Consider the following 109,740-nt stretch of genomic DNA (forward strand, 5'->3'; position numbering starts at 1 on the left):
GGTCGAGTCGGATGGGAACGACTTTGGGAAGGTTGGTTTCGGCTGCAAACCCTGATAGACGGCTATTTGCTGGCTAAATCAGTTGATTTGGAGATCTGATCAAGAGACAGCTCTAAAACAGAGTGGTGGTTAATTCTGAAAATGACTAAATAAGGAATGTGATCATGAACAACAGCATCTATTTGGATATCAAAGATGTCTCCGGTGAATGTAAAGATAGCAATCATCCTAACGGTATTGATGTGCATACCTTTGAATGGAAACTATCACAACCAGTAGAAACCGGTAGTGGCGGTGGTGGTGGCAGCGGACGCGCCAAAGTACACTCTCTGGTGGTCTATGCCCGGATGGATAAGGCAATGCCAACGTTAATGCAGAAATTAGCACAAGGCGTTCATCTGCCGGAAGTAAAGCTAACCATGCGTAAAGCAGGAGGCGAACAACAAGAGTTCACCACGATTACGCTTGGTAGTGCATTGCTTGACAGCATTGAACTGGTTGACTTTAACCGCGATATTCCACACTTAACAGAAGGTTCAACAGCCATTATACCCGGCACTATTGGCGTGAAATACAGCTTTTCACCAAATATCGCCAAAGTGGTTTATAAAGAACAAGATAACCAAGGAAAAAGTGGTGCCGATGTAGAATTTAATTGGGATACCCAAAAGAACACCAGTAAATAAGAAAACACGCACTGATAACTAAATCAGTAAAAAATAACCTTCCGCCCGGAATACGCTATGTTCGTATCCTTTAGGATGCTGCATCCCTTTTTCGTGGCGGAAGGGTAAATTATTACTCAATATAATAAGCAACGTTGTTATGAAAATAACCCTTATCAATCCTCCATCAGGCAATATGGCAGCCAATAGCAGTCATATTTTTTATCCTCCCGGAGGAACTATCGGCACCAGCGAAAATAATCATTTTGTGTTGCCAGATCTAAATAGTTGTATTTCGGCATTACAAGCCAGTATAAATATTTCTGCCCAAGGTGTCTGCACTATTACTAATATTGGAAAGGCCTTCATGATGATTAACAATATTCCATTAGCGCGTGGAGAAACCGCATCTCTGCAAGAAAATAATAAGCTAAAAATTGGTGATTATTATCTAACTGTGAACGAAATAGAAATGGAAAAATATCATTCCGTCAAACAGGAAATAACAAAAGCCGATCTTTCTGAGGCGGTATGGGATGAATTAAATACAACATTACCCGCCAAAGAAAACCAAAAAGCGAGTGATCAACTCTCTGCGGCCAATTTTTCGTCACCAGAAACAGAGATCCTGCAAACTCTTGATCAACTCGCTACCCGCCCTATTGATCCAATAGAACTCTTTACCACTCAATGCCAACGCACCAACAGTCATGCCCTGTTTCAGCCAAATACCTACCGCTCTACCACACCGCTACAGCTATGGGAAGAGCAGATAAAACAACTCGATCCATTATGCCTATTCAAAACAGAACCCTCCGCATCTACAACCAACGACATGACCACACCACAAACATACCCCATGTTAGGCGGACATGAACAGGCAATGAAAGAAGCACTTTTCTATTGTCTTAACACCATAATAAATCGCTTTGATCCGTCCTACGACGAAAACAGTGTCCCGGCAGCCCACTTCTGGCCCCTGAATAACACACAACACCGTAAAGCAAGGTTATGGGATAACTTTACTGACCGTTATCAACAAACCACCGAAGAGATACGCCAACAATCGTCAACGTTATTCAACGCTTTTTTCCTTAGCGTTTACCAACAAAAATTAAATGCTGTTTTCGACAGCAGTGATGATTAATAACAAAACCAAAGAACTTTTGGAGAAAGATAACGGGTATAAACCAGTTAATAACAAAGTGCCGACTTCTGGGTTAGCACTTTGCGTAATAATGGATTATATAACAGACAGGTTGATCTCAATATTCACTACCCAAAAATTCTATCAGCTCAATATACACAGTTTTCCTACTCATTATTTTAGCCCGCCAAACCAATATCACTATTAACTTCAAATTTGCTCGTGATGCAATTGCTCACCATAGCTCACAACTATTTTTCTCAACAGATCATTTTCTATGAAAATTAATCATCTCACTTATATATAATAAATTATTAAAGTAATAAATGAAAAATACAACTAAAAAACAATAAAAAGTACGCTCAACGCTTTGAGGCTTATGTAGCTCCATGGTTTACAATCAACAACCCCACGACTTTAAAACCTGTTTTGCAACCTTTGAAAAGATCTCAGCCGATATATTGGTTCAGGTAAGTTTCTCATCAGTTTTCTAACTGTATTATACCCTATGGATTTCAAGATGCATCGCGATAGCAAGGGAGCAAATCCCCGGGAGCATAGCGAACGATGTGACCGGGGTGAACGAGTGCAGCCAACAAAGAGGCAATTTGAAAGATAACGGATATATAGGCTTAAGTTTTTATGCACATATGGCAATCTCAACAAAAATAACACTGAAATGCCGCATTCTCCCAAGCGACTTTCAATTGCGAATAACGTTGATTCTCCATCGTTGCCGTCAGCAATTTACGACTCATCTGCGGCAATAAAATATTAGTAATAATGGAATCAATCCTGCGAGCACCAGATTCCTGTTCCATACAACAAGCCATAATCTGTTGTGTCACTCGGCGATCAAATTGCGCTTCAATACCATAATTTTCCCACAGGCGTTGGGCTACCCTCGTCAATTGCAATTGTACAATCTTTTCCAGCATTTCATCACTCAATGACAAGAAAGGAATGACCGTCAGACGGCCAAGTAGAGCGGCAGGAAATATCCGTAGCAGCGGTTGACGTAACTGCTGCGTCAACATTTCCACATCCAGCAAACCATCCTGCCGGGTACAGGCACTGATAACCTCCTGACTACCCACATTCGAGGTCAGTATGATTAACGTATTGCGGAAATCAATGCGACAACCTTCTCCATCTTCCATCCAGCCTTTATCGAACACCTGAAAAAACAGCTCATGTACATCAGGATGTGCTTTTTCCACCTCATCCAGTAACACCAAACTGTATGGATGCCGTCGAACAGCCTCCGTCAGCACGCCACCTTCACCATAACCAACATATCCCGGCGGCGCCCCTTTCAACGTTGATACACTGTGTGACTCCTGAAACTCACTCATGTTGATAGTGATCAGATTCTGCTCACCACCATACAGATTTTCAGCCAATGCCAACGCTGTTTCGGTTTTCCCTACCCCAGAAGGGCCACATAACAGAAATACCCCCACCGGCTTATTGGGATCACCCAAGTGTGCACGCGCCGTACGTACCCGTTCACTGATGATACTTAACGCATGTTGCTGACCAATAACCCGTTGCTCCAAGCTATGTTCCAAATTCTGGACAATGCTGATTTCATTTTTCACCATCAGGCCAAGAGGAATTCCAGTCCAATCCGCAACCACGGCTGCAACACTGTGGGCATCCACTGCGACCGTAATTAATGGCTGTTCCCCCTGCAATAAACTCAATTGTTGTCGGCAATTCTGTAATTGTGTCTGCCAAGACAAACGCGGCGCATCATCTGCCGACATTTCATCATCAGCAATGAGTTGCTGGCATAAGCTGATAATCTGCTGAGCCAACCGCATTTCATCCTGCCAACGCTGTGCAACCTGCTGCTCTGCCTGCAATTCATGACGTTGATCATCAAGCTGTGCTAAACGTGCACTATGATCGCCATCGCCACCCAGTTGCTGTTCACGGCAAACAATCTCATATTCAATCTGAAGTGCATCAAGCTGACGGCGGTAATCTTCCAATACCGCCGGCTGGCTGTGCTGACTGACCGCTACCCGCGCGCAAGTGGTATCAAGCAGCGCTATTGCTTTATCGGGCAACTGGCGGGCCGGAATATAACGATGAGAGAGCGATACCGCAGCTTCTAACGCTTCATCCAGCAATAACACGCCATGATGTCGCTCCAGTTGTCTGGACAGGCTACGTACCATCTGTAAAGCTAATGCTTCGTCCGGCTGTGCAACCTGCAACACCTGAAAACGTCGCGTCAACGCCGGATCTTTTTCAATGTGCTTTTTGTATTCTGCCCAAGTGGTCGCCCCAATAGTACGCAACTGTCCACGCGCCAGAGCCGGCTTCAACAGGTTCGCCGCGTCACCTATTCCTTGTGCGCCACCGGCGCCAATTAGCATGTGAATCTCGTCAATAAATAGAATAATGGGAACTGGGCTTTGTTGAACCTCGTTAATCACCGCCTGCAAACGTGCTTCAAATTCTCCCTTCATGCCGGCCCCTGCCTCTAAACGGCCAATATCCAACGACCAGAGCTGAACATGGCACAATGACGGTGGTAAATCACCCGATGCAATCCGTAGCGCCAACCCTTCTACCAGCGCCGTTTTACCCACTCCCGCCTCACCAGTAATCAACGGATTGTTTTGCCGACGACGTAACAAAATATCAATCAGTTGGCGGATCTCTTTATCCCGTCCGACGACCGGATCAATTTGTCCAGCTCGCGCCAGTGCGGTCATATCCTGTGCATAACATTGCAGCGCACTGTCGGACGCAAACTGCTTCTCCCCACTCTCTGCCGCTGCGGTTTTCATTAGGCTGTTTTCCGTACTGTCGCACAGGATATGGGTAAAATCCTGTGCCAGACTCTCCGCATTAATCTGAGCAAACTGAGCAGAAATCGCCAATAGATGTTGGCGTAGATTAAAGGTGGTTAACAGTGCCAGCAATAGATGCGCCCCTCGGATCTCACTTGCCGCAAAGGTCACAGAACTACATACCCAAGCCCGTTCCACGGCTTCATCAATATGGGTAGAGAGATCGGAAATCGCGCTGGCTCCACGCGGTAATGTATCCAGCGCTTGTACAATATCCAGCGCCATTTGCTGTTCATCCAGCGCAAAATAGCCCATGATCTGTTGCAGATCACCCGCTGCCTGCTGCATCAGTTGATGCAACCAGTGCGCCAGTTCCACATAAGGATTGCCCCGCAATTTACAAAACGTGCTGGCTCTGTCCAAAGCTCGAAATAACGGCGCATTCAGTTTATTAAACAGTGACTGGCGATTGATATCCAACATAACATCCTCGTCCATATTGGTAGATAAAGAAAACAAGTACAGTCTGCTATGACTGCGCAGGGTTATCTGGGCTAAAACAGAAATCACTGCGATCGTGATGGTGGATATTCAGCCCTAGCCAGCAGCTCTGCCCTAGAGACTGAGCGCTTCCTAGCGAACATCCTTGATAATGTTGATAATCCAGCGTAACTCTGAGCTTCCAGGCATATTCAAGGCCGACATAACACCGAACCCAGTCACACAATTGCCGCAGCTCATCACAACAGGATGTTGCAAACCGTGAAGCCGGTAAGAAACGCTGATATACCAGCCAAGAGAGCGGCCCAAGTTCCAGACAAAATGCATATTGCACATCAGCCACCGCAATACCGAGACGAGTAGTACTGCCTAACCGAGCACCAGCATGACCATTGTGCAACCGCAACTGATCATCACGCTTTATCGTCAACCAATGAAACTGGTTTTCATGCAATGTCACCGGCAAGCCAAAGTGGTAACGTAGCAGACACAACAGGCCATCTTTGTTACGCGACTGGCGGGTCAGATGCCCCACCATATAGTGGTGTGTCCGCTGGTGCCGGAGGCAATGGCCCCTGCCGATCAGGCTGGCAAAAAAATAATCGAAGCGGCGGTTATCACTGCGATCAAAAGAGAGGCAAGGTTGAGCATCCGCCCATGCACGCCAAAACAGAGTGATTAGACGGTGCTGAAACAGATTGAAAAAGGCACTCAACGCATGATCTTTATGTTGCTTCTGACGTTGCCAGGCAAACTCGGTGACATGTAAAGGCAGAGGCCCATTCGGGCCAAACAGGCCAAATTTATTGATATTAATCTGATAACAAGTGCCATCTGGATAAGGGACGATGGCCGCAATTTCTGCTGGCGCAAAGCATAATGCTGGCTGTTGCCCCAAACGTAAGGGTTCATAATGCAGTAAAGGTGAACGCCCCAGTGGATAAGGTGAACCTGACTGGCATGAAAACGTAATAACCGCCGTAATTCCGCTTCACCTTGTTCAGTGGCGCAATTCTGCAAGCTGAAATAATTGAACTGTAATTGATTGATCAACTGCCAGCAGGCACTACTCTCTGCCAATGCCGGACGAGGTTCAGTAGGGCCTTTACGCAACCGCACAGCAGCAACGGGAACTGAATCCTGCATCACCAGCCCCTCTTGCGCCTGTCGTTGCAGTAATAAAGGTAGATCACGGTTGGTACACAGAACTTCCGCACTGAGATATTTCAAATCGCTGCGCCAAGGCGGATGATGCTCATCAGCCAAAGAGAGATAGACCTCACTGCCAAGATAATCAGAACGCATGCCATAACGGTTCACATGTTGTGGCAACAGACGCGATTCACGGCGGATAGAAAAATACCCCGCATTAACTAACGCATCACTACATTGGGTGCGATAAAGAGGATGGAAAATATAGTCGTCGCTGTCATGCTGAGTACCAATACCACGTAATGCTGTGACAGAAAAAACCTCATAATCAAGCGGACGCATATTATCGACCACAACATGGTATTCATGTTGCTGTTCATTGAGCGTCATCGGTTCAGCGGTACGGGGAAAAAGATTGATAGCAGGGGTACAATGTAGAGCCAAGTGGCTAACATCCACCACCTTTTCCAACTGTGGCGAACGTACATCCAGCAGGATCTGAATTTCCAATCGCTGTTGTTTACCGGCCTGCGCCAGCAACGGCTGCAAGCCACTGATGCTGAAAAACTGGAAACGGGCCGGAAAGGCAAAATATTCCTGCAACAGGCGATACGCTTCGACATTACGCAAATCAACGGGCAACAACGCCTGCTCGGCAGTAACCCCCTCATGACGCAGCGACTGAGGAGGCAACAATAACCGTTGTACAGTACTGCCGGGGATTTGGCACAATACCCCCTGACAATGCACCATCAGTAACTCTAATAGTTGTAAAGCGGGAATATCACCGCCACTGAGGTAGAACATCAACGCATCACATTGCAATTCACCCAATGACACATTGTCAAAGCACGATAACTGAATACGCAAAGTGCCCTGCGCCTCAGCACCGCCATGGGCAGAAAAAGGAATATCCGCGGATACGCCCCCCAATTCCACCTGTAATAAACGCAACGGCTGCAAAGTCACATCCTGCGCGGTACGATAGCGGCAACTGATCCCTTTCTTTTTCAGTGCCTGACTTTCCATCAATGAACTACGCGGCACAAGAAAACCTTTACTCAAATCCCCCTTAGTGGGATCTGGTTGTAATTCAACAATTGCCATTGAAGGCAAGCCAGCAAGATAGTTAGGATAAAGCGCTTCTAGCAACTGGGCAGAGAAACGAGGAAATTCAGCATCCATCTTGAGTTGAATACGCGAAGTCAAAAAAGCAACGCCCTCCAGCAAACGCTCAACGTAAGGATCGGTAATGTCATTGCCCTGCATCCCTAACCGCCCGGCAATGCCAGGATAATAACGGGCAAATTCATCTCCCATTTCACGCAGCCATGCCAACTCGCGATTGTAATACTCCAGTAATTTTTCATTCATGATTTACCCTCCATCCACCAGCTCAAAATGCCCGTTTTCCAGATCAACATGGCTACTGAAAGTGAAGGCTAATGGGCGAGAAAAACCCAACAGATGTCCTCGGATTTCAAAACAGAGAATATTGTGAGCATTCAGTTGCTGATCACCCCGCATTCCCGTGATGATTAATTCCTGCGGAATAATGCGCGGTTCAAAATGGATAATGGCTTCACGTATCGCGTACTCAATACTTTCCCAGTTCACCTGAGAAATAAACTTTCCGGCCAGCGCCCGGATGCCAAAATTTAACGTACTGGTACTAACATGCGGCCAGGATGAAAGATCGACTCCAGAGGAGTAATGATCGCAGTTAAGCAGAGCCTGCAAATTATGCAGTACCGAAAGACGAAGCTGTTGAGCGCTATTACCAAATGATACCTGTTCCCCATCATTGCTATTCTCAGTCAGACGCTCAAGCAACATAGGACAAGTCTGATAACCGCCATAGATTGCAGGAGAACGGCATACCTCGGCGTTTTTCTCTGGTATTTTGCTCATTATTTAACCCATATGAATCTGTTCAGAATCCACTTTTGTCACTGCCTGCGACGTAATGATGGTATTACGTGCATGTAAGCGTACATAATCGCGGGCCTGACAATCCAGTTGCCCAACACGTACATGCTCTGCCTGTTCGACCTTACGCAATACGCGCTGGCTGATTTGAACCACGGTTTTCCACAATGCTTCCACACGCCGGCCAAGCAGACAGGCCACATTGACCCAAGCCGTCAATTCATCACCGCTGTAACGCATATGGGTGATATGGCAATCACTCTGTTGCGCACTAATCTGCACAGATTGACTATCAATAGTGATCTGTTCAGCACTGTGGAGCATCAATTCTCCTTGCGGAGCAATATGCAAATCTCCCGGAACAGTGAGCGTCACCGGTTGCTGTTCATCTGCCCGACTTAACACCGCCAGCACCCATAGCCGATGGTTATCATCACCATGAATCAGCACCTCATCACCGATTTGCGGTATTAACAAACAACTGATGGCGACACCACATTGCCAGCCACGCTGCTGATACTCCACGACCACTTCCCCTGTTGACAAAGTATTAACAACTTGCCCGACAGCCTGTTGAGGAAGATTAACCTCCAATAGAAATGATTTTTGCGTTGCGTTCATAAATAAAAATCCCGATATCCCGTTAAGCGCTAACCACGCGCATTCCATGTTTCTGCCGCAAACAGTGCCTCATCTCGCGCCAGAATCCCCCGACGATCAGAAAAGCGACTGCCCTGCTGACAGGCCCGATGCATCAATGTGCGTTTAAAACGCGCCTGGCGCAGATCCGCATGACTGATATCCGCCCAACTGAAATCGGCATAACTCAAATCGCAGGCGACAAAAGAGCAGCTATTCGCTTGCGCATAGCGCCATTGACTCTGGACTAACATGCTGTGGGAGAAATCTGCTTGATGTAGACAGGCCGCAATAAACTGGCCATGATTGATTTTTGCCTGCCAGCACTGCGCTTCACGTAAATCACTTTCAATAAATAGCGCCCCTTCGGCCTCTATCTCATCTAAACAGGCGCCACGCAGTGATGCGCCTTTAAAGCAGCTTTGCGTCAGTATCGCCTGCCGAAAATCGGCACGATCCAACGGATTATCAGTAAATTGGCAAGCCAAAAAGGTGAGCCCTTGAAACTTCCCTTCGCGCAGATCACAATGGGCAAACACCCCTCGTTCAAACCGGCTGCCTGTAAAGGTCACGTTGCGTAGATCCATACCGAACAAAGTCAAACTCTGACAATGGCAATTATGTACAGTACCGTTATGAATATCACTATCGTACAAAGTGACTTTATCAAGTGTGCTGTTGACAAAACGTGCACGATTAAGCTGGCAAGAGATGAAATAGGTAGAATTTAGTGCAGCATCTTGCAAAGAGAACTGTTCCAGTTGGCAATCGTGAAATATACAGTTATCCAGATGAGTGCGATCAAAGCAGGCTTGCGACAAATTACATTGCTGAAATGAACACCCTTTCAGCGTCATCCCCTGAAAAGAGGTATATGATAACTGACACTGCTGAAAAACGGTCTCATCAAGTCTGCAACAACGGAACTCAACGCCTTCAAAGGTAACATTAACAAACACCATACCAGCCAGATCCCTCTCTGCCAGCAACTCACTCGTCAGAGATACATCCTGAATGATTTCCCCTTGGGAAATCAGCGCGCTCAATTGTTCCGGCGTTAAGGTTTTCATATCAATTTGCCTCCGGCACATGGCAGGGTTTTGCACTGATCAAGCAAAGCCCCCTGCAATTGCGTATTCACATCAACACTGGATTGAGAAATATCGGCACGAAACAGATTGGCACGACGCAAATCCGCGCCCGCTAAATGGGATTTTTGCAGTAACGCGCCCATCAGATTAGCGTCCTGCAAATGACTATTGGTCAATAAGGTGCGAATAAACAGTGAATGACGGCCATTGACGGCGCTCATTTGCGCAAAACTGAGATCCGCTTCGCTGAAATCACAGTTTTGTAGTACCGCCTCTGAAAAGTCAGCCGCTTCAAGCAGAATGAGACGAAAATTACAACTGGTCAGCCGCGCATGCTGAAACAGACCAGCACGAATATGCGTTGTACCGGTAAACACGCAACTGTCTAAATGGGCATGCTGGTACTGAGCATGATCTAACGCGCTGTTTAGAAAAGTACAACTTTCCATCACCGCATGGTTGAAACGAACTGCGGTAAAGCCACCATTGATGACCGTCACACGCGTTAAATAGGCATGGCTAAAATCCAGCGCTTCCGGTATGAGATCCATAAACAGGCAGTTTTCCAACCGCGCCTGAGGGAAACGACAATGATGCAACGTACACTGACGTAACGTAATATCACTTAGAGCAGCTTGGGAAAAATCACACATGACCAGTTCTGCCTGTTCCAACAACACACCGCCAAGACGTGCCCCGATAAAATAACCGTTGTGGCACTTCGCTCCGGTCAGGGAAGCATTATTCAGACAAGCCGCATTTAGCGAAGTGTTATTCAATGAGGCATAAGCCAGCATGGCTTCACTGAGATCAGCTTCATCTAAACAGCAGTTATCCAGATTGGCATTTTCCAACAGAGTATGCTGTAGATTAGCTCGCCGCAGATCCAAACCAGAAAGATCAGCACCCGTTAGATCCATCCCACTGAGATCGCGTTTTGTTGCCATGCAAGCCATCACATGACGACGTAACACCTCAGCCTGTTCACCCTGTAATCTGCCTGCCGGCGGACGTGTATCCGCAGATAGCAAATACATCTGATGTAAACTACGCTGCGTACGTTTCAACACCTCTGGTGTTTGGCCTTCCGGTGTTTTCTGTGACTGTTTATGCAACAAGTCCAGCATACGGTAGTAACTCGCCGGGCCAGTCGGGGAAGCACTGGCACGTTCAGCCGCTGCATATGCAGCACTTTTCTTCTGAACCCGCTGTTGTATCCGTTCTGCCTGTCGTTCCAAGCTGGCAACCAGCTCCGGTAACTTATCGGCAGTGAGCGCTTTTCCCTCTTTCTGAGGCAATTCTGCAAGCAGTTGATTAATATCCTGCTCTTGCTTCTCACTTCTCGTCTGATGCCGCCGACGCAAATAAGTTTCACGCCTTGTCATCGTCTCTGCCAGCGCACTGGGGGTAACCTGTACGTCATTATCTATCCAAGGCGCAATCAGGCTTTCATCCATCAAATCCTGTTCTCGCAGGGTAAAAAGCGCCCCCTTCTCTTTCTCTGCCCGTTGCGCCATCACCTGTTGGTAATGAGCAACCGGCCGCTCAGCCTGTGCCAACTCCATCGCCACCAGCATTTGATGCACATCCACTGCATCATCTTCATTAATTGGACAAGCACCGTGCCAAATGAGTGCCATACGTTCCCGATGAGGAATAAACCATACCGTGGTAGCACGTAAATGAAGCTCCTGAAAGCGCATTTCTCCACCACGCTGACGCGTGATAAAACAGCGTGCTTGCCAGCAAGGTAACGTTCCCTGTTGTACGGCTTGAGTGGGATGCATATTCCAGATACACCAAGTGGCGCCCGACGGCAGACAGGGTTGTCCGCTCAGCCATTGATCCGATCCGGCCATATTGAACAGGTGCCAATCTGTATCGCGGGCAAAACCGGGGAATTCATGCGCCAGCCACTGCTTATCGTATTTTTTTCCCATCATGCGACTACGTTGCGGCCAGCTAAAATCAAGGGGGGAGAAACTAGCTGGCTGCACACGCTGATGCAGTGAATGTAGCAGTTGATCCGGATGTTCAACATTAGGTAATGGGTGCCACAATACCCCCTCACGAGTAACAGGTTCATCTCCCTTACCCAACGGGTTTTCTGCGGTACAGTGACCGCCAAAGGCATTTTGCCAATCGAGGTGCATCTTCTCGAACGACTGTGGCGATGAAGGATGCCCGTTCCGCTATTTCTTCAGGGGTTAATGTCTGCAATGTCATCAGCTTCTGCTGTGCCTGATTATTGGGATCGTTGCTTTCTCGATTGAGATATAGGCTGTCGCCATAGATGATCTGCTTGCCGGCATCGAACAGAATATTACCCAAGGCATGATGGCTGATATCTTCTCCCGCGTGCTGGTTAATACTCTGGCTGACCTGCGTTTCTGATTTACCTTGAATACGTTCATACCTGCCACCCGCAATAAAATCTGCGCGTCCACCGGCGCCGATAATCGCAGTCTTCCCCAATTGGAAAGTTTGTATATCCGGCATCATTTTCAGGGTATGACACACACCATGATGCTTGAGATGAGTTTCGCCTTTTATCTCCTGAGCTAAGACACCATCAACGGTGATATTTTTATCGTGCTCAACGGAGATATTCATGTCGCGTTCGGCGTGCATGGTGAATGATTCACGTCCCGGCGCATCTTCGAGGAACAGAAAACTGGCATTTTCTACTCCGCCTTTCTTACTGCGGCTCATAAACCCCATTCGGGTTGCATCATTGGGTAACTGCCAGGGTGGCATGCACTCCTCATTGTAAACTCGCCCAGTCACCAACGGGCGATCCGGATCGCCGTTGATAAAATCAACCACTACCTCTTCACCAATACGTGGAATTTGTAAGCTGCCATATTTCCAACCAGCCCAACTGCTAGAAACCCGCACCCAACAAGAACTTCTATCATCCGGCTGGCTATATCTGTCCCAACGGAATTTCAATTTGACGCGACCATATTTGTCGGTCCAGATACTTTCCCCCGCCGGACCAGCGACTTCCGCCGTTTGTGGACCATAGGTTTTCGGCCAAAGCGTTGTCCGTTGCGGACGCCAAATAACATTAGCGGGTATTGCGTGAAATGCGGCTCGGAACGGTCCTTGGTCCCAACAACTCCCATCCAATTCGTCATACAACGTACAGTCATATAATTCATATTCCGCATGCGTCACCAGAAAGGGCTGTGTATCCGGTGGACAAGGGCTGTTTTGTAAAGTAAAAGTACATCCCGGCGCTAATCCGCATGCTGTTGCCTTGCCGTACATCTGTTGTTGCCGCGCTTCAAATCCCTGTTGGCGAACTTGCGCATAAAACTGACCATGCTGATTGTCGATATAGCGTCCCGGCCATTCAAAAACATCAGCCTTATTAACCGCACATGATGCTGGATTACTGCATATTTCCAATAAATGCGCCCGAGGTTTACGGAAATCATAATCATCCAGCGTATAAACTCGTGGCGTAATTTCCTGTGCTGTGCGCCAGCACATAATACCTTCCTGGTGATCAACCACACCGGGTCGTGTTGCTAAATAGGGGATTTGGACATAATCATCATTAAATGGCTGATGGGCATTTGGCGAGTCAGCTAGAATTAAAGTATGTCCCTTTTCATGATGCCTGAAATAATAGTAGATGCCTTCGTGTTCCATTAATCGACTGATAAAGTCAAAAGTACTTTCCTGATATTGGACACAATATTCCCATTGACGATAATGGCTACTAAGACGATTCTCTATATTAACATGATATTCTGCCAACAGACCGGCAATAATATCCGGCACACTCTGCCCCTGCCAAATACGGCAGTCACGGTTTTGTGTCAAATACCAGAGCGAAGGATGCAGCGTGAAAATATATAACTTATCATTTTCTTCCTGTAAATGATGTCCGACATATTCAATACGGGTAATATCACCATGTAGGAAACGGGAACCACCCTGTATTAGAGGGATCTCCAAAGCCATACTTTTACCCAACAATGACTTCATATCGAGATCATGACATGGACAAAGAAACTCTACTTTAAACTGATACAGTTGCGACAAGGATTCACTGCCAGTTAATTTTCTGAAATGCAATTTATTGCTATCAGACCTATTAAGCGGTATATGCGCCACAATGCGGACATCTGTACGATAATCGGATGTATGACTCACCATAATCTTCTCCAATAAAACAGACTTGTCTCACTGTCAGGGAGCAATACTCACGCTGACCTTCTCAGGCGATAATAAACCTTAAAGATCTGAGCAGAACATCAGGTGATAACATGAAATTGATGATGATTAAGTAAAATGGAGCAACAGATGATACGAAATTCAAAAAACGAGTGCAGACAACAAAGAGGCAACTTGAAAGATAACGGGTATAGATTATATTGAAGGTGATTATTCAATATAACAGGGTTGGAATCATGAAAAATTTATTTGTTATTATGTTACTTCTCTCCGTAATAACCGGGTGCTCCGGTAAACATAACTCAAACAGACAAACACAAGCAGAAGAGGGATTGAAATTTGCCTTTTCATCCGGTGGCAATTTTATCTTAACTCACGATTGTACCGATAAAATCGATTATTTAGGGCCAGATGAAGGGGGGAATGACCAGATAGAGATAACGATAAAAAACGATAAACAATGTTTTGCTCACTTTGATGCTTTAATCAATAAAAACATCGGCACCCAAATGACAATATCATTTAAAGGTACTCATCTTGTCACGGCAACTATTCAAACTTCTTTAAGTCCTTCATTCAGAATGGGGGTAGAAGATAAAGAACAAGCTACGAGCATTATAAACGCATTAAAAAATTAAATTGTTTTTGATATTAAAGTAACCGCATCCTAACTCGAAATCTCCGCCCAATATTGGACGGAGATTTCTGGCAATGTTTACTACAATATATTGACTACAAAGAAATAACCCGTCGTGCAGCTCCTATCGCACTGGTTCCATAGTCTATCGCATTGGCGATCCCTGTGGTGGTCAGGACCCTGCCTCTAATCTGATTACCAATCATGCCAGCAATATTATCTATACCACTGCCGATAGCACCTAGCCCTCTGGAAATCCAACTGTCTCTTCCCATCACTCTGTGCAGACCAGTTCCAATGCCACCGGCAAGCCCGCCGAGAACACTAAATATAGGCTCAAAGACAGGTCTGGCTACACTGAAATGTACTAATTGTCTGGCTAAACCGGCGGCATATGGGCTGACAGCCCGGCCTAAGAGCCTACCCAAAAATCCGCCACCTATTACTCTGTTGATCGCCATTTCCGCCCCCAAACCCGCGGCATAACCCACCGCGTAATTCGCTAAATGTCCGGCGGGGTTACTGGCGACATCTAAACCAAAACCAATCCAAGAGCCATAATAGGTGCCAATACCGGCATGAATCCCGGCTCTGGTACTCCCTTGCGTACCAGTGATCATCCCACCAGCAGCCCCACCCGCCGCTGCCCCGATTTCATGTGTAAGGGTAGAGGAAGTCCCCAGCATGGTATCAATGGTGCCTACCGCACTCCCGGCCCCAATAGCGCCACCTATCCCACGGTCAGCATTATTTATCCATGATCCCACAGCCCCTGTTACCGCCCCGGCGGCTGATGCAACACCAACACCTTGTGCCCGCGCACCATAAGCCGCGGCTGAACTCGCCCCGGCAGCCGCGCCCGCCGCTGACTGTACTAACGTCGATTTTCCCTGTACGAGTCGAGCAAGTAATGCTCCACCCTTTTCCAGAAGGCTACCTACGTTATATCCCATCAATGCGCCAATCCCTGCGCCTACGGCCGCAACCCCCAGAATGACGGGAATAGCCGCACCAGCCGTACTGGCAATGGCAGCCGCAAGCCCCCCAATCGCAATCCCGCCGGCAATGGCTCTGCCAATTTTTTGTCCCCGTCTCATTGACGCAGACATTCCCTCATCAGGTTTACGAAACAGAAATGAAGCAAACCAAAATGTATTCCGATTTCGGTTCGGAGACGGTGCTAATCCGTCATGGTCAGTCAATGTGATGGGGTTATTCCTCACCATCCGGTACAAATTCAGCCCATCCACGGTTCCCGCCGGATCAACACTCAACCATCGGCCCACCCAAGGCTGATAATAGCGGTAGCCGTAATAATATAATCCGGTGGCATCCCGCTCTTTACCGGAGTAACGAACAAATTTGTAGCTGGCTTCTGTCTGATTTTTCGCTGCCCATAGCGCGGTGCCGCCATACGGATAATACTCTTCCTGACTGAGAATCTGCCCTTCGCTATCCAGTTCAAGCTGGCTGGAGCCGAGCAGATTATCGTAACTGTAGCGCACCTGATTGTTATCGATATCTGCCGGTTTACCGCTTTCCCAGTGTAATACCCTTACCTGTGCGCGACCCGCTTCACCGACTGTAATCACCTGCAAATTTTGAGTTGTTTTATCTACAACTCCAGTTATGCGCAGCTCTAATCCCGGAAGATAAGTCACCCGTTGTACTTGAGTGCTGTTACCCGTCTGCTGTTCACTCACTTTTAGCAGCCGCACGCCATCACTGCTATAACGATACCATTCACTATCACTGCTATTTTCGCGGCTCACCGGGGTTACTCGTTGCAATTCACCACGGAGATTCCAATCCAGATTTTGTCCTGGTATTAACGTTTTCTGATGACCGCCGGAATCAAATAGCGCATCCACTCGGGTTGGATCTGTCGTTAATGTACTCAATACCGTCCGGTTACTGCGGCTTGAAACGGTCATCTCTGTGGTGTAACTATTTTGAGTCGCGGGTGAACTGTGTCGGATCTGAACCAAATTACCGCCACGGTCATAAATATAGGTACGAAGGTAATTGGTATAAGTGTTGTTGTCTGTAGGCACAGGCATGGCGGGTGAGGGAAGTTGGTTGCTTTGCTGGCCGATATTGGCCATTTCGCGCCCTGTCGCACTCATAAGCTGATACAGAGAATCATAAACATAACGGTTCTCAGGCTCCACTTTTTGATTGCGCCAAAAGCGGGTGGCTTCGGCATCATTATGGATACTGACGACATTCCCCACCGGATCATACTCATAGCGTAGATCCTGCAATACTCTGGCTCCTGATTGACTCTCTTCGGCACGGAAGGTGGTAATACCAATCAAACGTTGAGTTTCCGGTTCATAACTGTACTCGGTAATCACGCCGTTACCATGCTCTTCACGCAATTTATGACCTGCGGCTGACCAGCTCAGAGACTTAACAATCACCTGTTCATTCTGGCCTTTCACGGTCAACCAACTCCCTTTTAACTGACCGGCAATGTCATAAGCCAGACGCTGAATATTGCCTTTCGCATCGGTTTGGGTCAGTAAAGCCCCTATGGCATTGGTTGTACTTTGTGTCGTATAAACCTCACTTGCCAGCATCCCCTGCCAAACAGTTTCATCGTCACCGCTCCAGTTCACCTCCTGCCCTTCAACCAGCAACTGGTGAGATTGGGATAAAATAGTCCCAGCCAGTGACTGACTTATCAACCTAGTAACGCCCGCTGTGTCATAGTGGCGTATACACAAGCCAGAGAGGTTATACTCTTTCTCCTCTGTAGTATTCTCAGCCCAGATAAAGCGCTCTGTTACTTGAGAAGTTTCCTGATCAAAAACTTGTTCGCTCACAGATAACAAGCGACCGGGCAACGTGTTGCCTTCATAGCGACGAGTCTGACGAACACCCGCCGCATTCATCGTCATTACCGGACGACCTTCAATATCATTTAATGCAACAGTACGGCCAGCATCGATACTCTCTATCCGCAAAGCATTACCAACCAAATCATGCTGCCAGACAAAATTAGGCTTCACCGAGTTATCAGCCTGTTTTGCATCATACAAGCGTGGGTCAATGCTGTGATTCAGGTGTCCACGGACATCATACTGGTAACGGGTGACGCGGGTATCAGTATCCCCGCCGATTACAATACGGTGAAAACCGATATCACGAATGGACAGACCGCGATTATCTAACACGCTGACCGCTGGGGTTTGAGTATAAAGAGTGGTATCAGACGTACTCATATCATATTCCTTCTATTTTGTTTTACAGCTTCCCTTCCAATGAAATGGAGAAAGATCGCAAGATTGATTTTAGGTATGACAGATCCTCTCCCACTCTGGCTACCAGAGTGGGAAGTCTTAGTTAAAAGTTAATTTAAAAGAGTGTTTTCTTGACTTGGCTCGCGAAGCTGGCACCGCCATCGCAAGCGGTATAATGTACCTGCACCAGTACATCATCCATATTCGCCAACAGTGACGCCTGCATCTCATCCGCCTTCAATGTGTTGCCATCAATATGTTCATCCACTGAACGTGGAAAGGTAAGCGTCCATTTGGAGACTGCACCCGTGCCCTCAAACGATAGATAGCGCTCATCTTCCAGACGCAGCTCAAAGTTACCGGCATCATTAATGCCAGAAGAGAGCGCCACTTGCTGGCTGGCACGCAGGTTAGTGACAATATGCGTCGCATCACCCTCTTTACCTGTCGGATCATTGAGACGTTTAACACCATTGATATCTGCTGCTAACAATGTACTACTGCTGGTCTGGGTAAGTGTTGCCTTCACATTTTGATACGGTCCGATCAACGTCGGCAGTGTTACTGACACAGTTTTAATCTGGCGCAAATAGTGCCCCGGATAGTCGTTGTCAAACAGCTTTTCGCTTAATGGAAAGTCGATTTTGCCTTCGGTTTTTAACTTATTGAAACCACCATCGCCCAATAAGTTTTTGAGCGACACAGTACGGATCACATTAAGACGGCGTTCATGACGAGCCAAATAGGCCGCTTCCATCTGATGCAAGTTAAGTTGCAGTGTCTCCCCCACTTGCAGACCACGATAATGGTCATTCCAGGTACCGGTCTGGATAAAAGTGGCGACGTAATCACCCAATTCATACTGCCAACAAGCCTGGGCGGACAAACACAGAGAAACCACAGCGTCGTACGCTTGATAGTACAACGCGGCTAATTGACCGCTCAGCCACTGGTACAGAGTCGCCTGGGTGAAACGAGTGGTCAGGTAAGTCAGCATGGTTCGAATTTGTACCTGCTGTGCCTTCGCCTGTTGCAGGGAAGTTTGAGCCGCTTTTTCGCGCACTGCCAACGCATCCAACTGTTTCTGTAATGCGTCGACCTCAGACTGTGCCTGTTGGTATTGAATTTGCCACTCTTCACGGCGGCGACGGTAGTTCTCCGTGGTTGCCAGACGCTCGGCCACCACGCTGGTAGCTTGACCGGCAGCCATCAATCCGATGGCAATCGCTTCCGTTACCCCTTCATAGCGCGAGCCACCATCAGCCAAACCAAAGATATTCGGGATCACTTTCAACGCGCCACTGGCAGTTTGTACGCCGGTGGAAGAAGAAATCAGGGATTGTGCTGACGTTTGGGTATCCATCACCAGTTGTTCCGCGCTGGAGATGTTGTTCTGATACAAGGTGTAATAATGGTCATGACGCTGTTGCGCCGTCGCCTGACTGGCTTGCAGCGCCAGACGATCCGCCGCCAATCCATCCAACGCCTGTTGTTGTAACGTGATGGCATAGCTGGACATATCCAACAGTTGCTGTTGCGCCAACTCTTCTTGACCGGCCCGTTCGCTACGTTCCAACAAGCTAAGCAGGTTCTGACCAAAACCGGTCAGCGTCCCCACGGCGCTGTAAGCTCGCGGCAACATAGCGCTGAAACGGTATGGTGGTACCGTCAACATGGCACCACTGACGCCATTCGTTAAGGTGCCGGATTGAGCACGCTGAGCCAACAGCGCTACCGGATCAGCAGGCACAGCATACAGCGGCAGAGAAAGCGGCTTGCCATCAACGGTCAGGTTATGACGCAGATTGTATAACCGTGCATCCAACGTATCCCAATGGGACAACATCAGAACATTGAGCGGTTCATTAAAATAGCCATTATCTGCCAGTTTCAAGTGGCTAATGTTATTGCCCGGTAATGCGGGTAAAACGGTATTACTGTTAGCCAACTGGTGCTCAAAATCACGTAAAACCGTTTTTTGCCCGGCAGCCAAAGTATCGAGGGTTTGCGGCGTCCAAGTGCTACTCAGCGATACATCCGGCCGAGGCCCTAGCAATTCAGCGGCCAGATTGTAATAGACACGAGCCTGAGTCAAACCATCACGAGTCAACTGGCGATACCACATATCTCCCTGAGCAATCAGGTTGCTGACATAGGCGATAAACACTGCTTTCTGGTATATCACCGGATGGGCATAAGCCTGAGTATCCGGATCGATAGGATCGCCTAAATGACGTGATAGATCGCTGTGTCCTTCAACTAACGGACGTACATTCCAGTAAGCCGGCGCATTATGTGGCTTGTTTTTCATCGCTGGATCAAAGATGTAATGCAAACTCTTTTGTGCTGGCGAAAATTGCTGTTCGTTGGCAAAGCGTGTAGCAACCAGAAACGGCAAGTGAAAGAACAATTCCCAGAAATAGAGACCGTTTGAACCGTTAAAGTCCATTGGTTCACTCTTGCCATCAGTAACCAGATCGGCCTCCAGCGAAGGATCCGCCTGCAAGGTGTAATCCAGCAAACTATCCAACCCCAAATTGGCTTTCTCAATCAAGGTACGTACAAAGGTAGTGTTAAGACGGGTTTTCGCGGGTAATGATGAGGTCCAGAAGTCTAAATATTGCACCAAACCACGCTTGCTATCGTAACGGGAAATCAATCGCGGAATGGCATCCGGAGCTTTACTGTCTTGCAACGCAACATACACATTAAACCACTTACTAACCCAGGAATAGGCCCCTTTTCTCCCTGATGGGCGGTCATAATGATCCCACACGACATTCAAACAAACCTGTAGGTAGTTTTTATCCGGATCAGTGGAGAAATCCGCTTCGGACAAAGTATAAGTTGTAGAATAGGCTGCACCGCTGGCAAGTTGGAAATTTTGGCTACCATAATGTCTGAACAGGTTGCGGTTATCCGCAGTGTCAACATTGATTTCTTGATAGAATTTTCGGTTATCGGCGATTTTCTTGAAGTTTTTGATATAAGTGAGATGACCAGCGCCTGCAAAAAAGGCAATCAAGGTATCAATGCTAATAGCGTAATTTATTGCACCGGCCCAATCCCCCAAACGTGTACCATCCGGAATATACAGGTTATAACTGCTAGGATCATCCCCTACCCAAGCGATACCGCCATTTTTCACAGTAACGGAATGGTGTCCATAAAGCAGGAATATGGAATTCCATGCATCATTAACGGGCTGGTTTATATCCCATGTTCCATTAGGAGTAGACCCTCCACCATAACCCTGGGGATAATAGGTAATTACTGCATTATGGAAGCTGTAATAGTCTTCATCATCGTAATCCAGGTAAAAACCCTCGTTTCCTGTCCATGAAAAGCCATAACCAGACGTAGAATTGCTTTCTCTGTCATCATAACCAAACGTATGACGGTTAATAAAATCCCCATTAGTCGTGGTTTGGATATGGAGTGTCAGACCATCTTGATCGATATACACATAGGCACCGGCGGTACCCGGTTTCAGATCATCAATTTTACTTACCCAACCCGTATTTTCAGGATCTTCTGTTGGCTTGCCCGGAACAACCTTAGTGATCACATACTTTTTATCGTATACCGCGAATTGCAAGCAGTTTTGATCATTTGTTTCATCACGATAGGTACTAAACAAAAAATCCTTACTCAATGGCCTGAGAATATGGCGATTAAAGGCTGAATCACAATACAAGTAGCCATACACAGTAGGGCGATTCTGAGATGGGCTTCCCGTAAAATTGCGCACAAACACCCCCAACATCAGACGGCCATACGGGTTACTGTCAGTTTCCTCCGTCGGATCAATACTAAAGTCGGTGGTAGCCAACAAATTCACATCTCGTAGCACAATGTCATTTTCATCAATCGACAAACTAGTGCGTGATATATCCTGATCACCATCTCCATTTTGTCGCGTCATCAACGTGGTAGTATTCGGCGCCGTCCAAGTATCATCATAGCGTTTATAACCAAACTTTATGCTATAGGCATGGGTCTTACCGATATCTTTGCCGTCGTCTCCCTTTTGCACTGCCGGGTCACGCTCAACCCAAGCCACATACAGCCGGTCGTTATAAAATACCGGGCGAACTGTATGCTCCAGCACCGTATCACCAGACAACGGCAAGGTAATTTCCTGCCAATCATTCCAACAATTCGGTGTTACCGGATTTCCCGCCGGGTCCTGACGGTTTTTACTCAAATCCATCTGACGCCAGTAGTAGCGATACGGTTTAGTGGTAGTGCGACCAATAAAGTAATAGATGGCTTGGTCAAATTTATCCTGATTAATATAACCACTGAGCACATACAGATTACTCACTGCCTCAAACTCATTGAGGTACGCCAAAACAGCATCCTGCACCCGGTCCGGATCGAGTCGGTTCTGGTTTAACGTGGTCTCCAGCTCCGAGAAATAATGGCTTTTTTCCTGCCGGGTGATGGGGGAAATGTAGTTCTCAGCGTAATTTCGAACCTCAGCCCCCGCAGCCCAAATAGCATATTGGTTATCATTATCACGCCATTCGTTAGCGGTAGAGGGTTCCATTGCTTGGCGCCCCGGTTCAGAGCCGTTGACCAAACGAGTCATATATTGCTGTATGCTGGCAATCGCTTGAGCAACTCGGCTGGTCTCAACCTCATCAGCCACTTCCGGGTCAATCAGCAAATATTCGTACAAGTCTTCCACCGTCACCGGCTGACCACTGACGCCTTTCAGCGTCGGTGCCACAAAATTCATATAGCCAGTCACCAACGCATCACGCTGGGATTCATTCAGTTGTTTTTCCATTGTCGATAACATAATTATCTGCCTTACTTAAATGGCGGTTTAGAAACAGCCTCATTGGGCCGTACGGAAAAATCAAATCCACTCAGATAGTGAACGCACTCAGTTACTACCCTTGACATGGGATACGCCAGCCACCAGCGCCTGACCGGTGCTTTGCCAAAGGGTATAATCACTATCACGGCTCAGGACATAACCTTGCTGTTGCTGTGTAACGCCAAGACCCGTCTGGTTCTGTGCCTGTTGCAGATGCAGAAGCGTATCCAGTTGCGGAGTGGTTTTGGCAATCCCACCTAATACCGCCCAAGCGGCTTGCAGTTCGTTAGCCTCCCAACCCAACAGAGTTGCCAACGTCTGCGCAGCATCCGCCTGACTCAACGACGTAGCAGCATTAGCCGCGCACAGGTAGGCCAGTACATCATCTTCCGACCCGCCACCGGCTTTACCCACCTGGAGCAACAGATCACTGTAACGGCTTAAGGTATAGAGCATCCACAAATTGATATCGGTCACTGTTTCTACGGAAGCGCCAAAATAGACTGGATAGTCCAGCAAGGTTTGCACCATTGCAGGACTCAACGTGAATTGTTGGGTTAACAAGGAACGGCGTACCACTTCACGTAATTGACGCAAATAGTCAGCGGGAATATCAGCCGCAGTTTTAACGGTTTTCTTCAATGCCCAAGTCGCACTCAGCCACTGATAGGTTGTTTGCCCACTCCAACGCAACAACAACGCAGGCAGTGACTGACTCACATTCAGAATTTGCGCCAACAGACTGACAGCGACACCTTGCTGAGTTTGCTGCGCTTGATTCAGCGTATTCGTCAGAGTAGTCATTGCCAGCTTCTTATCTGCATCAGACAGACTTTGTGTATTAACCACCGTGGCTATAACACTTTCTATGCCAGCATCAGTCACCAGACCAACCTTATCGATAAGCGGGCTATTACCTGCCGAGAGCAGAGCAAACCAGTCAATAACGTGGCCGCTGGTATCAACTAATGGCGCACCACTACGGGATAACAATGTTGCATCCACCAATGTACTGCCCAAGTTCTGCCACACTTGACGGATAAAGTTCAATTGATCGTCAGTGCCCTGCCCGGTAAAGGTAGAACCGCTACTCAACAGTAAAAGTAAGGTTTCAACGGGTAAATCGTGCTGTTGTTGCCATTGAGCGATCGCACTTAGCGCTTGCAGCAAACTCAGGATATCCACCACCAGCGGGGAATCTTTTTGCGGTACCGTGATTGTCGGTTTTCCTGCCAGTTGCTGCCAGACGATGCCTGTACCTGCATCTAATTGATCCGCCAAGGCACAAAAAGCCTCAGGATCTATCCCCAATGTACGCGCCAGATTAGCCAGACGGTAGAAAGCTGACACCACAAACAGATTACAGTTGAGTGTACTTTGCGTGATATTCCCCTGTTGACGGGCAATATTATCCGCCAATAACAGGAACTGACGATGATTGAGGCCCAGTGCAGTGCTGATATGCTTAACACGCGCCCCATCTCCCCCGGTGGTCAATGTATAGACAAAATCCTGATTATCTATCACAAAAGGTGTATCAAAGGTGCCAGCGGAGTTAAACACCTGATCTAAGAACGGTATTGCTGGTGTAATGGCAAACGGGGTCACCACGCGCAGCCAGCCAGTAAATTGTTTGGCGGTCACACCGTACTTCGCCTGATAATGTTTGAACACCCCCAACATACGCAGCGTATTGTTACTCATCAACAGCGCAGTATTTCCTGCTTCCGCATCCATAGCAGAAGTCACCAACAGGTCAATATCCTCATAGGACAGATTCAGCCATTTTTGCAGGCGCACGATGCGGTTAATACGGTCCAATTTGTCATCTGTCAGATTGTTAACCGTCAGAGCAAAATGAGCCTCCGCACCACTGCGGCTCAAGGTAATCGCCTCCGGCTTACCGGCATGAATAAAGCGGGCACCGTAAGCAAATGGCGTCGCTGTCGTGTCACTAGAACTCACATTATCAGACTTAACCACCGTAGAACCCCCGACAGTTGAACACAACATCAGTTCTACCTGGGGTACAGTCAAACTTGTTCGGCCGGTCAGTATAGTCATATCGCTGAAACTGTTCGCCGTAAGCGAACTATCACCATAATTTAGCTGATAGAAATCCTGACCGACGGTTTCCACCATGATTTTCTGCTGCTCTGGCGAAAGCTGACTCGCCATAATTTGTAGTCGAGTTAAAGCACCGGCAGTCGCATCGCTGAGCTTTCCTTTTGCTGTTGCCCAGAAGTTTTGCGGCAGATCCAGCGTCTGTGGCAGAGTGATATCTTGCAACGTAGTACCCAATACCGACTGAGCTGTCTGAATCTGCTGGTGACCATAATGATATGGCAAATTATTCGGGTAACGGGTGGTGGAGAGTTTGGCGTTTACCGCTTCCAGATCAGCCAAGCTCAGTTTCTTCTGAATGGCTTTGGACAGAATTTCATTAACCAATTGTAATTGCGGTACAACCTCATTGATCGCTTTATCATTAATTAACAAAGCCCCGATATCGGGTCGGCGCTCCACCAGCGTATTCATAATGGCACTAGCACCACTCTTTTCCTGTTCAAGGGCCAATTGATAAATATGAGTCAGATAAGCTACCGGGGCATCATTCGCTTCTGGTGACCCACTCGGAGCTTTATCTTTCCAACCCGTGTTTGCATCAAGGAACTGATTAGCGTAATCCGGACCTGATACGGAGAACGGACTTCTCAGGCTAAACTGAACCGCTTCACTAAGAGAATTACGGCGAAAATGGTGTAACACCTGATGAGCATAGCCCACTGCCAGGTCATACATTTTTTCAGCACTGCGCCCGAGATCAGCACGATGCTCACGAATAAAACGCTCACGCGGCATACGTACCACATCAAACACTGAGGTATAACCAAGATTGGTCAATTTACCGGGCAGGTTGTAGATCTCTTCGGTACGGGAAATCAGGGGACTGGCGAGTTGATTCATACGGACTCCTGAATTGAGGTTTATCATGAGGAACAGGTTTTTCGCGCAAAAAACAATCATCATCTTATGTGTTAAGAAAATCAGGTCGCCCTGCCTTCTAAAGACGCCATACACGATGATGATGTGTGAGGAAAAATATAATAAATCACAAAACTTGCTTACATTAAAAAACAAAATACAGACAATAAAATAACTTTACCTTTATATAATTATTTAGAATAAACATTTACGTATATTTATAATTAATTTACAAAAAAATTAATATAATTAATATTCTTGGTGTATTTTCATTATTTTTTAAACAATATATACCCTATGGATTTCAAGATGCATCGCGACGGCAAGGGAGTGAATCCCCGGGAGCATATTCCGATAATCATCCCCCTTTTCCCAGGGCTTAAATCCTGCCACATTAACCGTTTTATCCTTTTTTTATTGGGTTATTTTTATCGTTTTCTTCATAAAATAACCGGCGAGAAAGCGATTTAATACCTATCTGCTCGGATAGTATTATTTTACGCGCGGATTTCTTTTCAATTCGCTATTAATGGTTAATGATTTTCGATTAAATGCAATTAATTCTTCCATTTGAAAAGTTGCATTTATTGAGTTAAATCCATCCTTGATATAAAAGCTTTAATAGGGTTAATGTAATTTATTTTAAATTCATCCCCTCACGATAAAACGCCAGCCCCCCTCTTTTACCATTTCCAAGAAAATAACCTCATCACCCGAAAAACCACTTGGTTTAATTTTATAATGGTTCAACCCTTTATTAAAAATTTCCTGATAGGTTTTCCCTAAGCTATTAATTAACGCTTCAACGTTAATAGTCATTATTTATATCACCTCCGCTCTTGATTTAGCCAATTCACCTACGACTCTATTTTTCAAACTACCCGCAAATGAATTGGCTTTTAAAAATAACCTCCCATCTACATATTGATTACCAACGCACCTCTGACGTAGGCAAAAAAGTCACCAATCTGACTTGCTCCAGCAGATCGTAATCAACCTGCATACTAGTTGGAATACGAAAATCCAATAAGGTATATAACTCAGTCCAGCCAATTTCTTTAGTTAACCTTTTCCTTGGTGGAAGTGATTTTTCAGGTTCACCAAAATGTTCATGAATCCATTGCCGAAACATTATAGGAATTAATGGTGATGGTAGTTCATTTGGAAACTGGTATGAATCTTTTTTCTCATCAATCAAGATGAGTCCTATCGCAAATAAGACCTTGTTATCCCTCCTAAAAGCAAGATGTACACCTTCTTTAATCATATGCAGGGATATATTAGGATCTCCAGGATATCCTGTTGGTTTAGTTTTATAAGGAATTAGCCCTTCATCAAAAATTTCCTGATAGGTTTTCCCCAAGCTATTAATTAACGCTTCAATGTTGGTCGCCATTATTTATATAATTCCTGTTTCCGATTAATTTTATGCATCTTCGATCTAGCTTCTTCAAGTTGGTCTTCTGTTGCACCATACTGCTTCAACGCTGGTTTTATAGCATCAAAATCCCGGTCAACCGCAGAGCGTAAATCCTTTGAATCCTGTTCTATCCGAGATGAAGTATTTCGTCCACCATAAGTCATACTGAATTTTCGATGTACTTCGGCAGGAATAATGATGGCGGCAACATCTTTAGCCATAGCATCAATTTCAAAAGGTTGAGCATCTGGGTACATCTTCTGCAATCTCGCTCGAATAGCCGCTGCCGAAGGCATATGATCCGCATGTGTTCCATTCCTTAGCCGCCCGGCAAAATTTCTATATAAATCCACTTCAAACAATTTCACCGGCGGTTTACTCAGATACACATACACCGGCGGCATATTCGGAATGGGGAATACCAGAATATAATCGCGGAAATCCTTCTCTTCCGGCATTGGCAACGATTCAATATCGCTGCCCACTTTATCCGGGATCGGCAACACGGTTATTTGCGACGGAATAAACGGCTGTTCTTCATTCCCGGTATGGGCTGGAGCCTTGAATTCCTGTTCATTCGGCGTCCATAAAATTGTCGGCCGGGTTTCTCCCGGTTCCCAGAACTCGTAATTACCGGTAGTCCGATTCAGCGTCATCATGCGAACCGGCACTTTATCCAAGCCGCCTTCCGGGCTGACGTGATATCCCTGAACCGTCATCCTGCCGCTTTTTTCATCTCTGATCCAGCGAAAACGTACACGAGTTGGTGCTTTTCCATACTGTTCCGCTATCTGTCTCAGGCGATACGGATCTAAGTAATCCTCTTCCCCCTGATTCAACGACGGTGAATAAAACAGCCCCATTAACCCAACCGTTACCGGATTCGGTGCCGCCAGCCAACGTCCAGCACTGATAGCGCCGCCACCAATGTAACGCATCACCAGCGTTTCCCCTTCCGCTACCGCGCTGCGGGTAGTGGCGGCCACAGCGGTAGCCGCCGCTTCGGCATTATCTTTTCCACTACGAAACCACCGCTTATACCACGGTAATTTTTTATCCCGCGGCTTATCCGGTTCCGGCGGGTGTTTCTTGTCCTGCGGAGGTGGTTCAGGCTTTTGCGCCGTGACCGGAGCAGGAGATGACGGCACCTGATATACCGCCATTCTGCCAAAGTTATTTGCCGATTCAGGCTCAGTTCCAGCATCAGTACACCCTTTACCCCGCTGGCAGGACTTCGTAAACACCGGTATCGGCGGCGGAGGCGCCTGTGTTGCAGGCGGGCTTCCCACATCCTTTACCGGAGAAGAGAAATGCTGTTGCGCCATATTCGTGGGAGCGACAACCCGGTCAGCAGCCTTATTCTGCTTCTCATAGCTGTCCATCTCCGAATTGATAAACCGAGCGCGACAGGGGCAAGTACTGACACTATCCAGCGTGCCAGCCAGCTTGCGCCCCATGTCAAAAACATCGGATACACCACCAACAATCACGTAAGTACCGGGATGTTTGCCACAGGTAACCTTATCCCCTTCACGAGCGGTTGCTCGCCCATTAAATGTCATGGTGTGGTCACCGGTAATAATCTGACCGCCACAGGTTGTTTTATCACCAACGAGCAGGAAATACCCTATTGCCATTTATTCACTTCTCCAATGATTTACAACATGAAGAGTGAATCTAACTGAAATCATCATCATGCTTTTGCCACTTATGGATTAATAAATAATCAATAGTGCAATGAATTTCACTTAAAAACATATAGGAATATTCTGAAATTTAGAGAAATAATGTCGATTGATACTTGTAATTCATCATATTTTGCAACATTTTTGGTACAATTAATTATCAAAAGTGAGAATTTAAGCAGCAGTGACGAATTGGCAGAAGTACACCGCAGATTTTTTCAAATTATGGTCAGACTGTTAACCACTATCCGTTCAAAGTGCTGACCAAAAGACCAACACTTTGTCAATCATCTGCAAAACTATTCAAGCTTTGATGGGCTTTACCAGATTACCTCTGATAATCACAGAAAGGCTATGCAGTTGCACAAGCAAACATGCTTTGTTGATGCAAACTGCGAGCAAACTGACAATTTAAGGCTAACTCTTTCCTACTATGCCCCCGAACCAGTAAAGCTTCCCAATGGGGATGATAACCGGGCACAAACCCTGTACAGGCAAATCCTGCCTGCTGCAAAATTTCTATTGCCTGAAGAGTCCCTTCCCCTACCGGCAATTTCACATATATCAGTTTATGTGCCGGTAACTCTGCCACCTCTTTTACCCGCTCGGTTGTCTGCTTTTCTATCCACACTTCCAACCGACGTCCATGATTGGTTATACGGAAATCTGCATCAGCCAACGCCTCCGGTTGCAGAGGCTCTTGACCAAAGACTTGAGTCACCGATGTCAACCACCTTTGCCAACCGGAAGGCCAATGTAACTCTGGAAATGGCCAGCTTTGTAAAGGTAAACAACCCAGTACTATGCTTTCCGGTCGCGCCTGATCAAATGGTGATGTTACATAGTCCGGCAACAATCCCGTGGTGTGAAACCCCAGATTTTGGGCCAGACGCTGACTGTAGTTATGTGACGACACTTGCTTAATCGTGAGTATGCTTAACCCTATTTCTTTGGCCTGATCACACAAATATCGCCCAAGAGCGGTAGCAATACCCTGCCCACGTGTCTGTGGATGTACTGCGATCAACGCCAGTTCAGCGCTTAATGAGCAGCGTTCATCCCGCCACAGTGCCGCATGTCCCAGCACGTGTCCATCCTGTACCGCAACAGCGGAATACCACTGTTTTGCCGCGTTATAACGGCCAAGCATGGTAGGTAAATAGACTTCCGGGTAGACATAATCTTCGCCGTAAACAACCCGAAATAACGCACTAACACCGGTAGAATCCTCTTCCCGGAATAATCGAATTAATGGCATTTCTGGATTCATGCTCACGCTGCCTTCTCTTCAGCACCATAACCACGATGATCAACTACCCGCATCAATTTACCGGAGCGTGGATGAGTGACCATATTTTCCAAAACGCAGTAAGTGACCTCCATATGCAGTAATCCCTGATCACATAACTCTGCTATAGCGGGTTGTGCCACCAGCAACGCCTGATGCACTGATGTTGTCGATGGTGCCAGTGATGAATCGCCGGCTAACAATAGTTCTATCTTATCTATGCCACCCTGACGGCTCAGCAATAACTGCCAAGCCAGTATGCCCTCTTGCTGTTGCAGTAAACGCGCAATATGGTCAGGAAAAATGGACAGTGAGCAAACTCGCACTCGGTGAGCGCTGCCCGCTCGCCCCTGCAAAGCGAATTTGCGGCGCGGCAGTCCTGACTCTTCACACCAACAGGCCATGTCACCCGTCGGGTAGCGGATAACCGGCATCAAGCGTCGTTGCAGGTTGGTCACAACCAATAGGCCATTTTGGCCGGGCGCCGTAATCGGCTGACCATTAACTTCGTCAATAATTTCAACAATAGTTTCCGTATCAAAAACCCGATGTTCGCCGTAATAGCAATCGGGAGACGCCGCCCCAATGAGACCCGCATCAACGCTGGCACAACCAACTGAACCAATACGCGCATTCGGAAATACGTGACTCAATAGTGTCAGTTGCTCTGGAAACAAACTTTCACCGCCATACAACAGGCGATCAATGCCGGGCATAGACTGACCGCACTGCTGCAAGGTACTGGCAAAACGTAATAGTTGCACCGTCACCCCAGCCAAAACATTAATCCCCAAGCTGACAATCGCATCGGCCAGTGCTCGATCATCAACTGACCAGGTAAACGGATACTCCACCACCGGCACCGGTGAATAGGACAAGGCACCGTGAATAAACAATAAACTGGTATACAAATCACCAGCCACAAACAGATTAGCAACGCGGTCACCTGGCTGTAATTGCTGTGCAAGCCCTTGACCAAATGCGCACACAAAAGCACGCCATTCGCTATGACTGAACACCGACAATCGACCATCACTGGTAGAGCCACCGGTTTTAAAAACATGACCACCGTTAACAGGGCCAGTTAATACCGACCAGTTTTCCAGCGATTGTGATTGCTGCCAATAGTCAGCAGGATTGATCAATGGCAGATCAGTTAGCGCCCAACCAGATCGCGGCAGATCACGATAAAGATCTTTAAAAAAAGGCGCATGATTGCGGGCGTATTCAACCAGATCGTGTAATGATAGTGTCATGATTTACCCAAAAAGTAGTATTATTGGTCTCAGAATCGGCTATCTAGCACCAGCGGCGTTTTGCCACTTTGCGGGTGACGATGGAACTGTCCAGCCGGTGTAGGGATAACGTCCAATTGAAGCAATCCACCACTGACGACCTGATTCAGCATCCCATGTTGCAACAGATGCATACGTACCTGCTTAGCATCCCCGTCGGCTAATATATAGATATAATCACAACCACTGGAATTTTTCCCTACCAGCCACTGCACCGGAAATGGTAGCCCAGCGGATAATTCTGTTGGGTTCAAAAAAATAGAACCTACCCGTAATAACGCACCATGACGGCCTTCCAGTTTAAACCGCGGCGTTGGTAATCCGCAGGCGCAGAGGCCAGGGAGCCAATAACCTAAGTCACCTATATCATAACGCTGGACCACCTGCCCTTCCCGTGCCAGAGGGGTAAACACCAGTCGACCGCTTTCCCCTGTCGGAACAGGCTGATCACTATCAAGAGCCAAGATTTCCAGCCATTGAATATCAGATAACAGATGGAACTCCCCTTCTTGGCAACAAGCACAAGCATGGCCTAACGGACCGGCATCCACGGAACCGTAAATCGCCGATTGAATTATCTGTACACCAAAACTGGACAGAAACCGACGTCGCTCTTCACCAATATGCTCACCACCGGTAAAAATTTTGCGTATCCCACCATAGGCGCGTAACGCAGCCTCTTCACATTCAAACAATCGGTGTATAGTGCTTGACATTCCCGCCAGCGTATTGATTCCCTGAGTGACAATAAAGTGCCTGATTTGGCTAAAATCATCGTCTATTGGCCCCCCCATCGGGTAATGCGGCACGGATAATTTATCCAGCACAGTGAAGAAACTCATCAGACCGCCATACAAGTTACTGCCATAAAACAAATTCATTACCCGATCTTGGGATGGCTCCAGGCCAGCAGCAAATAAGCCATCTGCCGCAGCCTGCATTTGACTGTGATAATCTCGATGGCTGAAACCCGCCAACTTTGGCTCACCACTACTGCCACCGCTACGGAAAAACACCTGTGCTTTTGCCGTCATACCGCCGCTCTGAAACTTTGCTTTATCCATCACTGGAATCCCTGCCAGTTCCGGCGGATTGGCCGACCATTTATCCAACGTGACATGGCCTGGCAGTTGTTCAGCTTTCAAACTGACGGAGACACGTCGCGCCAGCCGAGTCAATGCATAAACACCATCATGTGGCTCACCCTCGTAGCCATCATGCATAGCTCCAGCCTGACATATCCGGCTAACACCAGCGGCCAACAACTGACGACTCAACATCGGCAGCGCTTTTTCTTTCGCTATCAGAGCACAACTTTGCAAATAGGGGCGCCACGGCAACAAAATCTCAACCAATTGTGCACGTGGTGCCGGACGGACTTGCAAAGTACGGTACAGAGGCGATGGAGCAAGCTCTTGACGCTGTATCCAGGCTACTCGCCAGCCATTGCCCTCTTCTACCGAACCGCGGAATTCAGCAAAAGTGTGATCCAACTTCAAAAATGCCATCTGACTGCTGATTTCCGCCGCTTCCTGTATGTCTGTCTGTAAAGCTGGCCATATTGACGCGCGTCGTGCCAGTGCGGCAGCCACAGCACCAACAACTTCCCGTAAAACGTTCTCGTCAGCGCTATCTACCAACAAACACTGTGGACTGGAACACGCTTGTTGGTCAAAACGGCAAACATCATCAGCCAATGCATCGTAATCAGCATCACTGGCAGCCATCGGCTCCAAATAAGCAAAACTGATACGATGTCCCCAATCTATCCAACGGCAACCGGGTCGTAGTTGGCTACGAATAGCGGTCAGGGCGCTATGACTGCCCCAGGCAGATACTGCATCAGCACACGCCAGTAATTCTGATAATTGATCAGATGGCAAAGGCAACACGGATATATAAGGTGCCAACGTGCCGCTCAGGTCATGACGTAGGAATTCAGCCAGTATCTGCGCATTAAGGCCGTGGTCACTGCTACTAGGACGTAACCAGTTGACATTACCCACTAGCAAGCTCTCTAACACGGCCATAAATGGCAGCAAAGGCGCATTGGCCGGCGTAATATGCACCACCAATCCCAACGGTTGCCAAGTTTCAAAACGGGGTTGTGTATAGTCAAAGCGACGCAGAGAAAAGGGCTGTTCTCCCAGTTCGTGCCGCAACTTTGCCTCTAAAGCATCGCGATGACAGAAGTGACGTAACGCGGTGATGGTGGCTCTATCCAGCGCAAGCTTAACAGCAACAGTATCGAGATCATCAACGAAGCGCTCAGCACACGCCAATACCTGTTGTACACTTGGGGGACAAGCCAGCGTCTCAGCCAAATTACCTTTAAGTTCCGCCAATACGCTAGCGGGCTCCAAGTCAGAGATAACCTTACCATTCACTAAATACATTTCAGGACTCCTTTATCAACTCAGAAGCGGTAATCGCACAACTGCGGCTTTTACTGGTACCGGCACGACCTAGTAACTCAAACCAATCGGTAGCTAACTCACAACCACATTCAGCGGCCGGATGCAGCACCGCCAAATCGCTCACCACAATACTGTGTGCCGGGCTGGAAGTGATATAAGGTGATACCAAATGCAGAAAACCTGGCTTACCATAGGGTTGAACCGCCATGTTAGTTGTATCGCGGATACAGGTTCGGGCATAGACCGGCACATGAAAATGGTGATTTCGGCACTCAACATAAGGCACTGGATGCTCCACCGAACCGTAACCATCCCGGCACCGCTCGTCAGGAATACCCAGTTGTTCCCCCAAACGCTGATACAGTAAGGATTTTGGAATAGCTTTATCAGCGTGCGTTTTCCAACCTCCACCTAAAAAGACCAGTGACTCAGGATGCAGCTGCACCGACGGCAACCCCATTTCCTGCATCCGCTCCAGTGTGAACCACAAGAATGCCGGAAAGCCCAAGATACGCACCGGCAGCCCTTGTGCCGCAAATTCTTGTAAGGATCGGATAACGCCAAAAGGATCAAACTCATTGCTTTTTCCGTTGTGGCGCAGTGCATAACAGGCTTGGTTTACCGGTGCATACTTGCACAGATACTGATCGGTATACGCGGTTCCCAACGTAACCGTACCGGCAGGCTCATAACTTAGCAGCAAGTAATTGCAGGGCTGCTGCGGCGTATTCCAACCGTAATACTCGAAAATCCGTTCAACCATATTTTGAGCTGCACGCATACTACGTGCATCGTAACGCATACGGCTCTTTTGGCCGGTTGTCCCGGAAGAAGTCAACTCCAATGCATTCCTACCAGCGGTACTGAGCAACAATTGGCGTTTGAAATAATTAGCGAAAATAGGCGGCAAACGCGACCAATCGTCCAGTTTCTCCAATCTTTCCACTTCCAGATCGTTAGCCTTCAACCACTGAGAATAACCGGGAGTATTTTCACAGTGGTACAGAGTCAATTCACGCATGGCAGCATCAAATAATTGGTCGCAAACGCTATCGACCCGATAAGGATGATCAAGCGCACAAAGGGCATCAACATAAGCAAGAGAGGTCAAAAGTCGTCTCCAGAAATTAAAGAAAAAAGGGTATTTACTGCCCCTAAAATAATAGGTACGTTGTTTCAACCTCCGGCAAATAAATTCCGCCGAAGAAAAAATAATGACATGTTGAATACAACTCCTTAACCAAATAAAAACAGGTCACCGTTCTGATAAAACTAACATTTAATTTTGTTAATTCCTTGTAAGAAAAATAATAAAAACATAACAACTATGATTTAATAAACACTAATGTAATAACAAATTTATATTTAATAACCTTATCGACGAATTTAGACATCATTATTTATACCCGTCATCTTTCAAGTTGCCTCTTTGTTGGCTGCACTCGCTCACCCCGGTCACATCGTTATCTATGCTCCCGAGGATTCTCTCCCTTGCCGTCGCGATGCATCTTGAAATCCATAGGGTATATACCCGTTATCTTTCAAGTTGCCTCTTTGTTGGCTGCACTCACTCACCCCGGTCACATCGTTATCTATGCTCCCGGGGATTCGCTCCCTTGCCGTCGCGATGCATCTTGAAATCCATTGGGTATAGCATGATAATCAACAACGTTACTTCTTTATTCTCGTCAATTTTTCCAACAGGTAAAGTCTCTAAACCTGAAATAAAACCATCAAATTCAAAGTAGTCATCTTATTATTTTCAACGAGAAAGCTATTTCGGGTAAAACATTATATGGTCTATTTCCATTCAATGATGAGCAATTTTCAGAATTATTCACAACAAAATAAGAAAAACAGATTAATGATCTACATTTATATTATCAATATTTATACCCGTCATCTTTCAAGTTGCCTCTTTGTTGGCGGCACTCGCTCACCCCGGTCACATAGTTACCTATGCTCCCGGGGATTCACTCCCTTGCCGTCGCGATGCATCTTGAAATCCATAGGGTATACAATACCTAAAAGTAAGCAATTTATGATATTTCCAATACCAATCAAATTTTTTATCAAAATAAAAACCACCAAAAAGTTAAAAATAAAAAACATATTTCTATACACATGATAGAAATTTGCTTTTATATAATTAATTTACCTACTTTATTAATCATTCATGTTAATATTCCTTTATCAACTATACCCGTCATCTTTCAAGTTGCCTCTTTGTTGGCTGCACTCACTCACCCCGGTCACATCGTTATCTATGCTCCCGGGGACTCGCTCCCTTGCCGTCGCGATGCATCTTGAAATCCATAGGGTATATTATAACTCTTGTGAAGAATAAAATATTTCAATAACAATAAAAATAAGAATTGCCAATAAGCAATATTATATATAATGATATTTCAATAAAAAACAAAAAGTTTTTATTTTGTAAATATCTAAAATATACAAAATATAACACTTAATTTTACCTTAAATTTCCATTTATAATACTAAAAATATAATATTTGTATTTATAATTCACAAAGCCAATATTTCATTTAACAATTTAACCAAGAATCACAATATAATATTATTTATTTTGTTAAAATAACAATAGCAAATTAACTAATATCTAACTCATAATGTATTTAAATATTAACCCATGTAATAATTACATTATTTTCCAAATTTATTGTTTTATCTCATATATAAATTAAATACAAATGAAATATAAATGCAATATAAACCTCATACAAATTGAAATCTGGCTTCTTAATTTTAATTAATTTTTTATTTAAGAAATTCAACAAACAGCCAGATAATAATCACTGAAAGTGTCTTACGATATCGTAATAGGCATTTATTCCAACGCAAGGGACGTACAAATGAAGTTTAAATCAGTGATACTGATTGGAATATCTGCTTAACACAATAATCTGATATATCCGATTTATCTGGCGTCATTAATTGACCCCAGACTAACTAATCCGAGTTTCGTATATGGACGAACATCAAAAATTATTTAGCCAATAAAATAACTCACATTTATAACCAATAACTATACTTCCAGTTAATATTCACCACACGTAACTATATGTTAAATAAGGATAGGTTATTTCTCCTTTTTGACAGAACAGAAAAAACAGCCATAAGCGATAACAAAAGATCCTAACGCTGTTTTCTACAATACTTGTACTCCTCTACTTATACTTGCTACTGTTATTCGGTTGTAGCAGCACCTTTGAGCAGCATACTTCTGAATGAGATTATTCCTACTTATCTCCTGAAATCTTGCATACCGCTGGTATCTCAATAGAAAGGTTATCCTCATTAATGTGGAGAAGCTGAACTTAGCATTCGTTCTCTGCTACGCAGACAAAAAATTATTCAACACTACAATGAGTTAACACCACAAAGAGGGAAATTATGAACAACTTTGACCCCAAAACTTATCAACATACCCCCACTATCACTGTTCACGATAACCGTGGGCTGGATGTCCGTGAAATCCGTTATCACCGAGCTACCGCAGAAAAAAATAGTGATATCCGTATCACCCGTCATCAGTATGATGTTCTCGGACACCTGCACCAAAGTATTGACCCACGCCTGTATGACGCCTGGCAGAAAGATAATTCGGTAAAACCCAATTTTCTCTGGCAGTATGATTTAACGGGCAACGTCCTACGTACAGAGAGTGTCGATGCGGGTAATACTGTCACTCTTCATGATATTGAAAACCGTCTTGTCCTGACTGTAACTGCAACGGGTGTCAAACAGACCCGACAATATGAAGACAACTCTCTGCCCGGTCGTCTGTTATCCGTAACAGAACAAGAGCCAGAGAAAAGGGCATCCCATATCACCGAACGTCTCATCTGGGCTGGAAACACACCGGCAGAAAAAGACCAAAATCTTGCTGGTCAGTGTGTACATCACTACGATACAGCAGGAGCGACTCAACTGAATCGAGTTTCCCTGACCGGAGCGGCTTTATCACAATCCCGTCAGCTACTGGTTGATGGTCAAGAAGCAAATTGGTTAGGGGATGATAAAAAGATCTGGGATAAGAAATTAAGTAGTGATGTATACACCACCGAAAACAAAACGGATGCCACCGGTGCTCTGTTGACACAAACCGATGCCAAAGGAAACATCCAGCATCTGGCCTATAATGTCGCTGGACAATTGAAAGGCAGTCGGCTGACGGTGAAAGGCCAGAGTGAGCAAGTGATCATCAAATCCCTAACCTATTCAGCCGCAGGACAAAAACTACGCGAAGAACACGGTAACGGTATCATCACCGAATATAGTTACGAGCCGGAAACCCAGCGACTGATGAGCATCACAACCCGTCGTTCAAGCGATAGCAAGGCTTTGCAAGACTTACGTTATGAATATGATCCGGTTGGCAACATAATCAGTCTCCGTAACGATGCAGAAGCGACCCGCTTCTGGCGCAATCAGAAAATGGTACCAGAGAATATCTATACCTACGATTCCCTGTATCAGCTTATTAGCGCAACAGGGCGCGAAATGGCGAATATCGGCCAGCAGAATCAGAATCTCCCCTCTACAGCACTGCCTTCCGATAACAACACTTATACCAATTACACCCGTACTTATGCCTATGACCGTGGTGGAAACCTGACCCAAATCCGGCATAGCTCACCCGCGAGCCAAAACAACTACACCACAGATATAACCGTCTCGAACCGCAGCAACCGTGCAGTACTGAATACCTTAACCACTGATCCAACCAAAGTGGATGCATTGTTTCAGGCAGGTGGTCATCAGGAGACATTACTACCGGGACAAAACCTAAACTGGAATGCACGAGGTGAACTACAACAGATGACACCGGTAAAACGGGATAACCACACCGACAGTGGCAGCGACATAGAGTGGTATCTCTATGGCAACGACGGGATGCGGCTGTTAAAAGTCAGTGAACAGCAAATGCAGAATATCCTCCGACAACAACGAGTTGTCTACCTGTCGGGACTGGAACTGCGTACAACCCAAAACGGTGCTACCACAACGGAAGAGTTGCAGATTATTACAGTGGGTGAAGCCGGTCGCGCGCAAGTGCGGGTTCTGCACTGGGAGAGCGGCAAACCAGAAAACATCAACAATAATCAGATACGTTACAGTTACGATAATCTGATTGGTTCCAGCCAACTTGAGCTAGATAACGACGGGCAAATCATCAGTCAAGAGGAGTACTACCCATTTGGCGGTACAGCGCTATGGGCCGCAAGAAACCAGACAGAAGCCAGTTACAAAACGATCCGGTATTCCGGTAAAGAACGGGATGCCACCGGGCTGTATTATTACGGCTATCGGTATTATCAGCCGTGGGTGGGAAGATGGCTAAGTGCGGACCCAGCAGGCACTATCGATGGATTAAATCTCTATTGTATGGTGATGAATAACCCAATTACGCTTGCGGACAATATGGGGCTATCAAGTTTAGACTGGCTTGATCTAGCCATTCCACAAAACAAACCTGATATTTCTCCACTTTTATATAAACAAAATCCAAGAGTTGAGCAGAGATATAAATATTTCACCAAAAGCACCGGTGAAATATTACAAGAAACAAAAAGAAATGAAGAAACGCTCAAACCTATGAAACCAAAAAATAGAGAGCAAAAATCCAGAGATATGAAGTATACAAATGCAAAATTAAAAGGATATGCCGCCCATGCCGGTATTATGGGTCATGGTACCAACAGAGAGCACGATACCTATAAAGATAAATTTTTAAATCTGAGTGGCAGCTTAGGTGCAAAAAATACCTTCCCCGGTGTGCAACTTATCAGCGAAAAAGCGAAGCCCGGTTTCGAACAATACCACCCCAATACACTTCAAACTTCCAAACGTTGGAGGCCAAATATGGATCTTGGCAGCTATCGTGTTGTTAATGAAAAAGAATTTATCGCGGGTATACAAAAAGCGTATAAAGAATCAGGCACTGCATTACACCCACTAGTTGAACAGCGGATCAAAGCACATATTAAGGAAAACAAAAACATTTTACCTAAAATGGCCGGTATTGCGGGCCTGCATGCTGAAGTACAAGCCTTAAATTATATGGTCACGGAACTTGCTAAAAAGGGAGAAAATATATCAAGTCATTTGAGTCAGAGCTACATATTCACACAACGACTCGTTGGTGCAACAAATCAAGACTTCCCTGCTTGTCATAATTGTTCTGGAATATTGTCTGGCATAGAAAATGTCATGACAGGAAGAGTAGAAAATTACAGAAGAATGACACGTAGATACTCTGTAGGGTAATAACTTCATCCTGGGAAAGAATATTAAAAATATTCTTTCCCATTACAGTCTCAGGAGTAGACATATTGATTATGCCATTCCTACCATGTTTGCCACGAATAAAAAACCAAGATAACAAACTGTTAAAAATATATAAAAAGAGAGATAGCCTATTTTATTTCTTCGATATTTTCAATGTACAATTAACCTTCACTTAATATTCATGCAAAATATTCATGATGATATACTTTATATTCTGTATTTTTACGCTAATATAAAAATAAATTATATATAATTTCTGATTACTACTCATAAATGCAATTATTTCATAGGCAAAAAACCATCCAGAATAGTAATAAAACACTGTAACTAACAGATCAATAAAAATCATCCAAACAAAACAATATCAAATAAAAATATATTTATTATGGTTATATTCCTACGGTAATTATTAGTTAGTCTATTGAATTTATCACAATAAAAATAGAAATATACCCTATGGATTTCAAGATGTATCGCGACGGCAAGGGAACGAATCCCCGGGAGCATAGATAACGATGTGACCGGGGTGAGTGAGTGTAGCCAACAAAGAGGCAACTTGAAAGATGACGGGTATATCAGAGAAACTATTGTTATTTCTATAATAATCACCCATTTTATTCATTAACCAGGAGTTGAAGATGAGAGAAACTGAGGAAAAAGAAAAAGGTGAAATGCTTGGAATTAATAATCATTATTTTTTCGTTATTAATCTTACCAATGAAAACTTAATCGGTGATGTGATTTGGAGCAGTTCTGGAAATACGAGCACTCTCAATGTTGATGGGTTACATCCAGCAACCGCTTCACTTATCCAAGAATTCTATCCAGAAAGTTGGAAAAATGATTATTGGCAATGGACGGCAAAAGGGAGAAGATATCAATTAAATTGTTATGACGATGATATCTATGTCGCTGTTGTGATTAGCGATTTTGGCATTAGTGTATTACCCACTGGCACCAGCCCGGATGCATGGAAATGGTAGCTTTTCTTCCACTTCATTATTTATGTAAGAAAAATGCATCATGTGGAAAATATCGATAGCACTCTTACATAAAGACAAGCTCGTAAGTCGACAAAACAAAGATCGTGATGGCATCACGATCTTTGTTTAATCGAATTAAAATCTTACCCTGGGAAAATTCTTGAACTTTATTATCCTCAATCACAAGCTCGCCCTATATTGTTCGTTGCCCCAGATTACCAAATTAAGTGATTTATCCTACCATTCACAATCGGCACTCTAGGGCGGCTTTTTCCTAATAATCGTTCTTGTCCACTCGATCCCTTAAGGGGTCTCGTCCCCAATTTTTAGCAAACAAAACCGAATCTTAGCAAACCCAATAAAATCACTAAATTTTTCGAACCCTCAGCAGAAAGTCCAGATAATCATCAGAATTTACTCTATATTTGCAACTATATACTTAATAGAAAGAACAATTAAACATCTATAGGATAAATACCCATATAAATTACTCATTCGTAATCATTTATTTAGGATAAATTATTATCAGACAATCCTTCTTTCTCACTCCATTTTTTTAGTAATAATATTCTATCTTGTATATATCTTTCAGACAATACTTCTAGTTTCTCTATTTTTCCTACTTGTAACTTAAGAAAATTATGGCTGAATTCACACCAAGAAACTAAAAAGAATTCATTATTGAAAAAGACCGACAGTGGACAGGTCGTCTTCACAGTATGTGCATTATTTAAGTCAAGAAAAGTTATCACTATTTTTGATTTATGGTATATCGCTCTTCTGATATCAGATAACATTAAGTTATTATTTGTAACTTTGCTGTAACCTTCTGTTTTTACAAACATTGGCGAATAATATAGCTGATCACGCTGTTCTTCAGGCAATACTGCGGCAATCTTAGATATAAAGCTATGAGCAGACTTAGACAAAACAACATCATTCTGTTCAATAACCCATTTATTGCCCAAAACTAAGGCATCAATTTCATCCATCGTAAACATTAAAGGAGGTAACATGAAGCCGGGCCGTAATATATAGCCCAAACCGGGTTCACCCTCTATATTTGCTCCCTGACTATTTAATAAAGCAATATCTCGATAAAGCGTGCGCAAGCTTACATTTAAATCACTAGCGAGTAATTTACCACTGACAGGATACCTTCTTTGTCTCAAGTATTGCAATAATACTATAAGTCTTTCGGTTCTTGACATTTCCGTACTCCTCATTTTAATAAAAATCAAATAGGAAAGGCTTTACTGAATAAATAGTATTGAGTTACTAGCCAGTTACCCAATATATACCCGTTATCTTTCAAGTTGCCTCTTTGTTGGCTGCACTCGCTCACCCCGGTCGCATCGTTATCTATGCTCCCGGGGATTCGCTCCCTTGCCGTCGCGATCCATCTTGAAATCCATAGGGTATAGCTATTTATTCTTAATTATCTATCATGGAACAATGTCGAGATTTCTCTATAAAACCATCAACTCGAAATCCTATATTTAATATAGCCATCAATTGTCAGGATTGACGAAAATACTATTGCCGTCTTACATAATTACCAAACTCTGTCAAGAGTAAATGTTCGATTCATTACGCCGAAACAAGGTTGAAGTAAGTGTCGAACATCATACATAGCGTAAATACTTAAAAGTTTAATATACTATTAATTAATACAAAAAATAAAATTCACACTCAACAAGATAACTTATCATAAGTAAACTTACTGCCTATCTCAATAGGGCTATTTTATTTGCCCTTCTTTGCCATAAAGAGCGAACCTGGGCAGTGCTCAAAATCCTCACGTACTACGTGTACGCTCCGGTTTTTCCGCGCTGTCCGTGTTCAAACTGCCTGCAACAATTACGCCCATTGAGATAGGCTCTTACTATGTATTAATGATATAAGAAAACACAAATATTAAAGTCAATTCTCATACTGCCAGTTAATACCTCAGCAGAAAAAGTATGGCCTTATTATTCTGACATATCGCTTCGTAATGCCTGGGAAGATGTTTTGATTTTATTACTAATGTAAAAGAGCCGCGGAACTAAAAGGCATACTCAAATAGGTCTAACCTTAACTTCTGTTGAAAAAATAAATTTCTTTAGACAAGATGAATAATCCTTAGTTTATCTTTAATTTATTTTTAATATCAGATTATTAATGTCAAACGATAATATTACATAAGTACACTATTGCGTTTACTAAAGATAAAAGCAAAACCAATATTTACCCATAACAATACCTCAGTTGATTAATAACTTTATGTTTTAGATTTGATAATTATTTTTTCTGTCAATAATAATCATCCTGGATAATCTAATGAATCTGTGCAAATTTTATATACCCGTCATCTTTCAAGCTGCCTCTTTGTTGGCTGCACTCGCTCACCCCGGTCACATAGTTACCTATGCTCCCGGGGATTCACTCCCTTGCCGTCGCGCTCCATCTTGAAATCCATAGGGTATATACCCGTTATCTTTCAAGTTAGCCTTTTTTATAGCCATTTAGCCAAAATTGCTCACTAACCCAATCTGAAACTTGTATCATATATTCGTTTATTTTATTTAAGCAAACATGAGCCTCTGATTCATAACATAATAACTTATGATTATCACCCCATAATTGATCTAATTTTTTCACTTTATCGATCGGAAATATATCATCTAATTCACCATGAACAGTAAAAACCTTGGTTTTACAAGGTAAAGAGATATCCAGTTTAATTTCGTCAAAAATAGACTGCATACGACTATTATCTTGCATAAATGCAAACTGGAAATCTTCTTTAAGCCTTCTTGGCAACTTATCAAACTCTGCTATTTCAGGCCCACCAGATAAATTGACGATACAACAAAATTTATCGCCAATTCTTTGCGCAACGCGTAGAGCAAAATAACCACCAAAACTAATTCCTAAGAAACAAAGAAGATTACTATTAATTCTGGTATCATCTTCTAATAATTTAACTATAGATCTAACATATAATTCCATATCGATAGCTATTGGCGATTTTCCAAGATTTATTCCCTGTCCTGGTCCATCAAATATAGCTACCGCCATATTTTTCCCTAAGAAAAATTCGGCCAAAGATAATATTTCAATTTCAGTCATTGAATCCAATCCATTGGATAAAATAACACAAGGCAAAGGATGATTCTCTTCTTCTTTATACCCTTTAGGGAATATAAGGAAGAACGGCATATGAAATTTATCGACGACAATATATTGGTGATCAACCAGCAAATCACTATATTTTATACTAGATAAAAAACATGAACGAATATACTCTCTGAGCTGTATCTTTCTACTCCTATCACTAAAATACATAAATTCCGCCCAATGATAACAGGCAGCGGCACTCCTCAAAGCACGAACATGACTGACTTCACTCTTAGCCGAGTTAGCGATATTAATATAGCTATCACCCACTTTTGACCAATTAATCATCCATTCATACCAAAACTCTTCAGAGGATAAGTCTAAATTTCCCACCGGAAAATGACTCAATGCCGCAACAACATCTCCCCAATGAACCTGGGGAGCATATTGAGAATTTAGGAAAAATAGTCTTGGCATAAAATAACCACAAGTAGCAAGAAGTTCTGGCGAAATTCTATTGGGTTTATTTTTATTATTCATCTTATTTTCCTTTGATTTACTAAATACGAGTGTCTAACCACTCTTTGCAGGCAAAAACCATTTTCTCACTATTTTCTGAAATAGCATTTTTTACTATCTCTCGTTGTTTCACTTTATCTTCCGTACCAAATTTAACTGCACATAAATCATGATTTAACTCAACATCATGACTAGAAATAATGAACGAACCACTTCCTTTACTTAATATACGCCATGAGCCACTATGGGACTTTAATACTAAAGGCGGCTCTGGTTGAAAATATTCAATCAATAAATTATCCGCATCACAGAATCGTATACTACGGAAAGTCTCATTTCCATTTGGTGTTGATACTTCCATATTAAATTCTTGATGTTTATCATCATTGTAAATGACTTTTACTAAATCACAATGCGGTAATATCTTGTTCCAGTCATCGATATTTAAAAAGATCTTATAAACATCATCAACTTGGTGAGGAATATAATATCCCGCAGAGAAAGTTAATAAATTTGATTTTTTATGACTTTCTACCTGACTCTTTATACTATCCATCTCCATTCGAGTATTATCATTGATAAATGAGATAATAAAGGAATTAGCCTGGTCATGATTATCAACACCATCAACGATACCACTGACATCTTCTAATAAACCCCAGTTCCTTTGTACTGTTAGAATACAGCGTTGATCATTAATAGGAATGATTTGCCATCTGCCATTCATTGTTTTTAATAATGGCATCGGTGTAGGCATAATATAATCAATCCGGTAAATAGTATCAAAATAATATCGCTGCGTTTGCCAACTTACTGCTTTATTATTTTGTTTTGCTTTGATTTCAACTAATTCTTCATTACCTGATCTCTTTAAAACTTCTGCACCATCACAGAATGAAAAAATATCTGTCCAACAAGAGACATCTTTAACCAAAGTATAAACCTGCTGTGCCGGCGCCTCACATACGACTGAGTGAGTAATCGTTCCTTTTAATACTTTTCCCACTCCCTCTGTTGATTCGACGATATTTTTTATATTATTTAGCTCTTTAACTGAATTAGTATCAATAGCTTTACTCATAAATTGGTGAGCCTGCTCTATTGTTTCAACACCATCAATTAACCCGGCTATTTCAGACTCAAGATCATATAAATGCTCCAACAACAGCACACATTGCTGAGAATTGATTTTAACCACGCGCCATAACGTTTCCATTTCTTTAACTAATGTCATTGAGGGATTCAGTTTTGATTTTATGCTGAATGTTTCTGGATAAAATTTACGATTTGATTCCCATTGCATTAAAATACCGTTAAGTAAAGCTTTGACCTCTATTTTTTCACCCTCTTTATCCCTAAAGAGAGCTTTTACTTCCTGGCAAGGCTCAAATATTTCCGGCCATTTATCAGAATTTAAAATGATTTGATATACATTTTCTACCTGAGCATTACAAATAATTGAATGTGATTCTACATAATTCATTATTGATTCCTCAATGTAAATAGTTTTTTAGGATCGATTGACTTAATTAACTCTGCTTTCAGTATTTTATCATTATGGCTCTTTGGAAAGTATTCATCAGTAACATAGAACCAGTCCGGCCACTTTTCCCGACTTAATTTACGACTTAAAAATGATGAAATAATATCTTCAATTTCAGGTAATGATTTCTTCGATATCTCGCCACTTATACAGGCAACCGGTTGATCAATCGCAACACCATTTTCATGGAAAGAAAAACCAACAACCGTAGCCACATTCACATTGGGTATCCGGGATAAAATAGATTCAATCTCTTCAGGATAAATTCTATGTCCGTTAGCACTCATAAAAGTATTTTGCTTACGTCCTTTTAAAATTAAATAATCCTCTTCATCTATATAACCGAGATCACCCGTGGCAAACCACTCATCAGGAGGCGTTATTTCTCCAGAAAGAACATCATAATATCCTTCCATAATACTTTCACCCCTTATTATAATTTCTCCAATATTATCAGATGAGCCTATAATAGGTTTAACCGCTACCTCCAATGTATTATCAATTTTGCCAACACAATAAATTGAATTGAGATATCTTTTATCACGATGATCTTGCTCATCTACCCAACAGAAAGGACCATAAGTCTCACTTAACCCATATCCCTGCATCCATTCACAGCCAATTAATTGACGCCCTTTTTCCAGTACGCTAGGCGGCATAGCTGCGGCGCCATAAGCAACAACCTGTAAGTCAGAGAGATCGATATTATGTTCTGCGGTTGATTTAATGAATAACTTCATCGACTCTGGGCGTAACATAATATGAGTTATTTTATTGCGAGAAAGATAATCAGGCCATCTCTCTACATTTCTGTCTTCCGGTATAAAAAGTGTTGATTGATGTAATAATGAACCGAAAGAAAAAATCACTCCCGTCGTATTATTCAACAAACCTGACATGAATATTTTAGCATCTTGAGTAAATTTTAATTTCTCTGTCACTGAATAAATTCGTCGACATACTAATGATTCTGAAATACTAATGGCTTTCGGTTTACCTGTACTTCCACTGGTGAACAGGACAATAAAATTAGCAATAGATTGCGGAGAATAAGTTATCATTGGGATTTCCGCGATATCATCACTGACCCGGATCTTATGATCTGAAATATCAATCACATTAATGTTATTTTCTTTTAATCTTCCAACAAAATGTTTATCTTTTTTAAGGTAAACCACAAAATCGTATTGCACTTCATTGGTAAAATTAATCCATTCATCGATTGTCGCTGATGATAAATTATAGGGCATTAATAAATGCAGCCCCATAGCACTAGCCGCAGCTAAAAAGAAAACACCTAATTCATCATGTTCAAATATAACAATGACTTTATTACCTTTTTGAACTCCTCGACTAAGTAAATCATCAATTAAATGGGAAACAGAAGATATTACCTCTTTTCTTGTATAGTGATAATCCTTAGTGATAATACAATCATGATGTAAGTTATCACGCCCTGAATGTAACAACATAGAGATTAGTTTCATTTCTGTTTCCCTTTAATTAGCAGTTAATTTTTATCGTTTAAACTTGATGAGACGAAATCAAGAACCGCTCTTCCTGTCTCCCAATGACTGAATTGACTTTTCGTCACAGAAATACCGAACTCTTTCTCAATCTCTTTTGCCAAGTCAGCTAATTCCGTAGAATCCATATCATAGGCATCAGCAAGGTTTGCATCCATATTGAAATCATCAATATTAATGTTAAGAAAAAGAGACAAAATCGTTTTTATTTTTACTTCTGGATTATTATTCATATATTTTTCCTCGCGTAATTACATATTTTAGAGATTAAATAGCTGAAAAACTCAACGCACATACATGACCTTGGTTACTGAAACGCTGAATTATTATTTGGTTAGCATTTGAAAACTCATTAATTTTATTAGATTGTTGTTCCCCATCCCCATGACTTTCTGACAAGAAGGATGACGCCAGGACTGAATCAATCACGCCACTGACTGAAAATTGATTATTCAAATAAGGCCTCAGATTTATAAATGATGTTTTTATCTCTTTATTTGAGAAAGCCTTACTCGTTATTTCTTTTTCATCATCATATATTCCATCCATAATAAATACAGCATTCTCATTATGGTTGAATAGTTCAGCAGTATATTCTAAGGTATTATTTCTTGTATTTTTATCAGGTGAAAAATAATCAACAAAACCGGTTAATTCACACAATATCGAAGCACCACGCTCTAAAGCGTGTTGTCTCTCTTCCAGCACCAGAAATGCAGCGCCCTCCGAAAAATCTCCTGGCCGTTTTTCGCCAAAAACCTCAGAGTGTCTCTGGTTTGACGCTTTCTCCAGTAAATTTTTAACTAATGGGCTGGAAAGATGTTCCGACGCACCACATAACATCACTTCCGCAACACCATTAGAAATTGCTTCCGCCGCATAGCCTATTGCTTGCATCCCTGCCACATCGGAGGTAGAAAACGTTTTAGATTGCGCACTAAAACCATAAAGCAGTGACAATTGCCCTTGAAGTGCCGCAGGGAACCATGCCGTGGCAACATAAGGTCCCATTCCCTTTATGCCTTCAATATGGAGCGCTTTAACTTCATCCTCAATATGTTGCCATCCACCAAAACAGTTTCCGACATATATTCCAACGCGATTAGGATCAAGCTTATCTACATCCAATCGACTCGCTTTTAATGCCATTTCAACGGCAACGATACCATAAACCGAAAATTCATCAATTTTACGTCTTAAGCGGTTATTGATATATTTCGCGCCATCGAAATCACTCAATGTTCTTATTACAGAACTTGCGGTCGTATTATTTTTCGATTCTTGGCCCAATAACTTCTGAATGACTTTTGATTTTATAGCGGTGACATCATTGCCATCAGGATGTATTGCACCAACACCGGTAACGACAACTCTTTTACGCATTGTCTACTGCCCTCATAACAATAACACTGTGAATACCAGAAAAACCACTTGATAATTTTAACGCGGTCTTAATTGGATATGAGCAACCTTGATTAGGAATATAATCTAAATCGCAATTAGGATCTGGCGTTTGATAATTAATTGTTGGGTGAACATACTGCTTTTCTATTTCAAGACATAATGCTACAGACTCTATCGCATTAGCGGCAGCTAAAGCATGACCTGTCATTGACTTTAATGAGTTAATTGGAATATCAAATGCACTTTCTCCCAAAACAAACTTAATCGCATTTGATTCGTTAATATCATTTTGCGCTGTAGAGCTACCATGAGCACTAATATAATTTACCGTTGATGGCGATATCTGGGCATCCTTCAACGCCATATCAATACACCGTGCCATTGCCATTCCATCCGCGGGTAAGTCAGTCATATGATAAGCATTATTGACGGATGCATACCCTGCTAATTCAGCATAGATGTGTGCTCCACGCTGCTTAGCGTGTTCATAAGACTCTAAAATTAATATTCCACACCCCTCAGCAATCACAAATCCATCCCGCTCAAGGGAAAAAGGGCAAGTCGCTGCTTGCTGATTTTCCAACTCTCTTGATGATAGTGCCCCTAAAGCTTCAAAAGAGCCGATAGAGAGTGGACAAAGTGGCGCTTCACTTGCACCAGCCAGCATAATATCCGCTCTGCCATAACGGATATGCTCCATCGCGATGCCTAATGCATCAAGTCCTGCCGCGCATCCGGTTGATATGTTACTGACGGACATAGACGCACCATATTTTTTCGCAACAGAAGTTGCGGCAGAGCTGAAATCAAAGCTGTCATAATCTTCTGATTTAATTAAATCAGGGTGAATATTCTCTTTACCCCCTTTAGTGATCCTGAGTAAACACTCTTCCATTCCCGCAGCATCGGCAATCGCTGTTGCTATCGCAACACCAAAACGCCGGCCATCAATGTCTGAGGGTTTTAAGTTTGCATCTTGCATTGCCATCTCAGAGGCTTCTAGCGCAAACTCAAGATATTTACGCTCACTTTTCAGAACAAATTCTTTGTTATTGCCATCACTACCGTGAACTTGTCCTATTGCTCCGCTTTTAAAGCCAAATTTTTCTCTTCCCCACTCATATTTACTCACTCCCGATTTCCCGTTATGAATATTGTTCCAAAATTCATTAACGCCAACACCTGTCGGTGCAACAACACCTAGCCCTGTCACCACAACTCTACGTGGTTGAGATTCATTTCTGTTATTTATTATCACAATAATTATCTCGATATAAATAGAATAAACATTTACTCAGGCAAGTTTTATTAATATAAAAGCTACCCATTTTCATTTAAGAAAATCATTATCTGTAAGTAGTGATATTAAACTACTTTATTTATACCCGTCATCTTTCAAGTTGCCTCTTTGTTGGCGGCACTCGCTCACCCCAGTCACATAGTTATCTATGCTCCCGGGGATTCACTCCCTTGCCGTCGCGATGCATCTTGAAATCCATTGGGTATATCTATAAAATCACATTTGTCATATATATTTGATTTTCATCTCCTAACCAAAATTCTTTAAAATAAGCACCAAACCATAACTCTATTTAAATACTTATTTGGTTCTTCACTGTTCTTTCATCTATTTAAACCGCAAGAATAATATGAATACTCCAGTCTAAACCAAACTAAGTTAACTCCCTTCGCTCTGCACATGGATAGAATAATTAAGCTTTTTATTAATATCTCAATTTATTCTTAAAAATCATCCAGAAAGGAGATGACAAATTTATTATCATAGAGCCGACATACCCGCTCACAGTACAATATAGCCAAACAATATAGCCAAGATAGTATATCTTTTGCTAACTTATATCTTATATACCCGTTATCTTTCAAGTTGCCTCTTTGTTGGCTGCACTCACTCACCCCGGTCACATCGTTATCTATGCTCCCGGGGATTCGCTCCCTTGCCGCCGCGATGCATCTTGAAATCCATAAGGTATATATCGCCTTGATCACGGGAATTTACGATCAAACGGCGTATCTACTCACCTCTAGTCATTAATTTACACTGAGATTTATTTTTGTGAATTTAAATCATGCAATGCACAACTTATACCTTAATCCCCTTCTTTTAAATATTTAAGGCATATTGGTCATTAGATTTATACCCGTCATCTTTCAAGTTGCCTCTTTGTTGGCTGCACTCGCTCACCCCGGTCACATAGTTACCTATGCTCCCGGGGATTCACTCCCTTGCCGTCGCGATCCATCTTGAAATCCATAGGGTATAATTGTATGATCTATGAAATTTCTTTTCTGCTCATATTCTCCCCGCCTTACCATATAATTACATATTATTATAATATTGCGACCACTCGACTCCATGAAGCATCTGCTTTCTCTAATTTTATTGGAAAACAGCACACTTTAAATCCATAAGGTTTCGGAATACTGGTTAAATTACAAAGCCGTTCTATCTGTAAATAAGGGTGATCACGCCCGATAAAATGAGACGGCCATAAGCAATCTTTATTCCCCGTTTTTTTATAATCGTTAATCATCTCTATGAATGGCCGATCAAAGCTAAATGCATCTGTCCCAATAATCTTTACCCCTTGCTCTACTAGCCATTGAACAGCACTACTTTCAATCGCTCTATAGTGAGTAAAATAGGATTTTTCCCCCATGAATTTATCAGCTCCGGTATTGATCAGGACAATATCATTTTCTTTTATTTTATAATTAATTTTCTTTAATTGATTTTCTACTGACTGTTTATCAATTGACTGATTATCATGACTAAAATCAAGTAATACACCATGGCTATAAAACCAATCCAAAGGAATATCAGTAATTGTTGCTGGCTGATCTTGTCCTTTATGCCACCCATAGTGATAGGGAGCATCAATATGCGTTCCGGTATGTGTGGTCAATTGATAATACATCAGTGATAATCCCATACCATCAGGAAAATCATTGTGATCAATGATCCACTTTTTGCGTTTGAATAGTTTTATAAAGGCTCTTTTCCACCATGCACTGGTATGGAAATATAAATAACTTTCACCTAATTTATTAGCACCCTCTTTATGATCAACGACTCCCTTGGTTACTTTCTCAGGTTCCCAAAAATCACAATCTATAGGAACACTTAAGTCAATAATATTACTCATCTTTGTTCCTTATAATTTCGGAATAGTTTATTTCCTTGATATTTGGTGTAGAAATTATCTTCTTTTGAGATAAGGCACAAACAAATTTCTGATGATGAATCAATAATGTGCTCGCCTCTAATCCTTTCATATCTTTAACAGAATCAGAGTTATTAGCCAATAATTTCTCATGTAGAGTCGAAGCAAATAATTTAATATATGCTTCAAGCCTAACCCAATAGTATAATGACATTAAGTGATAATAATGTTTAAATCCGGGACTCACTCCTGATAGTTGCTTTAACATTACACCTTTCATATATTCCAACTCCTTATCCTTAATAAAACGTTCAATAATTTCAGAAAATTTTATCTTAGAAGGAGTGACTTCAATATCAACACCTATTTCCCTTGAGCTAAAACCGATGACACAATAGTTTCCTGATGCACTCAGAGAAAAATAATATTTGAAGTCTTGCTCCGTGGATATATAAGGTTTACCGTTATCATTCGTTATGATTTCATAATCAGATAAATATTGATTTAAAACATAACGTAACGCAACCCGTCTAAATATAAATTTTTTTCTTCTATCCGCTAAACAAATTTGGTTATGGCGAACTATATCAGAACGGTGAATTAACTGTTCAATAGAAGCTAAATCAATATCATCGATTTTTATAATCCAAAGATCCAAAAAATCAGATGATAAAGAAATATCGTCCATGATTAGTAATTACCTAATCCACCACACACATTAAGTGCTTGAGCGGTTACAGCCCCGGCGAGAGGGGATGCAAGATAAGCAACCATTTCAGCCACTTCATTAGGTTCAACATATCTTCCGATAGGAACACGCTCTTCTACTCTTCTTTTCGCTTCTGCTACATCAGTGCCCCAAATTTTGGCGTAATGTTCTCTGACACGCTCCGCCATCTCACTCTCAACAAACCCAGGACAAACTGCATTAACTGTAACACCTGAACCATTACGTGCTAATTCAAGCCCCAAGGATTTAGTCAGGCCAACAACACCATGCTTAGAAGCAGAATAAGGCGTACCATGAATAACACCTTGTTTCCCGCCGGTGGAGGCAATATTGATAATTCTGCCACCAGATAACATTAATTTTCTTGTCAAAACTTCATGTATAACAAAATAAGTGCCATTTAAATTAACGTTTATGACATTTTGCCAAGTTTGTGGGCTTATTTCAGCAGTAATACCGCCACCAGCAATGCCAGCACAATTCACAAGTACCGTCAGCTTATTATCTTCAAGCTCCAGTTGGTCAAACGCTTTTTTAACATCTTCGTGATTAGAGACATCACAAACTATTTTCTTTGCAAATTGACTACCATATTTATTGCGTAGTTTGCCAATTGCACTATCAAGACGCTCAGGAGTACGCGATAATAATATTGGTTCAAAACCATCCTCAGATAATCTTTCTGTAATTGCGAAACCAATATCTCCTGTCGCGCCGGTAATAAAGGCATATTTCATCTGAACTATTCCTATCGTTATTTATACCCGTCATCTTTCAAGTTGCCTCTTTGTTGGCTGCACTCGTTCACCCCGGTCACATAGTTACCTATGCTCCCGGGGATTCACTCCCTTGCCGTCGCGATGCATCTTGAAATCCATTGGGTACATATTATTTCTATTCATGGAAAAACACGATTACCTCTAACAAGCATTATTCACAAATTAGTGACAGTTTTTGTCAGCATTTACGAAAAATATTAACCGCTTCACGTAAAAATTAATAATATGCCAGTGTTACATTTGCAAAAACTTATAATACCAGATTGTTTTATAATTTCACTATACAAATTCATCTTTTCTGGCTAATCAGAGAATAAAATAGATGGTCAGCAATAATCACCGTATTTAAAAAAGGTTGAAAACCATGATGTTATGGATTAACCGTTAGGTTATATTTTCATAGAATGGCAATAGAATAGGAGGGGAAAAATACAACATAGAGAAACCTGAAAGCTTTCATCACCCATTACCCAAACAAACTTATACGCCCAATTAACTTCATTGTTGGCACAGAGTGATGACGAGACATATTCCAAGCACACACTCTTACCATCAGTATGTCAAACCGTTTAAAACCGGCGATATGCCAAAGTTAATCACCGGCTGGCTTATGTGACAGTTTAATGTATGTCTGATTCCTCTATAGAATATAACTTTTGGTTATATTAAATATAATCAATAAATATATTACAACAACGTTATTAAAAGGAATTAAATATAAAGATCATAATTTCCCAACGTGCTTTATAAGCATAGTTTAGATCTTAATTTTATAACAAATAATTCGCTTATTAATAAAAATCCTTACCGGATATTTATTATATTCACGCGGATTTTATTATTTTATCTACCGCGACGGTCACCACACCTTCATGATAACTAAATTCGAAATTCCAACCGAGCCGATTTAACATATTGAATAATTTATCAATCGTGTGGTTTTCCAGCTTTCCATTAATGATCTCGCTAATTCTCGCTTGAGTCGTTCCCAAAAGCTCCGCCGCTTTTACCTGACTTAAACCGCGCTCTTGAATCATCTTGCGGATGATTACCATTAATTGAGCGCGAATATGTTTATCATTTGCTTCGTTAGGATTATTGCTGGATGAAGCATAAGGGTTTTTCGTTACTATAAATTCCATCATCTCTACCTTAAAATCAGTACCAAAACCGATAAGAAAACGATATCAAACAGAAATTTATATCAAATTTGATATAAACGCAAGTTATTCTACGTTTTTTTACGATACTCTTCGAGCTGTTTATAACGTCCAGCAGCTGTTTTATAATCCTTTCTAGCCACTCCCTCTGTCTTCTTCTTGAATGTATGCAATATACCCGTCATCTTTCAAGTTGCCTCTTTGTTGGCTGCACTCACCCCGGTCATATAGTTACCTATGCTTCCGGGGATTCGCTCCCTTGCCGTCGCGATACATCTTGAAATCCATTGGGTATAGTCATTCACCAAGTTTATTAAAAAATATCGAATCCACTTCTAATGAAAAAAACAACTCCAGATTTAAAAATAAAGTAAATCACTACATCTTACTTATAGATCTTAAAAATACATTTCTCTCTATAAATTCATAGAAAACATCTTAATCTATTTATTTAAAACAATAAGTCATTCAATTCAATTAAACGTTCCGATTAATTATCCAATTCAAAAAATCCCCCACCGAACTGAATTGTATTTAATAATAGCATCCAACTTCCATCACGGACAACAACTGATATAAAAACCTACTCACCGGTCAGTAATTATCTGTCAAGTTAGAAAGATTGAAATGATCTCTATGCGTTAAACAAGTAAAAAACTATCACTTGATAAAACTCTTTATTCTAATAAGTTATTTACCAGATATTTATTAATTTATGAGATTTTTATTATTTGATTTACAGCAACTGCCACCAAGTTTATCTGATTTAAACTGTATTCTTGAATCATTTTATGGATCACCATCTCTCCTCTGGAATACCCTCCCCCCAACATAACGCGGGAAGGATATTTTCGATGACGTAATGAATCCCACGGATGCAGTCAGGTTTATCTGGATTGTAAAGGACAATACTCGCATGACAAAACTGATGCATAACCTGACGGCGAAATGTCTCGCGGGTATTCGGCGCGTATTCCTTGTTGTAGAACTCTCGCACCCAGTTCATGATGGGGGTGATGCCCAAAAGCGGGTTTTCCGCAGCAGCCCACGCCTTAACTGTAACACCTTTTGAAGATGCATTGAGCAGGCTTCAGTGTGTCCTTGTTGCGAGAAGAACCATTACAAACCCAGAGGGTATTTCATGGGCAGAATATGATACTTTATATTTACTTCAGCAATATCAACCGATGAATCCTACTGAAATTAGTGAAAAACTCGGCTTTACTCGCTCTAAAATGTCTAAGATTCTGAGGTTACTAAAAGATAACGAATTTATTAAACAAGAAACAGGGGAAAACGATAAACGCGAGATGGTCACTAAATTGAGCCCAAAGGGACTAATGTTTTTGCAGCGAGTTGCATCAAATAGGCACAATATGGCTGATATTGTGGAGTCTAATATGTCCAAAGATGAAATAGCTATATTTACAGAACTTTGTCATCGCGCTGCTGATCTTTTATATGCACAAACACTAATTGAGGATTAAGCGCATATTTATCTGTGTCGCTATCCTCAATTTCAGTGATTGATCCATCCGCCGTCAGGCACGCCGCTATCTGTATCTCCGGGCGCTCGTCCGATTGTTGATCCAGCAACGGGCGCAAACGTTGTAGTTGCGTCACATTCAAGTTGAGTAACGGCCAGGTATGATGAATACGCAACCAAGCCGGTTGGCCGCGCAGCACCTGCAAAAGATGCACCGAGCGAATAGATTCATTACCCTCTTCCAGAGAAGCAACACACCAAGCAACCTGTAACAAACTACACAGGTCGCTTGATAACCACGGGCGTTGATTGATGCTATGTGGCAAACGGTTAATTGTAGTCAGCAACGACTGCCATAACGCATCCATATCCCACTCATAACGTCGAGCAATCACCGTAATATCGCCTTCGCCGCCCTCAAGCAGCTTGAGTAACCAGTGTTCCACCGTGATTTCAGCATGTGCCCGTGTCTGGCAAAATGCAGCGGCAGCTTCCAATGCCCGTGCGCAATAGGAGTTTAAGCGGCGCAATAGTGCAGTAAATACGGTATCCATATTAAAGTCCTAGTTGTCATTGAGAGGTTAGGCGGCATTCAACAAACGAGCAGTGTTTCGCCATAGCTATCGCTTAACGAATGCTTACCCGTCGCTTGTTGTTTGAAATGCCCCCATTCTCAGGTAAAAATTTATCTGTCTGACGAGGTTATATCCCGGCCAGTTTTACGTTTAACAAACACTTCATCCGCTGAATGAAAAGAGTTACTTAAAAGAGTTGCCATACCCGCGTATGGCACCCACCCTCGGCGGTATCAGACTGATTTCAACCCTACGATTGACAGCACGCCCCGCTGCGGTTGTGTTGGTAGCGATCGGCCGCGTTGCACCTTCACCTTTTACGACAAAGCAAATCGGCGATACATCACTGGTTTGTAATATCCAATTTCGTACTGCTTTTGCCCGCGCCAGCGACAGTACGCGGTTTTTTGCGGCATCACCGGTTGAATCAGTATGACCTGTTATCACCACCATCCAGCCCGGTTTAGCTTTAATCTCGATCAATGCGTTCACCAGCACTTTGCCCGCTTCTGGCTTAAGACGTGACTGTCCAACGTCAAACAGTGACATGCTGCTCAGGTTCAATGTCTGTGGCAACGGCTTGCCACTCTCCGGTACAGCAGGCGAAGATACCGGTAACACCGCATGGTTGATCACAGCCATCAATGGCGTATAAAGGCGATCACCTAAATAAAGCCCTAACCCTAAACGCACCGGCTCGCCATCACGTTGATATTTTTCCAGCAACGTCGCATCAAGCTTAAGTTGATGGTAAGCCTGCATTTTTGCGTCGCTATCTTTCACGTCAACTACCCGATAATGCTGTAAATCACTGCGTATCTGGCGTAACAGGTGCAAGTTGTTCCAGACACTGGAGGCCAACGCCAGACAAACAAACCCGCTCAGTAGGCCGATGCCCCAGATGACCGCTCGCCGGTACGGTGTATGACCAACATGATGTGGCAACAGGCGTAACATAGCATTGGGAAATGGCGATACATTCACCGCCTCAGCAATACTGTGGCTAATGCGGGGTAAAGTGGTACGGTTGATCAGCCATTTCGTCCATAAGCTGTCTGCCTGTGGCGTTTGTGGCAAAAACGTCAGCGCCATTGCTATCGGGTAACAAGGCCGACTGACCAGCTCCAGGGATTGACATTCGTTCAAGATGTTTTCTACCATCCAACGTTGCCATGCCGCCGCCACAATCGCTTGTTGTAAACGTGTGACGCGTTGCTGTGCATCTCCTTCGGTCAACCAGATATTCATCTCAACAGCAGCGTGTTTTTCTCCCCATACCGTCATTGTCGAGCTATCTGCCTGTAGCTCGAACCACGGGCTGATATCGCCATCAAGATAGCTGGCGATCAATACTGGTGTATGACAAGCGGTCAGTTGAGTAACACGATCAACCTGATAGCGAAGTTCCCTGATCTTTGCCGCCATCACCGCGTGATCCCATTGCTGTTCAGGAAAGAGTGTTAATAACACGCTGATCTGCCTACACCAATCAGGTCTGGCTGCAATAATCGCTTCTACCAGCATGCTCATCTCACTTTGTTTCGGCACACAGATAAAACAGCCCTGTGGCGTGAAGCGTACCGATTCTTCCGCAAACAGGGTTGCCACGCTATCTCCGCAGGTTAGCACCACAGACTGGCGCCACGAAGCAGCAGGTAATGCCGCCATCAAACGGCAAATACTGGCCTGATGGGATATTTCAAGTGTGGTACGTCCCACCCACCACCAGGCAATCAACGTTACCATCAAGATCGCAGCCAACCACAATGCAACTGACACATTCCCTAACGGGAGGAAAAATAGGCATAACAGCGCCGCCAGAACACCAGCTAAAAGCCACAACGCTCGTTTTAATACGCAACTCAATTTGCTCTCCTTAGCCTTACCCAACAGACAAATATTGCTGAAGATAGAGACGCAGACCGCACCACACCAAAGTTACTCCGGCTATGGCCAAGCATCCCCAAAACCACGGAGAGCATGCACGCCAACATTGGCCCTGATGACGGTCTGCATTGACGCGTATCATCTGATGAGGTTGCACCACCGTCACCCCGGCACGATCAGTCAAGATATCCAGTAATGACTGACGTTCCTGAGAAATTTTTTCCAAGTCACCCCCCTGAAAGCCCAATGCCAATACACGCTGGAAACCCGCTAATACCAGCAGAGAGGGTTGTGGTTGATTCAACACTTGACGTATACGTTCAAACAGCCGTTCTCCAGCATGGTTGCTATTGCAAAATAGTGTCTGCAACGGCGTTTTCGACCAAGTTTCATAGCCATTATCCCGCTCAGGGTGTCTGAATATGGTTTCATCCAGCAACGCACACAAGGCATAGATGATGTGAGCCATGTGCTCTTCGCTGATACCACTTGCACTTAATTGCTGTCGTGCCTCTTCTATCAACTCCACCCCTTTTTGATATAACGCCTCACCGTGCACCGATTTATCACCGCTTTTTAGCGCAATGACTAACATTCCAATGTCAAGCATCAGGTCATCAATTGAAATCTCTTTATTCATAGATCCTCCTCAAGGAAATCCCAGGGATGAATCAGCCCCAGATGCGCAATACAGTTGTTGGTCAGTGCCTCCCAACGCGCTTGTTGTTGTAATTCCCCATGACCAGCAATTTCAACGGTAGCTCAACCTTTTTCCGTGCACCGCCAGTATGTAAATCCAATTTAATATTAATACGCAACGCGACTTAGAGACTTCATTTTGAAAACTTGCAGTCATTGATGGCTCCTTACTACCAAAAACAGAATAAAAATATCATGTGTCACAGCATGATATTTTTATGAAATAACACGCTTTATCAGATAGTTACGAATCAGACAATTAGACAAACAGCAAATATGAGGGGGATGAATAATGGCATCTCAATTGACGAATGGCTTAACAAAACAACCGATGCAAAATAACCTCAAACTATACTCACGCTAACGAAAGAATTACCGTAGAAAACATCCAACAAAGAAAAAATTAATCTTGTATAGATAATAAGAGGTACAACCTCAACAGAAGTTAAACAAGACAAAATTAAATAAAAATAAACAAAATTCAGGAAATCCTTAATGACATTTCGTAACCAATTATAATTGTTACTATTTTTAATTCTTAATTTGTTACAAATTGTAATAATCTGTAATAACCAGTAAAAATATGCAATAAATATCGGATAATTGTTATTATTATTTCACGACTTTATTTTATCTTCTTTGCTAAAATGAGATTGATTATTAATTACATTATTAATTATATATCCTATGGATTTCAAGATGCATCGCGACGGCAAGGGAGTGAATCCCCGGGAGCATAGATAACGATGTGACCGGGGTGAGCGAGTGCAGCCAACAAAGAGGCAACTTGAAAGATGACGGGTATATCAATATCTCCATCAACCAGCGTATTAACCTATACACAGTACAACTCACTTCATTAAGCAGATTTGTTCTTTATTACAATAAACGGTAAACGAAATAATTTAATGAAATAGATATTAGAGAGATAAACGATTTCTACGCGTATCAGCATTTCAATAATTTAATTATTAGTTCAAATAAAAACTTGCCTAATAGTCAATCAACCGAACTATCGACAAGGTAATCAAAAATACTGAACAACACGCGGAGAAATGCTTTCATTTCAATAAATGTCTATTGGTACAGCACATTATCCGATATATTCAATATCTCATAATGCTATATCATTTCCAGATCAATATTATTATCATTAAAATTCAACGTCAGTATCTTATTTCCTCCACCTCGATTATTACCAGAGATCTCTAATGCATTATCGTAAGTGAATTCCCTATTTATAGAATACTTAACCGCATTTTCATTCGGTGGATTACAATAATCCTGAAATATCCAAATATTAAATTCAAATTCAGATTTAAATCCCCTTTCAGTATAGATATGAATGGCTTTATTAGGTTCATATTTATCACCTATCCAGGGAGCCCATAAATTGCCATGCCATTCAGACATTTTATCCACAGAGAATCTTTTCCTGACAATATATCCATGTTCAACGACAACTTTACAAGGCATTTTATTATAAATAGATTTAATATTTGTTACTCCTGCGATAATATTAATAGCTGGTTTATTCTGAGTGTTACTTAATTTTCGTTCCATTTTATTCACCTATATCAATTAGTAAGTTAAATAATAATTTTGATAGGATTTATACCCTATGGATTTCAAGATGCATCGCGACGGCAAAGGAGCGAATCCCCGGGAGCATAGATAACTATGTGATCGGGGTGAGTGCAGCCAACAAAGAGGCAACTTGAAAGATAACGGGTATATAATAACTTCATCCTTTCGCACACTATAATCCAGCATTGACCTAAATTATCCTTTCAACATTAATTTCCCCCTGTGACATTACACTTAAAATAACATTAAATTATTATTAATCACGCCTATCCTCTTATATCAATGATTAGCCTTAAATTAAAATATAGCGCAAAATATATATTTTATCATTAAGGCTAGCTCACATATCTATCGTTATTTTCCCTTAATTGCTATGGTAAACATTATCCACTAAATTTTTCGTCCCTCTTTTCATCATCCGGGCTAATTTTATTACGTATATAGGTAATACCAGAGCGCTAACCATAGTCAGTATGAAAATAGGCCGCACGTTCTCAGCAATAATCTCCTTACCATCTAAGAAAATGGAGGAGAAGAAGAACACCACGCCGGCTCCTAAATTGGAAAATGCCATCTGGAGAGCACCAAAACCCGCACGATTTTCAGGGGTCGAGGCATAGGAAGCGAGCACATTTGCAGCCATCACCTGTACATAAGTCGCGAACATAAAAAGTGAGAAGAAAACGTATCCATTTATTTTTCCCGTTAATCCCAGAAAAATATTAACAATAAATAACGTCGCCGCGGCAATGGTAATTCTCTGAGGAGGGTATCTATCGCAAAGTTTCCCGGTTAAATAAGTACCCAACCAAGACGCGATACCACCGCAAAAGAATACCAGTGAGACCTGATTTTCCGGGATATAAAATACATTGGTTAATAGCGGAGCAAGTATCGGAATAAGCATGAAGGGACTAAAGTTACTGACGCCGCTTGCCATTCCAGCTAATGTTATTTTTTTGGTCAGCACAATTTTGTTCTGATTATTTTTTACTTTCTCTGTTCCTGGGATAAAGAAGAGGATCAGAGGCAAACTTACTATGCATAAAATAACGATAAATAGAAAAGAGACTTTCCAGTTAAAACTCTCGGCCAAATATAAACACAACGGTATACCTAAAATACTCACAAATGAAAAAGATGAAAACGCAATTCCCAATACCCTTCCCCGCATACTTTCCGGGGAGTTATTCAGTAAGATGCCAATTCCTACTCCCAATGTCACCCCACCAAACAGACCGGCAATGATACGTAACAGAATAAGTTGGTATGGTTCTGAGGAGAAAATCGTCAGGAACGTAATCAGGCCGAGAAACAGGGTGTTTAAAATGAGAACCTTTCTTTTATTAAAACGATCAATAAAGAAAAAGGATGTCAGGCCAGAAAATACCGAGGAGAAAACATAAGCACCGGCAATAACCCCCGCCATCGTAACCGGCATGTGAAAATCTTTCGACATATAAACAAAAAGCGGCGTTACCATCATGTACTCTAACGCATTAATAAACTGAACTAATGCGACAACCACTGCAATAATAACTATATTATTAGTTCCAACTACCTGATTATTTCCAATTAACTTCGACATTATGAGTCCCAATTTCTGTTGGCTTAAATTTCATCGACACAGTAAGCAATTTACATCACACGCAGAGCAAAAAAAAGCACTATGTATCATCACAGTAAGTGCCTGACGTAATCAGACTTGGGATAGCGGGTAATGGTAAAGCAGAATAATCAAGCAACAACAATTTCAACAACCTATTCATTGTCAGAAGTAAGTAACAAAGGCACTGTCTTTACCGAATAATCATTAGGGTTGATACTCAATCGGCAAGCGTTTATCGCTACTGCTATCCCGACTAAGAATCACAAAAAGTAAAGCCCCCTATTTATCACAATGGCTCAACTTAAAGAATTATGGGGCGGTAATAGGGTGAGCTCAGAATAATTTCAAGGGATATATCAACGATCATAAACACATAACAAACTTTCTGGAGAAATTATGGCGAATATACTTAAATATGGTGATACCGTAAAAATATTAAATAGTTTCAGAAACTGGGATGGTGGATATCTTAGTGTATATGGAACGAGTGGTATTTCAGATGGAAAATATACCGTGATAACCACCACTCAAGCCGGAACATTCTGGCGAATTGAATCAGCAACGGGCAAACCCATCGGCAGTGAAGTTATTAACAATGATACTATTTTACTCTACAATCTTTATCAATGTGACGGCGGCTACTTAGGCCATTATGCAGCATCAAATCAACAGGTTCCAGAAGGCGAAATATACCCGATACATACCTCAAATAAAAACATCCGTCCAGAAACATTAGAGTGGATTATTTATTCTGACATGCCATCTATTGATGGGAAAATCAAAGAAGATGAAAGTATTACGCTATATAACCGTTGGGGAACCAGAGGCTTTCTCGATACTAATGGTTGGGTTGGAGTCCCTGAAACAGTATGTCATGTATATACTTCTGCTAATAACCTCCGCAAACCTTATACCGGCCTGTGGAAAATGACACAAGTTAAAGATCCTTGTCTCCCGGTTACCAAACCCTCCAATTGCGCCGGAGAATGCGGCACTAGTGACGGCGGTAAATATTGCTTCCAATTACCTCAAAGTATTCGATTTGGTCTGATAGCTTATACTAATACAACTACCCATCAACAAACAGTAAAAGTCTATATTGACGATCTTCTGGTAGATACATTCACCGGCAAAGGAACCGATACCAAAGCTTATACATCAGGTACAGGAAAAGTTTGTATCGAGATTATCGGGGATGGCAAACCCTGTAAACTCCGTTACTCCTATAATACCCTTGACGGAAAACCGGGAACAGTCACTATTGGTGCTGAAAATGACGCTAATAATAATTACAATGACAGTGTGCTGGTATTGAATTGGCCACTGGTGAATTAGTTTAAAATACCCTGTTAATTTCACCACAAAAAATTATTAATAAATTAAAGCGGTGTCATATGCCGCTTTTTCATATAAAAACATTATCAATCTAATATGTTTTTAATATGTTATTATTAAAACGCAAAATAAAATTAAATAGAAATATAAAATAGTGATTTACACCTGAATTGCACAATATAATCCTTACCCCATAGTATATATTTATATTTTTTAAAAAAAACAACATCATTAAATAAATAAATAATTTATTAATATATAACATTGCCATAATCTATCTTTTATATTAATTTTCAAAGCGTAAACTTTTCTGTTTCGACAAATAGTCTTAATATCATTGTTAATATATTTTATCTATGAACAGTAAATTTAACAAATATGCAAAATCAATGACAAATTTAAAAACCATGAAGGATATATATTAATGAATACATCCAGTTATCTTTTTCTTAACTCGGAAAATATTAAATACAATGAAATATCTGGTCAGAATGGAGTATACGCAGGCTATCCCCAACCTGTCAGTAAAGATTGGCCTAATCTTCCTGTCGAATTCCAAAGACATATTGACGATGTGATTAATTTAAATGGTTATTTATATTTCTTTAAAGGATCGCAATATCTTAAATTCGACATCGCAAAAGCTCAGGTAGCTGAGGGACCTAAACCCATTGTAGAAGGATGGCCGGGATTAATAGGAACCGAATTTGAAAATGGAATAGATGCAGCTACGGAATGGATCGATATAAAAAAACCTAACATCACCGATGTCATTTGTTTCTTTAAAGGCAGCGAGTGTATCGATTATACTGTAAGTTCACATACGATTAATAAAAAAACTATTTCAGAAAAATTGGGAGCAACTGGGAAATATTCAGAATTCAGTACAAATCTGGATTCCGCAATTTTATGGAGGACTCGTGGATACCATTATATCTTCATTTTCAAAGGTAACTCTAATATCCGATTTAATCTGAAATTAAATGCTATCGATGGGGGACCAACGACCCCTAATAAAATTAATTGGCTAGGAGTTACCTTCAACAGAATTCAATCTGCGGTATCAGTTGATACAGATTTGTTAGGTAATCAAAACTGTGGCGGAACATGTGGTAATAATGACACCGGTAACTACTGTTTCCAATTACCGCAGAGCACCAGATTTAGGCTAACAGCCTACACGAATACTGATGTTCATCAGCAAATGATAAAAATCTATATTGACGACATTCTGGTAGATACATTAACCGGCAAAGGAATTGATAACTTAACCGCCACAAAATCTTACTCATCAGGTACAGGTAAAATCTGTATTGGGATTACAGGGGACGGAAAACCCTGCAAACTCCATTATGCCTATAATACTCTTGATGGAAAACCCGGTTCAGTCATTATCGGCGCTGAAAACGGCACCAAGAATAATTACAATGATTGCGTTGTGATATTGAATTGGCCGCTAGTGTGAATGACACATGCTTTAGAAATTGCACCACAAACAAAAGTAAAATATCGCATCCCTGAGAGATAAGGCTGTTCGGTTAAAACACTTGAACAATTTCACATGTTTAAAATAATTCAGAGAATATCTTCTTCTCTGGATTATTTTATCGAATTAACCGAAAAATACCCCTATAAATGGCTAGGATCTAAACTTTGGGAAGATATTCAATCACTGATCTCTCCGCTAAGTTCTATCAGATTCACTTCGAAATCCTTTCATCATGCAATATCGATCCAAACGCAGGCAGAAATGCTTGAGCAAATTTCTGGTTGTATTTTTTTCATCTATAACGTGACTTAAACATGGTTCCCAATATTCATATTGAAGGATTGAAAATATTCTCAGGCTAATTATTTATTTGTGGCGTCAGAGAATATTGACATGTTAAACGCTTATAATGAGCAATGTAAGACTAAAGCGATCTCATATTACTATGCTACTGTCAGTGCCGATAAGAATCACGTTGCTTTAACTAGGCAAGTTTCAACTGTTTAAAAAATACATTGCAGGAGAAATAACAATGGATAACTATTATGATGTTTTGATTATTGGCGCGGGAGTTGCCGGCATTGGTGTAGCATGTCATTTGACAAGGAAATGTCCTAATCAGAAGTTTATTATCTTAGAACGTCGCCAGAGGATAGGCGGTACTTGGGATTTATTTCGCTATCCCGGCATTCGCTCAGATTCAGATATGATGAGCTATGGCTATGAATTCCGCCCCTGGACAGACACCAGTATTTTTGCCGATGGGCCCTCAATTAGAAGTTATATCAATGCAACGGCAAAAGAGTATGAAGTTGATAAGAAAATAGAGTTTGGGCTAAAAATCACTCAGACTGACTGGTCAAATACGACTCGCCAGTGGACCGTTACCGCGATTGACGAAATCAGTGGGGAAACTCGGCAATTTACCTGTCGCTTTCTCGTCGCTGCAACAGGTTATTACAACTATGATGAGCCTTATTTACCTAAATTCCCCGGCATTGAAGATTTCAAAGGCCCGGTAATTCACCCTCAACTCTGGCCTGAAGAGTTGGATTATAAAGGAAAACGGGTTGTTGTCATTGGTAGTGGTGCAACAGCAGTTACTTTACTACCTGCAATGGCACATGATACTAAACATATCACTATGCTACAGCGCTCTCCCAGTTATATCTTTTCAATGCCTGGAAGGGATAAGATAGCAGAGCTTTGCAAAGGCATTATTCCACAGCGCTGGATTTACACATTGAGCAGAAAGCGCAATCTTTTTCTATTTCGCTTAATTTATAAAATAAGTCGACATTTACCTACATTATTGAAAGCGTTTTTACTGGCATTGGCTCGCAAGCGCGTCGGCCCAGATTTTGACATGAAGCACTTGACGCCAAAATACATGCCATGGGATGAACGGCTCTGTCTTATTCCCAGCAATAACCTATTCAAGGTACTAAAAGAAGGTAAAGCCTCTATTGCTACTGACCATATTGTACGTATAACTGAAAACAGTATCTTATTAAAATCGGGCAAAGAATTACCCGCAGATATTATTGTTACAGCAACTGGGCTGAAATTACATTTTCTTGGTGGAATTGAACTCTCTATTGATGGGCAAAAGCAACAAAGTCATGATCGCATGCTTTATAAGGGAACGTTGATACAAAATATCCCTAATTGTGCCTGTGTATTTGGTTATATCAATAACGCTTGGACATTGAAAGTTGATCTATCTGCGGATTATATCTGCCGTTTATTGAACGAGATGGAGCGTCGCGATGCTACCGTTGTGACACCACATGCTCAGCCAGGTGAGATGCAGGAGGACGAACATATTTTTGGTGCTTTGCGATCTGGTTACGTAAAACGTGCAAACGACTCGCTTCCTCGTCAGGGATATAGTTCAAACTGGCAGATTCCACATGATTACAAAAAAGATAAACAAGTTTTGGGTCAGCCTATAGATGATGTCGCGTTGCAATGGAAATAACCGCCCGAAATTAATAATTATCTGAAATGGGGATAATCTACTTATCCCCAATACCATAAAACTAATGGCTCGTTATTACCCATCGCTTCGATAGCCAAGAGAAAACCAGCCCAGATATCACGCCAAAAATATGACCTTCCGTTGAAATATTCGCTTGCCACGGTAACAAGCCAAACACAATCCCACCGTAATATACAAACACGAGAATCGCAAAGAAGAAATCTTTTACTCTTCTCAGGAAAAAGGCGTTAGCCAGCAACAATCCCCACAAACCAAAAATCCATCCGCTGGCGCCAATATGAATAGCCGTGCGCCCAAATAACCAAACTAATGTTCCTCCCATAAAGATAATAAACAGGCTGGCTAGCACATAATAACGAATGGAGTGTGCCATCAATAACGCACTCAAGACTAATAATGCGGGAAGATTGCTGAACAAGTGCCCCCAGTTACCATGCAGGAATGGAGATAGTGGAATACCAATTAACCCTTGAGCATATCGGGGAATGATACCGAAATGACTTAATGCACCACCAGTTAAAGTATCAAGCAATTGGGTTATGATCAGTATTACTGCTAACCCTATTAGCATATGAAAGCGTTGTTTTAGCCCTGTTTTCACCGTGTTGTTGCCTTATGATTTATGGGAAATCAAAATAAACTTTATCTCAATAAAGGTATTATGATCAAAGTTGACACTACGACCACCACTATATCCCGAAAGTTTGGAATTTAACAGTTTTGATGTAAAAGCTAAATTCTATTTTGACACAACCAATTCGGTTTGGTGATAAAAAACAATCATAAATAACTTATATGGACCCCCACTCTTTTTATTCTCTGCTATTCATGTAGGGGGATGAATTTAAAAACGTTTTCACTTTCTCAAGCAACTGCCACATATACTGACAGCCATGATTTCGTGTCACCGTTTCATGCAAGGATTGCTACAGACGCTCAATTTTATTCAGCCGGGGAGAATAAACAGGTAAAAACAATAGGTTAAAGATACCCATTTATGTCAGTAATAATAGAAGGTGCTGATGGATAATTTTATGTTTAATAAGGTGTCATTTCGCTCCCTATAAATAAGAACAAAAATGCCGATCTTGAATATCGGCATTTTACTGTGAAAGAGAAGATGAATTTAATGCTTTAACGCTTCAATTTTATCCCGGCTCAGTCCAGTACTGGTGACAATAATGTCCAAACTCACGCCATGCCATAATAAGGCACGAGCCGTTTCCAGTTTACCTTCTTCTCGGCCTTCTTCTCGACCTTCTTCTCGGCCTTGCTCAATGCCTTGCTTGATACCTTGCTCGCGCCCTTTTTGTTCAAGCTGTTCTGCAATAGTCATCAACATCGTTTCATGCTCCGGAGATTGTTACTTCAGTCTGACCGGTTTCAGCTTCGCCGGGAAAACGTAAAAGTCCCTTGTATAGCCATCATCCTGAATAAGAACAAAAATGCCGATCTTGAATATCGGCATTTTACTGTGAAAGAGAAGATTAATTTAATGCTTTAACATTTCAATTTTATCCCGGCTCAGTCCGGTACTGGTGACAATAATGTCCAAACTCACGCCATGCCGTAATAAGGCACGAGCCGTTTCCAGTTTACCTTCTTCTCGGCCTTCTTCTCGGCCTTCTTCTCGACCTTCTTCTCGACCTTGCTCAATGCCTTGCTCAATGCCTTGCTTGATACCTTGCTCGCGCCCTTTTTGTTCAAGCTGTTCTGCAATAGTCATCAACATCGTTTCATGCTCCGGAGATTGTTCAATCAGTTGATGGACAAAGTGTGAGAGATCCAGCGTATGTCCATTCAGTAAAATATAGCGTAACACCACATTGCGCTGCTCAGTTGTATTATACCCTGCATTCAAGAGCTCCACCAATTGGAGGAGCCATTCCTGCATATCCCGGCAGCGGATGTGTTTTTGCACCAGTTCCATCAGGGCAACCCCTTTATGCGTCAGGATCTCTTCATCGCTGAGCACGCTGACGTCCACCAACGGAAACGCCTGACGGTATAAGCGAGCAGCCTGTTCGGGGAGCGTAAAACAATCCAGCCACCGGTTTGAGTAAGGATACGGCCGAACCTCACCATGATAAAACAGCAGAGGCGCCACCAAAGGGAGTTCAGTATGGCCTTTTTTCAGGTGAGCCGCCATGGCTAACATGGCATAATACATCAGCCGCCAGGCCATTAACGGGTCAGGGGTGGATTGATGTTCAATCAGACAATAAATATAGCCCTGTCCCCGGGCAGTTTCAACCGAGTACAGCACATCACTGTGCAGTTGACGTAAATGCTCATCCACAAAACTGCCGGGCTCCAGTTTCAATGTGGCTAAATCACACAACAACTGGATTTCTTCGGGCAGATAAAGGGATAAAAACTCCCTGGCCGTTTCGGGCTGCGTTAAAAAATGCTTAAATAACGCGTCATGGTGAGGCCGTTTTTCTTTCTTTGCCACAATCTGTTTCTCTGTCTTATCAGTTAGTCATTACCACTCATTGTCAAGGTATATACCCGTCATCTTTCAAGCTGCCTCTTTGTTGGCTGCACTCACTCACCCCGGTCACATAGTTATCTATATTCCCGGGGATTCGCTCCCTTGCCGCCGCGATGTATCTTGAAATCCATAAGGTATAGTATTTCTACCAAGTCACAAAAAACATTGTCTCAGATTTCCTCAGGCAAATCTTTACCGAATGCATTAATAGAAGAACCTAAAGAATCAAATATCAGAAAAGTAAAAATGAGAAAACATTATATTTACAACAACTACTTTATGAAAGCCATTCATTTCAATGAGTTTTTAACTTGCATTCGCACAATAATAATCCCTTTATCAAAATATCGATTATTTATATTTTCGTTAATCTTTTATATTCAGATCGAAAAAATTGGACTGAGTTCCATCCAGATGATCTATTAGGTATAAATGTTATTTATATCAAAGTATCAATTTATTAGAATTGTATCCTTCGTGTCAATAAAAATTAAGTTTTTATTTTTCTATCGTTATTAAATCAAGCGGTATAATGAGATTTCCCCACAGTTCAAGATAGAAATATAGTAAATTAAATGAAAGTAATTTTAGTGATATATTCATTGTCAGAAGCAAGAAACAAATCCTCTGCCTTTCTTCAACAACCATTAATATTCATAATTAATCCAAATCAAGCGTTAATCATTTTTTTAGGATTACAAAAAAGTTGAGCATTTCGCTGATTTTAATAACCTATTCTGAAATAACCCATAAAATTATGAAACAGAATAATTAAGCCAGGGTAATTTCAGTGTCATACTCATTGTTAAAAATAAACCACAAACATTAAGGATAAATTATGGCGGATATACTTAAATATGGCGATACAGTAAGAATATTAAATGGTTACAATAACTGGCAAGGAGGATATCTCAGTACACATGGAAGTAATGACATCCCGGGCGCAAAACATAACGTATTAACTGTAGCGCCCTCCTTTTCTGATCTAGGGGTAATATGGCGAATACAATCAGGAACAGGAAAAGCTATCGGCAGTGAAATAATTAATGATGATATTATTTTGCTTCATAATCTGGCTTTCTGCGATGGTGGTTATTTGGGATATTATGATGGCCCAAATCAACCGGTACCAAGTGGAGAAATACACCCGATAGTCACATCTGATATAAATACATATTCTCCAAAAACATTAGAGTGGATTATTTATTGCGAGACACCTTATTCTATAAAGGGAAATATCATAGAAGGAGCAATTATCAGCCTACATAATCGATGGGGAAATAAAGGTTTCCTTAATAGTTATGGTAATGCCAACAAACCAAACACGTTATATGGTGTATCTCTTTCTGGTAATAGCGCTCGTAAAGTACATAAGGTAGACCAGTGGAAAATGGAAAAAATCAATGACCCTTGTCCGCCTACCAAACCCTCAAATTGTGGTGGAGAATGTGGTACTAGCGACACCGGTAAACACTGTTTCCAATTACCTCAAAGTATTCGATTTGGCCTGACAGCTTACAATAATACGAACATTCAGCAAACGGTAAAAGTCTATATTGACGACCTTCTGGTAGACACATTAACCGGCAAAGGAACAAATAATCCGATGGCGACCAAAACCTATACATCAGGTACAGGAAAAGTTTGTATTGAAATTGAAGGAGATGGCAAACCTAGCAAACTGCGTTATTTTGATAATACCCTTGATGGGAAACCGGGAACAGTAATTATCGGTGCCGAAAATGCCACCAATAATAATTACAATGATTGCGTAATAATGTTAAATTGGCCTCTGGTGTAAGTTAAAAATATTTTGGTAAATTTCACCATAAGCTAAAATAATATTTAGCAATCAATTAAAGCGGTATTATGCCGCTTTTTTATTATAACTGGAATAAAGATGGAGAATTACCGAGGAATACGCGAAATTTAGTGCAAATTTAGATGCAGCTATTTTATGGCGGAACATGTAGGATTAATAACACCGGTAAACACTGCTTTCAACTACCTCAAAGTATTCGATTTGGCCTGACTGCCTACGTAAATAGTGATGCTCATCAACAAACAATCAATGTCTATATCGACGACCGATTAGTCGATACCTTAACCGATAAGGGAATAAGTCACATAACGGATGTTAGGACCTACACATCAGGTACAGGCAAAGTCTGCATCGAGATGATAGGAGAGGGTAAACTCAGCAAACTCCGTTATTCCTATAATACACTCGAAGCAAAACCGGGAACAGCCATTCTCGGCGCTAACAATGGTTCCAATGACAATTATGATGATAGTGTGGTAGTGTTGAATTGGCCATTATCATGAGACAAAAATATATCACTGTGATATCTGAAAATAGAAAATCGAGTAAACACATCAGAATGACATTCAGATTAACCATTTATTAAGGATATAAAAAATGAATTCAAAGACCTATTTCTTTCTTAACTCAGAAAACATTGGATATAACGACTCAGAAGATAAAGCAGACACGGGTTATCCCCAAACTATCAGCAACGATTGGCCTGCTCTCCCTATCGAGTTTCAAAAAGATATTGATGATGTGATTAACTTAAACGGCTCATTATATTTTTTTAAAGGCTCGCAATACCTTAAATTCGATATAGCCAAAGCCCTGGTGATTGATGGGCCAAAACCCATTATTGAGGGATGGCCGGGATTGAAAGGTACCGGATTTGAAAATGGTATCGACGCAGCCACAGAATGGGTGGATACAAAACAAGATGTTGTCTGTTTCTTCAAAGGCAGAAATTGCATCGATTACACCGTCAGTTCACACATGATTAATAAGAAAACCATTTCAGACCAGTGGGGCACTATCGGGAAATATGCAGGATTTAGTGAAGATCTCGATGCTGTTATTTTATGGAAGAATACCGCCGGCTCTACTATTTACTTTTTCAAAGATAGTTATTACATCCAATACAATACAAAATCTCATGTTATCGATGGTGAACCCTCCTTTATTCAAGCTTACTGGAACGGAGTCACTTTCAAAAAAGTTCAAGCCGCCGTATCGGTTGATATCGATTCGTTAGGTAGCGAGTATAGAAACTGTGGTGGAGTATGTGGCAGCACTAACACCGGTAAACACTGTTTCCAGTTACCTCATAATATAAAGCTTAGCCTATCAGCCTATGGCAATACTACCCATCAGCAAACGATAAAAGTGTATATTGACGATCAGTTAGTCGATACATTAATCAGCCAAGGCGCCAATAGTGTGTTGGGCTTTAAAAATTACTCATCAAGCACCGGCAAAGTCTGCATTGAAATGATAGGCGACGGTAAACCCTGCAAACTCCGTTACGCCTATAACACCCTTGACGAAAAACCGGGAACAGCCATTATCGGTGCCAGCAATGGAGGCAATAATAATTACGATGACAGCATAGTCGTGTTAATTTGGTCACAGTCCTGAATCAAAAAGCAAAAATACAATACGCTGGCAACATCAGTAGAGATGACATTTATCAATAAATTAAAGCGGTATTATGCCGCTTTTTTCTGTATACCACGCAAATATATCCGTAAAATGATACCGTTTTTGCTGATATGAATATGGTTAAAAACAGAAAAAACATGGTTTACCTCTTCAAGTAACATGATAACAGGCCAAAGTCGGCTATCCGCCAAATAGTCCCCTATCCGATAAAAATTAATTTTTTGATCTTTTCTTTTCCTATCTCCCATTGCTATGAATATTCAGCAGTGCAGGAATTCGACCCTATTTTAGGTCCACAAGGGATCAGATAAAAAGCGAGATAACCTGTTCATGACAATAACTTAACCCTGAAATAACGCCAGAAGTTATGCACTAATAGCATAATCGGAGGGAAAGTCATTTCAGGGTAAGCATCAGTTGTTTGAAAGGCATATACCCTATGGATTTCAAGATGCATCGCGACGGCAAGGGAGTGAATCCCCGGGAGCATAGATAACTATGTGACCGGGGTGAGCCGAGTGCAGCCAACAAAGAGGCAACTTGAAAGATGACGGGTATAACATATTTTCCGAGGAAATGATGGATAATGTACTTAAATATGGCGATACCGTGACAATATTAAACAGCTACAAGAACTGGAGCGGTGGGTATCTCAGTGTATTTGGCAACGGTAATAAACCCGGAACAAAATATGGCGTGGTAACGGTAGATGCTTCTTTAGCTATTTATGGCGGCGCCTGGAGAATTGAATCAGCAACAGGAAAATCTGTCGGCAGTGAAATAATCAATAATGATATTATTTTACTTCACAACCTGTATTACTGTGATGGCGGTTATTTACGATATTATGATGTGGTGGATCAAAATGAACAATTAACCGAAATACATCAAGTCTATACCTCAGATATCCGCAAAAGAGCGACATTAGAATGGGCTATTTATTGTGAAACCACACCACCAAATGAAAATATTAGAGAAGGAGATAGTATCTCCCTCTATAATCGATGGGGAAATAAAGGTTTTCTTGATACCCATAATCATGCCGGCGATACAGGCTCGTTATATCAAGTCTTCATGTCCAATAATGCTGCCCGTAAAAGCCATACCGGTTTGTGGAAAATGGCAAAGGTGAATGATCCTTGCCCTCCCCCTGATGTGTTGACCAATATCATGCCATTGTGGCGTAAGATGCGGTAATAACAACTCACGTTATCGCTCAAGACAGTTGCTCGCCCAGTACGGCATAAGTATCTATACCCTATGGATTTCAAGATGCATCGCGGCGGCAAGGGAGCGAATCCCCGGGAGCATAGCAAACTATGTGACCGGGGTGAGTGAGTGCAGCCAACACAGAGGCAACTTGAAAGATGACGGGTATACATAATTTTCGTCAAAAATGGTATCGATATTCAGTATGCCTTTAACTTTTCTAGCGCCGGGTTCGATGCCCGGCTGAGGGATGAAGAATACGATTCTATCGCGCTGCAACAGGCGGTTATTAATCTGAATACCGCGTTCGATAACTTTTTTAATCCGAAGCTGCGGGCGAAGTTTCCAACGTTGTTACCCCATCGAGGCCAGCGTAAGACTTGTCATGCACGAGCTGCTGCCTTTGAAGTGGGAAGCCTCTCCCGATAGGATGAGGAGCAGTCACCAAGATTAAACTTATTACCAACAAATAAGTGACCCACTGTCGCCAAGAAATAGCGACCACAACGACGCCCAAGGTGATAATCCCGACTAAGTGCTGGCAAACGGCTGCCTAATGCACTGGCAGTTAATGGTGCAGGCGGATAAATTTCAAAAATCTGCACATCATTAGGCGGATTTTCAATAAATTTCTGAGTGCGGTGGTAGCTTTTCGCATGTTGTTGTAGCATCCGTACCATCTTTTGCAGACCGCTATCTCCCAACCAACGTTCCATTCGTTGCATCCAATCAGGCGTGTAATAGAGCTGTGAAGGGACCGTCCGGATCACCACGATGGTATCTGCACCACGCCGATACGCCTCTTCTACTGGAATAGCATCACTGATACCACCATCATAATAAACAACATCATTGATAGTCACACCATTGCGATAAAACCCAGGAATGGCGCTTGATGCCTTAATCACTTCCAGCCAGTTATTCTCATCAGGCTGGAAATAGGTAGGTTCAAAATTATCTGAACGACATGCGCACATATAAAACTCACATCCAGCCTCGAATTTGCGTAAAGCTGTCGGGATATCCAATGGCAATTCCTGCGAAGCGGTCTGCACAAACCAATCTAAATCAACTAAATGACCACCACGTACAAAACGCAAAGGGTTAAAGAAGGCAGGATTAGTTGTATAGCGACTGATAGCTCGCCGGGCATATCCACGCTGTCCACAAATATAAGCTGAAAGGTTCTGAGCACCTGCCGAAGTGCCAAGCAGTAGATCAAATGGGTTGAATTCAACACGCATAAATTCATCCAACACACCCGCAGTAAAAATGCCGCGTTGGCCTCCACCTTCACAAACAAGTGCCACCTTTCCAGATTTAATAGACGACTTATATTTATAGGATAATAGATCAATATTTCCCAACGTTATCGGTATACGTGTCCCCACACAGCCCCCAAGAAAATAAATGACGGATAGAGAGCATAACTTGGAAAGTTATTATCCGTCATTATATTATGGTGCTACGTAGTCAATATTTTGATAAAAGTACCCCTGGTGAGGGCGCATATCCGGTTAGTACAACGTAAAATTATCTGAATGGAAAAAAACCATTCATAACAAAATATATTATTTTTTTATGGTCAGACCGTTTTGAATCGACTTGACCCCTTTCACTTTAGAGATAATCTCTATAATTTCTCTGGATTGTTTCTCGCTTTTCACAAAACCAGAAATATAAACGACTCTCCTCTCTGTTTTTACCGAGATATCACTACTGTTGATCCCTTTTGCCGCCAACAACTCACTTTTAATCTTCGCTGTGGTAGCACTATCACCCATATAACCATCGATGTTTTTCATTGAATCATCGATTTTCTGACCAGCACTGTCGAGTGCTTGTGTCGCTTTATTTTTAAAAGACTCCTCCGCCAGTACACTATTGCTAACTACAGCGGTACCCAAGGCAACAGCCACCAACAAGTGAGCCAATTTAACATTCTTCATCCTATACCTTCCTTAATTACCGGCTAGATTTCTGAATCTATAAAGCCATTCAAACCGTTTTTACACAAGGTGCTTTTACACAAGGTGTTTTTACACGATGTGTTTTTACACAATGTACTGCACCTAAGTAGAATCGTAATCTAAGCAGAATCACAATCTACATTAGAATTAAAAACAGGTTATCACTCCCAATAGCTGAGAGGCTAAATCGGGAAATAAGCACATCAATACAGCAAAGACCGAGGAAATAGTAACAGGAAAATAAAGCAAAACGCTATAAAATAAGACGGATATTACCCGACTAAATTATAAATTATTCTTGTGTTACATATATTTTTGTAAAGAAAAAGGCTAACTTGTTGTTAGCCTTAAAAATATTAATGTTCCCGTGTTTTACGGAATTTGATGTCAGGATAACGTTCACTGGTCAAATTTAGGTTAACCATCGTTGGGGCAATATAGGTCAGATTATCACCACCATCGAGCGCCAGATTTTGCTCACTCTTACGCTTAAACTCTTCCAGCTTCTTAGCATCATGACACTCAACCCAACGCGCTGTTGAGACGTTTACTGGTTCATATAAAGCTTCAACGTTGTATTCACTTTTTAAACGGGCAACAACCACATCAAACTGGAGAATACCAACGGCCCCCACAATCAAATCGTTATTTGCCAGTGGACGAAATACCTGTACAGCACCTTCCTCAGATAATTGAACCAATCCTTTCAGGAGCTGTTTCTGTTTCAGAGGATCACGCAAGCGAATACGACGGAATAATTCCGGAGCAAAGTTAGGAATACCGGTAAATTTCAGATCTTCCCCCTGAGTAAAGGTATCACCAATCTGAATTGTCCCGTGGTTATGCAAGCCGATAATATCTCCCGGATAGGCATGATCCACATGAGAGCGATCACCCGCCATAAATGTCAGCGCATCAGCAATCACCACATCTTTCTTAATTCTTACCTGATGCAGCTTCATGCCTTTTTCATATTTACCTGACACAACACGCAAGAAAGCCACACGGTCACGGTGTTTAGGGTCCATATTGGCCTGAATCTTAAAGATAAACCCGGTAAATTTATCTTCCTGAGCGGAGACTTCGCGAACATCTGTCTGACGCGGCATCGGCGCAGGCGCCCATTTAACCAAACCATCCAACATGTGATTAACGCCGAAGTTACCCAGTGCAGTGCCGAAAAATACCGGTGTTAGTTCACCTTGCAAAAATGCCTGATGATCAAACTCATGAGAAGCCCCCTGCACCAGTTCCAGCTCCTGACGCAATTGTTCAACCAGATCTTCACCAATCGCGGCATCCAATTCAGGATTATTCAGCCCCTTAATTGCGCGAACTTCCTGAATAGTGTGCCCCTTTCCGGTCTGATACAGGTAAGTTTCATCAAGATAGAGGTGATAAACCCCTTTAAAAGACTTACCGCACCCAATCGGCCAAGTGATCGGGCAACAAGCGATATTTAACTCATTTTCCACTTCATCCATCAGTTCCATCGGATCACGGATATCGCGGTCAAGCTTGTTCATGAACGTTAGAATCGGGGTATCGCGCAGACGGGTCACTTCCATCAATTTACGTGTCCGCTCCTCAACCCCTTTAGCGGCATCAATGACCATCAAGCAACAGTCAACCGCCGTCAATGTACGATAAGTATCTTCGGAGAAATCTTCATGCCCTGGCGTATCCAACAGGTTAACCAGGCAATCTTGATAAGGAAACTGCATCACAGAAGTGGTAATGGAAATACCACGCTGTTTCTCCATTTCCATCCAGTCAGATTTCGCGTGCTGGTTTGAACCACGACCTTTCACCGTACCGGCTTTCTGAATCGCCTGCCCAAACAGCAATACTTTTTCAGTAATCGTCGTTTTCCCTGCATCAGGGTGAGAAATGATAGCAAAAGTTCGCCGTTTAGCGACTTCCTGCTGAAAAGGGGAATTTGACATCAATAACCATCTTCTGCTTTATATACGGGCTTGTATTCAACATCAGACGCGTCCCCGCAAAGGGAACCGTTGCCAAACCCGTAGGTGAATGAAAAATTGGCGCTCATTTTCGCTGAAATTGGTGTTATAAACAATCAATCAATTTTATAGCACTTTTAGCAAAACAACGGCAACGCCATGATGATGGCATCTTCTTTACCTGTCGCAGTAGGATAGTAATGCCGACGAACAGAGACTTGGTTAAACCCTGATTGTTCATACAACCTAATAGCAGAATGATTCGATTGTCTGACTTCAAGCCATAAGGTATGCACGCCTTTACCCGGCAAAATTGATATTAAATACGCTAATAATGCCTTACCATAACCTTTACCTTGGTAGTCAGGATGAATAGCAATATTAAATAGGGTTGCTTCATCTAATATCAATTGGGTTATTGCAAAGCCAATAAATTGTTCATTAATCGCTATTTTATAATTCAAATACCGCTCCCCCTGATTACCGAAAAATGTTTTTTCACTCCACGGGAACGCGTGACTGGCTTTCTCAACCAGAAAAGCGGACGGGAGATCAGCGGGAGTTAATAGAGAAATGTTGTTCATGTTGAAAAATCTGTTGCCAGAGAGCACGTTTTGCCTGTCCATCACAATATAAATCATTTAATGCCGGGCTTCTCAAAGAAATTCCCGGCCATGATAGTGTAATATCCACACCTAACAACCAATATGGGCACTTAACCTGTTCCGGTAACATCGCAACATTATTTGTTGTAATGCAGTAAACAGAGGATTTATCCAACCCCATAGCGGTGAAAATATCCATTAATAATGAATTAGTTAAATTAATGTGGTCATTGGTAATAATCAGCAGACGGGTGGTATCAGGTAAGTGAACAGCTAATTCACCTTGCAAAACCGCTGGGTTACGTAAGGTCCATTGGGTAATCCCCAATTGAGCTAATAACCTGTCGCGCCGGGTTACCATAATCTATTTACCTGCTGTAAAAAATAATCGGTAACATGTTATCAGAGGCCACGATCTGCGCCAATATTGGGTTGAAATTTATCACTATCTGATACTTGAGCACAGAACCATTGAAGGAGCTTATAGACAAATGTCTGCGTTAACCCCCGCCAGTGAAGTTATTTTACGTCACCGTGAGCAATTTAGCTCTCATCACTTGCTCTTCGCCGGTGATATTCAGGATACACTGGCAACCCAAATTGATGCGGCCAGTGTGCGAGTGCACACTAATCAATATCATCACTGGCAATCATTGATCCGCACTCTAGGTGATCATGCTTGGTTTAGCCTGGTAGCCGAAAAAGCATTTACTCAGGGCTGTGACACCCTGATCTACTACTGGCCTAAAAGTAAGCAGGAAGCTCGCTTTCAATTACGCAGCCTGTTCTCTGTTTTGCCAAAAGGCATCAATATTTTCATTGTCGGTGAAAACCGTAGCGGAGTACGTAGTGTAGACAAACTGATGGACGGCATGGCAACGTTTCGAAAAATCGATAGCGCCCGTCGTTGCAGCCTGTTCTACGGCCAGTTAGAACATGAAGTGCAGTTCGAACAAGATAACTGGTGGAACAGTTATCAGGTGGAAAACGTCATAGTGAATACGTTACCGGGTGTATTTAGCCAGGATGAACTGGATGTGGGTAGCCGTTTATTGCTCTCTACCTTTAACAAACCTCTCTCCGGCAATTTACTGGATATCGCATGCGGTGCAGGTGTTCTGGCAGCGGTATTGGGTAAGAAAAACCCTGAGTTAGCACTGACTCTCAGTGATGTTAATGCCGCAGCGATTGCCTCCAGTAAAGCAACCTTAAAAGCCAATAAACTGGAAGGTCATGTTGTTGTCAGTAATGTTTATTCCAATCTTGAAGATAAATTTGATTGGATTATCTCTAATCCTCCTTTCCATGAAGGATTAAAAACCAGTTTACTGGCAACCGATGATCTGATCCGCCAAGCTCCCAAGTACCTCAAACCTGGCGGAAAATTGCGGATTGTTGCCAATGCCTTCCTGCCTTATCCTGATTTACTGGATAAAACTTTTGGCACTCATGAAGTCATTGCTCAAACAGGGAAATTCAAGGTTTATCAGGCAACAAAAAAATTCTAATTGACTCAGCCTGTCCTGGATTCAAGGGCAGGCTATTTTTGATAACAAAATAATAGGATAACAAAATAATAGGATAACAAAATAATAGCATCGCGACGGCAAGGGAGTGAATCCCCGGAAGCATAGGTAACTATGTGACCGGGGTGAGCGAGTGCAGCCAACAAAGAAGCAACTTGAAAAATAACGGGTATATAATAAATAATGATTGACGTCTGCTACAAAACCTCTAGAATTCGCCTCCGTGCTATCAATCAACAGCTTGATAGTGTCTGAATTTGCGAGGGTGGCGGAATTGGTAGACGCGCTAGCTTCAGGTGTTAGTGTTCTTACGGACGTGGGGGTTCAAGTCCCCCCCTTCGCACCAAATCAGACAGCCGCTGATTGAATTCGGCCAATATTAAATTAGGCAATAAAAAGTAAAATGGCAGTACCTGCGAGGGTGGCGGAATTGGTAGACGCGCTAGCTTCAGGTGTTAGCGTCCTTACGGACGTGAGGGTTCAAGTCCCTCCTTTCGCACCAATCTGTCTATTTTCCTTATCGAACTTCTCTCCATTTATTCTGCTATAAAACGTCAAAAACAGCCAAACCGATGTAGCCCGGCCAATAAAGCACATAACACAGCAAACCCTGATGGTATTAATAGAAAATGGCGTGATTTTTGGTTTAGCAGCATAAATAGCGTCAACAACATCGCGAATACTACCCCAATTCTGAACTGCTCAATTCCAGGATTGACGAGGACGAATAGCATGCCTGCTAAGCTAGATAAACCTATTCCCCACAAACTGGTGATACCCTGCCAGAAAAGCGATCTCTCTCTGTCTTTAATCCTGATCATAACCTGCACCCAGTCAAATGATAATGATTACCAATATCATATACAAAAAAGCGTGAAGTACAAGTCAGTTGAAATAGCTAATCTGGCAGATCAAATCAATATCTTGTGACACCCGTTCAAACTATTACGATTCAACATACTACAGAGTTGAAAAACCGTGGTTCGAAAATATCACAAAGCACTAACTCAAGCACTCAATATTGGGATGACAATTACACAGAATTAAGAAGAAGGCCGCTTAATGCAACTAATCTCCCTTTCTCTTAAATCCAACTTTGGATATTCCAAACGACTGTGGGTAAGACCAGCTCTTATCATCATCTGTAAATAACCCAATGCAACTGCTGTAGGATCAATTATTTGAATCGGCATTCCTACAGCCTTCATCTCTTTGGATAAGTACTTTGCCATCCCCATCATGCCGGTACAACCTAATACTATGGCTGTTACCTGCTCTTCTTTAATCATCTTTTTAACTTGAGTAAGGAGAACATCTTCTAGCTGTCCCGGTGTTTTATGCAATTCATTAATGGGTTGATCAATGCTGCGAATACAAGCCAATTGCTGATGAATACCCGCTAATGTCGCAAGATCTCTAACCAAACGTGCGCAAGATTGGGAAATTGTAATTATTCCCCAATGCTTCGAGATCATTCCAGCACTGAGAGCGGCAGGCTCAAACCCCCCAACGATAGGAATATCAACCATCTCTCTCGCAACCGAAATAGCGGGATCACTGACACAGCTCACGAAAACCCCATCATATCCTTCCTCTTCGGATTCAACAATCTTGCTAACAATCTCAGGAGTTGAATACATTTCGTCATAACGGGACTCAATCGAAGGCGAGCCAGATTCTAAATTAATAATAGTGATTGATACGTCTGGTGCAATATAGGGATACAGCTCTTCTTGTACCGCAGAATTATATTTTGACGTCAACAGTGGAATGATAACTTTAATTCTCATAAATGACCTCAACAAAATAGATATCAATAAATGGTCAATGTTATTAGTAAGATAATTTCACCACTCAGAATAAGTGCTCATTTAATCAACTAATATGTGATTCATTGTTAATTTTCCTATTAACTACATTATTTCGCAAATCAATTAAGACAAAAAATGAAAATAACAACCCCATAGCAATTATTAATGACACTATAATTGCTGAATTAAATAGTTTTCCAGTAAATGCCCATCCTGAAATAAGGACACTGAAACTGAAGAAAATAAGTCGAAAAAAAGTTAATAAGGATGATGCTGAACCAACTAACTCAGGATACAACGCCAAAGAACGAGAAAATACCATACTATATTGGAAAGCAGAACCTATACAGATAACGGCCATCGACAGTGTAAAAAGTATTGCAGATTCGGGATAAATATGACTAAATATCATTAATGAACCACAACCTATCAAACAAATTATAATACTCAAATAGATACAATTAGCTGATCCAATCTTTCTATTCAAAGCACCTGAATAAAATCCAGCCACCGACAAACATATTCCTAATATCGCTTGATGCACTGCAAATATGTAGTAACTCATTCCCATTTTATCTATATATAAAAAGGGCACAACAGATACATATGCAATACATGCAGATACTAATAGCCCAGGTGTAAAAGCATATATTAAGAAACGCGTATTGAATATAAGTTGACAATAACTTTTGGTGACCATCTTTACACTCAACTTTATCGTATTACGATTTGTTTCAGGAATGATAAGCACAGCTATAAAGGAAAGAAAGCTCAGTAAAGCCACTAAGTGGTAGGTAAATCTCCAATTATAATGTGCAACAATAAGAGAACCCGCAATAGGAGCTATAATGAGGGCCATTGATATTGCCGCGTTGAGAATGCCAAAAACCTGTACTGACTCCTCATCTTTATAAGTATCCGAACAAATTATAAACCCGACAATCCAAATAGCACTGCATCCTACCCCTTGGATAAATCTAAATAAATACAATTGATTAAGATCAACCACGGTTGAACAACCTATGCTACCAATAAAGAACAGAGTAGCGCCGATTAAAATGATTTTTCTTCGCCCATATGATTCTGAAAGTGGACCGAAAATAGGCGTGAATATACATAACCCTAAGAAATTTACTATTAGAGTAAATTGCACTGCCGATTCAGTTGCAGAAAAAAATTTTAGCATTTGGGGAAATGCTGGCAATGTGATGTCAACTTCTATAAATGATGGAACCATTCCAATGATAAGTATTATCGGTAATAGCTTTAACATTAACGGTGGCATAAATCAATTCACCTCTGAACATTATGAATCCTATCTAATATAAACACAAAAAGCTGCCACCAAACAACATCTATAATTCAGATTCATTGAATGGATGGCAGATCATACAGACATTATAAAACCAAGTTATTCTGAGCAAGATACTTTCAATGAGAATAATTCACCAAAAATTGGAAATATTTCAGTCTTTAAACCTTTATTATATCGCGATGATATATTTAACACTTCTTTTTCTTCATCTTGTGCCAATCTAGGCCATTCCAAAGTAACCTTGTTGAATCCCAGTTTAGTGAGAGAACTAGAAATTATTAGCTTATGATGGGACCATTCCGATGATAGCTCTACTTCTTTAATCAATTCACCATTAATTGAAATCTTAACTTTACTCTCTTTGATATGTTTCTTAACTCTACTCGTCATCTCTATATTCAGATCATGATTACCGTTGGTAATCAAAGTAAATGATGATGTTGGCCACCATGATTTAAAATATGGAATGCTTCTTCGTGTATTTATCTCAGGATCTTTAGACATTCTAATGACTGAGCCAACTCGTTCAATATATTGAGGTTCTGTCAAATCTACACCATGTTTAAGTTGATCGATATAACTCTTTTGATACGATTCTTTCAACCCCTTGCCATTACGGCCGTGCTTGTCGAATATTTCACAAATTGCGTCAATAGTTTGTTCATCTGCACCTGGTGACGATTGAGCCACTGGAAAATCAAGTGGAGAATTGACAAGCTCAAGTAGCTTTTGCCCTGCTCGACTCAAGCCAAATCCAGCCCCTTTTTCACAACTTCTGGCTTTAACATAAAGTTCCATAACATCCAGTATTTTTTCTGAGTACTGAACGGCTTTTCCAAATAACTTAACTATTCGCTCTCTTTCTGCGATTTCATCAATAGGTCGATTTATATGACTGTTATATAAAGCAATGTAGAAATAAGAAACAGCTAAGTTATATGAGGATTCGTCTAATTCAATCGTCTTCTTTGCCATTACCTCCCAGTTTACATCTGGCTTATCTTTTCCGTGACAAATTAACCATTCTGCTATAGAAGACATCGCAACTTTAAAGCCTTCCGGGGTCATATGACAGTAATCAACAAAAAGCGAGCCGCCTATCACCTTCGAACCTAAATACTTAGAGAAGTAATATTCCAGATCGATAACTTTAATATCAATATCTTGTTGAATAATACGCTCTTTAACAAATGCGGGAGTACCAGGGAATGATGTTACAAGATCATGCATCAATGCATAGCTGCATTCTGCATCCAAATACGATTTAGCTTCTTCAGCACGATTTAATGCAATCAAACTATTAGCCACAATACGGTTAGAAGTGGCCGCAATACCACCATCAATCTCGACCATGCTCAAGCCCAACGCCAAAGCCTCAACATATTGTCCACTCATCATTGATTGCGATGCTTTTCGGTATAATTCATACCACTCGACAGTTTTGCCATTACCTAACCAATGGAGCGGCATTTTACGCTCCCAATCTGCGTAATTTGATGCGGGTAAAGCAAAAATAAACTCAGCATGACTTTCTTTAGATATTGCATCTATTCTATTTATCAATATTTCTGCATTCTTTTCTAATTTTTCCTTATATTCAACCGCAATTCCATTAGGGCCTAAGTTTGCGAGTACATTCGCATAATCTCTTCGCCTTTCTAAAGGTGCATTATGCTCAAATAAAACATCTGAAAACCAGTTATTACCCGCAAGGATAATCACATAGTCCGGTTGTAATTGTAAACTCGCCTTACAAGTATCTAATAAACCACCGGCATTAATGCAACTTCTTGCAAGATCGATAACCTCCCACTCAACATCAGAATATTGATTAAGTAAGTGAGATAATGTTTTAGCCGGTGTAATATAAGGTGAAAAAAACATGCCAAGCGCCGCAGACTCGCCGATAAGACATACCCTTTTCACACCTTTAGTTTTACTCACCGTCAATTGCTGCTGTGAACTCTCCCAAAAAATGGAATCAGATTGCTCGCGTCTTATAAAAACCACCTCATTATCAATTTTCGTTGGATGCCATGTACCGATAGCAGTATATCCATCAACATTTCCACTGCATGAAGGGATATTATTGCAAAATGTCGTACCATGACTATTTTGATCTTCATTCATCAAATAAATTTGAGCTAACCGCATAACTTCCAAGGCATTCTCTTGATTATCAGAAAGAAACTCCGCTAACTTTTCGGTATTGACATTAGATTGATTCATATTATTTTCCTAAAAACGTAAGTTTATTCTAGATAAAGGTATAGATGGCTTCTATAGATTGCCCTGTAAAGAGATCTTGTGGTGGCTGAATAAAACTAAACTCTATTTCTGCCATCTTAGAAAACGCTTCCGAAAGCATAGTTCGCTCAATAATAAAATCTTCCAGAACTAAAACATCAATTCCTGAATTACCAAAACACCTTACCGCATCAAGTGGAGTACAAACGATGGGTTCTCCCCTCACATTAAATGAAGTATTCACCAATATTGGGCAATTCGTTGCGTTATAAAACGCCTTCAGTAAAGAATGAAACTTTGGATTAGTATCAGCAGTAACTGTTTGTGGTCGGCAAGAGCCATCAACATGTGTGACTGCGGGTAAACTGAGATTTGAGGTTATTTGACACGTTTCAAGCATGAATGGTGTTGGAATTGATAATTCAATATGATTTGCGGCTTCCTCTTCCAAAAGTGCTGGCGCAAATGGCCTAAATCCTTCTCTCTTTTTGACCAATGCATTTAGCCGATCTCGCATAGAAGGATCTCTCGGGTCCGCAATAATACTTCGTGCTCCTAAAGCCCTAGGACCAAATTCCATCCGCCCCTGAAACCAACCAATGACTTTTCCATTTATGAGCATCTCAACAATGGTTTGCTCAAAACCTTCTCTATCTTCACGGAAATCCAACGCTTCAATCTCCATTGAAGTTAGCATCTCCAATATGTTGTCGTTACTAAACTTTGGACCGAGATAAGGGTTTGTAAATGGCTCGTAACTGTGTCGTTTTCCCGTCATCTCAATATGAGCCAATGCAGCTGCCCCCAAAGCGGAACCAGAATCTCCAGCAGCAGAAGGAATAAAGATATTATTAAATAGGCCAGTCTTACGGATGGCATGTGTCGCAACACAGTTTAGAGCAACACCTCCTGACAAACATAAGTTTGTTGAATCAACTTTTTCCCGCAGATCATGAACTTGTTTGATAAGAATCTCTTCCAACACCACTTGCAAGCTTTTCGCTAAATCCATGTGGTGTTGTAGCATCACAGATTCTTGTTCTCTTGGGGGAAAACCAATCAAGTCAATAAAAGCATCCGTGTACATTCTATTTATCTGGCAAAAATCAAAGAACTTCATATTCAGCTTAAACCTAAATATTTTCTCCATACTGAACATTTCTCGCAACTTATTGGTATATATTGGTTTACCATAAGGCGCTAATCCCATGACTTTATATTCGCCACTGAGTACTCTGAATCCTAAGTAGTTAGTAATAGTGCTATAAAAAAGACCCACTGAATTTGGATATTCAATTTTCTCGAACAAATTGATGTTATCGCCTTGCGCATAACCAAAAGTAGAAGTTTCCCATTCCCCCACACCATCAGAAGTCAATATAGCCGCGTCAGTAAAGCCAGAAAATAGATAGCTCCCGGCAGCATGTGCCATGTGATGATCGTAAAACTTGATCTCTTTCTCATACCCCAATACTTCAGTAATATCACGAAATGGCTTGTGGCAGTCCAACCAATGAAGACCGTTAGTAGCAGAAAAGTTGAAATTGGAAGCAAGTTGCCTAGACAACTTCTTATAAGGGTTTTCATAATAAGCAATACAGTCGATATCTGTAATATTAATTCCGCCCTCTTCTAAACAATATCTGAAAGCTCTAATTGGTAGTCGAGAGTCATTTTTGAATCTGGAAAATCGCTCTTCTGAAACAGCAGCTATTAATTGACCATCGCTGATCAGTGCACAAGAAGAATCATGAAAATTTGCAGAGATACCAATTATATTCATAGCATCATACCCTATTTTTTAGGTTTAAGAATAAATACCAGCACTAACTTATTTATTTTTAGCAAAGTTATATATCCGTCATCTTTCAGGTTGCCTCTTTGTTGGCTGCACTCTCTCACCCCGGTCACATCGTTATCTATGCTCTCGGGGATTCGCTCCCTTGCCGCCGCGATGCATCTTGAAATCCATTGGGTATACATCTTATTTTAATTTATCAATTTAAACGATGGATTCATTATTCACCACGTATTATAAATAAAAAAGTATATGACAGAAGTCCTATTTTAATCATTATAGAAAATCAGTCTCCCCCCATTAATTATTCTTCTCCATCCATTTATTTATTACCGCGGAAATAGCGTTAACATTAGGTTGGAACATTATCGACATATGATGACCATCAATATCCTCAATAATAAGATCACCAGAAATATGTTGGCTCCAACCCAAGCATCTTTCTTTAGCCTCATTAGGGAATACCAGCATCTCTTCCATATGAGAACGGTCTTTAGCACGAAAAAGAATCGTGTCAATGTTTACAGTACCAGCAGTGTACTTTGATGACACTCTGGAATTAGCCAGGCAAGTGTCAATCATGCGTTCAAGCATAGTGACATCAGCATCTGGGGCAAATCCACCATGTTCTTTAATAGTATTTAATACAGCATCAAGTATCTCGCTGTGAGTCAGCTTGCTCATGTTTTCTAAATCAATATCGATATGAGTACCAAATTGTTCAACAATTTCTTCGAGACAAAGACCAAGAACTTTCATCATGTTCAACTCTTTATGAGCTTTTCCAGGCGCCACGCTGTCAAACAAGAATAGTTTAGATACTTCATAACCACTTAACTCAAGTTGCCTCGCCATCTCAAAAGCAATAATTCCCCCGAAAGACCATCCCCCAAGCACAAAAGGGCCTCGTTCTTGAACTTTTAGCATTTCATCAATATACATTGAAGCCAAGGTTTCAACGGTATCTATCGATTCATGCCCCCATTGCTTATAAAATAACGGTGACTGGAAAGCATAAAGCGGGTTAGCTAACATTGTGGCTAATGGGATATAGCACATTGCGCTACCACTTAGAGGATGAACGATAAATACGGGCTTATTATTAAATTTATTTTTTGCAAGAGGTATTAAAATACGGTTTTCATTATCTATATCATTACTCTTTATTTTTAATGCTAAGGATTCAATATTACCGCTATCATACAACGTATCTAAAGGTAAATTCTTGCCAAAAGTTTTATTTATCTCAGAAATTAAACGGACTGCTCGAAGAGAGTCCCCACCACTTTCAAAGAAATTTATATCTAAGGTTGGTTTTTTAAATCCGACAATCTCCTCCAAAATAAGACAAAGTGATAATTCTACATAGTCTCGCGGATAGCGTAAACCTCCACCTTCATTACCCAGCTCTATTTCAATTTGATTAAGCTTATTCCTATCTATCTTACCATTATTATTCAACGGTAAAACATTTAACGCCTTAATTACCGAAGGAACCATATAGGCTGGTAGATTTTCTAATAGATATTTTCTTATCGTATTGATTGATGTGTTTTGATGCTCTTCATAAAACTCAACAAATGCGACTAAACGTTTATTTCCTGGTGATTCTTCCTGAACCAAAACAATAGCATCTTTTATCAATGGATGCTTTCTTAATATATTTTCTATCTCTCCAATTTCTATTCTAAATCCCCGGATCTTAACTTGATGATCAGTTCTACCCATGAATTCTAAATTACCATCAGGTAAGTATCTAACGACATCGCCGGTGCGATACAGTTTGTCAAATCTTATATCAGAACCTAATCTGTTTTTTAGAAAGTGGCGTTCCGTAAGTTCTGGACGCTTCCTATAACCTTTTGACACACCCGCGCCACCAATATATAGTTCACCTTTAGCTCCGATTGGTAGAACGCTTTGTTCACTATTTAAGACATAAAACTGCGTATTTGTGATCGGTTTACCAATTGGAACCCTCTTTGCATCTTTACTGAGTTTTTTAACATCAAACCACGCAGATGAACATGTCACTTCGGTTGGACCGTAAGCATTAATAAAGCCTTTTGGTGGCGCTTTACTTTCCAAAACACAGTGTGCTTTTGTCGGATCAAGTGCTTCACCACCCACAACAAGCAACTTAAGCCCACCAAAACTTTCCGGCAACTCGGTAGCGATCATATGATAAAGCGCGGTAGGAAGATAAAGCATGGTAATTTTCTGTTGTTTAATAAAAGCAGAAAATTCCTGTGGGATTAGTTTTATAGCATCAGGAACCACCGTAATAGATGCACCATGCAATAGCGGTGCCCAAATTTCCCATGTAGAAATATCAAATGCAAAGTTATTAACTTTTGCAAAAACATCTGCTTTGTCGCACTCCATATGATTAGTATCACAAACCAGTGCCGCAACATTATAATGCTGAGTCTGAACGCCTTTCGGGATCCCGGTCGATCCTGATGTGAAAATCATATATAAGATGCTATCAGCCGGAATCGAGTGCGAAGGATTTGTCTCCTTATACTCATTGAATAACTGATTTTCTTCATCAAGCAATATTAGATCAATGCCACAATGCGCAACTGTTTTAGCAAGCGTTGATTGCGTTAAAATCACAACTGAATCACTGTTTTTCACTATAAAATCAATTCTAGCGGCAGGAAGTGCAGGATCTAATGGTACATACCCGGCACCAGCCTTTACAATTCCTAGCAAACCTACAAACATTTCAATCGATGGTTGAACACAAAGACCAACTAAATCAGTAGGATTGACGCCATAATTATTTAAGTAGTGAGCTAACTTATTAGCTCTTTTATTTAATTCTTCGTAAGTTAAATATTTATCTTCAAACTTAACTGCAATATTATCAGGATATAGTTTAACTTGCTCTTCAAAAATTTCATATAAAGTTTTATCTGTTGCTACAGGCCCTCGCTCATTATTCCAATCTTTAACGAGAGTATTTCTTTCTTCACTATCAACTAATTCAATATAATCAATACTCTGATCTGGACTCATCAAAATATAGTTAAGCGTTTTTATATAATAACGGAAAAGTCGATTCACTGTCTCTTTATCAAAGAGATCAACTTTATATTCTATATATCCATTAATAGAACCAGCATCCGAAAATAAAGCCAAACTCAGGTCAAATTGAGAATTGCCGGGATTTAATAACACTCCTTGAGGTACTGCCTCACCGATATTAAGGTGATTTCTTTTTCCATTGTAAAGAGAAAAGAAAGTATTAAATAATGGATTTTTATTTTTTTTACGATTAGGACATGTTGCTGAAACAACTTCATCAAAGGGAATATCAGAATTTTCAAATATATCGGTTAATTTATTTCTCATTGATTCAAGATAATTTAAAATTGTCGTCTGTTTAAAACCATTATGTCTTGTCACCACGACATTGGCAAAGTTTCCTATAATGTTTTCAATAACACTATGATGTCGCCCAGCTACAACGGTTCCAATAGTGAAGTCATCTTCACCGCTGACAATATAAATAAGGACTGAAAAGGCAGCCATCATAATCTCAAATTGGGTGAATCCATTATTTTTTGAAAATTCATCAATTTGGCTCACAATTTCTTCTGGTAATTGAAAATAGAACCGAAAACCGCTATCACTAATATTAGTTGGAAAAGAATTCCCAAGTGTAATGTCAACTTCGGAAGGTACCCCTTCTAGCATATTACGCCAAAAATCCAATTTTCCACCACGCCTCGATTCATTCATAAAAGTGTTATACCAGTGCATATAATCAATAGGTTGTATCGCTATCTCAGGTAGAGAGATATTTTCTCCTCTTAAATAATATACCCTATGGATTTCAAGATGCATCGCGGCGGCAAGGGAGCGAATCCCCGGGAGCATAGATAACTATGTGACCGGGGTGAGTGAGTGCAGCCAACAAAGAGGCAACTTGAAAGATGACGGGTATAAGTATAAAGTTGGTTAAGTTCATTAGTAAATATATTAGCAGAAGAGGTTCCATCAGCAATAATATGGTGAAAATTCCAGAAAATAACATGTTCATCATGATTACTAATGAATAACACCCTAAATAGATAATCTTTCTCTAAATTAAATGACCTAGCAGACTCCTTCTCTACGATTTTTTTAGATTCCTCTGAAAACTGTTGTTCAGATATATGATTAAAATACCAGACATCAAGTTTAAATTCTGAAATTGGTACAATTTTTTGATAAGGAATACCATCCAACTCATAAAATGTCGTTCTTAAAGATTCGTGGCGTTTGAAAATATCATTCAATGCCTTCTCCAAACTACTTAAACAAATCTTTCCTGACAACCTAAATGCTTCAGGGCAATTATAAGCCGCAGAGTGAGGATTAAGCTTGTAGAGATACCAGAGGTTTTCCTGTGTGCCTGATAAAGGAATAACCCCTTCCCTTGACATTGGGGTAGGCTTTTCTACATGGATATTAATACCTTTTTCTTCAATAATTCTTGCTAATCCTTGTACTGTTGAGTTTTCCAGAAAATCGCTCATTTTAATATCGGTTGAAACAGTCTCTCTTAGCTGAGTAAGTACTTTCACAGCCGTCAGAGAGTGACCACCAATTTCAAAAAAATCAACATCTTCATCATTGACTGGCCTACCAAGCACCTCTTGCCATATATAGCGCACCTTGCCTACAGTTGTAGAAAGGTCAATTTCTGAAGCCTCTATTTTATGCAAATCCGCAAATTCTGGCAGGGCACGGATATCTAATTTACCGGTTGAAGTTAATGGAAGCGCTTTTAACTCGATAAATAAACTTGGCACCATCTCCTTTGGCAAACGTTTTTTTGCAAATTGTCTAAGCTCACGTTTATCGACTATCGAACCTTCAAATAGTACATAATAAGCAACCAAGAACTGATTAACCTTATCTTGCCCTCGATTTCTTAATGCAACCCTTAGTTGCATAATAGATGCATGACTTTCTAATACATTTTCTATCTCTCCAGGTTCTACTCTAATACCATTGATCTTAATCTGCTGGTCAACTCGGCCTAAAAATTCCAACCCACCTCCAGATATAAAGCGAGCTTTATCGCCGCTTTTATACATGAATGAATCTTTACTCTCTTCCTCAGTAAACGGTTTTTTTCTAATAAACAGAGATTCTGTCATTTTTGCCCCTGATAGGTATCCATTTGCAAGAGGCTTCCCTGCAATATACATTTCCCCAGGTACACCAATTGGGACTTGTTGCATATTATGGTCAAATATATATATCTGTCTGTGTGGACAAGGGAGACCAATATAGGTAGAGGATTGTTGTTCACCTATTTTGCATTGCCAATAACTGGTATCAATAACTGCCTCTGTTGGCCCGTAAAAGTGATACAGGTTTACCTTTATCTTCGAATGTATACTTTCTCTTACGTTATTTGGTAATAACTCCCCGCCAGTAATAATGCAAGTTAAAGAACAACATTTTTCAATATTTTTCTCATTAATGAGTAAACCAAGCTGAGTAGGTGGAACTTGAAGATGAGTAACGCCATAATGAATAATTGTATTTATAGCTTCCTTTGGCTCCCAATTAAACTGATTGTCACCATTGACAATCAATGCACAGCCCGCTGAAAAAGCACCAAAAAGCTCCCATATAGCAACATCAAAATTCGGGGCCGCTGAATATAGCAATCTATCACTTTCACAAAGATTCAAGATTGACCTACGATTTTCAAGTTGCAAACAAAGCGCACTATGACTAACCATTACCCCTTTAGGCTCACCCGTTGAACCAGAGGTAAAAGAAATATATGCAATAGAGTCAGGTGTAGCTTGGTTACTCAGTGAGATAGAACGTAAATTACCAGATTTTAATTCGCTATCAATCTCAATAACGCACTCGTCAAATTCCTTTACAATATTTGCTAGTGAACTCTCACTCAAGATTATTGAACAACGCGTATTAGCGATTATCGTCCGATTTCTCTCCACAGGGTGCCTTGCATTAAGCACAACAAAAGTGGCTCCCATCTTAACAATAGCCAATAAACTGGCTATAAAGTAGGTAGTTCTCCCCATGCAAAGACACACAACATCACAAGCTTTTACACCAGCCTCTTGTATAATAGCCACTATCTGATTCGTTTTTTCCTCTAATTGCTGATATGTCAGGTTTTCATTAGGACCGACTAATGCTACTCCCCCAGAATTTAACTCTAAACATTGATAAAACAACTCAGGTAACGTTTTATCTCCACTTTTAGCCATACTCTTTATACTACTATATTTCCTAATTTCCTCTTTTTCACTATCAGGAATAATCGATAAATTTGCTACTGATCTATTCGGTGTCTCAATTGAATCAATGAATTCAATTAAGTTATTTGCCCTTCTCTTGATCGTATCTTGGTTAAAAGCAGCAGAATGAATCCATGTAATGGATTGCTCAGTATTTTTCTCTTCTAAAGCAATACAAATATCAATACCCTCTAACTCTTTGTATTGCAGTGGAAGTCCAATACAAAAACAAACTGTCGTTGTAGTTAAACTCATTAGTGGAGAATCATTTCTTGATTTCTCAATGATATCTATAATCGCCTCACTCGGAGTCGACCACTGTTTGACTTTACCGGTTAGGGTAACTAAGTTACTTTCAATTGAATCGTTAGGTTTATATTGATAAGTGAAAAAATATGTCGAATTTTCCTTAACATTGAAAACGAGTATCGAGATAGATTCTTGATTAGAAATTCTGGCTAATAATACAGAAAGCGAAGTCAATATGACTTCTACGATAGATTTTTTATTTCGTTTGGCGAATCTTTTAACTTTACTTTTTATTTTTTCATTAAGCAAAGCTGTCGTGATACTTTTCGTCAATGTAATTTCTGAAGATAATAACGAGTCTTTTATAATATTTATTAATGGAACTTCATCTTCTTTGTGATCATTATAGAATTTAGCCGCGCCATCAGTAAATCGGTTTTCTTTATTATTGATACATTCCTTGGAAAAAAAGAGAGAGGTCTTATTGAGATTTGTCGTAATCGTTTCATCTAGAGAACCAATATCCACACCATAAGCATTAATCTTTTCAAAAATATAATCTATCTGACTTCCAAGTCTTGTTCTATTTAAGTCATTTTTAATTAGAATCAATTCTTGGTTATAATTATCCTTTATCCAGTCAATTATGGTATCCTGCTCTAAAGGATATCGATGTTCTATACAAGCATATAAAATAGCCCAAACTCCAACTCTACCAGCATAATAGTAGGTTGCTTCGAGACCTTTCTCTTTGATTTTGCATAATCTTGTGATTTCATTTATTGATGAATACAATTTACTCCAAATTTCCTTAGCACCAAGTTTCTCAACAAAATAAAATTCATTTTCCGGATCTTTGGTTGCTAATATTGAACCTATCTCCATCAATAATGTTTCAGTTGGTCCTTCACCTATTCTCAAAAATCGACTATCTCTCAATAAACTAGATGCCACATTTCTTTCATCTAACCCTCTTGCTCCCATCAATTGGACTAAATTATCTGTGGCTTTCCAAACAAATTCTGATCCCAAAACTTTTGCAGCAATACATAAACTCGCAGGAACAGATACACCATGATCGAAATCCCCACATGCTTGATCAGATATTGCCGTCACACTTGTTATCGCATGAATTAACCAACTCAGTTGTAATTCTGTCACTGGATTATTTATCAGTAGCCCGGTACTGATTTGACGCTGGGAAGCAAATCTATACATCAATTGAGCACACCGCTTCATTACCCCAATGGCCAGTGAACTCGCTAGTGTACGCCCAAAAAGCAAACTACTCGCAGCAACTTGCATGCCTTTTCCCAATTCACCTAATCGCTGTGTATTTCGGACAACAACGTTATTAAAAGTGACGGTACGCAAATCAAGACCTTGGACTCCCAGATAATTCTGTTCACCACCAACTTCTATACCTGAGGCAGATGCTGGAACTACAAAGCAGCTAATTCCTAATTCATCAGCAGATTGATGTTTTGCAAATACAATAAATACACCAGCAATAGAAGCTCCACCCAACCAACATTTACTACCATTCAGTACCCAGGAATCATCATCATGCTTCGTCAGGGTGGACTCCATATTTCGCGGATTCGAACCCGCAGCGAGTTCACTCAATGCAAAACATCCAATCATCTCACCTGTTGACACTTTCGATAGATATTCCTGCTTTATTTCTGGACTAGCATGTTTGAATATCAAATAACTACATGAGTGTTGGAGTATAGTAAAAGCTGTAAGAGTAATATCTATGGCTGCGAGTTGTTGGATGATTTGGGAAGCCTCTGAAACAGAAATATCGATGCCATTGAACTCTATCGGTATTTGCATACCAAAAAGTCCAAGTTTCCCTGACTGATAAATAAATTGCTTCGATATTTCTTTGCCTTTGATTATCTCATCATCTGATTTAGAAGTTAATCTAATCCAATCTAATAATTCTTTCACTTTGGGACTAATCTGGGCTTTATTATTATCTGGGCATTTTCTATTGAGATCTTTTTCTATCAGAGATTCTTTTTGAGATTTTAGTGCAATAATATCTTCTCTTACTTTCATTTTCCACATAACTCCTATTAATATTTAACTCCTAAGATGCGGACAATAGCAAAACCAGCAAAAATTCAAAGAGTGTTAACAGTTAAATAATCAGAGGTGTCTCCAGTACATAGGATAATAAGGAAAATATTCTTTTTTATCCTAACGAATATAACCTCAGTTGCCTTTTCTACTTTAATTATCTGGATGGATGATAAACCCCATTTCTTCCATCAAAGGAATCATTTGCCATTCAAATATTTCAACGCCAGAAAAATCTAATAATCTCACGTCTATATTAGATATTTCCGCATTCCTTAAATCAGCTTTAAATATTGATAACCCATCATAGCGGGATGGAGAAAAAATAGTATTAGTTAGATTTGAACCTTCAAGGTTTACGCCTGATAATACAACTGAAACTAAATTACTTTCTGATAAGTCGCACTTTTCAAGATATACGCCTTCAAAATCTGAATATTTAAAGTTTGATTTTGTTAATGTTGCTGAGCTGAATATAACTTTTCGACTGACTACTTTTGTAAAGTCGGCAAGCTCAAAATGACACCCTTGCGCCTGACACCTATCAATTGTTATATCAAATAGCTCAGCACGATAAAAATTACTTGTTGAAATATCACAGCAAATAAACTTTGAACTACGTAAGTCTGCACTATGAAAATCACAACCTTTTTGACTATCTTTACTATAAAATAATGTATTTTCAAACTCACCATTTGAAATATTGGCTTCAATAAAGTCACAGTTAAATACTTGACAATTTATTAAACGCAAACCATTTAAGTTTGCACCTGAAAACTTCGAATCAATGATAACACAGCTTTTAAATACTAAATCTGGTTGATGTTCATTACTCCAGTCCAAATTATTAAATTTTCTACCTTCAATTATACCTGTTTCTTCTGAAATATCTAAACTAGACTCAAACATATTAAATCTTCTCACTATACGATGATTCATACGAGCTATTACTCTATCTAAACCATAAATTGTATACCCGTTATCTTTCAAGTTGCCTCTTTGTTGGCCGCACTCACTCACCCCAGTCACATCGTTATCTATGCTCCCGGGGATTCGCTCCCTTGCCGTCGCGATCCATCTTGAAATCCATAGGGTATATGATAGAAACGAATTTCAGAAAATGATTTTCCAATGAAATTTCCAATTCTGGAACCATTACCTTACCTCCCCCTTTGAATTTGTATATACACATCAATTTAGATAGGGTTTGTTGAATAAGTCAAGGAAGTTTTGAAGAAGACGAATGGAAGGTTGAAATATACAACACCAGGAAAATGTAAGTTCTGATGAAGACTTCACATTTCTATTAATATTACCTTTCAAAATATTATCTGTATAAACAAGTTAGCGGGAAAACCGTCTCCTTTCCCCTCCCCAGAACGACAAGGTTTTTCGGAAGCTGATTAATGATAAACTCACCCGGTAGCTTACCTTTACTCTGGTAAGCTACCGCCCTTAGATTACTGGCGCTCTAAATGCCATATAAATACTTTACGAATAACTTTTCAGTCTTATATAGATTATTTGGATAATCGAGATTAATTTAATACAACACATCTTAAGTAAGGTTTTAAACTTACTGAATCCAATAGGCACCAATTTTTTACCTGTTATCAATCTTTATTTTTTAAGTTATGTAGATGTTGTAAATATTCATGGCATGTTGGTAAATTATTTACCATATTTTCTGCTTTCATATAATGGCGCAATAACATCTCATCCGCTTCATCAGGCATCATTAATGATAATGCTGGTTTACTCCTTAGTGAATCTGAACCCAAACCCAGAATCATAGTATTCCACGAATATTCTTCAAAACCATGATAGAAAGGATAGATAGTTTCTTTATCCAGCAAATGATCTTCCGCTAACATTATTTTTTTTAAAAGCTCTTTAGGTAATTCAACATTTTTCCATTCTTTCCAGTACACAGTATCATTACGCTTTGCTAATGAGAAATGGAGCAATAGAAACTCTTTAACACCATCAACAACACGATTAACTCGCGTATTATACTCTTCAATGAGTAACTCATTGCCGCTACTTCTTGGAAAAAATCTGACGAGCTGCTCAATTCCATGTTGAATGAAAAAAATTCCCGTTGATTCTAAAGGTTCAACAAATGCGCTTGATAATCCAATCGCTACGCAATTCTTTACCCAAGAACGATTGCTACGACCAATTCTCATTCTAATATGATTTGCAACACACTCTGCATTTTCATATGGAATGGATTTCCTTAATTCAGCTTCAGCTTCTTCAGGGCTTTGGTATGTATCACAATATACGTACCCATAACCATTCCTCTTATACAAAGGAATCGTCCAACGCCATCCATTGGACATTGTACGAGCTGTTGTATATGGTTCAATATCACCCGTATCCTTTCTAGGTACTCGTAATGCTACTGCTCGGTTATTTTTTAGCACATCTGAAAAACTCACAAATGGCTCATTCAATGCCTTGTTAATTAATAATCCTTTGAATCCAGTACAATCAATATAGAGATCAGCTTTAAGTTTTCCGTGTATTTTTGTTTCCAGATATCCTATTTTTCCATTCTCATCAATTTCTATATGAGTCACATCATCTTCTATATGGCTAACACCTCGATTCATTGCATAACGTTTTAGAAAACTCGCAACGCCATCCGCATCAAAATGATAGGCATATGGGAACTGAGCCCTCTGTTCTGCTAATGTTGATTGTCCGAGCGACGCATCAGGACTTTGCGTAAAAAGTCATTATAGACATCATATTTTTATTTTTTATCGAATCACACTACTCAAATGTTAAAAAACCAATAGTAATTTGTCACATAACATTATTATTTCTAAACTGCATTTTATTTTTACACCAAGTAACCATCATTACTGAAAATATACTAACGAGTCGTTTTCAGATATTATGTGGAATTTCCGAAAAGCCACATCAATATTAGAGGATATCGTTTAATGGAGCATCTCATTCATTATTTCTCATCCAACGAAAGCCTAAAAATATTCTACCTTTCATCTTTTTTATTAGTTATGCCAGGACCAACAAATACATTGATATTATCTTCTGGATTGAAGATAAACTGGAGAAAATTACAAAAAATAATAATTATTGTAATGTTAGGTTATTTAATTTCCGTTAGTATCTTAGGTTTTACCTTAACATTTATTTACTTATATTTCCCTTGGATTAATTTTCTGCTGAAAATTTTATCTGCAATTTACATTGCCTTTTTATCAATAAAAATTTGGAAATCTTCATTAACCTCTAGTTGCTCAGATGAAATAACGTTCAAAGAAATATTTATAACAACATTACTTAGTCCAAAAGCATTCATACTAGCTTCTTATATTATTCCCTCTTATGCTTTTGAATTACCAACTATATACTTATCCTCAATGGTAATTTTACTTTTAACTCTATATCCAGTTTCCTGCTTATGGGCATTATTAGGCAAGACTTTACATTTGCTGCATATGCAAAGTAGCTATATACAGCCTAATTATTTCTTTAAAATTGCATCACTAACTTTAATGGCTTTTTCCATATCACTAATTTATTCATCAAATCTAGAGTATTTCTCTCAATAATTTTATTTAGTTCACAGCTGTATTTGTCCTACCAATGTAATTAGAGAAAAATATACACTAAAAAAACAAAAAAATTAAGGCCAGAGAATATCCGGCCTTAACTCTTTATTCCTCAACCACTTATTCCCCAACCACCCAAAAATTACTTTAACTTCATCGCATCACGTATCGTGAAGAATAGATCTGTCTGGTCAGTCAGACCTACAACATTGGCTGCCTGAGGGCCATAAGCAGCCACTCGTAGCTGAGTACCCGTATGTTCCTGTTCCTTACCCTCAGAAGTACCGTAGCTAACTGCCATCACCGAACCATCTTTCGTGATTAATGCCTGAGTCAGCCCCGGAGATTTTATATCAGCTTCAATAATCTGACTGGCGTGAGCATGATCAGCGGTGACAATAACTAATGTATCACCGTGTTTACGCGCATATTTCAAACCAACTTGTACCGCCTCATCCAATGCGACAGTTTCACCAATCTGTCCACAAGGATTAGCTTTGTGATCCTGCTTATCAATCGAAGCGCTCTCCACTTGTAAGAAGAAACCTTTCTGATTTTCTTTCAACAGATCAATGGCTTTCTCCGTCATCTGTGCCAACGTCGGCGCATCAGGATTCCGTTTCGAGTTGACTTTACAAGTCACTGGGGGATTATCAATATTACCGTGATAAACGGCTTTAGGTCCTTCCCAAGCAATGTCCATATTGTCTTCATGGAACAAGCCCAACAACGGTGTTTTCTGATCCGCTCTAGTCACGGATGCCAGTGACTTAGCATCCCTGACCAACTGATAACCCTGTTCCTGTGCCTGCTGTTCCAACGTTTTATCCTTGCCAGTACCAACAACCGATTTCTGGGCGAAAATCTTGGCACCTCCACCTAATGTGATATCAGCACGAGCCACTAATAATTGCTCGGTGATCGAACCACGCCCGCCATTTTCTAGCGCATTCGTTGGACATTTTTTTATCGTCTCTTGCGGACCATAACAGCCACGGTCAGTGACATGCGCATACAGTGCTGCTGGCGTGGCATCCTGCACTCTAGCCGTCGTTACGTTGCCTGTCGCTTTACCATTCGCTTTTGCCAGCTCAAGCAGAGTTTGGTGATCTTTACCAAATACATCAACACCCAACGCGCCATTATAGGTTTTTACACCAGAAGCCCAAGCGGTGGCAGAAGCCGCTGAGTCAGTCGCATAGTTGGGTTTACGACTCTTTTTATCCAGAGAATAGTGAGTGTACTGGCCGGTAAATGGCAAGGCATCAATTCCTTTGAAAAATCCACCCGCGCCTTCTGCATAGTTACGAGCAATAGTAATCTCAGAATCCCCCATACCATCACCAATAAACAAAATAACGTTCTTAGCTTTATGATTATTTATCGCTGCTTTTAATGCCTCAGTCTGGTTTTGAGTCATACGGCGAGCCCCACCAAATTCCGTAATATTACCTTTCACCGCCCGACCTTCCGCCATAATTTGATTAGCATTTTGATCATCAGTCGCCAACACCGGTAAGCTGACACCTGAAATTAAGGCTGAGACCATGACTACAACCAAACTTTTCGTATATTTGTTCGACATTAAGGTTTCCTTATTAAAACGCAATCGGAATAAAAATCATCGTTATCTGATAAAGGGATACTAAATAAATTATGTGACAATTATGTGAAGAAAATAGAATTAACTCACCATTTCGCCACCAATGATCGGGTTCCGTGGTACAAGGTTTCACACCACGAAATATAATTGTGGCCACTAGAAACCTCACTGGATTCAACTGGATAACCTTTCTGTAATAATGTCTCTTTCATGCGGCGATTATTATATAAAATGCCCTCCAATTCCCCCACATGGGTTTCGAACAATCCCGCCTGTAAGTAGAAACGCAAGGGTTTTTTCTCTGCTTTGGCAAATTCACGGATTAACCATTCAGGCTTTTCTCCCTGAGGAGCCCACCAATACGAACCAGACATACTAAGGACATTGCCAAACAATTCAGGATGATTAAATGCCACCCATGCAGATGCCAATCCACCATAACTGGAACCTGAAATAATGGTGCGTTCTGCCGGGGCTTTAATACCCTGAGCCGCCAGCCACGGCATCAACTCACTCGCCATGAATTCAGCAAAATTAGGATTAGGCGGTAATTCCTGACCTCGACGTACACTATCCAAGCTATCAATAAACACCACATACATAGGCGGGATCTTGCCCTGTTCGATCAGGGAATCAAAGAATCTATCAATGTAATACTGTTTGCGGTAAATCCGCCCATCAAATAGCACCAACATAGCAGGCTGTTTCATCGGAGTAACCGGTTGATAAATCGCAATTTCCCGACTATTACCTAAAATCCTGCTCTCAAGCTGATGAAGTTTAGTCGCTCCCTGAAAAGGTAATTGCTTGAATTGTGCGATATCACACAGGGTCGGCCTTAATGCCAGCAATGAATCATGATTAAACACATCTTCGGATACAGCCGGTACTACATTTTTATTCAATGGATCGGCCTGTGCAGTAATCAAAATCGACCTACGCTGTTCGTCAGCCGAGCCTTCAATCCGCGGCAAATCCGGAGCCAATTTATATTGCATCAAGGTATCTGACGGAACGATATAGCTACGAAACCAGACATCAGAACCTGCTAAATGTGACATCGGATCATGATCACCACTCGGTGCCCCCAGAATAAAGACATTCGCTTTTGCGCCGCGCCACAGGAAAGTGACGCGCTTATTTTTATCATCATAATCTTCAATCAACGGCGCACCCTTGCGGGTTATTTCCCGCCAGAAGGCATGGGGGCCTTTTCCTTGTGCAATTTCAGTTTGAAGTTGTTTCAGACGCAGGCTTTCTGGCTGCTGCCTGTAATCATTATCCTTGGGAATATAAGATGGAAATGACAATGTAAGCTGCCACGGTTCTCCTGCGTTGCCCCTGGCTGCCAACCGGTATTTTCCCGCCAGAGGAACAGTAAAGCCAATTAACTGACGAGCATCCACCGGGTTATCAGTGAAAAGCGTACGAATATGTTGTTGATTACCCTTCTGCGCGACTAACTTCCGCATACCCAATGCCGATCCACGTACATAATGTTCAGGCTGAATATTAAACTCAATACACGCTCCCCCTTGAGAATTAAAATTCCCGGTTATTATTTGCTGATCTTCCTGAAAGTTTATTTTGTGGCACTGAGAGGCAAAGACATTAAAGGAAGCCATAAGAGTACATATCATTATGTTTACTTTCATTTTATTCTCTTTTTTGACTGTTGATTGTTGGTATTCGATTTTTTGACGCGGCAAATCATGCACTAAATTTTTATTTAAGCATAAGAACAATTACTATTATTAATAGAATAATTTGTGTATTAACTTTCAAAAACAAGATATAAATATGTCAAAATATTTCAGCAAAATAACTCTCTAACAAGATGAAATAATTTATAGATGGACACATAAACAATTCAACATTTCAATATGCTATTAATCAAGTCACCTCATCTTTTAAACGATTAAAGAACAAAAAACGGGATATAATCTATCCCGCTTCTTCACATTCGATAAAAATAAAACTGATTAACTGCATTCGAATTAAATACAGAATTCAACTCACATCAATAGAGTCTAAAATCCCTTTGCTCATACTTTTAGCAAAATCCCAATCATATTTTTCATAAACACGAGACAAAGCAATAAAAGGCGCACCTGAATAGAACATTTCATATTGAGTATGACGTGATGCAAACTCAGAACCAATAGCATCCCACACTAATTTCAGTAATTTCACTCGTTCAATGGGTGCCAACAAAGTTGAATATTGCGTTTTTTCTATTAAGTCACGAATTTCTGGATTTGCTAAGTCAATATAGCTTGACGGTAACATAATCACACCACCCCCTGAGAGTTTTCTGATGTTTTCTATCACCTTTGGATAAGTTGATTGTAATAAGACCTGGCAAGCATACAGTTGTGAGCGATTAGGAATATAATACTCATTATGTCGATCAGGATTATTAATCAAACCACGAAACAGCCCTTCAATATTAGTGGCACAGCAAGCAAGCTCAGCTAATGACTCACGAACAGCAGGAATCTCATTGACGCCAGTGGCTTCGGTAAGTTGATGAGCCAAACCCGTTAAGAAATGTAGCTTAACGGCATACCGAGCCATACCTTGAACATCCATTAAAACGTCAGCGCCAGTTGCCAGAAATTGCTGGCGACACATCTCCGTATTTTTATAAATAAACACTCTTTCCCACGGAACGAAAACATCGTCGAAATAAACGACAGCATCATTTTCGTCAAATTGATGCGATAAAGGAGAATCAAATTTATTGCTGCCTATTTCATAGGACTTTCTGGAAAGAATTTTTATTCCTTTTGTATTCAATGGTAAGGCAAAAGACACAGCATATTTATCATCAACCCCTTCTTTGAGTGGATTAAACACGCCAACCACAACTTCTTCTGCAAGGATGGCGGCTGTCCCTAACATCTTTGCCCCGCGAACAATTATTCCTTGCGGTTTTTCCTCCAATACACCAAGAGTATGAAATTCATTTTTTATATGCTCACTGGGGGTTTTGGAACGATCACCTTGTGGATTGACTAAGGTGAAAGACAAATAAATATCTTTATCGCGGGCATAGGAATAGTAATTTTTTAACGCTTCAGCTCTATCCTTAGAATATTCCTCGAATATTTCCAAGTGAGTCATCATTCCGGTAAGCGCAGCGGAAACATGATCTGGGCTTCTACCTAACCAACCACAACTCTGCATTGCCCAGGCATACGCAGCCTCACCTCTGGCAATTAATTTCTCTCGGGTAGTAGGAAGCTCCCAATATAAACCAACGCGCTTACCACCAGACGTTTCGAACGTCATCTGATCAGCATGTGCTGCCTGGTAATCGTAAAGTGAAGCTACGGTTCTAATTGCATTCCGAAAAGCAGGGTGATCCACGTGATTAGTGATCTTTTCTCCATTCAGAAAAATCGTTCTTCCATCACGCAGGCTTTCAATATATTCTTCACCAGTCCTAGACATTAACAATTTCCTCCGAAATATATCCGTTATCTTTCAAGTTGCCCTTTGTTAGCTGCCCTCGCTCACCCCGGTCACATAGTTCGCTATGCTCCCACAGATTCGCTCCCTTGCCGTCGCGATACATCTTGAAATCCATAAGATATAGAATTGATTTTAGGTAAATCGATCTTCAAAGACTTGATAATTCCTTGCCCTATTGTCAAGCATTGCCATTTAAATTTTCCTATCTATTATTTTACATATTCAGTATAGATTGAATAACAATGATTCGATAAAAGATTTCAGTAAATTTACCTGAGTATCTGTGATCTCTATCTTAAAATCAAAGTCAATAATTCTGGTGATATGGGGCCAGCTGGATTTAGCAATATGATCGATTACCAGATCAATCTCGCTAATTATTTAAGATCGCAACTAACGAAAAATGATTGGCAGATATTGATCAGCTTGTCGATACTTTAAATATGGCGAGAAATTCTGTGCCAATGTAAATATCCATTGCGCTCACATCACCACCACCACCGACCCTTGAATAAAGATCGGTGGTTTTTTTTTAAAAATAAACAAAAGTTATCCGTATCTTATTGTTTTTTCATCTACCTTCCTCATGAATTGACTAAACATCAGCAACGTACTGAGCAACAAATGGCGCTGTTCAGAAGTCAAACGTAAATAACGACGACTGGCCGGCAATCGGCTGACAACCTCAGAAGCGGCAAAATGTTCCACCTCAAATTGCCATCGTCCCTGATGAATATTTAATGTGAGATGCCGGAAATCCAACTCAGCTAATGTTTCACCAATTAATGGATACTGATTGAGTAAATCAATAATCTGTTGCCCAAACTCTGCACCATGACAACAGTAATAAGTCACGGTTTTTCGCCGAAATATCCCCTTTACCTTGGCTTTAATAACGATTTTTTCCTTGAGTGACGTGATTCCCTGCAAACGAAAACAACAACTGACAATATAGGCCAGAAACAGCGTCTTCGGCTTTTCACAAACTTCAATCTGCAATCCATCAGGTAACGTCACTTGCAAACTTTCTGCTGATAAACGCTCACAACAGTAAGGCGATAAATTCTGTTTCAACCGGCTTAGCGTTACACCTGCCTGATAGCCAGTAGGATAGCGGGGTTTATTTAACCGCCGCCAAATACCATCAATTAAGGGAACGAAGTGGCTCAAGTTGTACCTCCGGCAATTCACCCTGAGTGAAAGTATGTGAAAGTACCTGTTCAACGGGTACGGGTTTAAACGGATTCACCCGTTGCACACAGAGCGTCCAAAACAGAGCATAGCTGGCGGTCAGGCCCAACATGATGGCGAATGGAATATACACATCACCGGGATTCATTCCCGGAGGTGTAATGTGAATGATCGCCAAAATAATTCCTACACTAGAGACAATTTGAGGTAATGGGAAAAAAGGAGATTTATAAGCACGATGTAAATCAGGTCTGCGAATACGCAGTAATATCACGGAACATGTCACCAACAAATAAGCGACACACCAGGCACATACCGCTGCCAGCACCAAAGGCATAATCCGGTTCAAATCACCTTGAATAATAAAGGCATGTAAACAGGGGATAATTACCGCAACCAAAATCCCAAATATTGGCGTTTTAAAACGTGGATGTAGATAAGCAAAAATACGCGGCAATGCGCCATCTAATGCCATACCATAGAGAATACGTGGTACCGCCGCCATCAGGGTATTAATCGTTGCCGCTCCCGCCAATAATAACCCGATACCAATCCAATATTTACCAAAATCCCCCATCACCTGGCCGGCAAAAGCAGGAATGGCCATTGGCGTTTCCAGCAAACGAACATTATTTTCTACATCCACCAGCACATTTTCTACCTGATGACTGATTGACGCCCCATATAGCCCCATACAGAAAGCCACCCCACACAGGCCCGTCACCATTGCTCGCGGCAAAACTTTGGCAGAATTTTTAATTTCCGGCGCCATTGGCGTCACGAGTTCACAGCCGACAAACATAAACATTGCCATACCTACCAGACTCAGCACGGCAAAGGGATCGCTTACATTAAGCCCCTCACCAAACCAACTCTCCAGCGGCACAGCAAACGGCATTAATAATCCGCAAATACTGAAAATAACCAAGGTACTCCACATGCAGGATGTCAGCACAATTTCGACTTTACCGAACGCTTCAATACCCAACGCATTAAGTAATCCGAACGTAATAACGAGCCCAACGCCGACCATCCATGAAGCGTTATGACTTTCCACCACCGTATTAAGGCCGTCAAAATTCACTAATGCCATAATACCGGAGAGGATCGTTTCTGCCGTACCCGCAAAAATATGAACAATCAAATAAGCCGAAAGCGCACCAGTAATTGCCCAGAACCGCCCCATGCCACAAGAAATATAGTCATAAACAGAGCCGGAAGTAGGCAAAATAGCTGCTGCCTCAGCAAACGTCGTCACTTGGGCCTGCATCATGATAAAACTGATCAATATTGCCAGTACGAAAGTGTCACCACCAATCCCAAAGCCACTGGTCACAGTCAGAATAACCGGACTCGCCATGATCACCCCGATGGAACTTGCCAATGTAGTAGGAAACCCCACCACTCCCTTTTCAATATGCGAAGTCAGTCGTGTTGACATCTTCATTTATTTTCCCTTTTACTTCCGATCGTAGAAATAACGCTCACAGCGATTTATTTGTGAATTTTTTGTAAACTTTATTGAGGATAAATAAATACACTATAGAAAGTGAAACGGAATACCGGCTATCGTCCTAAAGAACGATATCTAAAGGGGGATTCATAGCCGAAAAGGTGTGACGAAAAACACCAGAAAAAAACAAAAATCAAAAATAATCACTTAAATATCAATCAATAAAAATAGATTACTTAATCAATGCATTAAGAAATTATTTCAGATATATACTAAAATCTCTATTCTTAACAGGTGATCATCACGGTGAGAAATTTCAATTATTGCAATCTATATCACGTTATTAATATGTTTATTTTGTGTTGACTCTGGATTTTAATTAGCGTTTAATTAATCATCAGTATTGATTTATCCAGTTAGACATTATTCTAAAGGGAGAACTTTCTTGTCTACTGTACTACCGAATAGCCGTGAAAATGCTCTAATCCACAGCTGCTTAAACACCATTGCGCATCTGATTCCTATCTCAGCCGCAGCATTCTATTTGGTGAATAATGAATTACGCCCTGAGAATTACATTCTATATGGTATTTCCGACGAAACTCACCAGAATTATCTGACTCATTTTCAGCATTTAGATCCGTTAAAACCGGCTAATTATCAACAAAATGATATCAATATGGTTGGCATGGATCAGAAAACACTGACTAAACATAACAAATATTATCATGAATTTATGCAGCCAAATAATATACAGGACATCGCTGAAATATTTATCCGTCAACACAACCGAATTATTGCCGGCGTCTCTTTATTACGAGATACCCCATTTACACCAAAAGACTTTAACCGCCTCAGTGCTATTCTGCCATTAATTGAATTAGCTGTCAGGGACTTGCTTCCTGAAACACCCACTATTCTGACAGATAAAGAGCAAGAAATTATTAATTTGATAAGAGAAGGATCAAGTAACAAACGTATTGCACAGATACTTAATATTTCCCTATCTACCGTCAAAACCCACCTGCGCAATATCTTTGCCAAAACAAAAGTGACTAATCGCACTGAATTGGTTTCCAACGGGTTTATTACTCGACATTTGTGATTAACAGGATTTAATAAATTATCTGCAACAATAACCCAGTTAAATGGCTTTCCAAAGAATGTTATTACACCATCTGCTATGCACTGAGCGGCAACTGGGTAAACAAGACTACCCCGGCAACAGAGCCAGTTCAATGAGATTAAGTTACGGTAGATCATAATCAGGCCGGAAGATCGCGGAGATCTTCCGGCTCTTAACTTTATTCTTCGATAGTGAACATATTAATTATTTCATCTTTAGATTTATTATATGGAGGTATCCCGATGGCTGACACCCACCAGTTGAGCATGTTCATTGTAGTGATAGCGACAGAGCAGTGCACGGTTGCCGTTATACAATACCTGCCAGACGGCGGTCAGGCGCTGTCTTTCCTACACAAATATTTTAACCTGCCCCCTCGTTATTGAACTTTTTCCTCATAGATTGATCTCAATAACAAACACGACTTGAGGTAATCTTTATGTTTTCAACCT

Annotated in this window: 74 protein-coding genes, 2 tRNA genes and 9 pseudogenes; 22 read left to right on the forward strand and 63 right to left on the reverse strand. The window is 41.3% G+C overall.

What is annotated here, in order from left to right; translation table 11 throughout:
- Positions 1-164 precede the first annotated feature (164 nt).
- Positions 165-686, forward strand: a complete 522-nt coding sequence (locus tag ACGF49_RS11780) for an Hcp family type VI secretion system effector (RefSeq protein ID WP_387491072.1) — start codon at positions 165-167, stop codon at positions 684-686.
- A 139-nt stretch (positions 687-825) separates the two neighbouring features.
- Positions 826-1,812, forward strand: a complete 987-nt coding sequence (locus ACGF49_RS11785; protein WP_387491074.1) for a type VI secretion system-associated FHA domain protein — start codon at positions 826-828, stop codon at positions 1,810-1,812.
- Between the two features lie 659 nt (positions 1,813-2,471).
- Here ACGF49_RS11785 and tssH read toward each other — a convergent pair.
- The 8 genes and pseudogenes from tssH to ACGF49_RS11825 form a co-directional block, all read right to left on the reverse strand.
- Positions 2,472-5,102 (reverse strand): type VI secretion system ATPase TssH, encoded by a 2,631-nt coding sequence (gene tssH, locus ACGF49_RS11790; protein WP_113043477.1) that lies wholly within the window; start codon positions 5,100-5,102, stop codon positions 2,472-2,474.
- Between the two features lie 46 nt (positions 5,103-5,148).
- Complete coding sequence (tssG, locus tag ACGF49_RS11795; protein WP_387491077.1) at positions 5,149-6,018, reverse strand: type VI secretion system baseplate subunit TssG; 870 nt, start codon at positions 6,016-6,018, stop codon at positions 5,149-5,151.
- A 56-nt stretch (positions 6,019-6,074) separates the two neighbouring features.
- Positions 6,075-7,646: pseudogene (gene tssF / locus ACGF49_RS11800) on the reverse strand (type VI secretion system baseplate subunit TssF); the annotation flags it as partial.
- A 3-nt stretch (positions 7,647-7,649) separates the two neighbouring features.
- Positions 7,650-8,183, reverse strand: coding sequence for a type VI secretion system baseplate subunit TssE (gene tssE / locus ACGF49_RS11805; protein WP_113043480.1), 534 nt, complete (start codon positions 8,181-8,183; stop codon positions 7,650-7,652).
- Positions 8,184-8,186: 3 nt separating this feature from the next.
- Positions 8,187-8,822: a DUF3540 domain-containing protein gene (locus ACGF49_RS11810; protein ID WP_262978295.1), complete on the reverse strand. Its 636-nt coding sequence runs from the start codon at positions 8,820-8,822 to the stop codon at positions 8,187-8,189.
- Positions 8,823-8,851: 29 nt separating this feature from the next.
- A complete protein-coding gene (locus ACGF49_RS11815) occupies positions 8,852-9,910 on the reverse strand; it encodes a pentapeptide repeat-containing protein (protein WP_387491081.1) in 1,059 nt (352 codons plus the stop codon).
- On the reverse strand, positions 9,907-12,084 hold the full coding sequence (locus ACGF49_RS11820) for a DUF2169 domain-containing protein (protein ID WP_387491084.1): 2,178 nt from the start codon (positions 12,082-12,084) through the stop codon (positions 9,907-9,909). The genes ACGF49_RS11815 and ACGF49_RS11820 overlap by 4 nt, the downstream gene beginning before the upstream one ends.
- Complete coding sequence (locus ACGF49_RS11825) at positions 12,023-14,098, reverse strand: type VI secretion system Vgr family protein (RefSeq protein ID WP_205068571.1); 2,076 nt, start codon at positions 14,096-14,098, stop codon at positions 12,023-12,025. The genes ACGF49_RS11820 and ACGF49_RS11825 overlap by 62 nt, the downstream gene beginning before the upstream one ends.
- 257 nt (positions 14,099-14,355) lie before the next feature.
- Between ACGF49_RS11825 and ACGF49_RS11830 the strand changes: the two genes are divergently transcribed.
- The gene (locus tag ACGF49_RS11830) at positions 14,356-14,757 is read left to right on the forward strand and encodes a hypothetical protein (RefSeq protein WP_113043485.1); all 402 of its coding nucleotides are present in this window, start codon (positions 14,356-14,358) and stop codon (positions 14,755-14,757) included.
- Between the two features lie 94 nt (positions 14,758-14,851).
- Here the strand turns inward: ACGF49_RS11830 and tccC are convergent, their stop codons facing one another.
- The 10 genes from tccC to ACGF49_RS11880 form a co-directional block, all read right to left on the reverse strand.
- Entirely contained in the window at positions 14,852-17,983 is a 3,132-nt protein-coding gene (tccC, locus tag ACGF49_RS11835; protein WP_387491088.1) for an insecticidal toxin complex protein TccC, read from the reverse strand.
- Positions 17,984-18,116: 133 nt separating this feature from the next.
- The gene (gene tccB / locus ACGF49_RS11840) at positions 18,117-22,808 is read right to left on the reverse strand and encodes an insecticidal toxin complex protein TccB (RefSeq protein ID WP_271859590.1); all 4,692 of its coding nucleotides are present in this window, start codon (positions 22,806-22,808) and stop codon (positions 18,117-18,119) included.
- 87 nt (positions 22,809-22,895) lie between these two features.
- Complete coding sequence (tccA, locus tag ACGF49_RS11845; RefSeq protein WP_158536594.1) at positions 22,896-25,796, reverse strand: insecticidal toxin complex protein TccA; 2,901 nt, start codon at positions 25,794-25,796, stop codon at positions 22,896-22,898.
- A 666-nt stretch (positions 25,797-26,462) separates the two neighbouring features.
- Positions 26,463-26,633, reverse strand: a complete 171-nt coding sequence (locus ACGF49_RS11850; protein WP_387491092.1) for a DUF6392 family protein — start codon at positions 26,631-26,633, stop codon at positions 26,463-26,465.
- Positions 26,634-26,742: 109 nt separating this feature from the next.
- Positions 26,743-27,210, reverse strand: coding sequence for a DUF6392 family protein (locus tag ACGF49_RS11855; protein WP_228902802.1), 468 nt, complete (start codon positions 27,208-27,210; stop codon positions 26,743-26,745).
- The gene (locus ACGF49_RS11860) at positions 27,210-28,871 is read right to left on the reverse strand and encodes an S-type pyocin domain-containing protein (protein WP_387491095.1); all 1,662 of its coding nucleotides are present in this window, start codon (positions 28,869-28,871) and stop codon (positions 27,210-27,212) included. Before ACGF49_RS11860 ends, ACGF49_RS11855 begins: the two co-directional genes overlap by 1 nt.
- 400 nt (positions 28,872-29,271) lie before the next feature.
- Positions 29,272-30,189 carry a GNAT family N-acetyltransferase gene (locus ACGF49_RS11865; protein ID WP_228902804.1) on the reverse strand — a complete coding sequence of 306 codons (918 nt, stop codon included), beginning with the start codon at positions 30,187-30,189 and terminating at the stop codon, positions 29,272-29,274.
- Positions 30,190-30,191: 2 nt separating this feature from the next.
- Positions 30,192-31,463: a phenylacetate--CoA ligase family protein gene (locus ACGF49_RS11870; RefSeq protein WP_387491098.1), complete on the reverse strand. Its 1,272-nt coding sequence runs from the start codon at positions 31,461-31,463 to the stop codon at positions 30,192-30,194.
- 29 nt (positions 31,464-31,492) lie between these two features.
- On the reverse strand, positions 31,493-33,898 hold the full coding sequence (locus ACGF49_RS11875) for an acyl-CoA reductase (protein ID WP_113043496.1): 2,406 nt from the start codon (positions 33,896-33,898) through the stop codon (positions 31,493-31,495).
- 1 nt (position 33,899) lies between these two features.
- Positions 33,900-35,030: an acyl-protein synthase gene (locus tag ACGF49_RS11880; RefSeq protein WP_387491101.1), complete on the reverse strand. Its 1,131-nt coding sequence runs from the start codon at positions 35,028-35,030 to the stop codon at positions 33,900-33,902.
- 2,303 nt (positions 35,031-37,333) lie between these two features.
- Here ACGF49_RS11880 and ACGF49_RS11885 point away from each other — a divergent pair.
- Both ACGF49_RS11885 and ACGF49_RS11890 read left to right on the forward strand, forming a co-directional pair.
- On the forward strand, positions 37,334-40,210 hold the full coding sequence (locus ACGF49_RS11885) for an RHS repeat-associated core domain-containing protein (RefSeq protein ID WP_387491103.1): 2,877 nt from the start codon (positions 37,334-37,336) through the stop codon (positions 40,208-40,210).
- A gap of 659 nt (positions 40,211-40,869) precedes the next feature.
- Positions 40,870-41,214 carry a hypothetical protein gene (locus tag ACGF49_RS11890; RefSeq protein ID WP_112878032.1) on the forward strand — a complete coding sequence of 115 codons (345 nt, stop codon included), beginning with the start codon at positions 40,870-40,872 and terminating at the stop codon, positions 41,212-41,214.
- Positions 41,215-41,723: 509 nt separating this feature from the next.
- On the opposite strand, the gene ACGF49_RS11895 is transcribed toward ACGF49_RS11890, so the two are convergent.
- The 13 genes from ACGF49_RS11895 to ACGF49_RS11955 all read right to left on the reverse strand — a co-directional run bounded on the left by ACGF49_RS11895 (position 41,724) and on the right by ACGF49_RS11955 (position 56,165).
- Positions 41,724-42,425 carry a YafY family protein gene (locus ACGF49_RS11895; RefSeq protein ID WP_113043500.1) on the reverse strand — a complete coding sequence of 234 codons (702 nt, stop codon included), beginning with the start codon at positions 42,423-42,425 and terminating at the stop codon, positions 41,724-41,726.
- A 1,276-nt stretch (positions 42,426-43,701) separates the two neighbouring features.
- Positions 43,702-44,856, reverse strand: a complete 1,155-nt coding sequence (locus ACGF49_RS11900) for a S9 family peptidase (RefSeq protein ID WP_113043501.1) — start codon at positions 44,854-44,856, stop codon at positions 43,702-43,704.
- A 19-nt stretch (positions 44,857-44,875) separates the two neighbouring features.
- Entirely contained in the window at positions 44,876-46,318 is a 1,443-nt protein-coding gene (locus ACGF49_RS11905) for an SRPBCC family protein (RefSeq protein WP_387491107.1), read from the reverse strand.
- Positions 46,318-47,865, reverse strand: a complete 1,548-nt coding sequence (locus tag ACGF49_RS11910) for a class I adenylate-forming enzyme family protein (protein ID WP_113043503.1) — start codon at positions 47,863-47,865, stop codon at positions 46,318-46,320. The genes ACGF49_RS11905 and ACGF49_RS11910 overlap by 1 nt, the downstream gene beginning before the upstream one ends.
- 23 nt (positions 47,866-47,888) lie before the next feature.
- Positions 47,889-48,137: an acyl carrier protein gene (locus ACGF49_RS11915; RefSeq protein ID WP_113043504.1), complete on the reverse strand. Its 249-nt coding sequence runs from the start codon at positions 48,135-48,137 to the stop codon at positions 47,889-47,891.
- A gap of 34 nt (positions 48,138-48,171) precedes the next feature.
- Complete coding sequence (locus ACGF49_RS11920) at positions 48,172-49,287, reverse strand: beta-ketoacyl synthase N-terminal-like domain-containing protein (RefSeq protein ID WP_228902909.1); 1,116 nt, start codon at positions 49,285-49,287, stop codon at positions 48,172-48,174.
- Complete coding sequence (locus tag ACGF49_RS11925) at positions 49,280-50,566, reverse strand: beta-ketoacyl-[acyl-carrier-protein] synthase family protein (RefSeq protein ID WP_113043506.1); 1,287 nt, start codon at positions 50,564-50,566, stop codon at positions 49,280-49,282. The genes ACGF49_RS11920 and ACGF49_RS11925 overlap by 8 nt, the downstream gene beginning before the upstream one ends.
- 485 nt (positions 50,567-51,051) lie before the next feature.
- Positions 51,052-51,315 (reverse strand): hypothetical protein, encoded by a 264-nt coding sequence (locus ACGF49_RS11930; RefSeq protein WP_387491110.1) that lies wholly within the window; start codon positions 51,313-51,315, stop codon positions 51,052-51,054.
- 341 nt (positions 51,316-51,656) lie between these two features.
- The gene (locus ACGF49_RS11935) at positions 51,657-52,472 is read right to left on the reverse strand and encodes a cyclase family protein (protein WP_113043507.1); all 816 of its coding nucleotides are present in this window, start codon (positions 52,470-52,472) and stop codon (positions 51,657-51,659) included.
- Entirely contained in the window at positions 52,465-53,178 is a 714-nt protein-coding gene (locus ACGF49_RS11940; protein WP_113043508.1) for a 4'-phosphopantetheinyl transferase superfamily protein, read from the reverse strand. Before ACGF49_RS11940 ends, ACGF49_RS11935 begins: the two co-directional genes overlap by 8 nt.
- A gap of 2 nt (positions 53,179-53,180) precedes the next feature.
- Positions 53,181-53,957, reverse strand: a complete 777-nt coding sequence (locus tag ACGF49_RS11945) for an SDR family oxidoreductase (RefSeq protein ID WP_113043509.1) — start codon at positions 53,955-53,957, stop codon at positions 53,181-53,183.
- Between the two features lie 866 nt (positions 53,958-54,823).
- The gene (locus ACGF49_RS11950; RefSeq protein ID WP_158536596.1) at positions 54,824-55,141 is read right to left on the reverse strand and encodes a helix-turn-helix domain-containing protein; all 318 of its coding nucleotides are present in this window, start codon (positions 55,139-55,141) and stop codon (positions 54,824-54,826) included.
- A gap of 814 nt (positions 55,142-55,955) precedes the next feature.
- On the reverse strand, positions 55,956-56,165 hold the full coding sequence (locus tag ACGF49_RS11955) for a hypothetical protein (RefSeq protein WP_228902929.1): 210 nt from the start codon (positions 56,163-56,165) through the stop codon (positions 55,956-55,958).
- On the opposite strand from ACGF49_RS11955, the gene ACGF49_RS11960 reads away from it, so the two are divergent.
- Positions 56,164-56,646 (forward strand): MarR family transcriptional regulator, encoded by a 483-nt coding sequence (locus tag ACGF49_RS11960; RefSeq protein ID WP_228902930.1) that lies wholly within the window; start codon positions 56,164-56,166, stop codon positions 56,644-56,646. The genes ACGF49_RS11955 and ACGF49_RS11960 overlap by 2 nt on opposite strands.
- Before the next feature lie 70 nt (positions 56,647-56,716).
- Here ACGF49_RS11960 and ACGF49_RS11965 read toward each other — a convergent pair.
- The 4 genes and pseudogenes from ACGF49_RS11965 to ACGF49_RS11980 form a co-directional block, all read right to left on the reverse strand.
- Positions 56,717-57,199: pseudogene (locus ACGF49_RS11965) on the reverse strand (type VI secretion system ATPase TssH); the annotation flags it as partial.
- Positions 57,200-57,403: 204 nt separating this feature from the next.
- Positions 57,404-59,086 (reverse strand): OmpA family protein, encoded by a 1,683-nt coding sequence (locus tag ACGF49_RS11970; protein WP_271859596.1) that lies wholly within the window; start codon positions 59,084-59,086, stop codon positions 57,404-57,406.
- Positions 59,087-59,102: 16 nt separating this feature from the next.
- On the reverse strand, positions 59,103-59,747 hold the full coding sequence (gene tssL / locus ACGF49_RS11975; protein ID WP_271859597.1) for a type VI secretion system protein TssL, short form: 645 nt from the start codon (positions 59,745-59,747) through the stop codon (positions 59,103-59,105).
- Between the two features lie 82 nt (positions 59,748-59,829).
- Positions 59,830-59,963 (reverse strand): annotated as a pseudogene (locus tag ACGF49_RS11980) (type VI secretion system contractile sheath small subunit); the annotation flags it as partial.
- Between the two features lie 591 nt (positions 59,964-60,554).
- On the opposite strand from ACGF49_RS11980, the gene ACGF49_RS11985 reads away from it, so the two are divergent.
- Positions 60,555-60,701 carry a hypothetical protein gene (locus tag ACGF49_RS11985; RefSeq protein WP_158536597.1) on the forward strand — a complete coding sequence of 49 codons (147 nt, stop codon included), beginning with the start codon at positions 60,555-60,557 and terminating at the stop codon, positions 60,699-60,701.
- Positions 60,702-60,928: 227 nt separating this feature from the next.
- Here ACGF49_RS11985 and ACGF49_RS11990 read toward each other — a convergent pair whose 3' ends face one another.
- Both ACGF49_RS11990 and ACGF49_RS11995 read right to left on the reverse strand, forming a co-directional pair.
- The gene (locus tag ACGF49_RS11990; protein ID WP_113043514.1) at positions 60,929-61,369 is read right to left on the reverse strand and encodes a hypothetical protein; all 441 of its coding nucleotides are present in this window, start codon (positions 61,367-61,369) and stop codon (positions 60,929-60,931) included.
- A gap of 388 nt (positions 61,370-61,757) precedes the next feature.
- Positions 61,758-62,981: an MFS transporter gene (locus ACGF49_RS11995; protein WP_113043515.1), complete on the reverse strand. Its 1,224-nt coding sequence runs from the start codon at positions 62,979-62,981 to the stop codon at positions 61,758-61,760.
- 417 nt (positions 62,982-63,398) lie between these two features.
- Between ACGF49_RS11995 and ACGF49_RS12000 the strand changes: the two genes are divergently transcribed.
- The 3 genes from ACGF49_RS12000 to ACGF49_RS12010 all read left to right on the forward strand — a co-directional run bounded on the left by ACGF49_RS12000 (position 63,399) and on the right by ACGF49_RS12010 (position 67,807).
- Positions 63,399-64,337 carry a fucose-binding lectin II gene (locus ACGF49_RS12000; RefSeq protein WP_387491121.1) on the forward strand — a complete coding sequence of 313 codons (939 nt, stop codon included), beginning with the start codon at positions 63,399-63,401 and terminating at the stop codon, positions 64,335-64,337.
- A 424-nt stretch (positions 64,338-64,761) separates the two neighbouring features.
- Positions 64,762-65,802 (forward strand): fucose-binding lectin II, encoded by a 1,041-nt coding sequence (locus ACGF49_RS12005; protein ID WP_113043517.1) that lies wholly within the window; start codon positions 64,762-64,764, stop codon positions 65,800-65,802.
- Between the two features lie 556 nt (positions 65,803-66,358).
- Entirely contained in the window at positions 66,359-67,807 is a 1,449-nt protein-coding gene (locus ACGF49_RS12010) for a flavin-containing monooxygenase (protein WP_387491124.1), read from the forward strand.
- Positions 67,808-67,868: 61 nt separating this feature from the next.
- Here ACGF49_RS12010 and ACGF49_RS12015 read toward each other — a convergent pair whose 3' ends face one another.
- The 4 genes and pseudogenes from ACGF49_RS12015 to ACGF49_RS12030 all read right to left on the reverse strand — a co-directional run bounded on the left by ACGF49_RS12015 (position 67,869) and on the right by ACGF49_RS12030 (position 70,283).
- Positions 67,869-68,429 (reverse strand): rhomboid family intramembrane serine protease, encoded by a 561-nt coding sequence (locus ACGF49_RS12015; protein ID WP_228902898.1) that lies wholly within the window; start codon positions 68,427-68,429, stop codon positions 67,869-67,871.
- Positions 68,430-68,640: 211 nt separating this feature from the next.
- Positions 68,641-68,814 (reverse strand): annotated as a pseudogene (locus tag ACGF49_RS12020) (IS630 family transposase); the annotation flags it as partial.
- Positions 68,815-68,954: 140 nt separating this feature from the next.
- A pseudogene (locus ACGF49_RS12025) lies at positions 68,955-69,191 on the reverse strand (ISNCY family transposase); the annotation flags it as partial.
- 129 nt (positions 69,192-69,320) lie between these two features.
- Positions 69,321-70,283 (reverse strand): Rpn family recombination-promoting nuclease/putative transposase, encoded by a 963-nt coding sequence (locus ACGF49_RS12030; RefSeq protein ID WP_387491128.1) that lies wholly within the window; start codon positions 70,281-70,283, stop codon positions 69,321-69,323.
- Between the two features lie 877 nt (positions 70,284-71,160).
- Between ACGF49_RS12030 and ACGF49_RS12035 the strand changes: the two genes are divergently transcribed.
- The 3 genes and pseudogenes from ACGF49_RS12035 to ppxB all read left to right on the forward strand — a co-directional run bounded on the left by ACGF49_RS12035 (position 71,161) and on the right by ppxB (position 73,764).
- Positions 71,161-72,123 (forward strand): fucose-binding lectin II, encoded by a 963-nt coding sequence (locus tag ACGF49_RS12035; protein ID WP_113044128.1) that lies wholly within the window; start codon positions 71,161-71,163, stop codon positions 72,121-72,123.
- 97 nt (positions 72,124-72,220) lie between these two features.
- A pseudogene (locus ACGF49_RS12040) lies at positions 72,221-72,647 on the forward strand (fucose-binding lectin II); the annotation flags it as partial.
- A gap of 94 nt (positions 72,648-72,741) precedes the next feature.
- Entirely contained in the window at positions 72,742-73,764 is a 1,023-nt protein-coding gene (gene ppxB, locus ACGF49_RS12045) for a photopexin PpxB (RefSeq protein WP_113044126.1), read from the forward strand.
- 71 nt (positions 73,765-73,835) lie between these two features.
- On the opposite strand, the gene ACGF49_RS12050 is transcribed toward ppxB, so the two are convergent.
- Positions 73,836-73,979, reverse strand: a complete 144-nt coding sequence (locus tag ACGF49_RS12050; RefSeq protein ID WP_191214969.1) for a hypothetical protein — start codon at positions 73,977-73,979, stop codon at positions 73,836-73,838.
- Positions 73,980-74,367: 388 nt separating this feature from the next.
- Between ACGF49_RS12050 and ACGF49_RS12055 the strand changes: the two genes are divergently transcribed.
- The 3 genes and pseudogenes from ACGF49_RS12055 to ACGF49_RS12065 all read left to right on the forward strand — a co-directional run.
- Entirely contained in the window at positions 74,368-74,985 is a 618-nt protein-coding gene (locus ACGF49_RS12055) for a hypothetical protein (RefSeq protein WP_112896689.1), read from the forward strand.
- Positions 74,986-75,013: 28 nt separating this feature from the next.
- Complete coding sequence (locus ACGF49_RS12060) at positions 75,014-75,172, forward strand: hypothetical protein (protein ID WP_387491133.1); 159 nt, start codon at positions 75,014-75,016, stop codon at positions 75,170-75,172.
- A 77-nt stretch (positions 75,173-75,249) separates the two neighbouring features.
- Positions 75,250-75,384 (forward strand): annotated as a pseudogene (locus tag ACGF49_RS12065) (RNA-guided endonuclease TnpB family protein); the annotation flags it as partial.
- Positions 75,385-75,470: 86 nt separating this feature from the next.
- Here ACGF49_RS12065 and ACGF49_RS12070 read toward each other — a convergent pair.
- From ACGF49_RS12070 to ACGF49_RS12090, 5 genes and pseudogenes are all read right to left on the reverse strand, one after another.
- Positions 75,471-76,388: pseudogene (locus ACGF49_RS12070) on the reverse strand (patatin family protein); the annotation flags it as partial.
- A 180-nt stretch (positions 76,389-76,568) separates the two neighbouring features.
- Positions 76,569-76,946, reverse strand: coding sequence for a BON domain-containing protein (locus ACGF49_RS12075; protein ID WP_112896688.1), 378 nt, complete (start codon positions 76,944-76,946; stop codon positions 76,569-76,571).
- A 377-nt stretch (positions 76,947-77,323) separates the two neighbouring features.
- The gene (gene prfC, locus ACGF49_RS12080) at positions 77,324-78,913 is read right to left on the reverse strand and encodes a peptide chain release factor 3 (RefSeq protein WP_112878843.1); all 1,590 of its coding nucleotides are present in this window, start codon (positions 78,911-78,913) and stop codon (positions 77,324-77,326) included.
- 155 nt (positions 78,914-79,068) lie between these two features.
- Positions 79,069-79,515, reverse strand: coding sequence for a ribosomal protein S18-alanine N-acetyltransferase (rimI, locus tag ACGF49_RS12085; RefSeq protein WP_112896687.1), 447 nt, complete (start codon positions 79,513-79,515; stop codon positions 79,069-79,071).
- Positions 79,484-79,897, reverse strand: coding sequence for a DNA polymerase III subunit psi (locus ACGF49_RS12090; protein WP_113044122.1), 414 nt, complete (start codon positions 79,895-79,897; stop codon positions 79,484-79,486). The genes rimI and ACGF49_RS12090 overlap by 32 nt, the downstream gene beginning before the upstream one ends.
- Before the next feature lie 130 nt (positions 79,898-80,027).
- On the opposite strand from ACGF49_RS12090, the gene rsmC reads away from it, so the two are divergent.
- The 3 genes from rsmC (at position 80,028) to ACGF49_RS12105 (ending at position 81,564) form a co-directional block, all read left to right on the forward strand.
- On the forward strand, positions 80,028-81,044 hold the full coding sequence (gene rsmC / locus ACGF49_RS12095) for a 16S rRNA (guanine(1207)-N(2))-methyltransferase RsmC (protein WP_228902030.1): 1,017 nt from the start codon (positions 80,028-80,030) through the stop codon (positions 81,042-81,044).
- A 277-nt stretch (positions 81,045-81,321) separates the two neighbouring features.
- Positions 81,322-81,408, forward strand: a tRNA-Leu gene (locus ACGF49_RS12100).
- 69 nt (positions 81,409-81,477) lie between these two features.
- A tRNA-Leu gene (locus tag ACGF49_RS12105) sits at positions 81,478-81,564 on the forward strand.
- Between the two features lie 52 nt (positions 81,565-81,616).
- Here ACGF49_RS12105 and ACGF49_RS12110 read toward each other — a convergent pair.
- The 10 genes and pseudogenes from ACGF49_RS12110 to ACGF49_RS12155 all read right to left on the reverse strand — a co-directional run.
- Positions 81,617-81,883 (reverse strand): DUF1435 family protein, encoded by a 267-nt coding sequence (locus tag ACGF49_RS12110; protein ID WP_112878839.1) that lies wholly within the window; start codon positions 81,881-81,883, stop codon positions 81,617-81,619.
- A gap of 222 nt (positions 81,884-82,105) precedes the next feature.
- The gene (locus ACGF49_RS12115; protein WP_162120775.1) at positions 82,106-82,852 is read right to left on the reverse strand and encodes an aspartate/glutamate racemase family protein; all 747 of its coding nucleotides are present in this window, start codon (positions 82,850-82,852) and stop codon (positions 82,106-82,108) included.
- Positions 82,853-82,937: 85 nt separating this feature from the next.
- A complete protein-coding gene (locus tag ACGF49_RS12120; RefSeq protein WP_228902034.1) occupies positions 82,938-84,158 on the reverse strand; it encodes an MFS transporter in 1,221 nt (406 codons plus the stop codon).
- Between the two features lie 126 nt (positions 84,159-84,284).
- A complete protein-coding gene (locus ACGF49_RS12125) occupies positions 84,285-86,417 on the reverse strand; it encodes a hypothetical protein (RefSeq protein WP_387491140.1) in 2,133 nt (710 codons plus the stop codon).
- A gap of 28 nt (positions 86,418-86,445) precedes the next feature.
- Complete coding sequence (locus ACGF49_RS12130; RefSeq protein WP_113044116.1) at positions 86,446-88,218, reverse strand: carbamoyltransferase C-terminal domain-containing protein; 1,773 nt, start codon at positions 88,216-88,218, stop codon at positions 86,446-86,448.
- A gap of 11 nt (positions 88,219-88,229) precedes the next feature.
- Positions 88,230-88,418 (reverse strand): hypothetical protein, encoded by a 189-nt coding sequence (locus ACGF49_RS12135; RefSeq protein ID WP_146748140.1) that lies wholly within the window; start codon positions 88,416-88,418, stop codon positions 88,230-88,232.
- A 115-nt stretch (positions 88,419-88,533) separates the two neighbouring features.
- On the reverse strand, positions 88,534-92,121 hold the full coding sequence (locus ACGF49_RS12140) for a non-ribosomal peptide synthetase (RefSeq protein WP_113044115.1): 3,588 nt from the start codon (positions 92,119-92,121) through the stop codon (positions 88,534-88,536).
- Positions 92,055-96,830, reverse strand: coding sequence for a non-ribosomal peptide synthetase (locus tag ACGF49_RS12145; RefSeq protein ID WP_262978401.1), 4,776 nt, complete (start codon positions 96,828-96,830; stop codon positions 92,055-92,057). The genes ACGF49_RS12140 and ACGF49_RS12145 overlap by 67 nt, the downstream gene beginning before the upstream one ends.
- Before the next feature lie 174 nt (positions 96,831-97,004).
- Positions 97,005-97,880 carry a pentapeptide repeat-containing protein gene (locus ACGF49_RS12150; protein ID WP_205068580.1) on the reverse strand — a complete coding sequence of 292 codons (876 nt, stop codon included), beginning with the start codon at positions 97,878-97,880 and terminating at the stop codon, positions 97,005-97,007.
- A gap of 584 nt (positions 97,881-98,464) precedes the next feature.
- A pseudogene (locus tag ACGF49_RS12155) lies at positions 98,465-99,538 on the reverse strand (tryptophan 7-halogenase); the annotation flags it as partial.
- A 267-nt stretch (positions 99,539-99,805) separates the two neighbouring features.
- Between ACGF49_RS12155 and ACGF49_RS12160 the strand changes: the two are divergent.
- Positions 99,806-100,438, forward strand: a complete 633-nt coding sequence (locus ACGF49_RS12160; protein ID WP_113026245.1) for a LysE family translocator — start codon at positions 99,806-99,808, stop codon at positions 100,436-100,438.
- A 142-nt stretch (positions 100,439-100,580) separates the two neighbouring features.
- On the opposite strand, the gene phoA is transcribed toward ACGF49_RS12160, so the two are convergent.
- The 6 genes from phoA to ACGF49_RS12190 form a co-directional block, all read right to left on the reverse strand.
- Complete coding sequence (phoA, locus tag ACGF49_RS12165) at positions 100,581-102,023, reverse strand: alkaline phosphatase (RefSeq protein ID WP_262978400.1); 1,443 nt, start codon at positions 102,021-102,023, stop codon at positions 100,581-100,583.
- A 104-nt stretch (positions 102,024-102,127) separates the two neighbouring features.
- Complete coding sequence (locus ACGF49_RS12170; protein ID WP_228902810.1) at positions 102,128-103,696, reverse strand: alpha/beta hydrolase-fold protein; 1,569 nt, start codon at positions 103,694-103,696, stop codon at positions 102,128-102,130.
- 355 nt (positions 103,697-104,051) lie between these two features.
- Positions 104,052-105,497: a 4-hydroxyphenylacetate 3-hydroxylase family protein gene (locus tag ACGF49_RS12175; RefSeq protein WP_228902813.1), complete on the reverse strand. Its 1,446-nt coding sequence runs from the start codon at positions 105,495-105,497 to the stop codon at positions 104,052-104,054.
- Positions 105,490-105,621, reverse strand: coding sequence for a hypothetical protein (locus tag ACGF49_RS12180; RefSeq protein WP_387491148.1), 132 nt, complete (start codon positions 105,619-105,621; stop codon positions 105,490-105,492). The genes ACGF49_RS12175 and ACGF49_RS12180 overlap by 8 nt, the downstream gene beginning before the upstream one ends.
- A 446-nt stretch (positions 105,622-106,067) precedes the next feature.
- Positions 106,068-106,688: a DUF3156 family protein gene (locus ACGF49_RS12185; RefSeq protein ID WP_262978516.1), complete on the reverse strand. Its 621-nt coding sequence runs from the start codon at positions 106,686-106,688 to the stop codon at positions 106,068-106,070.
- Positions 106,663-108,156: an APC family permease gene (locus ACGF49_RS12190; protein ID WP_113044316.1), complete on the reverse strand. Its 1,494-nt coding sequence runs from the start codon at positions 108,154-108,156 to the stop codon at positions 106,663-106,665. The genes ACGF49_RS12185 and ACGF49_RS12190 overlap by 26 nt, the downstream gene beginning before the upstream one ends.
- Before the next feature lie 451 nt (positions 108,157-108,607).
- Here ACGF49_RS12190 and ACGF49_RS12195 point away from each other — a divergent pair, with 451 nt between their 5' ends.
- Together ACGF49_RS12195 and ACGF49_RS12200 are read left to right on the forward strand one after the other, a co-directional pair.
- Positions 108,608-109,267 (forward strand): response regulator transcription factor, encoded by a 660-nt coding sequence (locus tag ACGF49_RS12195; RefSeq protein WP_113044315.1) that lies wholly within the window; start codon positions 108,608-108,610, stop codon positions 109,265-109,267.
- A 263-nt stretch (positions 109,268-109,530) separates the two neighbouring features.
- Complete coding sequence (locus ACGF49_RS12200) at positions 109,531-109,674, forward strand: hypothetical protein (RefSeq protein WP_387491152.1); 144 nt, start codon at positions 109,531-109,533, stop codon at positions 109,672-109,674.
- Positions 109,675-109,740 lie beyond the last annotated feature (66 nt).

The organism is Photorhabdus sp. RM96S, from assembly GCF_042879335.1.
GTDB lineage: Bacteria > Pseudomonadota > Gammaproteobacteria > Enterobacterales > Enterobacteriaceae > Photorhabdus > Photorhabdus kayaii.

What these genes read in the sequence shown, in the direction of transcription:
- ACGF49_RS11780 (WP_387491072.1), top strand. Translation starts at nt 165, where the DNA reads ATGAACAACAGCATCTATTTGGATATCAAAGATGTCTCCGGTGAATGT.
- ACGF49_RS11785 (WP_387491074.1), top strand. Translation starts at nt 826, where the DNA reads ATGAAAATAACCCTTATCAATCCTCCATCAGGCAATATGGCAGCCAAT.
- tssH (WP_113043477.1), bottom strand. Translation starts at nt 5,102, where the DNA reads ATGTTGGATATCAATCGCCAGTCACTGTTTAATAAACTGAATGCGCCG.
- tssE (WP_113043480.1), bottom strand. Translation starts at nt 8,183, where the DNA reads ATGAGCAAAATACCAGAGAAAAACGCCGAGGTATGCCGTTCTCCTGCA.
- ACGF49_RS11810 (WP_262978295.1), bottom strand. Translation starts at nt 8,822, where the DNA reads ATGAACGCAACGCAAAAATCATTTCTATTGGAGGTTAATCTTCCTCAA.
- ACGF49_RS11815 (WP_387491081.1), bottom strand. Translation starts at nt 9,910, where the DNA reads ATGAAAACCTTAACGCCGGAACAATTGAGCGCGCTGATTTCCCAAGGG.
- ACGF49_RS11820 (WP_387491084.1), bottom strand. Translation starts at nt 12,084, where the DNA reads ATGCACCTCGATTGGCAAAATGCCTTTGGCGGTCACTGTACCGCAGAA.
- ACGF49_RS11830 (WP_113043485.1), top strand. Translation starts at nt 14,356, where the DNA reads ATGAAAAATTTATTTGTTATTATGTTACTTCTCTCCGTAATAACCGGG.
- tccC (WP_387491088.1), bottom strand. Translation starts at nt 17,983, where the DNA reads ATGAGTACGTCTGATACCACTCTTTATACTCAAACCCCAGCGGTCAGC.
- tccB (WP_271859590.1), bottom strand. Translation starts at nt 22,808, where the DNA reads ATGTTATCGACAATGGAAAAACAACTGAATGAATCCCAGCGTGATGCG.
- tccA (WP_158536594.1), bottom strand. Translation starts at nt 25,796, where the DNA reads ATGAATCAACTCGCCAGTCCCCTGATTTCCCGTACCGAAGAGATCTAC.
- ACGF49_RS11850 (WP_387491092.1), bottom strand. Translation starts at nt 26,633, where the DNA reads ATGACTATTAACGTTGAAGCGTTAATTAATAGCTTAGGGAAAACCTAT.
- ACGF49_RS11855 (WP_228902802.1), bottom strand. Translation starts at nt 27,210, where the DNA reads ATGGCGACCAACATTGAAGCGTTAATTAATAGCTTGGGGAAAACCTAT.
- ACGF49_RS11860 (WP_387491095.1), bottom strand. Translation starts at nt 28,871, where the DNA reads ATGGCAATAGGGTATTTCCTGCTCGTTGGTGATAAAACAACCTGTGGC.
- ACGF49_RS11865 (WP_228902804.1), bottom strand. Translation starts at nt 30,189, where the DNA reads ATGAATCCAGAAATGCCATTAATTCGATTATTCCGGGAAGAGGATTCT.
- ACGF49_RS11870 (WP_387491098.1), bottom strand. Translation starts at nt 31,463, where the DNA reads ATGACACTATCATTACACGATCTGGTTGAATACGCCCGCAATCATGCG.
- ACGF49_RS11875 (WP_113043496.1), bottom strand. Translation starts at nt 33,898, where the DNA reads ATGTATTTAGTGAATGGTAAGGTTATCTCTGACTTGGAGCCCGCTAGC.
- ACGF49_RS11885 (WP_387491103.1), top strand. Translation starts at nt 37,334, where the DNA reads ATGAACAACTTTGACCCCAAAACTTATCAACATACCCCCACTATCACT.
- ACGF49_RS11890 (WP_112878032.1), top strand. Translation starts at nt 40,870, where the DNA reads ATGAGAGAAACTGAGGAAAAAGAAAAAGGTGAAATGCTTGGAATTAAT.
- ACGF49_RS11895 (WP_113043500.1), bottom strand. Translation starts at nt 42,425, where the DNA reads ATGTCAAGAACCGAAAGACTTATAGTATTATTGCAATACTTGAGACAA.
- ACGF49_RS11900 (WP_113043501.1), bottom strand. Translation starts at nt 44,856, where the DNA reads ATGAATAATAAAAATAAACCCAATAGAATTTCGCCAGAACTTCTTGCT.
- ACGF49_RS11905 (WP_387491107.1), bottom strand. Translation starts at nt 46,318, where the DNA reads ATGAATTATGTAGAATCACATTCAATTATTTGTAATGCTCAGGTAGAA.
- ACGF49_RS11910 (WP_113043503.1), bottom strand. Translation starts at nt 47,865, where the DNA reads ATGAAACTAATCTCTATGTTGTTACATTCAGGGCGTGATAACTTACAT.
- ACGF49_RS11915 (WP_113043504.1), bottom strand. Translation starts at nt 48,137, where the DNA reads ATGAATAATAATCCAGAAGTAAAAATAAAAACGATTTTGTCTCTTTTT.
- ACGF49_RS11920 (WP_228902909.1), bottom strand. Translation starts at nt 49,287, where the DNA reads ATGCGTAAAAGAGTTGTCGTTACCGGTGTTGGTGCAATACATCCTGAT.
- ACGF49_RS11935 (WP_113043507.1), bottom strand. Translation starts at nt 52,472, where the DNA reads ATGAGTAATATTATTGACTTAAGTGTTCCTATAGATTGTGATTTTTGG.
- ACGF49_RS11940 (WP_113043508.1), bottom strand. Translation starts at nt 53,178, where the DNA reads ATGGACGATATTTCTTTATCATCTGATTTTTTGGATCTTTGGATTATA.
- ACGF49_RS11945 (WP_113043509.1), bottom strand. Translation starts at nt 53,957, where the DNA reads ATGAAATATGCCTTTATTACCGGCGCGACAGGAGATATTGGTTTCGCA.
- ACGF49_RS11950 (WP_158536596.1), bottom strand. Translation starts at nt 55,141, where the DNA reads ATGGAATTTATAGTAACGAAAAACCCTTATGCTTCATCCAGCAATAAT.
- ACGF49_RS11960 (WP_228902930.1), top strand. Translation starts at nt 56,164, where the DNA reads ATGATGGGGGTGATGCCCAAAAGCGGGTTTTCCGCAGCAGCCCACGCC.
- ACGF49_RS11955 (WP_228902929.1), bottom strand. Translation starts at nt 56,165, where the DNA reads ATGAACTGGGTGCGAGAGTTCTACAACAAGGAATACGCGCCGAATACC.
- tssL (WP_271859597.1), bottom strand. Translation starts at nt 59,747, where the DNA reads ATGAATAAAGAGATTTCAATTGATGACCTGATGCTTGACATTGGAATG.
- ACGF49_RS11990 (WP_113043514.1), bottom strand. Translation starts at nt 61,369, where the DNA reads ATGGAACGAAAATTAAGTAACACTCAGAATAAACCAGCTATTAATATT.
- ACGF49_RS11995 (WP_113043515.1), bottom strand. Translation starts at nt 62,981, where the DNA reads ATGTCGAAGTTAATTGGAAATAATCAGGTAGTTGGAACTAATAATATA.
- ACGF49_RS12000 (WP_387491121.1), top strand. Translation starts at nt 63,399, where the DNA reads ATGGCGAATATACTTAAATATGGTGATACCGTAAAAATATTAAATAGT.
- ACGF49_RS12005 (WP_113043517.1), top strand. Translation starts at nt 64,762, where the DNA reads ATGAATACATCCAGTTATCTTTTTCTTAACTCGGAAAATATTAAATAC.
- ACGF49_RS12010 (WP_387491124.1), top strand. Translation starts at nt 66,359, where the DNA reads ATGGATAACTATTATGATGTTTTGATTATTGGCGCGGGAGTTGCCGGC.
- ACGF49_RS12035 (WP_113044128.1), top strand. Translation starts at nt 71,161, where the DNA reads ATGGCGGATATACTTAAATATGGCGATACAGTAAGAATATTAAATGGT.
- ppxB (WP_113044126.1), top strand. Translation starts at nt 72,742, where the DNA reads ATGAATTCAAAGACCTATTTCTTTCTTAACTCAGAAAACATTGGATAT.
- ACGF49_RS12055 (WP_112896689.1), top strand. Translation starts at nt 74,368, where the DNA reads ATGGATAATGTACTTAAATATGGCGATACCGTGACAATATTAAACAGC.
- ACGF49_RS12075 (WP_112896688.1), bottom strand. Translation starts at nt 76,946, where the DNA reads ATGAAGAATGTTAAATTGGCTCACTTGTTGGTGGCTGTTGCCTTGGGT.
- prfC (WP_112878843.1), bottom strand. Translation starts at nt 78,913, where the DNA reads ATGTCAAATTCCCCTTTTCAGCAGGAAGTCGCTAAACGGCGAACTTTT.
- rimI (WP_112896687.1), bottom strand. Translation starts at nt 79,515, where the DNA reads ATGAACAACATTTCTCTATTAACTCCCGCTGATCTCCCGTCCGCTTTT.
- ACGF49_RS12090 (WP_113044122.1), bottom strand. Translation starts at nt 79,897, where the DNA reads ATGGTAACCCGGCGCGACAGGTTATTAGCTCAATTGGGGATTACCCAA.
- rsmC (WP_228902030.1), top strand. Translation starts at nt 80,028, where the DNA reads ATGTCTGCGTTAACCCCCGCCAGTGAAGTTATTTTACGTCACCGTGAG.
- ACGF49_RS12110 (WP_112878839.1), bottom strand. Translation starts at nt 81,883, where the DNA reads ATGATCAGGATTAAAGACAGAGAGAGATCGCTTTTCTGGCAGGGTATC.
- ACGF49_RS12115 (WP_162120775.1), bottom strand. Translation starts at nt 82,852, where the DNA reads ATGAGAATTAAAGTTATCATTCCACTGTTGACGTCAAAATATAATTCT.
- ACGF49_RS12120 (WP_228902034.1), bottom strand. Translation starts at nt 84,158, where the DNA reads ATGCCACCGTTAATGTTAAAGCTATTACCGATAATACTTATCATTGGA.
- ACGF49_RS12125 (WP_387491140.1), bottom strand. Translation starts at nt 86,417, where the DNA reads ATGAATCAATCTAATGTCAATACCGAAAAGTTAGCGGAGTTTCTTTCT.
- ACGF49_RS12130 (WP_113044116.1), bottom strand. Translation starts at nt 88,218, where the DNA reads ATGAATATAATTGGTATCTCTGCAAATTTTCATGATTCTTCTTGTGCA.
- ACGF49_RS12135 (WP_146748140.1), bottom strand. Translation starts at nt 88,418, where the DNA reads ATGTATACCCAATGGATTTCAAGATGCATCGCGGCGGCAAGGGAGCGA.
- ACGF49_RS12140 (WP_113044115.1), bottom strand. Translation starts at nt 92,121, where the DNA reads ATGCTCCCGGGGATTCGCTCCCTTGCCGCCGCGATGCATCTTGAAATC.
- ACGF49_RS12145 (WP_262978401.1), bottom strand. Translation starts at nt 96,830, where the DNA reads ATGAAAGTAAGAGAAGATATTATTGCACTAAAATCTCAAAAAGAATCT.
- ACGF49_RS12160 (WP_113026245.1), top strand. Translation starts at nt 99,806, where the DNA reads ATGGAGCATCTCATTCATTATTTCTCATCCAACGAAAGCCTAAAAATA.
- phoA (WP_262978400.1), bottom strand. Translation starts at nt 102,023, where the DNA reads ATGTCGAACAAATATACGAAAAGTTTGGTTGTAGTCATGGTCTCAGCC.
- ACGF49_RS12170 (WP_228902810.1), bottom strand. Translation starts at nt 103,696, where the DNA reads ATGAAAGTAAACATAATGATATGTACTCTTATGGCTTCCTTTAATGTC.
- ACGF49_RS12175 (WP_228902813.1), bottom strand. Translation starts at nt 105,497, where the DNA reads ATGTCTAGGACTGGTGAAGAATATATTGAAAGCCTGCGTGATGGAAGA.
- ACGF49_RS12180 (WP_387491148.1), bottom strand. Translation starts at nt 105,621, where the DNA reads ATGTATCGCGACGGCAAGGGAGCGAATCTGTGGGAGCATAGCGAACTA.
- ACGF49_RS12190 (WP_113044316.1), bottom strand. Translation starts at nt 108,156, where the DNA reads ATGAAGATGTCAACACGACTGACTTCGCATATTGAAAAGGGAGTGGTG.
- ACGF49_RS12200 (WP_387491152.1), top strand. Translation starts at nt 109,531, where the DNA reads ATGGCTGACACCCACCAGTTGAGCATGTTCATTGTAGTGATAGCGACA.